This is a genomic window from Streptomyces sp. NPDC111507 (assembly GCF_055638955.1).
In genome coordinates this window covers 55157-168321 of the sequence record NZ_JBVKBU010000007.1, presented here as the reverse complement: position 1 = coordinate 168321, position 113165 = coordinate 55157, and the positions used below count along the sequence as shown (strand labels likewise).

General features: G+C 71.2%; 105 protein-coding genes (1 of these 105 cut by a window edge). 50 read left to right on the top strand and 55 right to left on the bottom strand.

Annotated features, from left to right (window positions below; genetic code table 11):
- From ACZ7M2_RS27875 to ACZ7M2_RS27860, 4 genes are all read right to left on the bottom strand, one after another.
- Positions 1–302: the 5' portion of a thiamine pyrophosphate-dependent enzyme gene (locus tag ACZ7M2_RS27875; protein ID WP_471597600.1), read on the bottom strand. 1432 nt of this gene lie to the left of the window's left edge; only the first 302 of its 1734 coding nucleotides appear in the window; it begins with the start codon at positions 300–302; its stop codon lies off the left edge, out of view.
- A 13-nt stretch (positions 303–315) separates the two neighbouring features.
- Positions 316–1176 (bottom strand): amidohydrolase family protein, encoded by an 861-nt coding sequence (locus ACZ7M2_RS27870; RefSeq protein ID WP_097226881.1) that lies wholly within the window; start codon positions 1174–1176, stop codon positions 316–318.
- 187 nt (positions 1177–1363) lie between these two features.
- Complete coding sequence (lhgO, locus tag ACZ7M2_RS27865) at positions 1364–2572, bottom strand: L-2-hydroxyglutarate oxidase (protein WP_471597599.1); 1209 nt, start codon at positions 2570–2572, stop codon at positions 1364–1366.
- A 30-nt stretch (positions 2573–2602) separates the two neighbouring features.
- Positions 2603–4051, bottom strand: coding sequence for an aldehyde dehydrogenase family protein (locus ACZ7M2_RS27860; protein WP_471597598.1), 1449 nt, complete (start codon positions 4049–4051; stop codon positions 2603–2605).
- Positions 4052–4286: 235 nt separating this feature from the next.
- On the opposite strand from ACZ7M2_RS27860, the gene ACZ7M2_RS27855 reads away from it, so the two are divergent.
- Positions 4287–4574 carry a putative quinol monooxygenase gene (locus tag ACZ7M2_RS27855; RefSeq protein WP_471597597.1) on the top strand — a complete coding sequence of 96 codons (288 nt, stop codon included), beginning with the start codon at positions 4287–4289 and terminating at the stop codon, positions 4572–4574.
- A gap of 48 nt (positions 4575–4622) precedes the next feature.
- On the opposite strand, the gene ACZ7M2_RS27850 is transcribed toward ACZ7M2_RS27855, so the two are convergent.
- From ACZ7M2_RS27850 to ACZ7M2_RS27795, 12 genes are all read right to left on the bottom strand, one after another.
- Positions 4623–5663, bottom strand: coding sequence for a uroporphyrinogen decarboxylase/cobalamine-independent methonine synthase family protein (locus ACZ7M2_RS27850; RefSeq protein ID WP_471597596.1), 1041 nt, complete (start codon positions 5661–5663; stop codon positions 4623–4625).
- Positions 5664–5666: 3 nt separating this feature from the next.
- The gene (locus tag ACZ7M2_RS27845; RefSeq protein ID WP_471597595.1) at positions 5667–6164 is read right to left on the bottom strand and encodes a GlcG/HbpS family heme-binding protein; all 498 of its coding nucleotides are present in this window, start codon (positions 6162–6164) and stop codon (positions 5667–5669) included.
- Positions 6161–6964, bottom strand: coding sequence for an alpha/beta fold hydrolase (locus ACZ7M2_RS27840; RefSeq protein ID WP_471597594.1), 804 nt, complete (start codon positions 6962–6964; stop codon positions 6161–6163). The genes ACZ7M2_RS27845 and ACZ7M2_RS27840 overlap by 4 nt, the downstream gene beginning before the upstream one ends.
- Before the next feature lie 26 nt (positions 6965–6990).
- Positions 6991–7362 carry a VOC family protein gene (locus tag ACZ7M2_RS27835; protein WP_471597593.1) on the bottom strand — a complete coding sequence of 124 codons (372 nt, stop codon included), beginning with the start codon at positions 7360–7362 and terminating at the stop codon, positions 6991–6993.
- Entirely contained in the window at positions 7359–8129 is a 771-nt protein-coding gene (locus tag ACZ7M2_RS27830; RefSeq protein ID WP_471597592.1) for a fumarylacetoacetate hydrolase family protein, read from the bottom strand. Before ACZ7M2_RS27830 ends, ACZ7M2_RS27835 begins: the two co-directional genes overlap by 4 nt.
- A gap of 5 nt (positions 8130–8134) precedes the next feature.
- Entirely contained in the window at positions 8135–9583 is a 1449-nt protein-coding gene (locus ACZ7M2_RS27825; protein ID WP_471597591.1) for an NAD-dependent succinate-semialdehyde dehydrogenase, read from the bottom strand.
- Positions 9584–9673: 90 nt separating this feature from the next.
- Positions 9674–10594: a VOC family protein gene (locus tag ACZ7M2_RS27820; RefSeq protein ID WP_471597590.1), complete on the bottom strand. Its 921-nt coding sequence runs from the start codon at positions 10592–10594 to the stop codon at positions 9674–9676.
- 96 nt (positions 10595–10690) lie between these two features.
- Positions 10691–11602 (bottom strand): LysR family transcriptional regulator, encoded by a 912-nt coding sequence (locus ACZ7M2_RS27815; protein WP_471597589.1) that lies wholly within the window; start codon positions 11600–11602, stop codon positions 10691–10693.
- A gap of 182 nt (positions 11603–11784) precedes the next feature.
- Positions 11785–12732, bottom strand: coding sequence for a sugar ABC transporter substrate-binding protein (locus ACZ7M2_RS27810; protein WP_471597588.1), 948 nt, complete (start codon positions 12730–12732; stop codon positions 11785–11787).
- A 44-nt stretch (positions 12733–12776) separates the two neighbouring features.
- Positions 12777–13790 (bottom strand): ABC transporter permease, encoded by a 1014-nt coding sequence (locus tag ACZ7M2_RS27805; RefSeq protein WP_471597587.1) that lies wholly within the window; start codon positions 13788–13790, stop codon positions 12777–12779.
- A complete protein-coding gene (locus tag ACZ7M2_RS27800; protein WP_471597586.1) occupies positions 13787–15283 on the bottom strand; it encodes a sugar ABC transporter ATP-binding protein in 1497 nt (498 codons plus the stop codon). The genes ACZ7M2_RS27805 and ACZ7M2_RS27800 overlap by 4 nt, the downstream gene beginning before the upstream one ends.
- A complete protein-coding gene (locus ACZ7M2_RS27795; protein WP_352047247.1) occupies positions 15280–15843 on the bottom strand; it encodes a carboxymuconolactone decarboxylase family protein in 564 nt (187 codons plus the stop codon). Before ACZ7M2_RS27795 ends, ACZ7M2_RS27800 begins: the two co-directional genes overlap by 4 nt.
- A 234-nt stretch (positions 15844–16077) precedes the next feature.
- On the opposite strand from ACZ7M2_RS27795, the gene ACZ7M2_RS27790 reads away from it, so the two are divergent.
- A complete protein-coding gene (locus tag ACZ7M2_RS27790; protein ID WP_388527119.1) occupies positions 16078–16482 on the top strand; it encodes a cupin domain-containing protein in 405 nt (134 codons plus the stop codon).
- Positions 16483–16571: 89 nt separating this feature from the next.
- Here ACZ7M2_RS27790 and ACZ7M2_RS27785 read toward each other — a convergent pair whose 3' ends face one another.
- The 6 genes from ACZ7M2_RS27785 to ACZ7M2_RS27760 all read right to left on the bottom strand — a co-directional run bounded on the left by ACZ7M2_RS27785 (position 16572) and on the right by ACZ7M2_RS27760 (position 22394).
- Complete coding sequence (locus ACZ7M2_RS27785; protein ID WP_471597585.1) at positions 16572–17903, bottom strand: MFS transporter; 1332 nt, start codon at positions 17901–17903, stop codon at positions 16572–16574.
- 274 nt (positions 17904–18177) lie between these two features.
- Positions 18178–19143, bottom strand: coding sequence for a catechol 2,3-dioxygenase (locus ACZ7M2_RS27780; RefSeq protein ID WP_471597584.1), 966 nt, complete (start codon positions 19141–19143; stop codon positions 18178–18180).
- Between the two features lie 10 nt (positions 19144–19153).
- Positions 19154–20242: a 4-oxalomesaconate tautomerase gene (locus tag ACZ7M2_RS27775; protein ID WP_471597583.1), complete on the bottom strand. Its 1089-nt coding sequence runs from the start codon at positions 20240–20242 to the stop codon at positions 19154–19156.
- Positions 20239–20949 carry a 4-carboxy-4-hydroxy-2-oxoadipate aldolase/oxaloacetate decarboxylase gene (locus ACZ7M2_RS27770; RefSeq protein WP_471597582.1) on the bottom strand — a complete coding sequence of 237 codons (711 nt, stop codon included), beginning with the start codon at positions 20947–20949 and terminating at the stop codon, positions 20239–20241. The genes ACZ7M2_RS27775 and ACZ7M2_RS27770 overlap by 4 nt, the downstream gene beginning before the upstream one ends.
- Positions 20946–21695, bottom strand: a complete 750-nt coding sequence (locus ACZ7M2_RS27765; protein ID WP_352047154.1) for a PIG-L deacetylase family protein — start codon at positions 21693–21695, stop codon at positions 20946–20948. The genes ACZ7M2_RS27770 and ACZ7M2_RS27765 overlap by 4 nt, the downstream gene beginning before the upstream one ends.
- 48 nt (positions 21696–21743) lie before the next feature.
- Complete coding sequence (locus tag ACZ7M2_RS27760) at positions 21744–22394, bottom strand: GntR family transcriptional regulator (RefSeq protein ID WP_351301650.1); 651 nt, start codon at positions 22392–22394, stop codon at positions 21744–21746.
- 1041 nt (positions 22395–23435) lie between these two features.
- On the opposite strand from ACZ7M2_RS27760, the gene ACZ7M2_RS27755 reads away from it, so the two are divergent.
- Positions 23436–23690 (top strand): hypothetical protein, encoded by a 255-nt coding sequence (locus tag ACZ7M2_RS27755; RefSeq protein ID WP_471597581.1) that lies wholly within the window; start codon positions 23436–23438, stop codon positions 23688–23690.
- Between the two features lie 653 nt (positions 23691–24343).
- Entirely contained in the window at positions 24344–24547 is a 204-nt protein-coding gene (locus ACZ7M2_RS27750) for a hypothetical protein (RefSeq protein WP_471597580.1), read from the top strand.
- Between the two features lie 43 nt (positions 24548–24590).
- On the opposite strand, the gene ACZ7M2_RS27745 is transcribed toward ACZ7M2_RS27750, so the two are convergent.
- The gene (locus ACZ7M2_RS27745) at positions 24591–25451 is read right to left on the bottom strand and encodes a LysR family transcriptional regulator (protein ID WP_471597820.1); all 861 of its coding nucleotides are present in this window, start codon (positions 25449–25451) and stop codon (positions 24591–24593) included.
- Positions 25452–25639: 188 nt separating this feature from the next.
- Between ACZ7M2_RS27745 and ACZ7M2_RS27740 the strand changes: the two genes are divergently transcribed.
- Positions 25640–26545 carry an EamA family transporter gene (locus tag ACZ7M2_RS27740; protein WP_471597579.1) on the top strand — a complete coding sequence of 302 codons (906 nt, stop codon included), beginning with the start codon at positions 25640–25642 and terminating at the stop codon, positions 26543–26545.
- Between the two features lie 210 nt (positions 26546–26755).
- Positions 26756–27223: a hypothetical protein gene (locus ACZ7M2_RS27735; RefSeq protein WP_099939334.1), complete on the top strand. Its 468-nt coding sequence runs from the start codon at positions 26756–26758 to the stop codon at positions 27221–27223.
- Between the two features lie 30 nt (positions 27224–27253).
- Here ACZ7M2_RS27735 and ACZ7M2_RS27730 read toward each other — a convergent pair whose 3' ends face one another.
- Both ACZ7M2_RS27730 and ACZ7M2_RS27725 read right to left on the bottom strand, forming a co-directional pair.
- Positions 27254–27601, bottom strand: coding sequence for a hypothetical protein (locus tag ACZ7M2_RS27730; RefSeq protein ID WP_471597578.1), 348 nt, complete (start codon positions 27599–27601; stop codon positions 27254–27256).
- Positions 27602–27815: 214 nt separating this feature from the next.
- Positions 27816–29270: an MFS transporter gene (locus ACZ7M2_RS27725; protein WP_471597577.1), complete on the bottom strand. Its 1455-nt coding sequence runs from the start codon at positions 29268–29270 to the stop codon at positions 27816–27818.
- Between the two features lie 266 nt (positions 29271–29536).
- Here ACZ7M2_RS27725 and ACZ7M2_RS27720 point away from each other — a divergent pair, with 266 nt between their 5' ends.
- The 3 genes from ACZ7M2_RS27720 to ACZ7M2_RS27710 all read left to right on the top strand — a co-directional run bounded on the left by ACZ7M2_RS27720 (position 29537) and on the right by ACZ7M2_RS27710 (position 31069).
- On the top strand, positions 29537–30115 hold the full coding sequence (locus ACZ7M2_RS27720) for a TetR/AcrR family transcriptional regulator (protein ID WP_067374721.1): 579 nt from the start codon (positions 29537–29539) through the stop codon (positions 30113–30115).
- A gap of 109 nt (positions 30116–30224) precedes the next feature.
- Positions 30225–30605 carry a DoxX family protein gene (locus ACZ7M2_RS27715; protein WP_352047162.1) on the top strand — a complete coding sequence of 127 codons (381 nt, stop codon included), beginning with the start codon at positions 30225–30227 and terminating at the stop codon, positions 30603–30605.
- Complete coding sequence (locus tag ACZ7M2_RS27710) at positions 30602–31069, top strand: peroxiredoxin (protein WP_067374717.1); 468 nt, start codon at positions 30602–30604, stop codon at positions 31067–31069. Before ACZ7M2_RS27715 ends, ACZ7M2_RS27710 begins: the two co-directional genes overlap by 4 nt.
- 54 nt (positions 31070–31123) lie before the next feature.
- Here ACZ7M2_RS27710 and ACZ7M2_RS27705 read toward each other — a convergent pair whose 3' ends face one another.
- The 3 genes from ACZ7M2_RS27705 to ACZ7M2_RS27695 all read right to left on the bottom strand — a co-directional run bounded on the left by ACZ7M2_RS27705 (position 31124) and on the right by ACZ7M2_RS27695 (position 32356).
- A complete protein-coding gene (locus ACZ7M2_RS27705; protein WP_471597576.1) occupies positions 31124–31495 on the bottom strand; it encodes a cupin domain-containing protein in 372 nt (123 codons plus the stop codon).
- Positions 31496–31559: 64 nt separating this feature from the next.
- Positions 31560–31943 carry an SH3 domain-containing protein gene (locus ACZ7M2_RS27700; RefSeq protein ID WP_471597575.1) on the bottom strand — a complete coding sequence of 128 codons (384 nt, stop codon included), beginning with the start codon at positions 31941–31943 and terminating at the stop codon, positions 31560–31562.
- Between the two features lie 59 nt (positions 31944–32002).
- Entirely contained in the window at positions 32003–32356 is a 354-nt protein-coding gene (locus ACZ7M2_RS27695) for an SH3 domain-containing protein (RefSeq protein ID WP_471597574.1), read from the bottom strand.
- A 280-nt stretch (positions 32357–32636) separates the two neighbouring features.
- On the opposite strand from ACZ7M2_RS27695, the gene ACZ7M2_RS27690 reads away from it, so the two are divergent.
- On the top strand, positions 32637–38213 hold the full coding sequence (locus ACZ7M2_RS27690) for a hypothetical protein (protein ID WP_471597573.1): 5577 nt from the start codon (positions 32637–32639) through the stop codon (positions 38211–38213).
- Positions 38214–38225: 12 nt separating this feature from the next.
- Here the strand turns inward: ACZ7M2_RS27690 and ACZ7M2_RS27685 are convergent, their stop codons facing one another.
- Complete coding sequence (locus tag ACZ7M2_RS27685) at positions 38226–41060, bottom strand: AAA family ATPase (protein ID WP_471597572.1); 2835 nt, start codon at positions 41058–41060, stop codon at positions 38226–38228.
- A gap of 189 nt (positions 41061–41249) precedes the next feature.
- Here ACZ7M2_RS27685 and ACZ7M2_RS27680 point away from each other — a divergent pair, with 189 nt between their 5' ends.
- The 3 genes from ACZ7M2_RS27680 (at position 41250) to ACZ7M2_RS27670 (ending at position 44858) form a co-directional block, all read left to right on the top strand.
- Entirely contained in the window at positions 41250–41912 is a 663-nt protein-coding gene (locus ACZ7M2_RS27680) for a helix-turn-helix transcriptional regulator (RefSeq protein WP_352047168.1), read from the top strand.
- 133 nt (positions 41913–42045) lie between these two features.
- A complete protein-coding gene (locus tag ACZ7M2_RS27675) occupies positions 42046–42765 on the top strand; it encodes a Pvc16 family protein (protein WP_471597571.1) in 720 nt (239 codons plus the stop codon).
- Complete coding sequence (locus tag ACZ7M2_RS27670) at positions 42762–44858, top strand: ATP-binding protein (RefSeq protein WP_471597570.1); 2097 nt, start codon at positions 42762–42764, stop codon at positions 44856–44858. Before ACZ7M2_RS27675 ends, ACZ7M2_RS27670 begins: the two co-directional genes overlap by 4 nt.
- A 76-nt stretch (positions 44859–44934) precedes the next feature.
- Here ACZ7M2_RS27670 and ACZ7M2_RS27665 read toward each other — a convergent pair whose 3' ends face one another.
- Positions 44935–46374, bottom strand: a complete 1440-nt coding sequence (locus ACZ7M2_RS27665; protein ID WP_471597569.1) for a hydrolase — start codon at positions 46372–46374, stop codon at positions 44935–44937.
- Between the two features lie 92 nt (positions 46375–46466).
- Positions 46467–47891: an RICIN domain-containing protein gene (locus ACZ7M2_RS27660; RefSeq protein ID WP_471597568.1), complete on the bottom strand. Its 1425-nt coding sequence runs from the start codon at positions 47889–47891 to the stop codon at positions 46467–46469.
- 352 nt (positions 47892–48243) lie between these two features.
- Between ACZ7M2_RS27660 and ACZ7M2_RS27655 the strand changes: the two genes are divergently transcribed.
- From ACZ7M2_RS27655 to ACZ7M2_RS27595, 13 genes are all read left to right on the top strand, one after another.
- A complete protein-coding gene (locus ACZ7M2_RS27655; protein WP_471597567.1) occupies positions 48244–49677 on the top strand; it encodes an eCIS core domain-containing protein in 1434 nt (477 codons plus the stop codon).
- 205 nt (positions 49678–49882) lie between these two features.
- Positions 49883–51463: a phage tail sheath subtilisin-like domain-containing protein gene (locus ACZ7M2_RS27650; RefSeq protein ID WP_352047173.1), complete on the top strand. Its 1581-nt coding sequence runs from the start codon at positions 49883–49885 to the stop codon at positions 51461–51463.
- Positions 51464–51528: 65 nt separating this feature from the next.
- Entirely contained in the window at positions 51529–51972 is a 444-nt protein-coding gene (locus ACZ7M2_RS27645; protein ID WP_054230236.1) for a phage tail protein, read from the top strand.
- Positions 51972–52442: a hypothetical protein gene (locus ACZ7M2_RS27640; RefSeq protein ID WP_471597566.1), complete on the top strand. Its 471-nt coding sequence runs from the start codon at positions 51972–51974 to the stop codon at positions 52440–52442. The genes ACZ7M2_RS27645 and ACZ7M2_RS27640 overlap by 1 nt, the downstream gene beginning before the upstream one ends.
- Entirely contained in the window at positions 52439–52597 is a 159-nt protein-coding gene (locus ACZ7M2_RS27635) for a DUF6760 family protein (RefSeq protein ID WP_095856654.1), read from the top strand. Before ACZ7M2_RS27640 ends, ACZ7M2_RS27635 begins: the two co-directional genes overlap by 4 nt.
- A 3048-nt stretch (positions 52598–55645) precedes the next feature.
- Complete coding sequence (locus ACZ7M2_RS27630; protein ID WP_471597565.1) at positions 55646–56053, top strand: extensin; 408 nt, start codon at positions 55646–55648, stop codon at positions 56051–56053.
- A gap of 48 nt (positions 56054–56101) precedes the next feature.
- Positions 56102–56527, top strand: coding sequence for a phage tail protein (locus ACZ7M2_RS27625; RefSeq protein ID WP_054235291.1), 426 nt, complete (start codon positions 56102–56104; stop codon positions 56525–56527).
- Between the two features lie 15 nt (positions 56528–56542).
- A complete protein-coding gene (locus ACZ7M2_RS27620; protein WP_352047175.1) occupies positions 56543–57271 on the top strand; it encodes a CIS tube protein in 729 nt (242 codons plus the stop codon).
- Positions 57271–59187, top strand: a complete 1917-nt coding sequence (locus tag ACZ7M2_RS27615) for a VgrG-related protein (RefSeq protein WP_471597564.1) — start codon at positions 57271–57273, stop codon at positions 59185–59187. The genes ACZ7M2_RS27620 and ACZ7M2_RS27615 overlap by 1 nt, the downstream gene beginning before the upstream one ends.
- A gap of 40 nt (positions 59188–59227) precedes the next feature.
- A complete protein-coding gene (locus tag ACZ7M2_RS27610) occupies positions 59228–59668 on the top strand; it encodes a GPW/gp25 family protein (RefSeq protein WP_352047177.1) in 441 nt (146 codons plus the stop codon).
- Positions 59668–61626 carry a putative baseplate assembly protein gene (locus tag ACZ7M2_RS27605; protein WP_471597563.1) on the top strand — a complete coding sequence of 653 codons (1959 nt, stop codon included), beginning with the start codon at positions 59668–59670 and terminating at the stop codon, positions 61624–61626. Before ACZ7M2_RS27610 ends, ACZ7M2_RS27605 begins: the two co-directional genes overlap by 1 nt.
- Positions 61623–62180, top strand: coding sequence for a phage tail protein (locus ACZ7M2_RS27600; RefSeq protein ID WP_060901264.1), 558 nt, complete (start codon positions 61623–61625; stop codon positions 62178–62180). Before ACZ7M2_RS27605 ends, ACZ7M2_RS27600 begins: the two co-directional genes overlap by 4 nt.
- The gene (locus ACZ7M2_RS27595; RefSeq protein WP_471597562.1) at positions 62177–63718 is read left to right on the top strand and encodes an NADase-type glycan-binding domain-containing protein; all 1542 of its coding nucleotides are present in this window, start codon (positions 62177–62179) and stop codon (positions 63716–63718) included. The genes ACZ7M2_RS27600 and ACZ7M2_RS27595 overlap by 4 nt, the downstream gene beginning before the upstream one ends.
- Positions 63719–64219: 501 nt before the next feature.
- Here ACZ7M2_RS27595 and ACZ7M2_RS27590 read toward each other — a convergent pair.
- The 8 genes from ACZ7M2_RS27590 to ACZ7M2_RS27555 form a co-directional block, all read right to left on the bottom strand.
- Complete coding sequence (locus tag ACZ7M2_RS27590; protein ID WP_352047180.1) at positions 64220–65437, bottom strand: SPFH domain-containing protein; 1218 nt, start codon at positions 65435–65437, stop codon at positions 64220–64222.
- Between the two features lie 11 nt (positions 65438–65448).
- Positions 65449–65700 carry a hypothetical protein gene (locus ACZ7M2_RS27585; RefSeq protein ID WP_266424424.1) on the bottom strand — a complete coding sequence of 84 codons (252 nt, stop codon included), beginning with the start codon at positions 65698–65700 and terminating at the stop codon, positions 65449–65451.
- A 108-nt stretch (positions 65701–65808) separates the two neighbouring features.
- On the bottom strand, positions 65809–66690 hold the full coding sequence (locus ACZ7M2_RS27580) for a hypothetical protein (protein ID WP_352047181.1): 882 nt from the start codon (positions 66688–66690) through the stop codon (positions 65809–65811).
- Positions 66691–66822: 132 nt separating this feature from the next.
- Complete coding sequence (locus ACZ7M2_RS27575; RefSeq protein ID WP_471597819.1) at positions 66823–67737, bottom strand: ROK family protein; 915 nt, start codon at positions 67735–67737, stop codon at positions 66823–66825.
- Positions 67738–67769: 32 nt separating this feature from the next.
- Positions 67770–69434: a nickel ABC transporter ATP-binding protein NikE gene (nikE, locus tag ACZ7M2_RS27570; RefSeq protein WP_471597561.1), complete on the bottom strand. Its 1665-nt coding sequence runs from the start codon at positions 69432–69434 to the stop codon at positions 67770–67772.
- A complete protein-coding gene (locus ACZ7M2_RS27565) occupies positions 69431–70312 on the bottom strand; it encodes an ABC transporter permease (protein WP_471597560.1) in 882 nt (293 codons plus the stop codon). Before ACZ7M2_RS27565 ends, nikE begins: the two co-directional genes overlap by 4 nt.
- Positions 70309–71268, bottom strand: coding sequence for an ABC transporter permease (locus ACZ7M2_RS27560; protein ID WP_471597559.1), 960 nt, complete (start codon positions 71266–71268; stop codon positions 70309–70311). Before ACZ7M2_RS27560 ends, ACZ7M2_RS27565 begins: the two co-directional genes overlap by 4 nt.
- 4 nt (positions 71269–71272) lie before the next feature.
- Positions 71273–73066 carry a peptide ABC transporter substrate-binding protein gene (locus ACZ7M2_RS27555; RefSeq protein WP_471597558.1) on the bottom strand — a complete coding sequence of 598 codons (1794 nt, stop codon included), beginning with the start codon at positions 73064–73066 and terminating at the stop codon, positions 71273–71275.
- 203 nt (positions 73067–73269) lie between these two features.
- Between ACZ7M2_RS27555 and ACZ7M2_RS27550 the strand changes: the two genes are divergently transcribed.
- Together ACZ7M2_RS27550 and ACZ7M2_RS27545 are read left to right on the top strand one after the other, a co-directional pair.
- Positions 73270–74508 carry an ROK family protein gene (locus ACZ7M2_RS27550; protein WP_471597557.1) on the top strand — a complete coding sequence of 413 codons (1239 nt, stop codon included), beginning with the start codon at positions 73270–73272 and terminating at the stop codon, positions 74506–74508.
- Positions 74505–76034 carry a M81 family metallopeptidase gene (locus ACZ7M2_RS27545; protein WP_471597556.1) on the top strand — a complete coding sequence of 510 codons (1530 nt, stop codon included), beginning with the start codon at positions 74505–74507 and terminating at the stop codon, positions 76032–76034. The genes ACZ7M2_RS27550 and ACZ7M2_RS27545 overlap by 4 nt, the downstream gene beginning before the upstream one ends.
- A 1097-nt stretch (positions 76035–77131) precedes the next feature.
- On the opposite strand, the gene ACZ7M2_RS27540 is transcribed toward ACZ7M2_RS27545, so the two are convergent.
- Positions 77132–77365 carry a chaplin gene (locus ACZ7M2_RS27540; protein ID WP_471597555.1) on the bottom strand — a complete coding sequence of 78 codons (234 nt, stop codon included), beginning with the start codon at positions 77363–77365 and terminating at the stop codon, positions 77132–77134.
- A 196-nt stretch (positions 77366–77561) separates the two neighbouring features.
- On the opposite strand from ACZ7M2_RS27540, the gene ACZ7M2_RS27535 reads away from it, so the two are divergent.
- The gene (locus ACZ7M2_RS27535) at positions 77562–77768 is read left to right on the top strand and encodes a hypothetical protein (protein WP_095856636.1); all 207 of its coding nucleotides are present in this window, start codon (positions 77562–77564) and stop codon (positions 77766–77768) included.
- 111 nt (positions 77769–77879) lie between these two features.
- Here the strand turns inward: ACZ7M2_RS27535 and ACZ7M2_RS27530 are convergent, their stop codons facing one another.
- Both ACZ7M2_RS27530 and ACZ7M2_RS27525 read right to left on the bottom strand, forming a co-directional pair.
- A complete protein-coding gene (locus tag ACZ7M2_RS27530) occupies positions 77880–78530 on the bottom strand; it encodes a DUF4360 domain-containing protein (protein WP_099924705.1) in 651 nt (216 codons plus the stop codon).
- 253 nt (positions 78531–78783) lie between these two features.
- Positions 78784–79356: a YbhB/YbcL family Raf kinase inhibitor-like protein gene (locus tag ACZ7M2_RS27525; protein WP_471597554.1), complete on the bottom strand. Its 573-nt coding sequence runs from the start codon at positions 79354–79356 to the stop codon at positions 78784–78786.
- 139 nt (positions 79357–79495) lie between these two features.
- Here ACZ7M2_RS27525 and ACZ7M2_RS27520 point away from each other — a divergent pair, with 139 nt between their 5' ends.
- From ACZ7M2_RS27520 to ACZ7M2_RS27460, 13 genes are all read left to right on the top strand, one after another.
- Complete coding sequence (locus tag ACZ7M2_RS27520; protein ID WP_352047189.1) at positions 79496–80038, top strand: hypothetical protein; 543 nt, start codon at positions 79496–79498, stop codon at positions 80036–80038.
- Positions 80039–80164: 126 nt separating this feature from the next.
- Positions 80165–81331, top strand: a complete 1167-nt coding sequence (locus ACZ7M2_RS27515; protein ID WP_471597553.1) for an acyl-CoA dehydrogenase family protein — start codon at positions 80165–80167, stop codon at positions 81329–81331.
- Positions 81331–82098 carry an SDR family NAD(P)-dependent oxidoreductase gene (locus ACZ7M2_RS27510; protein WP_471597552.1) on the top strand — a complete coding sequence of 256 codons (768 nt, stop codon included), beginning with the start codon at positions 81331–81333 and terminating at the stop codon, positions 82096–82098. The genes ACZ7M2_RS27515 and ACZ7M2_RS27510 overlap by 1 nt, the downstream gene beginning before the upstream one ends.
- Before the next feature lie 90 nt (positions 82099–82188).
- Positions 82189–82947 carry a FadR/GntR family transcriptional regulator gene (locus ACZ7M2_RS27505; protein WP_054235268.1) on the top strand — a complete coding sequence of 253 codons (759 nt, stop codon included), beginning with the start codon at positions 82189–82191 and terminating at the stop codon, positions 82945–82947.
- 107 nt (positions 82948–83054) lie between these two features.
- The gene (locus ACZ7M2_RS27500) at positions 83055–83855 is read left to right on the top strand and encodes an enoyl-CoA hydratase/isomerase family protein (RefSeq protein ID WP_471597551.1); all 801 of its coding nucleotides are present in this window, start codon (positions 83055–83057) and stop codon (positions 83853–83855) included.
- 2 nt (positions 83856–83857) lie between these two features.
- On the top strand, positions 83858–84850 hold the full coding sequence (locus ACZ7M2_RS27495; protein ID WP_471597550.1) for an acyl-CoA dehydrogenase family protein: 993 nt from the start codon (positions 83858–83860) through the stop codon (positions 84848–84850).
- On the top strand, positions 84847–86016 hold the full coding sequence (locus tag ACZ7M2_RS27490; RefSeq protein WP_471597549.1) for an acyl-CoA dehydrogenase family protein: 1170 nt from the start codon (positions 84847–84849) through the stop codon (positions 86014–86016). The genes ACZ7M2_RS27495 and ACZ7M2_RS27490 overlap by 4 nt, the downstream gene beginning before the upstream one ends.
- A 21-nt stretch (positions 86017–86037) precedes the next feature.
- Positions 86038–87648, top strand: coding sequence for a FadD3 family acyl-CoA ligase (locus tag ACZ7M2_RS27485; RefSeq protein ID WP_471597548.1), 1611 nt, complete (start codon positions 86038–86040; stop codon positions 87646–87648).
- A complete protein-coding gene (locus tag ACZ7M2_RS27480; protein ID WP_471597547.1) occupies positions 87638–88840 on the top strand; it encodes a CaiB/BaiF CoA transferase family protein in 1203 nt (400 codons plus the stop codon). The genes ACZ7M2_RS27485 and ACZ7M2_RS27480 overlap by 11 nt, the downstream gene beginning before the upstream one ends.
- Entirely contained in the window at positions 88837–89673 is an 837-nt protein-coding gene (locus ACZ7M2_RS27475) for an enoyl-CoA hydratase/isomerase family protein (protein WP_471597546.1), read from the top strand. Before ACZ7M2_RS27480 ends, ACZ7M2_RS27475 begins: the two co-directional genes overlap by 4 nt.
- Positions 89658–90815, top strand: a complete 1158-nt coding sequence (locus tag ACZ7M2_RS27470) for a thiolase family protein (protein WP_471597545.1) — start codon at positions 89658–89660, stop codon at positions 90813–90815. Before ACZ7M2_RS27475 ends, ACZ7M2_RS27470 begins: the two co-directional genes overlap by 16 nt.
- A 20-nt stretch (positions 90816–90835) precedes the next feature.
- The gene (locus ACZ7M2_RS27465) at positions 90836–91984 is read left to right on the top strand and encodes an acyl-CoA dehydrogenase family protein (protein ID WP_471597544.1); all 1149 of its coding nucleotides are present in this window, start codon (positions 90836–90838) and stop codon (positions 91982–91984) included.
- 5 nt (positions 91985–91989) lie between these two features.
- Entirely contained in the window at positions 91990–92760 is a 771-nt protein-coding gene (locus ACZ7M2_RS27460; protein ID WP_471597543.1) for an SDR family NAD(P)-dependent oxidoreductase, read from the top strand.
- A gap of 12 nt (positions 92761–92772) precedes the next feature.
- Here ACZ7M2_RS27460 and ACZ7M2_RS27455 read toward each other — a convergent pair whose 3' ends face one another.
- Positions 92773–94041 carry an amidohydrolase family protein gene (locus ACZ7M2_RS27455; RefSeq protein ID WP_471597542.1) on the bottom strand — a complete coding sequence of 423 codons (1269 nt, stop codon included), beginning with the start codon at positions 94039–94041 and terminating at the stop codon, positions 92773–92775.
- Position 94042: 1 nt separating this feature from the next.
- Entirely contained in the window at positions 94043–95023 is a 981-nt protein-coding gene (locus ACZ7M2_RS27450) for a CoA transferase (protein WP_471597541.1), read from the bottom strand.
- Between the two features lie 101 nt (positions 95024–95124).
- On the opposite strand from ACZ7M2_RS27450, the gene ACZ7M2_RS27445 reads away from it, so the two are divergent.
- Positions 95125–96162, top strand: a complete 1038-nt coding sequence (locus ACZ7M2_RS27445) for an enoyl-CoA hydratase/isomerase family protein (protein WP_471597540.1) — start codon at positions 95125–95127, stop codon at positions 96160–96162.
- Between the two features lie 71 nt (positions 96163–96233).
- Here the strand turns inward: ACZ7M2_RS27445 and ACZ7M2_RS27440 are convergent, their stop codons facing one another.
- The 7 genes from ACZ7M2_RS27440 to ACZ7M2_RS27410 form a co-directional block, all read right to left on the bottom strand.
- On the bottom strand, positions 96234–96962 hold the full coding sequence (locus ACZ7M2_RS27440) for an enoyl-CoA hydratase-related protein (protein WP_471597539.1): 729 nt from the start codon (positions 96960–96962) through the stop codon (positions 96234–96236).
- Positions 96959–98254, bottom strand: a complete 1296-nt coding sequence (locus tag ACZ7M2_RS27435; RefSeq protein WP_471597538.1) for an amidohydrolase family protein — start codon at positions 98252–98254, stop codon at positions 96959–96961. The genes ACZ7M2_RS27440 and ACZ7M2_RS27435 overlap by 4 nt, the downstream gene beginning before the upstream one ends.
- Positions 98255–98315: 61 nt before the next feature.
- Positions 98316–98633 carry a hypothetical protein gene (locus ACZ7M2_RS27430; protein WP_471597537.1) on the bottom strand — a complete coding sequence of 106 codons (318 nt, stop codon included), beginning with the start codon at positions 98631–98633 and terminating at the stop codon, positions 98316–98318.
- Positions 98599–98982, bottom strand: coding sequence for a hypothetical protein (locus ACZ7M2_RS27425; RefSeq protein ID WP_471597536.1), 384 nt, complete (start codon positions 98980–98982; stop codon positions 98599–98601). Before ACZ7M2_RS27425 ends, ACZ7M2_RS27430 begins: the two co-directional genes overlap by 35 nt.
- Positions 98979–99686, bottom strand: coding sequence for an ABC transporter ATP-binding protein (locus tag ACZ7M2_RS27420; protein WP_471597535.1), 708 nt, complete (start codon positions 99684–99686; stop codon positions 98979–98981). Before ACZ7M2_RS27420 ends, ACZ7M2_RS27425 begins: the two co-directional genes overlap by 4 nt.
- The gene (locus ACZ7M2_RS27415) at positions 99683–100393 is read right to left on the bottom strand and encodes an ABC transporter ATP-binding protein (protein WP_471597534.1); all 711 of its coding nucleotides are present in this window, start codon (positions 100391–100393) and stop codon (positions 99683–99685) included. The genes ACZ7M2_RS27420 and ACZ7M2_RS27415 overlap by 4 nt, the downstream gene beginning before the upstream one ends.
- A complete protein-coding gene (locus tag ACZ7M2_RS27410; protein ID WP_471597533.1) occupies positions 100374–102491 on the bottom strand; it encodes a branched-chain amino acid ABC transporter permease in 2118 nt (705 codons plus the stop codon). Before ACZ7M2_RS27410 ends, ACZ7M2_RS27415 begins: the two co-directional genes overlap by 20 nt.
- 305 nt (positions 102492–102796) lie before the next feature.
- On the opposite strand from ACZ7M2_RS27410, the gene ACZ7M2_RS27405 reads away from it, so the two are divergent.
- From ACZ7M2_RS27405 to ACZ7M2_RS27385, 5 genes are all read left to right on the top strand, one after another.
- Entirely contained in the window at positions 102797–103267 is a 471-nt protein-coding gene (locus ACZ7M2_RS27405; protein WP_471597532.1) for a pyridoxamine 5'-phosphate oxidase family protein, read from the top strand.
- A 114-nt stretch (positions 103268–103381) separates the two neighbouring features.
- Complete coding sequence (locus ACZ7M2_RS27400; RefSeq protein WP_471597531.1) at positions 103382–103813, top strand: nuclear transport factor 2 family protein; 432 nt, start codon at positions 103382–103384, stop codon at positions 103811–103813.
- Positions 103810–104910, top strand: a complete 1101-nt coding sequence (locus ACZ7M2_RS27395) for an acyl-CoA dehydrogenase family protein (protein WP_471597530.1) — start codon at positions 103810–103812, stop codon at positions 104908–104910. Before ACZ7M2_RS27400 ends, ACZ7M2_RS27395 begins: the two co-directional genes overlap by 4 nt.
- A 6-nt stretch (positions 104911–104916) precedes the next feature.
- Positions 104917–105699, top strand: a complete 783-nt coding sequence (locus tag ACZ7M2_RS27390; RefSeq protein WP_471597529.1) for an acyl-CoA dehydrogenase family protein — start codon at positions 104917–104919, stop codon at positions 105697–105699.
- A gap of 323 nt (positions 105700–106022) precedes the next feature.
- Complete coding sequence (locus ACZ7M2_RS27385; protein WP_471597528.1) at positions 106023–106835, top strand: acyl-CoA thioesterase; 813 nt, start codon at positions 106023–106025, stop codon at positions 106833–106835.
- 106 nt (positions 106836–106941) lie between these two features.
- On the opposite strand, the gene ACZ7M2_RS27380 is transcribed toward ACZ7M2_RS27385, so the two are convergent.
- Together ACZ7M2_RS27380 and ACZ7M2_RS27375 are read right to left on the bottom strand one after the other, a co-directional pair.
- Positions 106942–108093 carry a thiolase family protein gene (locus ACZ7M2_RS27380; RefSeq protein ID WP_471597527.1) on the bottom strand — a complete coding sequence of 384 codons (1152 nt, stop codon included), beginning with the start codon at positions 108091–108093 and terminating at the stop codon, positions 106942–106944.
- On the bottom strand, positions 108086–109513 hold the full coding sequence (locus tag ACZ7M2_RS27375; RefSeq protein WP_471597526.1) for a class I adenylate-forming enzyme family protein: 1428 nt from the start codon (positions 109511–109513) through the stop codon (positions 108086–108088). Before ACZ7M2_RS27375 ends, ACZ7M2_RS27380 begins: the two co-directional genes overlap by 8 nt.
- 54 nt (positions 109514–109567) lie before the next feature.
- Here ACZ7M2_RS27375 and ACZ7M2_RS27370 point away from each other — a divergent pair, with 54 nt between their 5' ends.
- Positions 109568–110329, top strand: coding sequence for an SDR family NAD(P)-dependent oxidoreductase (locus tag ACZ7M2_RS27370; protein ID WP_471597525.1), 762 nt, complete (start codon positions 109568–109570; stop codon positions 110327–110329).
- Positions 110330–110343: 14 nt separating this feature from the next.
- Entirely contained in the window at positions 110344–111090 is a 747-nt protein-coding gene (locus tag ACZ7M2_RS27365; protein ID WP_471597524.1) for an SDR family NAD(P)-dependent oxidoreductase, read from the top strand.
- Between the two features lie 67 nt (positions 111091–111157).
- Here the strand turns inward: ACZ7M2_RS27365 and ACZ7M2_RS27360 are convergent, their stop codons facing one another.
- Entirely contained in the window at positions 111158–112210 is a 1053-nt protein-coding gene (locus ACZ7M2_RS27360) for a CaiB/BaiF CoA transferase family protein (RefSeq protein ID WP_471597523.1), read from the bottom strand.
- On the bottom strand, positions 112207–113163 hold the full coding sequence (locus tag ACZ7M2_RS27355; RefSeq protein ID WP_471597522.1) for an LLM class F420-dependent oxidoreductase: 957 nt from the start codon (positions 113161–113163) through the stop codon (positions 112207–112209). The genes ACZ7M2_RS27360 and ACZ7M2_RS27355 overlap by 4 nt, the downstream gene beginning before the upstream one ends.
- Positions 113164–113165 lie beyond the last annotated feature (2 nt).

The window sequence follows — 113165 nt, the reverse complement described above, 5'->3', positions numbered from 1 at the left end:
TGGACGGCCATGGAGCCCTGCAGCAGGCCGGGCGCCGCGTGCAGCAGTACGCCCTGCGGCCGGCGTTCGATCAGTCCGTAGCCGGTGGCCATGCCGACGGCGACGGTCTCGTGGGTCAGGTCGAGGTAGCGCGGGCACGGAAGTCCGTCACGGTGGCGGCGGGCGAGGGACTCCCACACCGGGGCCCATTCGGACCCCGAGGAGCAGAAGAGGTAGTCGGCGCCGACGGCGTTGAAGGCGGCCACGAAGGCATCGCCGCCGTCACCTCCGGCGGCGTCCGGTGAGTTTCGGGTGTCCGTCATCTCGTGTGCTTCCTCAGCCCTCGATCGGCCAGTTCAGGACCTCGGAGATACCCCGGCCCATGATCCACTCAAGCTCCTCGGGGGTGAAGTCCCAGTGCTTGGTGAACTGTTCGATGGTGTCGGTGTAGGTGATGCCGTGGCCGAGCAGCCGGGTGATGTCGGTGCCGTAGAAGCAGCGCTGCGGGCCCATCCTGTCCACCATCTCGCGCACGTACTTCTCGATGTTCTTGTTCGGGAAGGGCTGCGTCGAGTAGCCCGGCAGCGCGGAGACCTTGACGTAGATGTTGGGGTGCTCGGCGAGGTCCGCGGTCTCCTGGACCCAGTAGCCGATGGCGTCGTCCACGCAGCGGGCCATGATGCCCATGTGGTCGATGATGATCTTCAGCCCGGGGTGCTTGGCGGCGATCTGGCCGAGTTCACGCTTCCAGATCGGGGCGTGGACCATGGTGGGGATGGAGAGTTCCTCGGCGATCGGCCAGTACCAGTCGTTGGTCCCGTCGATCATCCAGTTGCGGTCCTGGGGGCGGTGGAAGGTGAGCCGGGTGCCCTTGATGTACGGGTTCTGCGCGAACTCCTTCAGCAGGGCGGTGCCCTCGACCGGGTCGTCCTGCGGGACGCGGGCCATGATGCCGAAGCGGTCGGGGTGCGCCTCGCAGGCCTCGAGCGCGTAGTCGATGCGGTTTCCCTCCCACGACGGAGGCAGGATCAGCGCCCGGTTGACGCCGGCCTCGTCCATCAGCTCGAGGGCCTCCTCGTAGGAGAAGGGGTCCTCGCGGTGGCCGTTGAGACGGATGCGCTCACGCGCGCCCGGGACCCAGGGACGGTCCGGGGTCTCTTCCTTCCAGATGTGGATCTGCGTGTCGACAACGAACATGTCCTCAGCTCTTTCTCTCGAAGGGGAAGTGCTTCCCCCGAAGGGCCTCGATGGGCCTCGATGGGGCCTCGAAGGGAAGGGGGTGGCGGGGTGGTGTGGAAGGAACGCTAGGCGGGTGGTGGGGCCTTGCCGAGTCCCCGGGGCGCAAGCACTACTTGCGCGAAAGTCCCCCGTACGCAGGGCATTCTCAGATTGCGGAAGCGTCGCCGAGCACGGCGTCCACGATGTGCTCTGCGATCGCCATGGAGGCCGTGGCGGCCGGGGAGGGAGCGTTGCGGACGGCGGTGATCCGGCCCACCTGGTGGATGCGGAAGTCGTCCACGAGCGTGCCGTCCGGGTCCAGGGCCTGGGCGCGTACGCCGGCCCCGCCGCGGACGACGTCCGAGACGCCGACGCCGGGGACGTACAGCTGGGCGTCCTTCATGAACGCCGCCCTGGACAGTGAGCCGCGGTACTCCCTGATGCCGGTCCTCCAGTGCCGGGCGGCCATCCGCCAGGAGCCGGGGTAGGCCGCGAGTCCCGCGAGGTCCTTCGGTGAGACCCTGCCGAGCGTGTAGCCCTCCCTGGCCAGGGCCAGGACGGCGTTCGGACCGACCTCGACGGAGCCGTCGACGCGGGGAGTGAAGTGCACGCCCAGGAAGGGGTAACGCGGGTCCGGGACCGGGTAGATCAGCCCGCGCACCAGGTCCGTCCGCTCCGGCTTGAGCAGCATGTACTCGCCACGGAACGGGACGATCCTCGGCTCCTTCTTGTCCTGGGCGAGGCGGGCGACGGAGTCCGAGTGGAGGCCCGCGCAGAGGATCAGCCGGTCGACGCGGACACGCTCCTGCCCGGAGGCCACCTCGATGCCGCCCGGCACGCCGGTGATCGAGGTGACCGGGAATCCGAGCCGTACCTCGCCGCCCGAGGCCTCGATGTCCTTGGCGAACTCCCTGGCGATCGCCGGGTAGTCGGTGATCGCGGTGCGCGGGGAGTGCAGGGCCGCGATGCCCCCGGCGTGGGGCTCCAGCTCCCTGATCTCCTCCTTGGAGACCTTCCTCAGCTCCGGCACATGGTTGTTCCTGGCTCGTTCGTAGAGGTTCTCCATCCGGCCCAGCTCGTCCTCGCGCACCGCCATGACGAGCTTGCCGATCTCCGCGTACGGCAGGCCCCGGTCCTGGCAGTACTCGCGCAGGACGGACACGCCCCGCACGCACAGGTCCGCCTTGAGGCTGCCCGGCGCGTAGTAGATGCCGGCGTGTACGACGCCCGAGTTGTGCCCGGTCTGGTGGACGGCGACCGCCCGCTCCTTCTCCAGCACCACGACCCGGGTGCCGGGGCTGCGCACGGCGATCTCACGCCCCGTGGCCAGGCCCACGATGCCGGCGCCTACGATGCCGATCGTCTCGTCAGCCATCGGCTTCCCTCCTGATTCCCGCCGAGGCCGTCAGGCACCGAAGTGGACGGCGACCGTCTTGACCCGGGTGTAGAAGCGCAGGGCCTCCTCGCCCTGCTCCTTGAACGGCGACCCGGAGTCGCGGAAGCCGCCGAAGGGGTGGTGGACATCCCAGCCCGAGGTGGTGGTGTTCACCGCGATCTGGCCGCACTCGGCCTCGTCGGCGAAACGGTACGCGGCGCCCAGGTTCCGGGTGAACACGGCGGCGGCGAGGCCGAAGACGGAGTCGTTGACGGCTTCGACCGCCTCCTCGAAGGAGTCCACCGGGAGCAGGGCGACGACGGGCCCGAACACCTCCTCGCGCCAGATGTCCAGCTGCGGGGTCATGTCTCCCAGCACGGTGGGATTGACGTAGCACCCGTGGCTCAGTGCTTCGTCCCGCGGCTGGTCGCCGCCGACGAGGACCGTCGCGCCCTGCTTGACCGCGCGTTCGATGTCGGACAGGACGCCGTCGCGCTGACGGGCGCTCACCAGCGGGCCCATCGTGGTGCCCTCGGCGAGGCCCGGACCGACGCGCAGCGCGGTCGCCTCGGCGAGCAGCAGCGCGGTGAACTCCTCGTACACGGGTCGCTCGACGATCACCCGGCTGGTGGCGGTGCAGCGCTGCCCGGCCTGGGCGAAGCCCGCGGCGGCGACTGCTTCGGCGGCGGCGGTGAGGTCGGCGTCAGCGAGCACGACGGTCGCGTTCTTGCCGCCGAGTTCCCCCTGGAAGCGGACGTTGCTGCTGGCGAGCCGGCCGCGCAGGGCCTCGCCGACCTCGTTGCTGCCGGTGAAGGTGAGCGCGGCCAGGCGCGGGTCGGAGATCAGCGCGCCGGAGATCTCCGCGCCGCGCCCCGTGACCACGTTGAGGACACCGGCGGGCAGACCCGCGTCGTGGAGGGCGCGGGCGAAGTGCAGAGCCGCCTGCGGGGTGTCGGTGGCCGGTTTGAGGAGGGCCGCGTTGCCCGCCGCGAGGCAGGGCGCCAGTTTGCGGGCCGGGGTGATCAGCGGGTCGTTCCACGGGGTGATCGCGAGGACGACGCCGAGCGGCTCGCGCTGGTGATGGGTACGGGTGTCCGGGCGGACGTCGTGCACGAGGGTGCCGTACCCCTGCCGGGCGAGACCCGCGTAGTACTCCAGGAAGTCCGCGGCCTTGATCGTCTCGCCGGTCGCCTCGGCCCGCGTCTTGCCCATCTCGGTCGCCAGGTCCGCGGCGATCTCCGCGAGGCGCTCGCGCAGCAGCCGGCCGGCGTCGGTCATGATCCGGGCGCGCTCGAAGGGGCTGGTGCGCTTCCAGACGGCGAAGCCCCGCTCGGCGTGGTCGTAGGCGCGGGTGACGTCGGCGGCGCTCAGCGCGGGGACGCGGGCGACGGGGGTCCGCACATCGGAGGGGTCGTGGACGTCGATCCACTCACCGGTCGTCACCCACTCTCCGCCGGAGAGGGTTTCCAGGGTTCGCATGGAGATCACTTCCTTCGTCCGCCGCGGTGCGGGGTCCGCGGTCTGCACAGGGAGCGGCCGCAGGGGGCCGGATGCGAGAACACACCATGTCGGGGCGGTGCCACCAGACCCGCGCAGGCAGTCATTGCTTGCGCCGCGCGCGGGTCGGCGGGCGACTGATCCGTGCTGGAATCTGCAGGCCGGACGGCGTGTACGACGTCGCCGGGAGCCGGAATCCCGCTAAGGAGAAACAGACATGGCCTACGCAGTAGTCGCCCACTACCGCTGCGAGCCCGCCGACGAGGGCACCGTGCGCGCCGCGTTGTTGAAGGTGCGCGAGGACACCCGTGCCGAGCCGGCGAACCTGGCGTACGAGGTGCACGCCGAGGTGGACCGGCCGGGCGGTTTCGTGCTGTACGAGCAGTACGCGGACCGCGCCGGCTTCGACGCGCACAAGGTCGCCGACCACTTCACCGAGCTGATCGTGGAGACGGTGTGGCCGCTGCTGACCGAGCGCACGGTGACCTTCGCCGAGGTTCTCTGAAGGCCTGCCGGGAAGCGCGGGCGCGCTTCCCGGCACCCGGGCCGCAGGTCAGAACTCGTTGCCCCAGCAGTAGCGGGCGACGGTCTCCACCAGGACCAGCTTGCGGCGCTGGTTCTCGGCGCTCAGCAGCGGACGGGTCGCCGTGTCGGCGAAGCCGCGGGACGGCGATACGGCCATGTCCTCCAGGTCCTTGACCTCGGCGGCGGCGTCGATGCGGGCCATCACCGTGTCGATGTCCTCGAGTGCGGACACGGTCGCGTCCACCACACCCAGGCACGCGTCGCGGTCCTCCGGCAGGGCCTTGAGCAGGTCGAGTTCGGCGTCGGTGCCCTTGTCGTACGGCAGGATCCAGCGGTCGGCCGGGATCCCGCCGTACAGGCGCTCGGTCCTGGCCCGGTCCACCGCGGCGGGTGCCTCCCAGCCGGGGCAGACGCCGATCCTGACGCCCTCCGGGCGCTCTTCCCGTCGTAGCGCCAGGGCGTCGACGGCCAGCACGTCCTCGAAGGACAGCGCGCCGGGGGCGGCCGGGTCGGTGGCGACGTGGCCCATCAGGAGCGGGTTGTTGAGCTGGACGAGCCGGACGCCCCGGGAGACCAGCAGTGCGATCTCCGCCTGGATGATCTCCGCGAGGGCCTCTCCGAGTTCACGGGCCGAGGAGGGCCCGCCCGATGCGGCGAGTTCGGGTGCGAAGGTGGTGGCGGCCAGATAGGCCGGGGAGGGCAGCGAGGCCTTGGGGGCGATCTCTGTCAGCCCGGTGAGCCGCCCGGCCCAGTCGGCGAGCAGCGGACCGTTCGCCTTGGGCAGCGTTTCCGCCACCCAGCGCGGCAGTCCGTCGGAGGTTTCCGTGTCCGTGCGACGAAAGCCGGAGACGGCGTCGAAGACCGCACTGCGGAAGTCCTCCCGGGGGAAGTCCCCGTCGGTGACGACCGTGGTACGCAGCTTGCGCTGGAAGACCACCGCCTCCTCGACCGCCTCGAGTTCCGCCTTCGACACGATCTCGGGGTCGCCCTCGGCCCGCGCGGTCAGGAGGGTGCCGGGGCGGACCAGGCTGCCGTGGTGGTCGATGCGGTAGTTGAACGTGTCCGCCATGGCTCAGGCCCCCTTCTCGGTCTGCTCGGTCTTCCCGGCGTCCGGAGCCGGCCGGCCCGCGACACCCCAGGCGGCGAACTCCAGCTCGTAGCCGAGGGATTCGAGGACGTCGTCGGCGACCTGCTGGTCCTCGTCCGCGGTGCCGCCGGCGATACCGAGGCCGCCGATGATCTCGCCGTCCTTCTTGAGGGTGACGCTGCCCTCGGTCGCCATGATCGGCAGGGCCGCGCCGGGCAGCTGGGAGAGCTGCGAGAAGAACACCGGCTGGCTCTCCTGCCACTTCTTCAGCATCTTGCCGGGCCGCTGCATCACGGCCGCGGTGTACGCCTTGGCGCGGGCGATGTCCGGGGTGAGCGGGCGCGCACCGTCCGAGCGGCGGACGCTGACGACGAAGCCTCCCGCGTCCACCACGGCGACGCTCACCGCCTTCCCGAGCGACTGGGCGCGCTTCAGGGCGGCGTCGACGATCTCTTCGGCGGCATCGAGGGTGAGGCTGCTCATACGGCTTCCTTCTGTGCGGTGAGGGTGCGGCGCAGCTGGGCGACGGCCACGTTGTACTGCTCGGGCGCCTCCCAGTACATGGAGTGCGGGGCGTCCGGGACGATCTCCAGATGTGAGCCGGGCAGCAGTTCGTGGGCGCGGGTCACGGTCTTCACGCTGAGTACCGCGTCCTTCTCCGCGGCCAGGAACGCGACCTTGACGCCCGCATTCTGGATCTCCTCCAGCGAGGGGCCGTTGGTGTCGAGGTTGCGCAGGTCGGCCATCGTGGCGACGTTGAAGGTGCCCATCTGCTGGAAGAGGAAGGTGAGGTCGGGTCGCTCCTGCTGGAACCGCCGGGTGAGCAGGCGGTCGATGACGGGGAGCTTGACGGCCTCGGCGCGGTCGGCGGCGGCGAGTTCCTTCAGCTCGGGGTGGCTGATGCCGCCCAGGGAGTGGCCGAGGACCACGGAGGCGACCCGTTCGGGACGGAGCAGTCCGGCGCGCAGGGCGGCGACGGAGCCGATGGACTGGCCGACGAGCATGACGTCGGTCAGGTCCTCCTGGTCGAGTACGGCGACGACGTCGCCGGGGAAGTCCTGTCCGTCGAACTCGGGCTTCGAGGAGTGCGGACGGGCCGGGGCGTCGGACTTGCCGAAGCCGCGCAGGTCCATGGTGACGACCGTGAACTCCTCGCGCAATGCGGCCACTTGCTGCCACCAGGCGGCATGGTGGCCGCCGCTGCCGTGCACGAACAGGATCGCCGGACCGCTGCCGTGGCGCTCGTAGTAGAGGGAGGTGCCGTCGGAGTCGGCGATGGGCATGTCAGTGAACTCCTAGCCTCACGAGGTCAGTTGAGACGCTTGCCGTGGAAGACCAGCTCGATCATGGTGTGGTCGGGGTCGTGGATGTAGCAGAACTTCGACTGGTTCTCGGGCCGCTCGATCGGGCGGGTGTGCCGGATACCGAGCGCCTTCAGATGGGTGAGGAACTCGTCCCAGTCGTCGACCTCGACGGCGAAGTGATAGGGCGCCATGCGCTCCATCTCCTCGACCGGGGTGAAGTGCAGATCGAAGGTGCCGCGGGTCATCAGCACCACGCGGGTGTTCGATTTGGGCGTGATCCGCTTCATCCCGAAGACTTTCGTGTACCAGTCGGCGGTACGGTCGGGATCGGTGGTGGGGAAGTTGACGTGGTGGATGTAGCGGGGTGCGGTGCTCATGACGGATTCCCTTCGCTGAGTACGGGGTTGGACAGGACACCGATGCCGCTGATCTCGATGTCCACGGTGTCCCCGGGCTCCAGTTGGCAGGTGGACTCGGCGCCCATCCACAGCACGTCTCCCGGCCGCAGGGTGCTGTGCCGGGTGATCTCAACGATGTGGTCGAAGGGGTCGAAGACCATGTCGCCGGTCGCGAACGACGCCCGGACCTCCTCGTTGACGCGGAGCGTGGTCGTCTGTGCCAGGGCGTCGACGTCGGTGTCGATCCATGGGCCCATGGGCTTGAACGTGTCGCTGTTCTTGCTGCGCCAGAACGTGCGGTCCTGGTGCTGCCAGGTGCGGGCGCTGACGTCGTTGCCGATGGTCCAGCCGAAAACGGCTTCCTGGGCCTCCTGGTACGTGGCGTGCCGCAGCGTTCGGCCGATGACCGCGACGAGTTCGGGCTCTGCCTCGAACCGGCCCTCGACGCCGGCCGGCTTGACGATGGGCGAACCGTGCCCGGTGAGCGCGTTGTTGGCGCGGTAGCCGACCTCGGGACGGGTGGGGACCTCGGCGCGGGCGTGCTCGATGTGCCGCGGGTAGTTCATGCCGACCGCGTAGAACACGGGCGGGACGACGACGGGCAGCCAGTGCGCGGTGGCGAGCGGCACGGTGCCGATGACGGCCGGGTCGCCTTCCAGGGGGGAAGCGCACAGCAGCTCGATGTCCTCCTCCCCCACCCGGCCCCACACCGCCCGTCCGCCGACCGAGACGCGGGTGTATCGCATGACGTTCAGCCCGCCAGCAGATGGGAGACGCGCTTGGTGATCAGGTAGGCGTCCAGGGCCTCGGGCCCGCCCTCCCTGCCGTACCCGCTCTCCTTGACGCCGCCGGAGGGGGCCTCGCTGACGGAGCCGCCGCAGTGGTTGACGGAGAGGATGCCGGCCTCCAGTTCACGCACCAGGTGCTCGGCGGTGGCGGCGGACTCGGTGAAGCCGTAGGCGGCGAGGCCGTACGGCAGCGCGTTCGCGGTCGTGAGCGCCTCGTCGAGGTCGCCGAAGGGGGCGATCGGCGCGAGGGGTCCGAACGGTTCCTCGTGCAGGAGGTCCGCATCCGCCGGTACGTCGGTCAGGACGGTCGGCGCGAAGAAGTACCCGGCGCGGTCGAGGCGTTCGCCGCCGGTGCGGACGGTCGCTCCCCGGCTGACGGCATCGGCGGTCAGGCGCTGAGCGGCCAGGAGCCGGCGCTCGTTGGCGAGTGGCCCCATGGTGGTGCCCTCGGCCAGGCCGTCGCCGACGACGACCGCTTCGGCGGCCTTCACGAACTCCGCGGTGAAGTCCTCGACGAGGCTCTCGTGGACCAGGAACCGGCTCGGCGAGGTGCACACCTGTCCGGCGTTGGCGAACTTCGCCTGGGCGGCGCGGCGCGCGGCCCTGGCCGGGTCGGCGTCCGCGCACACGATCACCGGGGCGTGGCCGCCCAGCTCCATCAGGGAGGGCTTCATGACCTCGCCGGCCGCGGTGGCGAGCAGCTTGCCCACGGGGACCGAGCCGGTGAAGGCGATCAGACGGGTGACCGGGGAGGCGATGAGGTGCGCGGAGACCTCGGCGGGTTCGCCGAAGACGAGGTTGAGCGCACCGGCCGGCAGGCCCGCGTCCACGAAGCAGCCGACGAGGGCGGCGGCGGTGGCGGGTGTCTCCTCCGAGGCCTTGATGATGAGGGAGCAGCCCGCGGAGAGCGCGGAGGAGATCTTCCGCATCGGGCCGCCCGCCGGGAAGTTCCAGGGGACGAACGCGGCCACGGGACCGATGGGTTCACGTCGTACGGACAGCAGGGTGCCGGGGGCCGAGGGAATGATGCGACCGTAGGCGCGGCGGGCGTCGTCGGCGTGCCAGCGCAGGGTGTCCGCGACGCGGCGGGCCTCCCCGGTGGCTTCGGCGAGGGGCTTGCCCTGCTCCAGGGTCATGATCCGGCCGACGTCGGCGCTGCGCTCGGTGAGCAGGTCGGCGGCGGCGTGCAGGAGGGCGGTGCGTCGTGCGACGGGTGTGTCGCGCCAGGCCCTGAAGCCCTCGGCGGCGCCGGCCAGGGCGCGGTCCAGGTCGTCGGTGGTGGCGAGCGGTACTTCTCCGATCACCTCCTCGGTGGCGGGGTTCACGATCGGGGCAGTCCGTCCGGTGCCGCCCTGGCACCACTCGCCCGCTATGTACATGCGGACGGCGGGGTAGCCGTGGTCGGAGGTCATGAGTGGGTGCCCTCTCAGGCTGGCGAGCGAAGCGAATGGGGGGTGCCTCCGCCCAAGGCGCGGGTTTCCCCGGCCGAAGGCGGCGCAGGGTCAGGAGGCGGGGGCGTCCTGCTGGTCGTGGTTGGTGCGCAGCGCCCAGATGTGGTGGGGCGGGGTGCTCTCGTGGACCCGGGTCTCGTACCGGTCGTCGACGCGGTCCATGTCGGCGGCGTACTCGACCCGTCCGCCGCAGGGTGCGTGCACGAACCGGAAGACATTCGAACCGACGGTGTGGCGGCCGAGTCTGCGGGCCTCGCGCCAGCCGTGGTCGATCATGTAGTTGCCGCCCTCGATGACGTCGTCGAAGCCGGGCACCTCGTAGGCGATGTGGTTGACGCCGGCCCTGTCGGGGCGGTGGCACAGCAGCATGGTGTGCTGGTCCTGGTCGCCCGGGGCCTGCATGAAGACGCCCATGGGTTTCACCACGTCGGTGGGCCGGAAGCCGAGCCGTTCCACGTAGAACGCGACGGCCTCCTCGCGGCCGTCCTTGAGGATGTTGAGGGCCACATGGCACATCCGCAAAGGGTGGACGCGGGTGATCGGCTCCAGGGCGGTGTTCCAGCGGCCGACGCTGCCCAGGGCGTTGGCGGGCCGGGGGGTGAGGGGCGCGGGCTTGGGCCGGGCCAGGGTCAGACCGACTCCGAAACCGGTCTCGTCCACGGTGTGGAACACTCCGGCGGCGTCCTCCCGGACCGTCCGGTCCCGGCCGACGGCCGCGACGAGCCGCTTCAGCTCCTTCGCCGTGTCGACGCCCCACACCACCTCGCGCAGGGTGGGACCCGCTTCCACCGGCGGCGGCAGCATCGGCCCGGGGGCGGTGTCGAGGTGGAGGGTCTGCCCGGTGAGCGTCTCGAACACCGCGTACTCGTCGGTCCGTTCCACCAGGAACAGTCCGAAGTCGCCGAAGAAACGGGCGCATTCATCGAGGTCGTCGATGCCGTAGGTGACCGATTCGATTCTCTGGATTCCCATGGTCTCCTCGTTTCACGGGTCGCCTGATGAGCGTAGATTTCGGGTGGCGGCGTCTCAACGCTCGGGGCCGACGGACTGTGCAATCGTTTCTTGCGGTTACGGCCGGATCGCCGGAATGGGATTCTGCGAGAACCAGTCCGTCAGGAATGCGAGAAAGACGCTGATCTTGCGCGGGGTGTCCTGCCCGGGTCCGTAGATCGCGTACAGCGGCCGGTCGGGCACCGCGAGTTCGGGCAGCAGGACCTGCAGAGCGCCGGAGACCAGGTCGTCGTAGGCGGGTCGCTGCGGGAGCAGGGCGAGACCGCGCCCGTGCACGGCCGCTTTCTGCAGGGCGATGTAGGAGTTGGACGAGAACGCGATGTTGCGGATCTTGTGCAGGGTGGACGCGTGTCCGTGGCCGATGCGCCAGACCGGGTCGTTGACGTGCACGAGGCAGTCGTGGTGCGCGAGGCCGTTCGGTTCGGTCAGTGGCCCGTTACGGTTCAGGTATTCCTTGGCGGCGCACAGCACGAACGGGAGCGAGGCGATCTTCTTGAGGCGGACGCTGGAGTCCCGGAGGTCGCGGGTGTGAAATGCCACGTCGAATCCGCCGTCCAGGAAATCGTAGGTCCGGTCGGACATGCCGCCGAGTTCGAACCGCACCTGGATTTTCGGGTGTGCGGCGGAAAAGGCGGCGATGGCGTCCCCGAGGTCGAGGCTGCCTATCCATTTGGGACAGATGATGCTGAGCGTCCCTTCGGCGCGGTCGTGGAGCTGGGCGATGCCGGCGTCCTCGGCCTCGATCTCCTCCAGGATGCGCGCGGCGAACTCCGCGTAGCGCTGCCCGGGTTCGGTGAGGCTCACCGAACGGGCCGTGCGGTTGACCAGGCGGACCCCCACCTGCCGTTCCAGCTCGGCGACGTGCCGTGACACCAGCGAGCCCGAGGAGCCCAGCTTCTTCGCGGCTCCGCTGAAACTGCCGGATTGCGCGACGGTGACGAAGCTGTGCATGAGGAGCAAGCGATCCATGTTTCCTCCGGAGGCCCACGACTGCCAGGGGTGGGCCCCGGCGGCGGTGCCGGTCGTACGGGTGTGTGGGCGTACCGCGCTGGAATGTCCTCATGGCGGCTGTGTCGGACATTCCGGCGACGCGGTGGACGGGCGGCTCAGGACGCCTTCGCGGCAGACACCGCTACGCGGTGCGGGTTCGGTTACTTGGGGCAGTACTGGGGTGCCTTGCTCAGGTTGTCCTTGGTGACCAAGAGAAGAGGAATGTTGGCAATCTTGTCAACCTTCTTCTTGTCCAGGAGTCCGATCGCGTTCTTGGCCGCGGTCTGGCCGATCGTCATCGCCGAGTTGGCCACGGTGGCGGAGAAGCGGCCGTCCTTGACGGCGGCCAGGCCCTCGTCGGTGCCGTTGGTGGTCACGATCTTGACGTCCTTGGCGCCGGCCGCGTCGAACGCCTTGCGTGCCGCGAGGCCCATCTCCTCGTTGGCGACGAAGGCGTAGGCGAGGTCCGGGTGGGCCTGGATCATGTTCTCGGCGACGTCCTGCGCCTTGGCCGCGTTGAACATCCCCGGCTGGTTCGCGACCACCTTGGCGTTGCCGGGCAGCGCCTTGGTGAAACCGCCCACCAGCAGATCGGAGGCGGCACCGGGCGCACCCGCGATGACACCGACCTGTACGTCCTTGCCGCCCGCGTCCTTGGCGACCCAGCCGGCGTCCAGGGCCCCGACCTTGCCCAGGTCGACGACCGCCGCGCCGAGGATGTCGTTCACGTCGCTGGTGGCGACGGACGTCAGGTAGATCGGAATGTTGGAGGCCTTGGCCTTGGCTATGTCGCCCTTGAGCGCGTCGACGTTGACGGTCTGCACGATGAGCGCGCTGACATTCCGGGAGATCATGTCCTCGATATTGGACAGCTCGGTGCCGGAATTCTGGTGGGAGTTGGCCGTGTAGACCTTCGCACCTTCCGACTTCGCCGTCTGTTCCAGGGCTTTCTGCAGACAGGTGTGGAATTCGGTGTCGGCGCCGTTGACGAATCCGAGGGACACGGAGCCGGACCCACTGCCGGTGTCCTTACCGCAGCCGCTCAGCACCAGGGTGGTGCCGGCGACGGCGGCGAGCATCGCTCGGCGGGAGCGGGCGGAGAGTCTCATGGTCGTACGCCTTTCATGACGGGCGGTGGAGAGAAGACGGGGGGTCAGTGCCGCGCGGAGCGGGCCTTGTGGAGCTCGTTGGCGATGGCCGCGACGAGGAGCACGCCGCCCACGGAGACCTGCTGGAAGTAGCTGGAGACCTGCACGAGGTTGAGGGCGTTGGCCACCACGCCGAGCAGCAGGACCCCGAGCGCTGTTCCCACGACGGTTCCGTGACCGCCGGCGAGTGAGGTGCCGCCGATCACCACAGCGGCGACGGCGGTGAGTTGCAGGGTGAGGCCGCCGGTGCCGGGGCTGCTGGCACCCAGCCGGGACAGCAGCATCACGCCCGCGAGACCCGAAAGGGCGCCGGTGACGGCGTACAACGTGAGCTTGCGCGCGGTGACGTTGATGCCGCTGAGCCGGGCGACGTGCTCGTTGCCGCCGATGGCGAAGGCGTCCCGCCCGAACACGGTGAACCGCATGACCAGGGCGGTCGCCAGCAGCACGAGGACCGCGACGATCAGCAGGTACGGCACCCCGAGGACCTTGTCGTTGCCCAGGGAGAACATCCTGGTGCCGATGGAGACGCTGAGGCCGCCCTGGACCAGGAGCGCGACGCCGTCGAGCAGGGTGGCCGTCGCCAGGGTCGCGACGAAGGGGGCCACGTTGGTGAACGTCACCACCATCCCGTTTACCAGCCCGATAACCGTGGCCAGCAGCACCGCGGCGATCACGGTGAACGCGGTGGAGTGGCCGTGGGAGAGCAACTGCGCACCGACGGCGGTGGTGACGGACACGTTGCTGCCCATGGAGAAGTCCATGCCGCCCGCGGTCATCAGCAGGGTGAGGCCGGCGGCGATCACCGCGGTGACGCTCACCTGACGGAGCACGTTGATCAGGTTCGTGGTGGTGGCGAACGAGTCGGTCCGCAGCGCGGTGGCGACCACCACGACGATCAGGACCGCGATCAGGCCGGTGTGCGGCGCACGGCGCAGGGCGCCGAAGGTGAACCGGGGCCGGGGCTCCTCGGGCGGGTCGCTGACGCCCGGCGCGTCGGCGAGTGTCTTGACGCTCACTGCGGTTGACCTCCGAGAGCGGTGGCGACGAGTTCGTCGTGGGTGATGGCGGTGATGTCGTGTTCGGCGACCGCGCGGCCGGCGCTGACGACCACGACGCGGTCGGCCAGCCGCATGACCTCCTCGGCGGAGGAGGAGGCGAGCAGTACGGCCGCGCCCCGCGAGGCGAGGTCGTCGACGAGGGTGTGGATGTCGGCCATGGCCGCGATGTCCACGCCGTTGGTGGGGTCCTCCAGGAAGCAGGCGACCGGCTCGGTCTGCAGCCATTTGGCCAGCAGCACCTTCTGCTGATTGCCTCCGGACAGCGCGCTCACCGGCGGGTTCCCGGCGAGGGAGACCACTCCGTAGCTCTTGCGCAGCGGGGCCGCGCGGCGGGTGAGCGCGCCGCGCCGGTGGACGCGGCGGCGTGCGAAGCGGTCGTCGGCCAGCATCAGGTTCTCGTCCAGGGAGAGTTCGGGGACCAGGCCCAGCGCCCTGCGGTCTCCGGTGACGCACCGCAGGCCGCTGGCGAGCGAGGCGCGGACCCTGCCGAGGGGCACGGGGGCGCCGTCGACGAGCACGGTGCCGAGGTCGGGGCGGCGGCGGCCGGACAGCACGTCGAAGAGGCGTGACTGCGCGTCCCCGGCCGGTCCCAGCACCGCGACGATCTCGCCCTTGCGTACCTCGACGGTGAAGTCCCGGATGGTCCGGCCGTCGCTCAGACCGTGCACCGCGAGGCCGATGTCGTCCTTGGGGGCGGCGCGTTCGACGCGCCGGGAGACCACGTCCCGGCCGACCATGCTGCGCACGAGCCCCGCCGGATCGAGGTCGTCGGCCGGCGCGCTGCGTACGACGTCGCCGTCCCGCAGGACCGTGAGGCGGTCGGCGACGGCCATGACCTCGTCGATGTAGTGCGAGATGTAGACGACGGCGACGCCGTCGTCGCGCAGGGTGCGCACCAGGTCCCTGATCTGGTGCGCCGCCTCCGCGCTCAGGCAGGCGGTCGGCTCGTCGAGGATCAGGATCCGGCCGCCGCGGCGGACCTCCCGCGCCACCTCGACCATGGTCTGTTCGGCGACGGTGAGCGAACGCGCGGTGCGCTCCACGTCGATGTCGATGCCGAGGCCGGACAGCGCCTTCCTCGCCTCGGAGTCGACGGCTTTCCAGTGGACCCTGCCGCGCCGGGTGGGCAGGTCGCCCAGCATGACGTTCTCGGCCACGGTCAGACCCATCGCCAGTTCGCGGCGCTGGGGAACCGACGCGATGCCGAGCCGTCGGGCCCTGCGCACGGTCAGTCCGGAGTACGTGGCCCCGTTGACCTGGATGGTGCCGCCGTCGGGCTGGTGCGCACCGGAGAGGATCTGCACCAGCGTCGACTTGCCCGCTCCGTTCATGCCCATCAGAGCGTGCACTTCGCCGGGGTACAGATCGAGGTCCACACCCTTGAGCGCGGCCGCCCCGCCGAAGCTCTTGGTGACGCCCCGTACGCGCACCACGGCCGGGAGGGCCGTCACGGCCGTGGTCCGTCCCCGTCGGGGACGACACGCTCGTAGCCGCGGATGTCGGGAAAGGGGGGCTCACGATCGGCCTGGAGGTCCACCTGGAAGGTGTTCAGGCACATGCCCAGCATGGTGAAGTTGCCGAGCGCGCCGATGGTGTCGACCAGGCCCTTGGGACCGAAGTGTTCGAGTGCGCGGGCGAAGGTCTCGTCGGACACGAAGTGGTTCTCGAGGACCTCGCGGCAGAACCGGTAGAAGGCCTGGTCCGCCTCGTCGTCGAAGACCGCCTCGCGCTTCTCGGCAACGGCCTTGACGGCGGCCTCCGGGATGCCGGCCTCGATGGCCTGGTGCACATGCGCGTTCCAGGAGTACTGCGCGTCCCAGTTCCGGGCGGCCATCAGCAGGGTGAGCTCCCGCAGATGCCTGGGGAGGTCGCAGTCGAAGCGGGCGAAGGCACCGAGGGATTCGGCGCGTTCGCACATCTCCGGGCTGTGCAGCCAGACACGGAAGGGGCCACGGACGGCGCCGCGCCGGCCGGCGATGCGGGCGGCCAGTTCCTGCTGGCGGGGATTCATTTCCTCATCGGTGAGAACGGGGAGCCTCATGGGGCCGATACCTGCCTTCTCTTTCCGGCGTGTTTCCGGCGCGTACGGGGGAAGCCGTGCGATGCCAGCCGAAGGTACAGCCGAGTTCGGAAAGCTCACCCCTCCCGGAATGCAAGGTAAAACTGCACGCCGGAGGGCACCCATTCAGGGGGACGCGACCTAACGTCGATCGACGCAACAGCGTTGATGGGAGAGGAACTCCGGATGACCACGATCATCAAAGTCGCGTCCGTGCCGCCGCTCGACCGTGGGGGTGCCGTCATGACGACGCCGCTGATCACCACGCCCTCGGCAGCCGGGGAGAACCGCATCACCAGCGGCATGAGCGTCTATCCGGTCGGCTCCGGGGCGCCGTTGCACTCGCACAACTGCGACGAGCACGTGACGATCCTCGAGGGCGAGGCGGAGGTGGTGGTCGACGGTGAGGTGACGAAGCTGGAGCGGTTCGACACCACGTACGTGCCGTCGCCCGTCCCCCATCTGTTCCGCAACATCGGCGACCGCCCGCTGCGCATCCTGTGGGTGTACACGTCGGGCACGGTCACGCGTACGTTCACCGAGACCGGGGTGACGGTCGAACACCTCTCGGCACAGGACCAGATGGGCTGAAGAGGGCCATGGGTGCCACTGGTCGTATCTGATCCGGACATGCCTGAGGCCGGGCCCGCCAGGTCCCGGCCTCGGGCATGCCGTCGCGGTCAGCCGGTGGTGGTCAGCTGCTGGGCGGCGTCGGGCTGCGGGGTCCGCCGGGGGCCGCGCAGGCCGGTGAGGGCGACGAAGACCGTGGCGAGCACGGCGGCGATGGCGAACGCCGTGAAGCCCCAGCTCTCGGACTTGGCCGCGACGAGTTGGCCGCCGAGCCACGGTCCGAACACGGCGCCGAAGCGGCCGATGCCGGAGACCCAGCCCACGGCGGTGGCGCGGTTGTCGTCGCTGGAGCGGCCGGCGACCGTCGCGTAGATCATGGCCTGGGCACTGAAGAGGAACAGGCCGGTCAGGAAGACCACGACGTAGGTGAGCGGCAGCGCCATGTGGATGCCGAGCAGATAGACGCCGAGGGCGGTGGCCGCGAACCAGACGGTGGCGACGCGCGCGCCGCCGAAGTGGTCGGAGAAGCGGCCGGCGATCAGCATGCCCGCGATGCCGCCGAGGTTGATGACGATGACGAAGGACAGCGAGGAGCCGAGTTCGTAGCCCGCGCCACGCATCATGGTGGGCAGCCAGTTGCTGACGCCGTAGACGAGCAGCAGGCCGCAGAACGAGGCCAGCCAGAACAGCAGCGTGGTGCGCCACAGGCCGCCGCGGAACAGGGCGACGACGGCGCTCCAGCGGTCCCCGGCCGCGGGGCGCTCGGCTGCGACGCCGGGGAGTTCGACGTCGTAGCGCTCGGCGAGCTCGCGGGCTTCCCGTGTGCGTCCCTTGGCGATCAGGAAGTTCAGGGACTCGGGAAGGTACTTGGCGATCAGCGGGACGCCGATGAGCAGCGGGACCACGCAGATCCCGTAGGCGACGCGCCACTGGCCGGCGCCGGTGGTCCACAGGCCGACGAAGCCCGCCAGGATGCCGCCGGCCTGGTGGGCGGTCATCAGCGTGCCGACTATCAGCGCGCGGCGGCCTCGCGGGGCGTACTCGGCGACCATCGTGATCGTGGTGGGGAGCAGACCGCCGAGTCCGAGACCCGCGATGAACCGGCCGAGTCCGAAGACACCGAGGCTGGGGGCGACGGCGCAGAGGGCGGACGCGAGCGAGAAGACCGCCGTGCAGGTGATGATCACCTTCTTGCGGCCGATCCAGTCGGTGACCGTACCCGCGGACAGCGCGCCGATCAGCATGCCGAAGGTGGCGTAACTGCCCAGGTCGCCGGCCTGGGACGGCTGGAGCCCCAGGGCGTGCTCGGCGAGCATGTTGGGCAGCACGGAGCCGTAGACGAACATGTCGAGGCCGTCGAAGAGCACGACCAGCCAGCACAGGCCGACGACCAGCGTGGCCAGTCCAATCCCGCGGGCGCGCAGGTCTGGGGAGGGAGACATCATTGTTTCCTCTCGTCCGGGAGCAGTGTCCCTGGAGGGGATGAGTGAGGCGGGTCGGTGCGGCTCGAGCGGCCTGACCCGATGGTGCGCACGACGCTAGGGTTCCGGTTCCCAAAGTGTCAACGCTTTTGTCAACAATCTCAGGAACAATCCAGCCAGCGGTTCCGCGAGGCTACAGCAGGAGAGAAACAGCAGGTGAAACGGCCATGGGCGGCACACAGCCGTGTGCCGCCCTGCCTGTTTCGCTGACTTGTTCTCAGTGGTCCGCGGCTTCTCAGCGGTCCGCGGCCGGGTCCAGCGGCGGTGTGCCATGGGTGTGGAAGGACTCGATGGTCTTCAGACCCCACGCCTGCCCCTTGGCACGCTCGGCCTGGGTCCACGTGATCAGGGGCCAGTCGGGGGCCAGTACGAGACGGGTGAGCGGGTTGCACAGCTCGATGCGGTTGCCGCCCGGCTCGTAGACGTAGAGGAAGAACGTCTGCTGGATGGCGTGCTTGTGCGGGCCCGTCTCGATGAACACACCGGTGTCGAGGGCGAGGTCGGCGGCGCGCAGGATCTCCTCGCGGGTGTCGGTCGCGAACGCGATGTGGTGCAGCCGCCCGCGCGAGCCCGTCCAGTCCTCGGTGTAGACGACGTCGTACGACTTGTTCGTGAACGTCAGCCACTTCGCGGCGATCCGGCCGCCGTCGAGCTGGATCTGCTCGGTCGGCCGGGCGCCCAGGAGGTGCTGGTGGAAGTCGGCGTTGGCGGCGACGTCGGCGGCCAGGTAGTTCACATGGTCCAGGCGGCGTACGCCCACCCCGTGACCGGGCTTGGCCTGGGGCTGGTTCTTCAGCCCCGGCTTCAGCTCGTCCGGGGCCTGGTACCACTCGGACTCCCAGTACAGGGCCAGTTCGTGGCCGTCGGGGTCGGCGGTGACGTACAGCGGGCCGAGGCCCGGCTCGTCCTCGGTCCAGTGGCCCCGGTGACCGGCGGCCTCCAGTTCCTTGACCCTCCGCTGCAGGGCCTCCTCGCTGGAGGCGCGCAGGGCCGTGCGGCGCAGACCTGAGGTCTGGTGCGCGGTGAGGACGAGGCTGTGGTGCTCGTAGTCGTCCCAGGACCGCAGATAGACCGAGTCACCGCTGCGGCCGTTGACCGTCAGACCGAGGTAGTCGGTGAAGAACCGCAGACTTCCGTCCAGGTCCGGGGTGAGCAGTTCGACGTGCCCGAGGTGGGCGATGTCGCCGAGGGGCGGGGCCATGCGGGCCTCCTTAAGGGTGAAGTGCGGCTCCGGCCGGCCGGGGGAAGACCGTACCGTCGAAGATCTTGCGTGCGGTGCGGACGACGGCGGTACGGCGGGCCACGGGGGCGGCCCCCGGAGTGCCGTCGTCGATCTCGCTCTCGATGTCGAGGAATCCGGTGGGATGCTCGATGCGCAGCCGTCCGCCGTTCTCGGGCAGTCGGGCGACGTCCTGGCCGACGCCGCCGTGGACGCGCAGCCCGGCGGCGACACTGGCGGCTCCCAGGACGCCGATGGCGGTGTGGCAGCGGACCGGGATGAAGGTGCGGGTCATGACCGCGCCGCCGTTCGCGGGCGGTGCCAGCAGGCTGAGCTTGGGCACGGTCGTCTCGCTGACGTCGCCCAGGCCCATCAGCAGGCCCGCCTCCAGGCGGATCCGCTGGAGCCGGTCGTGCAGGGTCAGGTCCTCCTCCAGGTCCCGCGGCCTTTCGTAGCCGGTGACCTGTAGGGAGGAGGCGGCGATCAGCACGGTCGGCATGCCGTTGTCCACGCAGGTCACCGGCGTGTCCGCGACGATGTCCCGGGCATGCCCGGTGGGCAGCAGGGGGTTGCTGCCCCGCTCGAACTCGATCACCACGGGTGCGGCGATGCCCGGCACGCCCGAGATCTCGGCCGGCCCCGCGTAGGAGACACGCCGGTCCGGCGTGGGGAAGGTGGCGGTGGCGTGGTCACCGCTGTTGACCATCCGGATCCGTACCGAGGTGCGCCCCTCCCGGGCGGCGACCAGACCGCGTTCGACGGCGAACGGGCCGACCCCCGCAAGGAGGTTGCCGCAGTTCTGCCGGTCGGAGACCTCGGCCCGGTCCACTCCCACCTGGAGGAAGAGGTAGTCGACCTCCGCGTCGGGGCTCTGGGAGCGGGAGACCACCGCGACCTTGCTGGTGAGCGGGTGTGCTCCGCCGAGTCCGTCGATCTGCCGGGGGTCGGGGCTGCCCATGACCCGCAGCAGCAGGTCGTCGCGCGCCCCGGCGTCGGCCGGCAGGTCCTCGGCCAGGAAGTAGGCGCCCTTCGAGGTCCCGCCGCGCATCAGCATGCAGCGCAGTTCCTCGCCGGTGCTCATGACGGGGAACCGTTGTGTTCGTACTCGTCGTAGGCCTGGTACCGCACCCCGAGCCGTACGAGGGTCTCGCGCAGGCCGTAGCGGTCCAGGCCCAACTGGCCCTCGGCGAAGGCGGCCCGGGAGGCGTCCTCCTTGGCGGTGCGCGCCTCGGCTGCCTTGACGGCCGCACCGGCCCGCTCACGGGGTACGCAGACCACGCCGTCGTCGTCGGCGACGATGACGTCACCGGGGCGGACGACCTGGCCGCCGAGCACGACGGGTACGTTCACCGAGCCGCCCGTGGCCTTGACCGTGCCCTGGGCGCAGACGGCCCTCGCCCAGACGGGGAAGCCCATGGCACGCAGGTCGGCGGTGTCGCGCACCCCGGCGTCGATGATCAGGCCGCGCACCCCGCGGTACTGGAGCGCGGTGGCGAAGAGGTCGCCGAACATGCCGTCGGTGGAGGGCGAGGTGGTGGTCACGACGAGGATGTCGCCCTCGCGGCACTGCTCGACCGCCGCGTGGATCATGAGGTTGTCGCCGGGCCAGCACAGGGCGGTGACCGCGGTGCCCGCGATGCGCACGTCCTGCTGGACGGGCCGGAACCCGGGACCGAGACTGCCGGTTCGGCCCATGCCCTCGTGGACGGTGGCCACCCCGTAGCCGCCGAGTGCCTCGACGTCCTCGGCTTGGGCGCGCGGCGGGTTGGTGACGATCAGGCCGCTCATGCCAGCTCCTCCGTGACCTGCGGGTAGGGACGCATGTAGGCCTCGCCGTAGGTGGCGTGGGGCAGGCCGAGGTTGGGGCCCGCGTTGCGCTTGAGCTGTACGCCGCGCCGCTTGCCCAGGTCGGTGTAGTAGTCCCACAGGTGCTGCTGGGCGGCGAGGCACTCCATGGCCTTGCGCTTGGTCTCCCAGACCGGGGTGATGTCGAGGAGGACCTCGGGCCGGAAGCCGCACATCTCCGGCTGGTGCGGCTCGAAGAAGAACACCGGCGGGGCTCCGATGATCTCGCCCTCGGAGGGATAGCCGATGGCCTGGGCGAGGACGCGGGCGTCCAGGGCCATGCGGGCGGCCGCCGGGTGGTCACCGTTGTAGGGATCGTCCAGGGGGTGGGTCAGGACCACGTCGGGCTGGGTGTCGCGGTAGATGCGTACGAGCTGGTCGGTCAGCTCCTGAGTGACGAGCAGGGGGTAGTCGCCGGCGTCGAGGAAGCGCACCCGGGCGCCCAGGGTCGAGGCCGCCGCCTCGGCCTCGGCACGGCGGATCTCCTTGATCTCCTCCAGCGACTTGCCCTCGCGCCAGGCCTTGGCGGACTCACCGCGCTCCCCGTAGGTGAGGCACGCGATGGTCACCTTCTCTCCACGGGACGCGGCCAGGGCGATGGCTCCCCCGGCCCGCCAGACGAAGTCCCCGGCATGCGCGGTGATGACAAGTGTCGATCGTGGGGTGGTGGGCGCCTTGCCGTGCGTCATTGCTCACATCTCCTTGGTGGACAGGCCGGATGCCCCACCTCCGCGATGTCATTGGCGCAGCGCGTCGATGACTCCCGCGAGGTGGGTACGGACGGCCGCTTCGGCCGCCTGCGGGTCCCGGGCCCTGATCGACTCGATCATGGCCAGGTGCTCACTCAGTGACTGCTGGGGGCGCCCCGGTCTCAGCGCGAGCTGGAAACGGTGACGCACCAGCTGCCCGTTGAGCCGCTCCAGCAGCCCCACGGCGACCTGCTGGCCGGAGAACTCCCTGATCCGGTCGTGCAGTTCGTGGTTGAGCCGGGAGTAGACCAGGGGCTCGCCGCCCGCGACCGCCTTGGACATCGCCGTGCCCAGGTCGGTCAGCTGGTCCAGCTGGTCCTCGCTCGCCTCGACGGCCGCCTTGGCCGCACAGAGGCCCTCCAGGACCATCCGGCACTCGGTGATGGCCACCGCTTCCTCGACCGTCACCACCCGCACCCGCGAGCCACGGTTGCGGATCCGCTCGACCAGTCCCTCCGACTCCAGCTCGATCAGCGCCGCCCGGACGCTGGCCCGCGTGACACCGAACTGCTCGGCGAGTTCGTTCTCCACCAGCCGCTGGGCCGGTGCCATGTCGCCATGCAGGATCGCCTGCCGCAGATGCACCAGTGCGTGCTGCTTGGCCTGCTCGCCGGTGCCTGGACGGGCTTCCTTCGGCATCGCGCCCTCCCTGAGTGAGTGCCTGTCGAACCTAAATCCAGTCCAACAAGATTGTCAACAATTTTGTTCTCTATGTTGCCGACATGCCCTGTCGGCGGCCTGGCCATCTGCCACCACAGGGCCCCGACCAGCCCCAAGCGTCCCACGGTCATTCGGCGGTGACCGTCGCCCGGCCAGGCGGGTGTCGATCTCCGCACAGGGCGACGCCGCTGCCCCATCTCCCGGGCCGGGCAAGGGCGCGACGCCCACCCCACGGACGTCGAGCGCGTCGGCGGCCCGAGGACAGGACCGTCGAGGATCCGCCGCGGAGAATGCCAACTCGACGTCGTCTCCGCTTCCTTGGGTGGGTCGGGCCGGGCGCGTGCCGGGCGCCGCACAGGCCGAAGGCAGCGGCCGGGACCGCCCTGACCGGCCCCGATCTGGGCGGGCGTCAGTCGCCCAACCCCAAAAAGAAGTAAAGGGAGTTGCCCGCGATGCCATGACCCACATCCCGCACTCCCGGGGCCCACCCGCTGCGCTTGACTTCATTGTCCTGATATGCGTAGGTTGGATACGGGTTGAACAGAAAACAGACGTTTTGCCTGGCGAGAAGACAAACAATCTCAGCATCCCGACCGACTACATTCCGACCGACGACAACCCGGTCGTCGGTTAACTGACGGACGGGCGCCCCGCCGCGGGGTTCGCTGCACTCAGCAGCCCAGGTGGGCCCGATGCCGCGCGATCAGCGCGTGAGTCGGCGGACGGCAACTCCCGTCACATTCAACGCCGATGTACCGGACCCTCATCGCGAACGTCTCAGCGCCTCCTGGGTGCCCGACGTCACCGCGGCCGTGCAGGGCCAGGACCTGTCTACGCTCCCGGGAAGGGAAAGCACCATGCGGATCATCACTTCAAGGACGTTCCGGCTGGTCGCCAGCCTGTTCGCCGCTCTGGCCCTGGCGTTCGGCACAGCCGGCATCGCCAGCGCGGCCAGTTCCCACTCGGATCACTCCTCCGACTACTCCTACAGCTCGAACGACGGAGGCCACGGCGGCGGCGGTGACCACGGTGGTGGCGGAGACCACGGCGGCGGTGGCGGAGACCACGGTGGCGGCGGCTACGGCGGCGGCGGAGACCACGGCGGCGGCGGTGGCGGACACGGCGGCGGTGGCGGCGGCCACGGCGGCGGCGGTGGCGGACACGGCGGCGGTGGCGGCGGCCACGGCGGCGGTGGCGGCGGCCACGGCGGCGGCGGTGGCGGCGGCCACGGCGGCGGCGGTGGTGGCGGACGCTGACCCCAGTGGTCGCAACTGACATCTGAAGATTGACGGCCCGTCATCTCGCCAAAGACGACTGGTCTTCTCCGAACGGTCCCGCGTCGCGCCAGCGACACGGGACCGTTCGGCGTGCGGCCGTACGACCTGCACTGGCGGTCGCCCACGGTCCCGGTACCGCCGCGACAGAACCGATCGGGGGCGTGATGACGGCCGGTGCACGACACGTGACGCTGAGCGAACGCGTACGCCAGGCCGCACGCGACCTCGGGTACGTACCGCACGGCATCGCGCGAGCGCTGCACGAGGGCTCCTCGCGGATCGTCGTCCTCGACATCGACCGGGGCCTTGAGGGCAACTACTCGCGCAGTTACATCCGGGGCCTCGACGACGAACTCGCCGCGCACGACCATGTGCTGCTCGTCCGGCACGGCCATGGCGCGCCGCACTCGCCGCAGCAGGTCCTCGACATGATCGCACCCCGGGCCGTGCTCCGGTTCGCCGCGAACGCCGCCCCGCAGATCCGACATCTCGCCGACCGCGGTCACACGCACCTCGCGATGGCGTTGCCCGACCACGACTCCCCGCTGCTGGAAGTGCGGCCGCGCCTGGCCCGGGAGACCGTGAGCACGCTGGGGCTCGCCCCGCTGACCTCCTTCGTCGTGCCCGTCCGAGGACGGCAGGACTGTCGCCGTGAGGACCTTCCTCGCCGCGCACGGGACCGTGACGGCGGTCGCGGCCTTCGACGACGACATCCCCCTGCGCACCCTGACCGCCCTGCACGACCTGGCCGATGTCGAAGTGCACGGCCGCCTCGCCGCCCGCGCCGCGCCCGGCCTCGATCTCGCCGGGCTCAGCCCCGAGCCCGGGTGGGTCATCGCGCGCGGCTCGGCGTGACACCGGCGGGCAGCACGGCCCACACGTTGCGCCCCGACGTCGACTACGCGGCTCGGCGATAGAGCTCCGTCAGGAGTTCGATGGCGGCGGGGGCGGCGGGGTGCGGGTCGTCCCGCCACCAGGCGAGCCGCACCGCGATGGGCTCGGCGTCGCGCACCGGCCGGTAGACGACACCGGGGCGCGGGTACTGGTGCGCGGTGGACTCGGCCGTCATGCCCACACAGCGCCCCGTGGAGATCGCGGTGAGCCACTCGTCGACATCGTGGGTCTCCCTGGTCACCGGCGGGCGGGAGTCGGTCGGGAACAGCTCCGTCGTGGTGGTGCCGGTCCTGCGGTCGATCAGCAGGACGCGCCCGCCGAGGTCGGCGAGTCGCACCGAGCGGCGTCCGGCCAGCGGATCGTCGGCGGCCAGGGCGCACAGCCGCCGTTCCAGCCCCACGATCGCGGAGTCGAACCGCCGGTCGTCCAGTGCTCTGCGCACCACGGCCGCGTCGCAGGCTCCCTCGGCGAGGCCGGCGGTGGCGGAGTTGACACGTACGAGCCTCAGCTCCGTCTCGGGGTGCGCCCGCGCCCAGTCGCGCTGAAAGGCCAGGGTGTGACGGCCGAGCGCGGACCAGGCGTACCCGATCCGCAGCGAGGCGCGACCCGACGTAGCCTCCTGGACCAGGTCGGCCACCTCGCCGAGTACCCGCCGGGCATGCGCCAGCACCCGCAGTCCCGTCGCCGTCGGGGCGACCTCACGGGAGGTGCGCCGCAGCAGCCGCACCCCGAGGACGCGCTCGAGCGAGGCCAGTGTGCGGGACACGGCGGCCTGGGAGATCCCGAGCGCGATGGCGGCGTCGGTGAAGGTGCCCTCGTCGACGATCGCGACGAGACAGCGCAACTGCCGCAGCTCCACATTCATGACGGAGGCGTGCTTGACGACGGCATCCGTGGCGGATGCGTCCGTGACGGATACGTCCTTGCCCAAAGCCTCCTCGACGGAGGCGCCCTTGCCGGAAGCGTCCTCGGCTGAAGGATCCATGACTCAAGCGTATAGATGGATCGGCTGATGCATTTTGCGCAAGAGCCGAGGCCTCCCAGCATCGAGCCATGCACGCACCCTCCGCACGCCCGGCAGCACCCGCGCGTCGCACTCTCCCGGCCCCCACGACCCCGAAGCCGGACGGCACACGCCTGGCCGGCGTGGTCACGATGGTCGGCAGTGGCCTGTCCAACCAGACCGGTGCCGCGATCGGCTCCCTGGCCTTCCCCGCCCTCGGCCCCGTCGGTGTGGTCGCGGTGCGTCAGTACGTCGCCGCGGTCGTCCTGCTGGCAGTGGGCCGCCCCCGGCTGCGGACGTTCACCTGGGGGCAGTGGTGGCCGGTCGTGCTGCTGGCGCTGGTATTCGGGACCATGAACCTGTCCCTCTATACGGCGATCGACCGCGTCGGCCTGGGGCTGGCGGTGACGCTCGAATTCCTGGGCCCGCTCAGCATCGCGCTGGCCGCCTCCCGCCGCCGCCTGGACGCGTGCTGTGCGGTGATCGCCGCGGCGGGTGTCGTCACGCTGATGCGTCCGCGCCCCTCCGCCGACTTCCTCGGAATGGGCCTCGGACTGCTGGCCGCCGGCTGCTGGGCGTCGTACATCCTGCTCAACCGCACCGTCGACCGCCGCATCCCCGGGGCGGCGGGGTCCGCTGCCGCCGCCGCGCTCTCCGCCGTACTGTTCCTGCCGGTCGGCGTCGCCGTCGCGGTCCGGCATCCTCCGACACCGACGGCGGTCGGCTGCGCCGTGGCCGCCGGCGTGCTGTCCTCCGCGGTGCCCTGCCTCGCGGACCTGTTCACCCTGCGCCGCGTCCCGGCCCCGGCCTTCGGTCTGTTCATGAGCGTCAATCCCGTCCTGGCCGGTCTGGTCGGGTGGATCGTCCTCGGTCAGAGCCTGGGCTGGACGGAGTGGACGGGCATCGGCGCCGTCGTCGCGGCCAACGTGCTCGGCATCCTGACTGCACGAAGTTGACGGACACTTCACGGACCTGACGGAAATCCGAGCAACGGACGTCCCCAGAAGAACGTTTCGGCGAAAACGCCAGACCGCGCCACCCCTTCCGCCACATAGAAATATCTACCAGCATGAACACGCCGGGTCGGCGTCCAGGTGCGGGTTTCCGCATCCGAGTGCGCCACTCCATGCCTGGTCAGACGGCCTGCGAATGTCCTGGAGTTGGTCATGCCGGATGTGATGTGGATGCAAGGTGTCGAGTGGCTCGCGGCAGCCGCCTCGGACCCCCGGGTCTGCAAGCGCGAGTGGGATCAGGGGTCGGGGACCGTGCTCATGGAGGCCGGGCGGTTCTGGGACGTGCTCAGCGTTCCCGAGCAACTCGGGCTGCTCGCCCTGGACATCCTGTGGAACGACCCGCTGCGCGCCCCCGGTCCCACCCTGGTGGACACCGCGTCCCGGAGAGTGGGCTTCTTCCTGCCGCCGGACCCGGCCAGCCGCTGGGTCGGCTCCGGGCTCCGCCACGCGGGCAAGGGCTCGTGGGTCGCCGTACCACCGCCGTACCGCGCCGCGCGGTTCCTGGAATGGCTCATTCCGCCCGACGGGACCGGAGCCCTGCATGCCGCGGTCCCCCTGGAACTGGCGTTGCAGCGGGCCAACGGGACGCTCGCCGTCCTGGCTCCCCCGCCCGGAGGGTGACCGGCACTCCGCGGCAGCGCGCGCAGGAGTTCACCAGCCCAGCAGGTCACGGGGTACGGGGACGGCGGGTACGGAGCCGGCGGACACGGTCCCGGATGCGGCGGGTACCGGTCCGGCGGTCTTCTCCTCCCGCTTCTCCGCCCTGGAGTCGACCGGCCACGCCGCGCCCTCGAAGGGGCTGGAGGCGGCGAAGGAGGCCCACAGCACCGCGACCACCTCGCGGTGCTCCGGAACCACCCGGCCCTTGGCCCGCCACTCCGCGACCAGTTGGGCGTAGATCGGCGGGTGGCCCAGACGCCCGTCCGTCAGCTCGGCGTAGGGCCGGCCCGCGAGGCCCTGCTTCGGACGGCGCCGTTGGGCCGTGTGAGTGCTGTCCATGTCGGAGCAACGGCGGTGCGCGCGCCGGTGGTACGCATCCGTGGTACCGCTCACCGAGTCGGGTGAACGCGCCGCCCGTTCGGAGCCATGCCCCTGTCCGACAAGCATCTTCACCCATCACCTTCATCCGTCAACTTCACGCATCGCCCTCACGCATCGCCCTCACGCATCGACGCGGTCGCACCGAGCATGGTGACGCCGAGCGTGGACCGGGTCAGCTCCGCGCGCCGGGAGCGACGGCCGCCTCTGGTTCCGTACGCGTGGAGTCGGCGTCCGCGCGGGCCGAGGCGGAGGGCCGGCCGGCACGCTGGACCGGCACGAGGAGGGCGGCCAGCGCCGCGGCCAGGCAGAGCAGGGCAAGCAGGGTGAAGCCGTGGGTGTATCCCGAGCCGTAGGGAAGGCCCGAGGGCTGGAGCCGGCCGGTCACCAGAACGCTGGTCACGGCCGCGCCGATGGACCCGCCGATGGTGCGGATGTTGGCGTTCATCCCGGTCGCGGCGCCGGTCTGCTCGGGCGGCACGCTGCCGACGATCAGGTTGGCCATCGAGGCGAAGGCGAGTCCGATGCCGAGGCCGAAGATGCCCGCGGCGAAGGCCACTTGCCACTGCTGGTCGTGCCACAGGGCGAGGAAGCCGCAGGCGACCGCGCCGAGCGCGGCACCGGTCGTGAGCAGCTTCTTGGCGCCGAGGACGGGCTCCAGCCGACCGCTGAGCACGCCCGAGCAGAACATGGCGAGCAGCATCGGCAGCATGAGCAGTCCGGCCGCGGTGACACTGGCGCCGAATCCGTATCCGGCGGAGCTCGGGGTCTGCACGAAGCCGGGGAGGAAGGACCAGATCGCGTACATGCCCGCGCCGAACAGGAGCGCGGCGGTGTTGGTGGTCCACACCGCGGGCAGCCGCATGACGCGCAGGTCGATCAGCGGGGTGCGGGAGCGCGCCTCGGCCAGCAGCCACAGCGCGAAGAGCAGGACGGCGGCGACGAACAGCCCGATCACGCGGGCCGATCCCCAGCCCCACTGGGTCGCCTGGCTGAGCGGGAGCAGCAGCGCGACCAGCCAGCCCGACAGCAGGACGGCACCGAGCCAGCTGACGCGTCCCTCGGCCCGGCTCGGGGATTCGGGGACGTAGCGCAGGGCGATCAGTGTGGTGACCGCGACGACGCCGACGGGCAGCCAGAACAGCCAGCGGTAGTCGAGCGCGGACACGATGGGACCTGCCGCCACCAGTCCGACGCCGCCGCCCGCGGCGATCACGGCGGACAGGTTGCTGATGCTGGGGCCGACCTCGGCCGCGGTGAATTCGTCCCGGATGATGCCGAAGGAGAGCGGGAAGAGCGCACCGCCTATGCCCTGGACGACCCGGGCGACGATCAGCACGCTGATGTTCGGCGCGAGCGCGGCGAGCAGACAGCCGAGCGTCACGGTCACGAGGACGGCGACGAGGGTGCGCTTCTTGCCGATCAGGTCGCCGACCCGGCCGAGGATCGGGGTGAAGACCGAGGCGGACAGCAGGTAGGCCGTCATCACCCAGGTCACGGTGGACTGCGAGGTGTTCAGGGCGTGCTGGACGGTCGGCAGGGCCGGTGCGATCAGCGACTGGAGCATGGAGAACACGCCCGCACCGGTCGCGAGGACCGCGAAGGTGAGGCGGGTGGACTTCGTGGGCATGAAAAGCCTCTCCGAACGGAGCGGAACGGAACGGATCAGAGAACGGAAGGCGGAACAGAGCAGGTGGAACGGCCGCTCAAGGAGCGGAGGCGGGCTGCGTACGGCCCGTTCGAGGTCACAGGGGGTACGAGCGCGTCGACGGTGCGTGCGGACACACGCCACCACGGGGAACGCACCCCCCCCCCCGACTGCTAAAGTGGAGGTACGCCTCCACTGTAACGGAGGCAAACCTCCGCTTCAACTTCTTCTCGGCCGGGAGGCACCAAGTGACGGCTCAGCCGTTCCCCATCAGCGGGATCGTGGCGTCCCGGCGCCCGCACCGCAAAGACGCCGCACGCAACTACGACGCTCTGCTGGCCGCCGCACGCGAGGCCTTCGCGGAGCACGGCGCGGAGGCGTCCCTGGAGGACATCGCCCGGCGCGCGGGCGTGGGCATCGGCACCCTCTACCGGAACTTCCCCACCCGCCGCCACCTCTTCGAGAGCGTGTACGCGGACGAGGTGGACGCCCTGTGCCAGGTGGCCCTGGAAGTCGCCGAGCGGGAGCCCTGGGAGGCGCTGACCTCGTGGCTGCGGCGGTTCGTGGACTACACCGTGACCAAGCGGGCCATCCGCGAGGCGCTCGACAACGAGTCGGAGATCTTCCTGACCTGCCGGGACTCGATGTACCAGGCGGGCGGCCCGCTGTTCGAGCGGGCGCAGAAGGCCGGCGAGGCGCGCGCGGACATGGACTTCGACGACCTGCTGCGCATGGTCGCCGGGATCACCTCGACGAACTTCCTCGACGACACCCAGCGCGACCGGGTCCTCACGGTGGCCCTTGACGGCGTCCGCGCCGCGCGCTGACATCGGCCCGGGGCAGGCAGGAGGGGCCCCTCCCCCTTCGTGAACCCCGTCGCCCGCACCACACTTACCCTCCAGTAATATCTCGCGGCAGCCCCCTGGAGGAGGAACCGTGCCACGGTCGGAACGCTCTGCCCTGTTGCTCGCCGGCCTGCTGGCCACCGCGGGTGTCGGTCACTTCGCGTCGCCACGGCAGTTCGACGCGACCATTCCGCGGGCGCTGCCGGGGGCACCCCGGACCTGGACGTACGCGAGCGGTGTCGCCGAACTGGCGCTGGCCGCCGGGGTGGCGGTGCCCCGTACCCGTCGGGTGGCCGCGCTGGCCACCGCGGCCTTCTTCGTCGGGGTGTTCCCCGCCAACGTCCAGATGGCCGTGGACTGGCGCCGGCGTCCCGCTCCGCAGAAGGCCGCGGCGATCGCGCGACTCCCCTTGCAGGTGCCCCTTGTACTGTGGGCACGCAGCGTTGCCAATGGTGGGAAGGGTCAGTCATGACGCGTGGTGTGGATGTGGGCGACAAGGTCGAGGACTTCGCCCTGCCCGACGAGACCGGCACGGAGCGCAAGCTGACCGAGCTGCTCGGCGAGGGACCGGTCGTGCTGTTCTTCTACCCCGCCGCCCTCTCCCCCGGCTGCACCACCGAGGCGTGCCACTTCCGCGATCTGGCCGCCGAGTTCACCGCCGCCGGCGGGCGGCCGGTCGGCATCAGTGGTGACGCGGTCGACAAGCAGCAGGAGTTCGCCGGGCGTCACACGCTCGGGTACCCGCTGCTGTCCGATGTCGACGGCACGGTTCGCGAGCGGTTCGGAGTGAAGCGCGGCTTCTCCCTGGCACCCACGAAGCGGGTCACCTTCGTCATCGCGCAGGACCGCACCGTCCTGGAGGTGGTGCGCAGCGAACTGCGGATGAGCGCCCACGCGGACCGGGCCCTTGCCGCGCTGCGGGCCCATCAGGGCTGACCTTCGACTCCCGGCGGCGGCCGGGTCGTCCTGTCTCGGCCCGGCGCGCCCGTGTCACTCGCCCGTGTCCGGCGGGCCGACGACATGAAGGTCGTAGGCGCCCACCAGGCCGGCAGTGGCGTCCAGGCCGAGGGACGGGGGCAGTTCACCGGCGAAGGCCACCGGGGTGCCGTTGCGGGTGAACCACTCCGCGACCCCGGTGGGCACCGAGGTCACGAGCAGACGGGATTCCGGGCTGCGCACGACATGGCGGCGCGGGACTCCGCGCGGGCCGAAAGCGATGTCGCCCGGGCCCAGGTCGTAGCGCTGCTCTCCGACGAAGAAGGTGATCTCACCTTCGAGTACGGCCCAGATCTCGTCGTCATGGGCGTCCACGTGCATGCTGATCCTTCGCTCGGTGAGGCGGTCGGGCGGGGCCTCGTCCATGGTGCGATGCGGTGGCCCGAGGAAGCTTCAGTCATCTGACTGGTCCGCCCGCCTCAGCCGCGGGTCAGCACTGCGCCGAGGCCGGAAGATCGGCCCGCTCGTCACCGCGGAGGTACAGCGCGCTGACCCAGCCGTCGCCGATGCCGGGGCCGCCGGAGAGATGGATCCAGATGTGACTGGTGGAACCGTGGTCGACGACCGTTTCCCCGGACAGCCAGCAGAAGGCGGCGTAGCTGTACCCGGCGCGCAGCCTGCCGATCACGGGGTGGCCGTTGCCCGGGCCGGAACGGATCGGCGCGTCGACACTGGGCACGACGGTGTACGTCTCGAAGGCGGCCTGCCGCGTGAGACCGGTCGGCGCCGCCGCCGAGGCGGTTCCCGCGCCCAGCAGGCCGCACGCGAGCACGGCTCCGGCGAGGACGGCGACGGACTTGCGTCGGATGCTCATGGATGAACTCCCTGGCACGGAGAGACGATCGCGGTGAATTCCGGTGGGTTCCGCTGCCTTCAGCACTGGGCGGAGGCCGGCAGATTCGCGTACTGGTCGCCCTTGAAATAGACGGCGCTGCTGAATCCGTCGGCGAATCCGATCCAGATGTCGTTCGTGTAGCCGTGGTCCGTGATGGTCTGCCCGTGGGTCCAGCAGTACGCGGTGTAGGACTGACCGGCGGTCAGGGTGGCCAGGTAGGCGCTGTCCTTCTTCGGCAGCTGGCGGACCTTGACGTTCTCGTAGGGCACGACGGTGTACGACTGCTCGGCGGGCGACGCGGGCGCGGCAGGCGCGGCGGCGGCCAGGCCGGCCGGGACGAGGAAGGCGAGCGTCGCGGCGCACGTGGTGATGACGGCCGGAATACGGCGCATGAGGAATTCCCCCTGTGTGTGGTGTTTCGCTTTCGACCACCGCCACAGTGGGCGCCGAGGGAGCACGGCGGCAATGCCATTCAACGGTGTTCGAAGTGAGCGCACGGCCGCGGAAGATGGAGCGCTGGTGTACTGCCGTGGTCCCTTCGGTGGTCGGCGGACGTCCATATGCCCGAGTCCATGATCTTGCTCCCTGTGAGGCCCGCGCAGTGGTTACGCTCCCCAGCGGACGGATCCGATGGGGGCGGGACGGCGGCCCTCATGACGGGAATGGCTCACTGTGCGTAGGCAGCGGCAGGCATCGGGCGGGAACGGCAGGACCGGGGACCACCGCTGGGGAGCCGTCGGCCGGGACACGGCCCCGGCCGCCAGGAACGGCGCGGAGGTCACGGCGCCGCACCCGGCGCTGCCGACGACCGGCCCGGGGATGACTCCCCAGGCGCTGCTGGCCCTGCAGCGGGACGCGGGCAACGCGGCGACCGCGCGCGCACTGCGTGGACGGCTCCCGGCCGCCGAGGGCGTGGCGGCGGCCACACGTGCGCCGAGGCCCGCCCCTGCCGTACTGCCCACTCTTGAGGAACTGCCCGAGAGCAGTGCCGCCACCCGGCTGCCCGCGGTGCTTCCCGCGGTCGAAGAGGCGGCGGAGGAGTCCGAGGAAGGCTCGGAGAACGCCCGGCCGCGCGCCGCCACCACGACGCGCCCCCGTCGGACGGGCCCGCGTCGGACGGCCCCCCGGCAGACCGGCAGCGGGGCCGGCTCCTCCCATCCGCCGCTCGGACTGCCGCCGTACCTGCGGGAGTTACGGGCGGCGGGGCTCTCCACGGCGTACGGGCTCACCGGGCACGAGTTCGTGTCCACCGCCCTCGGGACGGTCGTCGGACGGTCCGACGGGGCGGTGGCCGAGATAGGCGAGGAGCTGGCCGGGCGGCCGGAGACGTTCTACGGCCAGGGCCGCTCCTTCGCCGTCGAGGGCCCGGAGGGCAAGGGCTGGTACGACGTCACCGTCACCATCTCCCGGGACGGCACCGACCTGCCCGAGACCTTCGTCTCCCCCGAGGCCGTGAAGGCTCAGGCCGCGGCCGTGCAACAGGCCAAGGCCATGGCCGCGTTGCTGGCCGAGTCGGAGGCCGCCATGGGCAAGGGGAAGGGCAAGGCGCGAGCCGACGATCGCGACGGCGACACCGGCACCGGCACCGGCACCGGCACCGAGGTCGCCCCCCGGCAGGCCGCCCAGGACGCGCGGATGGCCGAGGGCGCCAACGTCAAGGTGGACACCCAGCACAACACCTCGGGCGTGGTGAGCCACTCCTCGGGCGGTTCGTCCAGCAAGGGTGTCAACTTCATGGCGTTCGGGCTGGCGCCGGTCGTCCCGGGCGTCTGGCTCGGCGGGGCGGTCATGGCCAACGCGCAGCCGTTCCAGTCCTCCACCGACTCCCGTGTGCAGAAGACCATGTCCGAACCGCGGGTGCTGCGCAGCGACAAGGGGTCCGTCGAGATGCGGCGCCAGGTGCGCTACGGCGTACGGGTCAAGCCCCAGGACGAGGGGCGGGGCGGCCGGGCGCAGACGTTCAGCGGCGCCGGGTCCCTCATGATGCGGGTGCCCACCGAACACCTGGTGCCGGTCACCGCCGAGGCACCCGCGCGGCCGCGCCCCCTCAGCGCGGGGACCGCCCGGAGCGTACGGCTCGCGGACTCGCTGGCCCCGGTCGCCCTGGACGACGCCGCGGCCCCCCATCCGGGCGGCGGTGGCCTGTTCGACACGGTCCGCTCCGTGCTGCACCCCTCCCTGACCTCCCGCGGTGCGCCCGGGCGGGCCCGGCTCCACGACGCCACCTCCGCCACGACCGTCCTGGAGGACCTGCCCCGGCTGCTGGGCGGCTGGGTGATCGGGGAGGATCTCGTCTCCAAGGACGGCAGTGCCACGGGTACCTACCGGATGCGCGCCGACCTCACCGCCCTGTCGCCCGCCTGGACGACCGGCAAGACCCAACTGCGCACGCACCAGCAGGCACAGCACTCGGTGTCCCACACGGCCGCCAAGGGCCGAGGGGGGACCTTCGGCGCGGGCCCGGCAGCGGGGTTCGGCGTGCTGGGCAACGCCGCCGCGGTGCGCGCGACGGTCATGCCCACGGCCGGCGCGCGCAAAGCGCGGTTCACGGTGGCCGAACAGACGGTGTCGAGCCGTCAGGGCGCCGAGGTCAGAGGCGACAAGGTGCTCTACCTCGGCAAGGTGCGGTTCAGCGTCGAGGGCACCGGACCGCTCTCCCCCGCCATGAAGGTGCGCTCCGGCACTCGCACGGCCCAGCACTCGATGGATGTGTGGGTCAGTCTGCGCGCCGACGAGGCCCGTTCGCTGGGCCTCGAACTGCCCGAAGGCGTCACGGCGGGCCCCATGATCAGGGAGCCGGGAACGGACGCGGACGGGAAGAAGCTCGACCGGCGGCCGGAGGATGACTCACGGGACGGCGCCGGGTCGTCGGCCGGTCCGGCCAACGAGCGCCATCTGCCGTTCGGGGCCATGGGGTCGAGCGTGGCGATCAGCCAGCTGGACATCGCTCCCCTGCTCTCCGGCATCGAGCGGCTCTTCGCCACCGATCAGCGACTCGCGGGCTATCTTCCCGCGTTCGGAGCGGGGGCGGGGACCCAGGTGAGCCGCGAGGAGGGCGAGGTGCAGCGGCGCAACTACCGCGAGCTGATCACCGTACTCTCGGAGACCAACCTGCGGGTCAACAAGGACCAGTTGCTCTCCTCCGGGATCCGGGTCCGGATGCGGCGCAAGAGCCGGTGGCACGCGCACGACGTGCAGATCAAGGTCGTCGGCGCCCTGCGCGAGACGGGCTACCAGGGGGAGACGAAGGACTGGTTGGTGCGCAGCCACAGCGGCGTCACCAGCAACTCGCAGAGCGGGCGGTCCAGTTCACGGTCGATCGGCGGACTGGCGCTCGGCCAGTTCCGGCTGATCCCTGGTGCGCTGTCCGCCACGGTGCGCGGCGAGCGGACCCGGCAGAGCACCCGGCGCAACCAGGCGGGTCCGGCGACACGCTCCGACGTGCTCACCAACGGCGGTGAGAACACCAGCGCGTTCGGTGGCGCCCTGCGCCTGGACGTGGACGTCACCATGACGACACGGGAGCGGACCGCCACACGTGCCCTCACCCCGGGCATGCCGGGGCGGGACGCACCCGACGCCGTGCACATCGCCTCGACCGCGGACACCGAGGCGCTCGACCTGGCCGAGCAGGACGTACGGCTGCTCACCCCGACCGCGTTCACCCTGGACACCGCCGGGAAGGACCGGCTGACGGCCAGGACCCGCAGGCGCACCGCCGGACTGGCGCCGCCGCAGCGGCAGTTCAACGCGTCGGGCATCGGCGATCTGTCGACCATGGCGCCGCGCTCGATCGCGGGCCGGGCGGTCCGGGACTGGACGCTGGTGGAGACCGTCGGAGGCGGCGGACCGGTCCGGGATCTGGCCTTCGAGCTCCTGTCGCGGGCCGCGAGCCGCAACCGGGAACTGCGGGAGGACCTCGCGCTGCAGACGGAGGGCCTCGCGCCGCGGCTGGCGATCGAGGAACGCTTCAGCCCGCAGGCCATCACCTCGGCGCTGCGCCAGGCGGTGTCCTCCGGGTGGGTGGTGAAGAACCTGCAGTACCCCCGTAGGCTCCACGCGCTGAACGGCGCGATCGGTACCCGGTTCGCCCTCACCAACCCGGAGGTGGTGGCCGAGGGCACCGGGGCGGGTACCGAGACATTCCTGCTCGGCGGCCATCAGATGACCGGGCAGGAGGGCAGCGGTACCTCCACGACCGTGCAGGGCGGCGCCCTCGGATCGGAGAACGGCGCCGGCTGGCGGCTGGGCGAGGGCGTGTCGGCCGGGCGGAGCCTGGGCCGGAGCGCGGCGACGGCGACGACGTTGAGCGGCACCGTCGAACGCAACGCCCACACTCCGCGCACCCGGCCCCTCTACCTGGTCCACTGCGATCTGGTGGTCCGCATGGTCAGCGAGGTCAAGGTCACGGGAGGCGGCCCGTACATCGCGAAGGGCGAACGGACGCTGCCCGCCGCGGCCGCCGTCTGGCTCACCCAGGAACAGTTGGCGGCGGCGGGCCTGCGCGTTCCCGGGGCCGCCGGGCAGACGTCCTCGCAGGAGGAGTCCGCACGCCTGGGCACGGAATCCAAGGGCCCGGAATCCAAGGGCAAAGAGTCCAAGGGCAAAGAGTCCAAGGGCAAGGGGAAGGCCACCCAGGAGCAGACCGAGACGTCCCGGAGCGGGGAGTCGTCGAGCACGACCGCCCCGGCGGCGCCCGCCCTCGCCCAGGAGCTGCCGCTCGGCTTCGGCATGATCGAGGAACTGCCCGACTTCGTTCCCCTGCTCGAGCGGCTGCGCGCCGACGTCGGGCGGCGTGACCGGTCGCTCGCCGACGAACTGCTGCCGAAGCAGCAACTGGCCGATCCGCACGACAACATGCAGCGGCTGCTGCGCGTCCTGGACCGGGACGGTTCGGCCGGACTGCTCTCCGGGGCCATGGACGGCGGGGTGCCCGTCGAACTCTTCCGCGGCCGCAACACACCGTACTGGGCCGTGTTCCGCGTACGCCGCACCCGGCAGGGCACGTCTGAGGGCGAGGCGAAGGACGGCCGCGACATGGAGTACATCACCTCGGCCGCCACGCAGCGGGCGGACACCCGCGAGAAGAGCGACACGCGGACCGTCGAGGGGGTCGTGGCCGGTGCGGGCAAGCCGGAGGGCGGCGGTGGTCCGCTCAAGAGCGTCGGCGGCTCCGGCGGGCTCGGCGTCGGCATCAGCGATGTCACGAAGTCGGCCACCGTGGGGCGGGGTCAGCTCGGCATGAAGACCGTCGCCGAGGCCTCCGCCCGTTCCGTCAGAATGCGGGTGCCGATCGAGGCGACCCTCGAACTGCACTCGTCCCGTGGGCGGGTGGGCCTCGCCACCCTCGGCGGACAGTCCCTGGTCCACCGCATTCTGGTCAAGGACCTCGAGGCACTGTCCCGGCTGCGGCCGGTGCCGCGCGCGGAGGCGGGACAGGCGTTCCTGCGGCAGGACGACGCCGAAGCGAGCCGGCTGGGGCCCTGGCACGGCCGCGGGGTGAGCCTGCCGATGGAGGCGCAGGTCAACGGGTTCCGCGGCGCCCCCGAGATCCGCCGGGTGATCGACGACGCGGTACGGGCCGCGCACGGCGGGGAGCGCTACCGCAGGACGGGCGACGCGGCGGCGTACGCGCAGCGCGAGGCGGTGTCCACCGAGTGGCTGATCTCCGCCCTGCCACTGCTCACCGCGGCGGGGGTCGACCTGCCCGTCGTGCACGCCTCCGGGGCGCAGGGCCAGGATCTGCGGACCTCGCTGCACGCCCGGCTGCGCTCCGGCCGGGTGCTGGGCGTCGGCGACAAGATGACCTTCGAGACGGTGGCGCAGAGCGCCCTGGACGCGCCCCGGCCCACGGGTACGGACCACCAGCAGGCGGTGGAGCACAACAAGTCGGTACGCGGCCTGGGCGGCGCCGGTGTGCTCAACGCGGACGAGTTCCGGATGAACCAGCTCCTCGGCAACGTCGACCAGGTCGGCGGCGCCACCGACACCTCGGCCCACGGGTCCGGCTCGATGCCTCTGCACAAGCCCAAGTCCGAGGCGACGCTGGTGCAGTTCACCCTGGACGTGCGGGTGGTGGCCCGGGTGAGCAACCGGGGCCGCTCCGGCGCCCCCTCCGTCGCCGTACGGGACTTCACCGTCCCCACTCCGGTGGTCGTGCGGATCCCGGCGCCCGTGGCCCGCCGTATGCTCCAGGACCCGTCCAACCACACCAAGCTCCACGACCCGGACGGCCGCCTCACGTCCTGATGCGGGGGCGTGTCAGCCGCCCGGCTCCTCCAGCGGCTCCGCCGGATCCGCCGGCCGCTCGCCGATCACGGCGGTGAGCTCCGTCCTGCGGCGGATGCCCAGCTTGCGGTAGGCACTGGTCAGATGGGTCTCGACGGTGCGTCGGGCCAGGTGCAGGAGTTCGGCTATCTCGGCGTTCGTGCGCCCGTCGGCTGCGAGGGCGGCGATCCGGCGTTCACTGCCGGTCAGCGCCTCCCATCCGGTGAGCGCGGTCGCCGAGCCGCGGGAGCGGCCTTCAGGGAGAACCTCCTCGGCCAGCGCCCGCATCCGTACCGCGCCCAGCCGTTCGGCGTGCTCGGCCGCCTCGCGCAGCGCGTCGCGGGCCCGGCTCCGGTCCCCCGCCGCGACGAGCTGACGTCCCTGTGCGATCAGGGCGGGGATCAGCTCGGTCCGCGCGGAGGCGTCCCGCAGGATGCGCACGGCACGTTCGGCGAGTTCCAGACCGCGACGGCCTCCGGTCGCGGTGGCGAGCCCGCGCAGCGCCCGGCCCACCAGCCGGGGGGTGTCCCACACCTGGGCGAGCCGCAGTTCTTCGCGGGCCAGCGCGAGGGCCTCCTGCGGACGGCCCAGCGCGCTGCGGCACTCGGCCGCCGCGGTCCGCCAGGGGGTGACCACGGGGCTCACCACGTCCCGTGCCGTCTGCCGGCGGCCGCATTCCAGGAAGTCGTCCAGCGCGCCGGCGTGATCCCCCTGCGCGGACCGCAACACGCCCCGCGCGTAGAGGAATCGGTTGAGTTCCCAGGAGTCGTGCGCGTCGCCCAGGGCGAAGCTGTCCGCGAGACGGGCCGCCTCTTCGGTGCGGCCCGTCTCGACCAGGGCGATCACGGCGTGTCCGTGCGCGTTGGCCGGGTAGGGCCGGCGACCGGTGGCTTCGGTGACCTGCCAGGCCGCCGGTTCGGCGAGCAGATCGGCGTACTGTCCACGCGTCGCGGCGATGTCCGCCCGTACGTTGAGCAGCGCCAGGTGCATGGGGTGCAACAGGGACGGGCTCTGCCGGTCCAGTCCCCGGCGTACCAGCCCCTCGGCCTCCGCCAGTTCGTCGGCCCATTGCGCGACGGCGGCGGCCGTACCCAGCAGGAAGGGTTCGGCGAGCGCGTCGACCGGTTCGTCCAACAGGGCGTGCATCCGTTTCATGGCCGTGGCGGCGGGGATCAGTCCGGCCGTCGCGTCGTAGCGGACCAGAAGGGCCTGACCCGCCGTTCCGACCAGGTCCGGGGACCGCTCGGCGGCACCGTGCAGCCAGCGGTACGCCTCCTGACGGATGCCCTGGTCATGGTCCGACAGCAGCGCCGAGGCGGTCTGCAGCAGCCGTGTCAGGTCCGGATGGCCGGTCAGTTGCTCGTCCAGGTCGCGCAGGATGTCCATCGCGGCGCGTGCCTTGCCGCGCCGGGCCAGTACGGTGCCCAGGGCCACGGCCGCCCGTACCCGGTCGTGCGGCATGCCCGGCAGCCGGGTCGCCTCGGTCAGCCGGGGTATCCCGGCCGAGGAGCGGGCGGCGGCGAACTCCAGGGAGCCCAGCTCGGTGAGGACCATGGTCCGGCGGGCGGGTGTCAGCGGTTCGTCCAGCGCACGACGCAGATACGACACGGCGTCGTCGGGTCTGTCGTCCCGTACCGCCACGGACGCGGCGTCCTGCAGCGCCACGGTGGCCCAGGCCGCGCCCACGGCCTGGGTCCGCAGCAGTTGTCCGGCCACCGCTTCGGCGCGGTCGCCACGGCCCAGCATCACTTCGGCCGCCGTACGGTGGGCCGCCTGCCGCCGGACGGTGGGCCAGCCGCTGAGCACCGCGTCCCGCAGCAGCGGGTGGGCGAAGCGCGGCCGTCCGTCGGGATCGGGCCGCAGCAGGCCGAGGCGGGTCATGGCGGTCAGCCAGCCGGGTACCCGGGCGGGGTCCGCACCGGCCGTCTCGGCGAGCAGTCCGGTGAACTCCTCCGCGTGGCCCTCCTCCCACACGTCCGCATCGAGCGCCGCGAGAGCGCGGGCCACCCTCGCCGTCGCCTCTCCGGCGCTGTCCAGCCACCAGGAGACGGCGGCCGGATAGGCACCCGGGTAGAGGGCGGCACAGGTGTCGGGCACGCTCCTCGGGGGCGCGCCGTCCGGTTCCTGTGCGCGGAGGTCCTCGAGCAGGGCGCGCAGCAGCAGGGGGCTGCCCGCGCCGGCCCGGACGCAGTCGTCCACCCAGGCGGGCGTGGCGGCGCCGACCTCCGAACGGACCAGCTGCGCCGCCGCGTTCGCGCTCAGCGGGGCGAGCGTGTGGGTGCGCACCAGGGTGGGCGAGAGCGCGTGCGCCAGACCGGCGGACGGCGGGTCGATGTCGTACTGGCTGCGCTCGGTCGCCACCAGGAGGACGGGCAGTGCGTCGATCCGCCGGGCGACGTCGACGAGCCAGCGGCGGGAGGGTTCGTCGGCGCAGTGGACGTCGTCCACGGCCAGCAGCAGTGGGGCGTCGGCGGCGTGGGAGCGCAGCCGCCGCCACAGGTGTTCGGCGTATGACCAGTGCTGCGGATTGTCGTCGAATATGTCCGGAAACAGCTTGGTTCCGGTGTCGAATTCGCCGCCCGATGACAGAAGTTGGAGGACCGCCGAGAACTCCCCGGCCTCGCCGTCGGGCGAGCAGCGGATCCGCAGCACCCGCATGCCGCGGGCCGCCGCCCGCTCGGTGACGGCCTCCAGGAGGGCGGTGCGCCCCGTGCCGGTGGCCCCTTTGAGCAGCACCAGACGGCCGGACCCGGCGCAGGCACGGTCCGCCTCGGCGGCCACCAGCTCGAGTGCCTCCCGTCGTTCACGCAGCGCCTCGGTCTCGCCCATCGATGTCTCCTGTCGGGGACGTTTCATGATCCATCTCGTGGTACGTCTCGTGGTCCTCCACGATTGCGCGAGGCACGCCAAGCACAGAAGTCTGGGACCAGCCCTTCGGCCACTGGCGACACAGGGGCTACCAGCACGTGGATTTGGGAGAAGCGGTTGCGCAGTTCATTACGGACCACTGACGCAGGCGTGTCACAGCGGCCCGCCGACACCGGCGCGGTGGATTCCGGAAACCGCATACCGGTGGTGGTCCAGGCACCCGACCCGATATCCCGGGCCGGGGTGCGCAGCCAGTTGGCGCAGCACCCGGTGATCGACCTCCTCGACAGCGCGGAGGCCGGGCCCGGCACCGTGGCCGTCCTGGTCAACGAGGGACCTGACGAGGCCACGCTGTCCCGGCTGCGCCGACTCGTACGCAGCGACGGGGCGCGTGCCGTGCTGGTGGTGAACGCGATCCGCGAGGCCGAGCTGCTCGACGTCATCGAGTGCGGTGTCGGGGCCATCGTCTGGCGCCACGAGGCCAGTGCGCACCGGTTGGTGCAGGCCGTGCTCGCGGCCGCGCGGGGCGACGGGGATCTGCCGGCGGATCTGCTGGGACGCCTCATCACTCAGGTGGGATCGCTCCAGCGCACCGCTTCCGGCCAGACCGGAGTTCCGCTCTCCGGCCTGGTGCCGCGCGAGATCGATGTGCTGAGGCTCGTCGCCGAGGGACTGGACACCGGGGAGATAGCGAGCAAGCTCTCCTACTCCGAACGTACCGTCAAGAACGTGATGCACGGGCTCACCACCCGGCTCCATCTGCGCAATCGCGCCCACGCCGTGGCCTATGCGCTCAGGGAAGGCTACATCTGAGGCGGACGTTCGTTCGCACGGGGCCTGTCGAGCGGGTCACCGGGCGGATCACAGCAGACGGGTACACAGCGGGTACTCAGCCGGCCCACGGCTGGTACGCGGCAGGACATGACGGCACGGCGGGAGCACGACGGTGATTCACGAGGTGGACGAGGTCCTCAAGGGGCTGCTCAGGAGCGGTGCGCTGGCCGGTTCCGGTGTCGAGGTCGCCTTCGACGCGCCGAGCCGCGAGTGGGCCGCCCGCCGCAACGCGCCCGCCATCAACGCCTACTTGTACGACATCCGCGAGGACGTGCGGCGCCGTGAGCGCGGCGCCATGGCCGTGCGGGACGAACGCGGGATCGTGCTCCGCCGCCGCCAGCCGCCGCGCTGGTTCAGGCTGTCGTATCTCGTGACGGCCTGGACCAAGCAGCCGCAGGACGAACACCGCCTGCTGTCCGCGGTGTTGGCGACGCTGCTCCCCCACGAGATCCTGCCCCCGCACGCACTGCCCGACGCGCTGGCCGCACTGGGCCTTTCCGTGCCGCTCTCGGTGGCGAATCTGCACACCGAGTCCCGGTCCCTCGCGGAGATCTGGTCCGCGCTCGGCGGTGAGCTGAAGCCGTCACTGGATCTGGTGGTGACCGCGCCGTTCCCGTCGTTCCCGGAGTACGACGCCGGGCCGCCGGTCACGGAGGGCGCCGGTGTGCGCGTACGCGGGATGGACGGAACCCTGGAGGACTCGCCCGAACGGCGGCACCGGGCACGGCACTTGGCGTCCACGACCGCGGCCGACACGGCAGCGGGTACGGAGCTCCCGGCCGGGGACCGCCCGGCCGCGGAGGATCGAAACGGAGAGAAGCGAGCGAAGTGACCCCGCACGTCCCGGCGTCGGCCGCCACCGACACCTCGTCGTCCACCGACGACACTTCACCCGCCACCGCCTTCGAGGGATCGGCCGACGCGCTCCTGGTCCGGGTGTCCCGGCTCCGCGAGCAGGTGGCGCTGTTGGTCGAACACCGCAGCGCGACCGATCCGACCGCGACCGATCCGCTGCGCGGCCTGTATCTGTCCGAGGACGCGGTACGGCATCTGCTGGAGCCGGCCGGTGAGAACCCCGCCCCCGAGAGCTGGGTCTCCGAGCGGGGCGACCGGCTGGATCTGCTGGCCGGGCGGCTCGGGCTGACCGAGCTGGACGTCCGGATCCTGCTCATCGCGCTGGCCCCGGACCTCGACCGCACCTTCGAGCCGCTCTACGGCTACCTCAACGACGACGTCAGCCGCCGACGGGCCACCACCGGGCTCGCGCTCGACCTGTGCGGACTTCCGGCACACCGTGCCGAGGCACGGGCCCGGTTCCATCCCTCGGCTCCGCTGGTCGCGCTGGGCCTGATCGTCGTCGAGGAACCCGAACGCCCGTTTCTGAGCCGGTCGTTGCGCGTACCCGACCGGCTGATCGCGCACCTGCTGGGCGACGAGACCCTGGACGCCGCACTGACCGGCCATGTCCACCGGCTCCGGGCGCCGGTGCGGGGCGAGCAGTACGACGAGGTCTTCCTGCGCAGGCTCACCGGCCGGCTGGCGGCCGCCCCGCTCACCGTCTATCTGCGCGAGCACCGGGCGGGAGACGGTCTCGCCTGTGCCGCGGGCGCGCTGCGTGACGCTTCGGGGCAGGAGGCGCTCCACTTCGCTCCGGACAGGACCGCCGGGCAGGAGCCGATCGCCGAACTGCTGCGTGAGGCCCGGCTGCGTGACTGCGCGATCGTCGTGTCGCCGCTGCCGGAGGACCCCGCCCCGCTGATGCGGGCGCTGGCGGTGGACGACGTGTCCGTGCTGTTCACCGATCCGCGTCCGTACGACCCGCACTGGTGCGACCACCGCGATCCGCTCGTCCTGGACGCGCCCCGGCTGCGCTCCGGAGCCGTGGACGCGTGGGCGGTGGCGCTCGGCACCGGGGGCGACACCGAGACTTCCGCTCATGTCGCACCCGTACCGGAACCCGCCCCCGGCTTCGACCTCGCCCCGGTGGTCGCGCCGTACCGGCTCGGCGGCGACCGCATCCTGCGCGCCGCCCGTGCCGCGCAGCGCCTCGCCGTGTTCGAAGGTACCGCGCTGACCCCCGCTCATCTGCGGCTGGCCGCCCGGCAGCAGTCCGCCTCCGGGCTGGAGCGGCACGCCCGGCGGATCCGTCCGGACGTCGGCTGGGAGGATCTCGTCCTGCCCGACAAACCGCTGGTGCAACTGCACGAGCTGGCGTTGCGCGCCCGCCACCGTGACCAGGTGCTCGGCGACTGGCGGCTGAGCGCGGGCGGCGGGCGGGGCCGGGGCGTCCTCGGCCTCTTCGCGGGTGATTCCGGCACCGGCAAGACCCTGTCCGCGGAGGTCGTCGCCGCCGAACTCGGCCTCGACCTCTACGTCGTGCAGCTCTCCTCGATCGTCGACAAGTACGTCGGCGAGACGGAGAAGAACCTGGAACGCATCTTCACCGAGGCGGACCGCACCGACGCCGTGCTCCTCTTCGACGAGGCGGACTCCGTGTTCGGCAAGCGGTCCGAGGTCAAGGACTCCCACGACAGGTACGCCAACATGGAGAGCTCCTATCTGCTCCAGCGGCTGGAGTCCTTCGACGGCATCGCGCTGCTCACGACCAATCTGCGCGCCAACATCGACGAGGCGTTCACCCGCCGTCTCGACCTCGTGATCGACTTCCCTTTCCCGGACGCCGACCAGCGGCTGGCCCTGTGGCAGCACGCCCTGACCCATGTGCCGTGCGCCGAGGACTCCGATCCGCGGGCCGTCGCCCGGGACTTCGAGCTGGCCGGTGGTTCGATCCGCAGCGCCGTGGTCACGGCCGCCTACGGCGCCGCCGGCCGCGGTGCGCCGGTCGACACGGCCGACCTCCTGGAGGGTGCGCGCCGCGAGTACCGCAAGGCGGGCCGGCTGGTGCCGGGCGAGGGTACGTGGTAGCAGCTGCTCGCGCGCACGACCCTGCCCGGCCGACGACTGTCGGCCGGGCAGGGTCGCTTCACACGGTGAACTTGCTTCACACGGTGAACTTGACGGCCTCGAGCCAGAGCAGGTTGCTCAGGGTCCCGCCGAAGATGTAGTTGTCCCCGCCGGGTTCGTCGCACCCCAGGCCGTGCCAGCCCTCGTTGTGGACGTGCGCGGTCTGGCAGACGACGCTCTTGCTCTCGCCGACGTTCATGGCGAAGCCCAGCATGTACGGGTCGTCCTTCTTGGTGCTGCCGATGTAGAGATCGGCGCCGTCGACCACGCCCTTCCACGGCCCGTTGTAGTGCCCCTTGCCATCGGTCGACTGGGGGTAGTAGACGAAGGCGGTGGCGGCCGTGCCGTCGGTGTCGGACGTGGCGAGGTTGACGGACTTGATCGGGCGGTTCTCTCCCACCGTGCCGGCCACGGCGCCGTCGCACACCGGTTTGGTCCAGCCCTTGTCCGTCAGATAGACCCGGTAGCAGATGTGCCGTCCGGGGTCCTGCGCGGCCAGTTGCGTGACGGCGGTCGCCGCCGTGTCCTCCTGCGGTGCGGCCGACTCCTTCGGCTTGGTCTCGGACGAACCTCCGCCGCCCCCGCCGGAACCGCTCGCGGCCTGTGTCTCGGGCGCGGAGGGCACGACCGGGGCCTCGGCGCTGGGCGAGGAAGGCGCGGGTGGCGCGGCGGAGGTCGAGGGGCTGGGCGGCAGCGTGCTGATGCCGGCTTCCTGGAGCTTCTCCGTGGCGGACGTGTGCACTTGGGGCTTGTACGCGATCCACAGCATCACGAACGTGATCGCGAGCGCCATGAACACACCCAAGAACGTGGCGAGCCAACGCGGCAGGAACCCGCGCTGCACATACGTACCCTCCACCGGCTGCGGCCCCGTACCCGAACGCTGAATCGCCAGCGTGTACGGCCGCTGCTCCTTCGACCCGAACCAGATGATCTGCCGCGGCTTCAACGTCGCCTTCACGAACGCCGCCCGACCCGGCTCGATCTGCACATTGCTCGGATGAATGTCGTACGACAGATGATCGCCGTTGTCACTGCCACTGACCGACGCCGTCAGCCTCGTATTGCCCAGATTGTCGACCGCCAGCTTCGGCCGCCCCCGAAAACGCCCCTTCACCGTCGGCGGCACCAACTCCGCCCGCACCTCCGTGAACGGCGTGATCGTCAGATTCCCCTCAGGAACCGTCGTCGCCTCCGGATGCTCCGTAGGCGTGATCCGCACCGCAAACGGATTCGGACCCGCCACCGCGTCCGGAGAACGAGGTGGCGCAAACGTCAACTCCACCGTCCCCGTCGTCCCCGGATAAAGCCGCAGCGTCTGCGGCTCCACCACCGTCCACGGCGCCACATCACCCACCGGCTCGAACCGGTACTCATCCACCACATCACCGGTATTACGCAACCGCAACCGCACCTTGGCGCTGCCACCGGGATCCACAGTGCTGGAGGCAGGCTCCAGCGAAGTCCAAAGGCTCACTCGACGACGCTATGGCCGGGGCGTCGCTCCCGTCAGCAAGCGTCGGGGCACGACGGCTGCCCAAAGAGCTGCGGCACACTGCCCTTTGTGGGTCAGGACGGGTGGACGATGTCCCACTCCTGGTCGTCGGTTTTGCTGCAGTAGTAGATCGTGAGCGGGGTGTCGTCGCCGCCGGTGCTGAAGCCGGCGACATCCAGGCACAGGTGGTTGCTGGAGTAGTTGCGGATCCAGTAGTGGCCGTCGTCCTGCTTGTCGAGCCACCACAGCTGGTTGTCTGCGGTCGTGCCGTCACAGTAGAACTCGGACACCTTGGTCTGCGCGGGCTTGGCGCCATAGTCCGGCAGGTCCATGCACAACTGGTCCTTGACGTTGCGGATCTGGAAGAGGTCCGACTTCTCGGGACCGCTGCCCTTCACGCGCACTTCGAGGTTCCAAAGCTGGTTGTCATGGGTGGTGCCGTCGCAGGTGAACTCCCTGACCGGGCCGTTCACCGAACCCTTGTCGTAGCCCGGGATGTCGGCACACTTCTTGGTCGTGGGGTTCCTGAGCACGATGTTGCTCGCGGGCAGCGGCCCGGTCGCCGTCTTCTGCGTCGCCTTGGGACTGGCCACCGCTCCGCCACCGCCCCCTCCACCACCGTTCTCGGGCGTCTGCTGTGGCTGGGACGGAGCCGCCGGGACGTCCGCCGGCGCGGAACTCGGCGCCTGCGACAAGGACGGGGTGGGTGCCGGGAGCGTGCTGATGCCGGCTTCCTGGAGCTTCTCCGTGGCGGACGTGTGCACTTGGGGCTTGTACGCGATCCACAGCATCACGAACGTGATCGCGAGCGCCATGAACACACCCAAGAACGTGGCGAGCCAACGCGGCAGGAACCCGCGCTGCACATACGTACCCTCCACCGGCTGCGGCCCCGTACCCGAACGCTGAATCGCCAGCGTGTACGGCCGCTGCTCCTTCGACCCGAACCAGATGATCTGCCGCGGCTTCAACGTCGCCTTCACGAACGCCGCCCGACCCGGCTCGATCTGCACATTGCTCGGATGAATGTCGTACGACAGATGATCGCCGTTGTCACTGCCACTGACCGACGCCGTCAGCCTCGTATTGCCCAGATTGTCGACCGCCAGCTTCGGCCGCCCCCGAAAACGCCCCTTCACCGTCGGCGGCACCAACTCCGCCCGCACCTCCGTGAACGGCGTGATCGTCAGATTCCCCTCAGGAACCGTCGTCGCCTCCGGATGCTCCGTAGGCGTGATCCGCACCGCAAACGGATTCGGACCCGCCACCGCGTCCGGAGAACGAGGTGGCGCAAACGTCAACTCCACCGTCCCCGTCGTCCCCGGATAAAGCCGCAGCGTCTGCGGCTCCACCACCGTCCACGGCGCCACATCACCCACCGGCTCGAACCGGTACTCATCCACCACATCACCGGTATTACGCAACCGCAACCGCACCTTGGCGCTGCCACCGGGATCCACAGTGCTGGAGGCAGGCTCCAGCGAAGTCCAAAGGCTCACTCGACGACGCTATGAGGACGACCGGCTCCGGTCAGGAGACCAGAGGGCAGAATCGCTGCCCGGAAGTCCCCTGCCATGGCACCCGGGCGGAGCGCCAGAGGCCACGCGGACCACTCCGTGGCCCCTTCGGGCACGGGGTCTGCTCCCGAACAGGTCCCCCGTGACCTTGCGGGCCGGGCGGAGGACGCTCGCATCATTCTTCTGGTGAGTTGTGTGACCGTGCGCTCGGCGGACCACACGCGGACGGCCGAGGAGGCAGATGGTGCAGGAACGCCAGACAGACCAGCAGCAGGCCCGAAAAGGTGGGCCTGCCGATCGGGCGGCTGCACGGCGGACGGACGGGGCCGCGAGCGTGGGCCCGGGACCTGGACCCGCCCTGCTCCCCGGGGGCGGATTCTCCCCGTCGGCCGTGACCGCGCTCCAGCGCACCGCGGGCAACGCGGCGGTCGCCGGACTGCTGGCCCGGGAGGCTCACGAACATGGCCCGGCGTGCGGGCACTCCGCACCGGTGCAGCGTTCGGCGGTCCATGACGTCCTGCGCAGCACGGGAAGCCCACTCGAGACCGGGGTCCGCACAGAGATGGAGGCCCGTCTCGGCGCCGACTTCTCCGACGTACGCCTGCACACGGACACCGTGGCGCAGCGTTCCGCGGCCGAGATCGGCGCCCATGCGTACACCTCCGGCAGCCATGTGGTCATCGGCCCCGGCGGCGCCGACAAGCACACGCTCGCTCATGAACTGACGCATGTGGTCCAGCAGCGGCAGGGCCCCGTGGCGGGTACCGACAACGGCAACGGGCTGCACATGTCCGACCCCGGGGACAGCTTCGAGCAGGCGGCCGAGGCCAATGCGAAACGCGTCATGTCCGGGCCGGTCCCACTGGAGAACCCGCCGGTGTCCGCCGGTGCGGTCGAGGCGCCTGCGGTGCAGCGCGCCGCGCTGCCGATCCAGCGGGCCCGCATGGCCAGCGGGAAGATCGCGTTCACCAACGTGGCCAACAAATACCCGGCGTACTTCGCCAAGGCCCAGCGCGTTCTTCAGTTGCTGTCGGAGCACAAGCTCATCCAGGACTACCTCCGCGGCCGCCCGTGCGACATCGTCCTGGAGAAGCGGATCGCGGACACTCCGGCCGAGGTCAAGGACAACGGGGACGAGGGTGTAAAGGTCATTCTCGCCGCGTACTACTTCGAGAACTACGACATCGGTTACATCGTCGGAATGCTGTCCCACGAGTTCGGCATCCATCCTCTCGCGGAGGCAAAGCCTCAACTCCTCGACGAAGAGCAGCATTTGAAGGGGATGCCCTTCCCCGTGCCTGGTCTCGAGGAACAGCCCAAGTTCATGAACTCGGCCGAGGCGAAGCAGGCCGACCACGTGCTCGGCGTGATCCCCCAGGGCCCCCGCTACGGGGTCTACAAGGCGGTCACCACGGAAATGGCGGAACGTCTCCTCCAGGACGTGAAGGACCAGGTGGACGGCGCCAGGCAACAGGACGTGACCGACCTTCTGGACTGCTTCCTGATGGATGTCGCCTCCATCGCGGCGACGAATGACGACCGGCTCCTCGGAGCGCCCGCGAAGAGCGGATCGGAGGCGGTCCGCGATGACATCGCGAAGGTCTACAACCGCTACCGGGCGCTGCTGTCGGCCGACTTCCCCGAAGACTCGCCGATCAAGCCGCTCTTCCCTCCGGAGAAAACACCGGAGGCCGTCAAGCAGGACTTCCTGACGCTCCTCGCGAGAATCACGAAGGGCGCCGCGTGGGCGTGGAGCATCAGTAACTAGTACGGCGGAGTGCGACCAGTACGACAGAGGTGTGCGTGCCGGTCCTCGCGTTGCCGGCGCCCCTCCGCCCCCACAATCCCTCTCCTGGATTGCCCCTGGGGGCAACACAGCTGCCCCTGACCCGGCACCCCAGGACGTTTCGGGGGACGCGCTTCGCGCGTGAGGGTGAGTGACGTCCCATCTCGTACCCCGAGGAGAGCAGAGCATGCCGTCCTACCTGTCGCCGGGCGTCTACGTCGAGGAGGTGGCCAGCGGCTCGCGTCCGATCGAGGGCGTGGGCACCTCGGTGGCGGCCTTCGTCGGTCTTGCCCCGATCGGCCCCCTGCACGAGCCGACACTGGTGACCAACTGGACGCAGTACGTGGCGGCCTTCGGTGAGTTCACCGACGGGTACTACCTCGCGCACTCCGTCTACGGTTTCTTCAACAACGGCGGCAGTGCCGCCTATGTCGTCCGGGTCGGCGGAACGCCCGGCGGCGCATCGGGCGACTCCGCGGCCCCCGCCGCGGTGACCGGCTCCGGCGCGCAGGCCGCGCTGCCGCCGGGCGAGCCGAAGCAGCTCGGCACGTTCTCGGTGAGCGCCGTCGCGGGCGGCTCGCTGAGCGTCGAGGTCGCCGACCCCGAGGGCGAGGGCCCGGCCGAGCGGTTCAAGCTGATCGTCAAGGACGGCGACAAGGTCGCCGAGACCTTCGACGTGACCGCCAAGAAGGGCGGTCGCAACTACGTGGTCACCCAGGTGAAGGAGCGCTCGAAGCTCATCGCCGTGCAGGAGGCCGCGCCCGCCGCCCAGCTGGCCCGCCCCGACAACCAGACGGTGGCGCTCGCCGCCCCGTCCGCTTCCTCCCCCGCCGTCCCGGCCACCACGGACGGCGGCCACCCCGGCCCCGCCCAGTACCTCGGCGACTCCGCCGACCGCACCGGCTTCGGTGGCCTGGAGGCCGTGGACGAGGTCTCGATGGTCGCCGTCCCCGACCTGATGGCCGCCTACCAGCGCGGCGCCATCGACCTGGAGGCCGTCAAGGCCGTCCAGCTCGGTCTGATCGCGCACTGCGAGCTGATGGGCGACCGGGTCGCCGTCATCGACCCGCCGCCGGGCCTCAACGCCCGTCAGATCCGGGTGTGGCGCCAGGAGACGGCCGGCTACGACTCCAAGTACGCCGCCCTCTACTACCCCTGGGTCAAGGCCTTCGACCCGGCCACCGGCCAGTCCCGGCTGATCCCGCCGAGCGGCCACGTCGCCGGCATCTGGGCCCGCAACGACTCCGAGCGCGGTGTGCACAAGGCGCCCGCCAACGAGGTCGTACGAGGAGCGGTGGACCTGGAGCTCCAGATCACCCGCGGCGAGCAGGACCTGCTCAACCCCATCGGCGTCAACTGCATCCGCGCCTTCCCCGGCCGCGGCATCCGCGTCTGGGGCGCCCGCACCATGTCCTCCGACCCGGCCTGGCGCTACCTCAACATCCGCCGGTACTTCAACTACCTGGAGGAGTCGATCCTGATCGGCACCCAGTGGGTGGTGTTCGAGCCGAACGACCACGCCCTGTGGGCCCGGATCCGGCGCAATGTCTCCGCCTTCCTGGTCAATGAGTGGCGCAACGGCGCCCTCTTCGGCTCGCGGCCCGAGGAGGCGTACTACGTCAAGTGTGACGAGGAGACCAACCCGCCGGAGTCGGTCGACCTCGGCCGCGTCATCTGCGAGATCGGCATCGCGCCGGTCAAGCCCGCCGAGTTCGTGATCTTCCGGCTGGCCCAGTTCTCCAGCGGCAGCGGTGAGTTGGAGGAGTAGTACCGCCCTCTCGGCCACCAGCTCCGCCCCGTACGCCCAAGAAACCCTAGAAGGACAGAGAACAGATGAGTCTCCAGCCGGGTGACGCCCTTACTTCACACAATTTCGGCCTCCAGATCGACGGCGTGATGGTCGAGTACCTCGCGGAGGTCAGCGGCCTCAGCATCGAGCAGGACGTCATCGAGTACCAGCAGGTCTCCTCTCAGGGCATCCCTGTCACGAAGAAGCTGCCGGGTGTGAAGAAGGCCGGCACCTGCACGGTCGTCCGCGGTATGACGCAGTCGGCGGCCTTCAACCAGTGGATCACCGAGTCCGTCGCCGGTCAGATGAGCACCGCCCGTAAGAACGCCACCATCATGGTGATGGACTACATGAACAACCCGGTCAAGCGGTACAACATGCGCAACGCCTGGTGCAGCAAGATCGACACCAGCACCGTGAAGGCCGGCGAGGCGTCCGCGCTCACCGAGACCGTGACGATCACCTTCGAAGAACTGGTCATCGAGTAATGCGCCGTACGGCTCCCAGGGCGGCGGCCACGGTCGTCGCCGAACCGGAGCCGGAGCAGACCGCTGCTCCGGCTCCGGCCCCGGCCGCAGCCGCGCAACCGCTGCGCACCGAGTTCGAGTTCGAGCTGCCGCGCGGGTACGTGGACGACTCCGGCACCGTGCACCGGCACGGCGTGATGCGGCTCGCCACCGCTCGCGACGAGCTGGTCCCCCTGCGGGACATGCGGGTGCAGGAGAACCCGGCGTACCTGTCGGTCGTGCTGCTCGGCCGGGTCATCACCCGGCTGGGCACGCTTCCGCTGGTGCACGACGGGGTGGTGGAGAACATGTTCGCCTCGGACCTGGCCTTCCTGCAGGACTTCTACCGTCAGGTCAACGCGGAGGGCCACACCCGTGCCGCCGTGACCTGCCCGCACTGCGAGGAGCCGTTCGAGGTCGAACTCGGCGGGAGCCGCCTGGGGGAATCGTGACGTACGCGACCGACCGCATCCAGGAGGAGATCGCGTACATCGCCTATCACTTCCACTGGAGCCTGGAGACCATCCTGGATCTCGAACACCGCGACCGGCGCGGCTACACGGAACAGATCGCGGCACTCGTCAACCGCGGCGCCGGAGAAGGGTGACACGGCGTGGGGCTTTTTGATCGGCTGCGGGGCGGCGGGGGCGGCGGACCCGAGCGGGGATCCGGCAGCGGTTCCGGCGCCGTGTCCGCTTCCGGACCGGCGGGCGCATCGGCTCCGGCCGGCGGTACGGATGCCGGGGTGAGCGATACGTCCACGGCGGGCGGTGCGGGGCGGGGAGCCGGTGCGCGTGTGGTCCGGCCTGCCGCCTGGCCCGCGCTGCCGCCGATCCAGCGGGCCACGGACCGGCCGGGCTCCGTCGCCGACGCCGGGTTCGGCGGTCGGCTGACGACCTGGCAGAACCCCTCCTTCACCGGCACGCTGTCGCACGCCGTCCTCGACGGCGCGCCCGGCGGACTGGTCAAGGGCGTGCTCGCCGCCCCGGTGGGACCTGCCTCCGGGCTCGAACTACCCTCCCTCTCCCTGCCGGTGGCCTCGCCCGTGGACTCGGGCGAGGAGACCGGAGCGCTGCCCGTGCAGCGCATGAATTCCCCGGTGGCGGCCCTCGGGCCGGCCGGCCCACGGGTGACGCCCGCCGCTCCCCGGGCCACACGCCCGACTTCACTGACCAAGGCACCGGCCAGGCCCGCGGTACAGCGGCGGGCTCTGCCGGCGATGAAGCCGTCCGCGCCATTGCCGTCCGCACCATTGCCGTCCGCGCCTTTGCCGTCCGTACCGCAGCCGCCGTCGACGCCCGCCGTCACCGTCCCGGCTACCGGTGGCGACGGTGGCAGTGGCAGAACGTCGGTCGGTTCTGCCACTTCGGTAAGTGCTCCCCGGGCTTCGGCTCCCGCCGCCGTGCCCCCGGGTTCCGGGACACCGGCCGCCTCCGCCGGCCCCGTCGCGCCTCCCGTCTCCGTGTCGCGATCGCGCGACGGTTCTGCCGCCGGGTCCGATCTTCCGGTCCAGCGGAGTACGTCGGGCGGTTCCGGCGTTACGGGGCCGGGGGCGCCGTCCGTTGGGGGCGGGCCGTCGGCCGGGACGTCCGTACCGGTGTCCCCCCCTGCGGCAGCACCGACGGCCTCGGCGGCACCGACCTCTCCAGGGACTCCGGTGACCCCGGGCGGCAGCCCGACTGCGAGTGCCCCGCGTCGACGCTCGGGGCTGGGCGCGCCCTTGTCCGCCCCGCCTTCGAACGCGGCGCCGGTACGACGTCCGGTGCAGCGTGCGGCGGGAACCCCAACGGGACGACCGGCCGCACACAGCGGTGCGACGACTCCCCCGGCTCCCTCCGCGACGACGTCGCCCAGGACGTCGTCCCCAGAGCCAGGGATGCCACCTTCGGGATCCGAGGGCCTGCCTGTTCAGCGTGCGGTATCGACCCCGGCTCCGGCTCCGGCAGGTTCCGCCGCGTCAGGGGCGGCCATGGTGGGCAGCCCTGTCGTACAGCGGGCCGTCGTGGCAGAACCTCGAGCTCAGGAACCTACGAGTGCGGTGGAGGGCACGGCGCAGAGCCCGGCGGGCAGTGGGCCCGTCGCCCCCCGGCAGGACGGTGGCGCGGAGCAGGTCGCTCCCACCTCTCCGCCGTCGCCGCGTCCACCGGTGCGCCCGCTCGCTCCCTCACGCGCACTGACCTCGCGGCTGCCCTCCACGCCTCCTGCCGCCGCCGTGCAGCGCCGTACCACTCCCGTGGCCGTACCGCTGCGGCGCGCCACAACAGCCGACAACAGCCGGAGCGGGTCCCGTTCCGGCGTCTCCGGCGGTGGCTCCGCGAGTGCCCCGTCGGCGGGGCGCGCCGACGGGCCCGGGTCGGCAGGAGCAGCCGGCCCGGCAGGGGGCACGTCCATCGCCCCCGGTGGGGCCGTAGCCGGAACGGCCCCGACCCCGACCCCGGGCTCGGCACCGGCACCGGCACCGGCCGTACAGCGTTCCTCGGCAGCCGGGGCCCGTTCCGGACCTGGCGGCAGTCTGGTACCCCGTCCGATACGCCGATCGCCTGAGGCACGGGGAACGGCACCTTCGTCGACCAGGGCGCCTGGGCTGCCCGGTGGCACCGGTGGGACCGGTGGCATGGTGCAGCGGGCGGTGTCGCAACCGTCGGTCGGCGGGCCCGTCGCAGGTACCCACGGCGGTCCGGCGGCGCGAGGCCCCGAGGTTCCCGGCGCCGGTGCTCCCGTCCTCCGGCGCCTTGCCACCGTTCCCCTTGCTCAACCCGGCACCGTTGGGAGCGGCCCATCGGCGCGACGTGGTTCGGCCTCCGCAGGCCCTGCAAACCCGTCGGCGCCGAGCTCACCGACGGCAACTGTCCCTGCAATACAGCGCGTTGCCTCCTCGGCACCCTCGACGCCTTCGACGCCGCTGCCCGGTGCGAGTGCGTCACGGGCAACACCCACCAGTGCCGCGGGGCCGCTCGCACCTCGCGCATCTGTGCCGAATCCGGCTCCAGCTCCAGCTCCAGAGCGTTCCGGCATCGCCCGTACGAATGTGGCCGGGGCCGCCGTGCCTCCCATGCCCCCTGTGCAGCGCTCGGCAGTTCGGCAGCCCGAGACCTCGGCACCCGCATCCCCGCCCCAGATGTCCGTGAAGCAGCACCGCGCGCCTCGCCCCGATACCACGACCCCGCGCCGTCTCGGCCTCGGTGCCCCCGTCGTCCAGCGCGTCGCCACCGAGCCCGCTCCGCCGCGGCAGGCAGCCGACACACCCGCCGTTCAACGCTCGACGGCTCGCCACACCCCTGCGCGCCCGCTGCCCACCGAAGGCGTTTCCCCCGGTCCCACGCCCCCGGCGACGCACGGCGCAGCCCCCGCCCCCGTCGTACAGCGTTCCTCCACTCCGAACACACCCATGCCTCGCCCGTCGGACGGACTCCCCCTTCCGGCAGACCCGGCGCGACCGGCACCCCCGACGCCACCGACGCCACCGACGCCACCGATTCAGCGCATGACCTCGACGGCCCCAGCGCAGCCAACGCCCTCAGCGCCCCCGACGAGTTCCGCGAGCCCCACCCCCAAAGCGGCCGTCCCCCTCAACGCAACCCCCGCCGCCCCACCCGTAGCCCTGCCGGTACAGCGCTCCTCGGCCGTACCTCCCGTACTTCCCGCACCCCCCGTAGTGCCCGCACTCACCGGCACCGGCACCGCACCCGCCACCACCATCACCGCACCTGCCACCCCCGTCGTGCCCCCAGCACTCCTCTCGGTCCAGCGGGACGTCAACCCGACGTCCCCTCCCGCGTACTCACCCGCCTCGCCGCCGACGCCACCACCGCCGCCTCCTCCGAGCGGCCCCCCGCCCCCGTACTCCTCGATCGAGCCGCCTCATCGGCCACTGCCCTCGCACGCCGAGCGCGAAGAGGCCCCGCCCGCGTACACCCCCGTCGATTTCGATCCCCGGTCCCTGACCCAGGGTCAGATCGACGAGCTGACATACAAGATGGCCGGGTCGATCACCCGCTTGCTGCGGACCGAACTCCGCCTCGAACGGGAGCGGATCGGCAAGTTGCGCGATCCCCGTCGCTGACCTCCACCACCCCGTACGACACGACACCCCAAGAAAGGCCGATCCCCGATGGCCACCGATCGAGACCCGGGCTCCACCATCTTCTTCACCCTCACCATCGACGGCGAGAGCCTCGGTTACTTCAACGGGTGTGAGGGACTCTCGTCGCAGGTGGAGATCGAACAGCGCCAAGAGGGCGGCAACAACGGGTTCGTGTGGCAGCTTCCGTCCCGCGTGACCTTCTCCAACATCCGGCTGACCCGCCCGCTGACACCGGACACCGCGAAGGTCGCGGCCTGGGTGTCCTCCGTGACCACGGGGGTCAAGCGGCCGACGGCGCAGATCGCGGCGCTGCGCGCGGACGGCTCGGAGGTGGCCCGCTGGGGTCTGCTCGACGTGCTCCCGGTCAGTTGGCAGGGGCCCTCCCTGGACCCGGCCAGCCCGGCCGTGGCCACGGAGGTGCTGGAAATCACCCACCACGGGTTCACGGACTAAGGAACGGCGAAGAACATGGCAGGCAAGTCAGGAAAGGGCGGCGCGGGCAAGAGTCTGGTGAGGGCCACGCTGGCCATTCACGAGCCGCCCATCGGCCGCAGCACCACCCCGGGCGGGTTGATCAAGACGTTCAACTTCGACTTCAACCCCTCGACGCTCTCGCTGAGCCGGCGCGCCCGGTGGAAGACCACCCCGACCGCGGCCGTACGGAAAGGGTCCCTCCCGGAGTTCATGGGGCCCGAGCCCCGCGAGATGACCGTCGAGATCTTCCTCGACTCGTCCGACGACCCGACCGGCAATTCGGTGCTGAAGAAGGTCGAGTCGCTGTTCTCCTGCTGCGAGGTGACGACGAAGAGCATCGCCGCCAAGCAGCCGTCCACTCCGTGGGTGGTGTTCCAGTGGGGGTCGTTCTCGACCGCGCGGTTCACGGCGTACGTCAGCTCGGTGGACGCCAGTTACTCCCTGTTCGGCACAACGGGCGTGCCGATCCGCGCCACCTGTCAGGTGCATCTGCACGAGATCCCCAGCAACACCAAGGGGCAGAACCCGACGTCGGGCGCGCTCACCGCACAGCGTGTGCACCGGGTCGTCGCGGGCGACTCGCTGCAGTCGCTGGCGTGGCGGGAGTACGGGAACGCGGCGGCCTGGCGGGCGATCGCCGAGGCGAACGACATCGACGACCCGAACCGGCTGTCGAACGGCACCGAGCTCGTGCTGCCCGCCGCCGAAGAGGTGGGTTTCTGATGGTCCAGCCTTCGTACTCCAACGTCGTCCACGTGACCGTGGACGACAATCCGGTCCCGGAGAAGATCGCCTCCGACCTCGTCGGCTGCTGGGTCGACCTCGGGGCGGGGGTGCCGGCCGCGTTCCGGCTGACCTTCCGCGACCCGGACCGGCTGGTGCTCGGCGAACTCGGCATCCAGTGCGGCACCCCGGTGACACTCGCGCCGGTCGCCGACGGCCAGGGCGCGGCCTCCCCGCTGCTGACGGGCGAGGTGACCGGCATGGAGACCGACTACGACGGCACCGGCACCTTCACCGTCATCCGCGGCTACGACATGGGCCACCGTCTGATGCGCCAGCGCAGGGTCGCCGCGTACCGCAACCAGACGGCCGCGGACATCGCGAAGAAGCTGGCCACGATGAACGGCATTCCGATCGGCAAGGGGAAGGGCGGCATCAAGCCCACCACGACGGTCTACGAGTTCATCAGTCAGGCCAACGTGACCGACTGGGACTTCCTCGCCCGGCTGGCCGACGAGAACGACGTGGTCATGTCGCTGGACTCCGAGGGGAAGTTCCAGTTCGCCAAGGCCGACCCGGCCTCCACCGCGCCGCCGACCAGCACCCCCGGCGACAAGAGCCCCTTCGTCCTGCAGGGCGGCATCGACATACTGCGCTGCCGGGCCGCGGTCACCTCCGCCGACCAGGTCGCCAAGACCGAGGCGCGCGGCTGGAACATCACGACGAAGAAGAAGCTCACCGCCACGTCGCCCGCCACGTCCAACGACGGCTTCGCCATCGGCACCACCCCGCAGAAGACGGCGCAGAAGTTCAAGACCGCCAAACTGGTCGAGACCGACACACCCTACGACCGCCTGGCCGAGGTGAAGGTCGCCGCCAAGGCCCTCGCCGACGACGTGACCTCCTCCTTCGCCGAACTGGAGGTCATGGTGTTCGGCAACCCCAAGCTGCGTCCCGGTGTTCCGGTCACGCTGACCGACGTGGGCAAGCCGTTCGAGGGCAAGTACACGGTGACGTCCGTGCGGCACGTCTTCGGCTACGACGAGCACTACCAGACCTGGATCACCGTCAGCGGCCGGCAGTGGCGCTCCCTGTACGGGCTCACGTCCGGCGGGGGCACGGCCACCGCGCCGAAGCTGCCGAGCGTGGCCAACGCCCTGGTGACGAATGTGCAGGACCCGCTGAAGCAGGGCCGGGTCAAGCTCCAGTTCCCCTGGCTGGACGACGCGTACGAGAGCGACTGGACGCGAACCGTGCAGCTCGGCGGGAAGGGCGGCGGCGGGGTGTTCCCGTTCGACGTCAACGACGAGGTGCTGGTGGCCTTCGACCGTGGTGCCCTGGACCACCCGTTCGTCATCGGCGGCCTCTACAACGGCAAGGACAAACCGACCGTGGTCAGTGACGTACCACTGCACGACGGGCTGAAGAAGCAGGCGATCCGGCACACCCTCTCCGACCGGAAGGGCAACCGGGTGGACCTGCTCAGCCAGCAGACCGGTGCCCGCAAGCAGGGGGTGCGGATCGCCTCCGGCAACGACAAGCTGATCATCAATCTCGATCGCACGAAGACCGAGATCACCGTGGACAGCAAGGGCTCCGTCACCATCAAGGGCTCCCGGTCGGTTTCGGTCGAGGCCGGCACCGACCTCACCCTGAGCGCGCGCCGGAGTCTGACCATCAAGAGCGGCGGCCCGCTCAACATCGAGGGCCGCGGCCTGGTCAACCTCAAGTCGCTCGGCGGTGCGGTCACCGTCGACGCGATGGGGGCGCTCAGCCTCAAGGCGCTGGGGGCCGCGACGCTCACCGCCGGCGGCAGCGTGCAGGTCAACTCCATCGCGAATGTCAGCATTCGGGCCATCACGCTCGCCTTGCAGGGTGTGGTGCTGGTCAACAACAAGCCGTATCCGCTGCCGTGACGGCCGGAACGTTCTTCAGGAGTAGGCGGGTGGCCCTCTGATGGCCGAGCAGTTCGTTGGATCCGGCTGGGCGTTCCCCCTGCGCATCGGTCCCACCGGTGGCATCGCCTTGGTCAGCGGGGAGCGGGAGATCGAGGAGGCCATCCGGCTGGTGCTGGCCACCGCGCCGGGCGAGCGGCCGATGCGGCCGGAGTTCGGCTGTGCCATCCACGACCTGGTGTTCGCGCCGGTCAACGAGGCGACGGCGGGCCGGATCCAGCACGAGGTGTACACCACCCTCGACCGCTGGGAGCCACGGATCGAGGTCAACGACGTCGAGGTGACGGCGGGTCCCGACCAGGGCGTGCTCTTCATCGACGTGCGCTACTCGATCCGCGGCACCAACAACCCGCGCAGCCTGGTCTTTCCGTTCTACGTCATCCCATCCCACGAGGAGCCCGACGCCTCCGGCGCGGGCAACTCCCTTGAAAGCGACCGCTGATGGCACTGCCCTCCCCGAACCTCGACGACCGCCGCTTCCAGCAGTTCGTCGACGACGCCAAGCGCTACATCCAGCAGCGCGCCCCCGAATGGACCGACCACAACGTGTCGGACCCCGGCGTCACCCTCGTGGAAACGGTCGCCCACATGGCCGACCAGATCGTCTACCGGCTCAACCGCGTCCCCGAGAAGAACCACCTGGCGTTCCTCGACCTCGTCGGCATCACGTTGTTCCCGCCCTCGGCCGCCCGAACGGACCTCACGTTCTGGCTGTCCGCGCCGCACGAGGAGCCCATCGTGCTGCCCGTGGGAACCGAGGCCGCCACCGTGCGCACCGAGAACGAGGAGGCGGTCGTCTTCGCGACCGAGCGCGAACTGACCGTGGTTCCCTGCTCGTTGCGTCGTCTCGTCGTGCAGCAGAGCGGTGGTGCGGTCACCGACCGGACCGCCGATCTCGCCGAGGGCAAGGACGTGCTGTGTTTCGCGGAGGCACCGAGCCCCGGTGACTGCATGCTCCTCGGCCTCACCGCCGCCGTACCGCACTGCGCGCTGGGCCTGGAGCTCGACAGCCGGGTCGACGGTGTCGGTGTCGATCCGCGGCAGCCGCCGCTGGTCTGGGAGGCGTGGACCGAGGACGGCTGGGCGGCCTGCGAGGTGGACCGGGACGGCACCGGTGGTCTGAACCGGCCCGGTGAGGTGGTCCTGCACGTGCCGGGCGGCCACACCCTGTCGCGCACCGGAGGCCAGGAGGCGGGCTGGCTGCGCTGCCGGGTCACCGAACCGCTGTCCGACCAGCCCTTCTACACCACGTCTCCGACCATCCGGTCCGCCGACGCGTTCACCCTCGGCGGGACCACCTCGTCCATCCACGCGGAGACCGTCCAGGACGAGGCGCTCGGCGAGTCCACCGGTCTGCCCGGGCAGCGGCTGCGGCTCGCCCACTTCCCCGTCGTGGGCGACACCCCGCCGGTGTTGTTGCAGAGCGCCGAGCGCGACGGCTGGGTCGACTGGGACGTCGTCCCCCACTTCGCCGCGTCCGGTCCCACCGACCGGCACATCACCCTGGACGCGGCGACCGGCGAGATCGCCTTCGGGCCCGCCGTCCGCGAAGCCGACGGCACGATGCGCCAGTACGGGACGGTGGCGCCCAAGGGGGCCGTGATCCGCGCCCGCCGCTACCGCACCGGGGGCGGCCGGGCCGGGAACGTCGCCCGGGGCGCCGTCCAGGTGCTGCGCAGCTCGGTGCCGTACGTGGCCGACGTCGTCAACCGGGAGGCCGCCCGGGGCGGCGTCGAGGGCGAGACGGTCGAGGAGGCGAAGACCCGGGCGCCGATCACGCTGCGCGCCCAGGAGCGGGCCGTGACCCTGCGCGACTACGAGGAACTGGCCCGGCGCGCCGCCCCCGAGACGGCCCGTATCACCTGTCTGGAGGGCGAGGAGAGCGAGCACGGCGCCTACGCGGTCCGTGTCCTGGTCGTCCCGCAGGCCGTGCCCGACCCCGGCGGACGGCTGCGCTTCGAGCAACTCGTCCCCGGCGACTCCCTGTTGCAGCGCATCACCCGCCACCTCGACGAGCGCCGGCTGATCGGCACCCGGCTCGCGGTCGGGCCGCCCTTCTACCAGGGCGTCACCGTCGTCGCCACCGTGCACGCCTTCCGCGGGGTGGACACCGACCGGGTGCGCCGCCAGGCCCACGACGCGCTCTACCGCCATCTGGACCCGCTCACCGGCGGCGCGGACGGCACCGGCTGGCCGTTCGGCCGGCCCGTGCAGGCGGGCGAGGTCTTCGCGGTGCTGCAACGTGTGCCCGGCGTCGAACTCGTCGACGCGGTGCAGCTCCACCCCGCCGACCCGCTGACCGGCAAGCGCGGCGACCCGACCGACCGGATCGACCTGGAGGCCCCTTCGCTGGTGTTCTCCTTCGACCACCGGGTCCGCGTCATCGGAGACGGCTCGTGAGGGGCTCCATCGACGGCCTGGAGTCCTCGGCGCCGATCGGCGGCATGCTCCCCGCGGTCTTCGCCGACGACGACCTGGCGCTGCGCTTCGTCGCGGGTCTTGACGAGGTGGTCGCGCCGATCCTGCTGGCCCTCGACTGTCTGCACACCTACTTCGACCCGGCGCTCGCACCGGCCGACTTCGCCCGCTGGCTGGGCACCTGGGTCGGCGCCGAGGTCGACGGCACGGAACCGGACGCGCGGCTGCGCGCGGCCGTCGCCGCCGCCGCGTACCTGCATCGCGTACGAGGCACCCGCCGCGGCCTGTCCGAAGCGGTACGCCTCGCCTTCGGTGTCGAGCCGGAGATCACCGAGAGCGGCGCCGCCGCCTGGGACCCGCGACCGCTCGGCCCGGTCCCCGGCGACCGTCGCCCCCGGCTGCACGTCACGCTCCGGCTGCCCGAGCCGACCCCGGCGGACGAGTACCGGCTGGAGAACCTCGTGGCGGCCGCCCGTCCCGCCCACATGCCCTACACGGTCCAGGTGACCGCCGCCGAAAGGATCCCCGAGAAATGACCACCCAGACCCCAGGCACCGGCCCCGGGCGCGCCCCGGCCTGCGCCGAGTGCGGCACCCGGGCGGAGCCCGGCCAGTCCTTCTGCGACGCCTGCGGTGCGGTGCTCGACTGGGCCGGGGACCCGGCTCCGGCGGGGGTCGCGGCCCGGACCCGTCGTCCCGCGGCTGCCGCCGACGAGGCGGCGCCGACGGCCGGCGACCAGGGCTCCCGGGCGGCGGGATCCGCCGGGTCGGCCGAGGGCGAGCCGGGCTGGGACGCGTTCGCGCGACCGGGCGCCGGGACGGGAACGGCTCGTACGGCGCACGACGCGGCGTCCGGAGCCGGCGGGCGGCCGACGCCGGACGCCCTCGCGGACGCGGACGCGGACGCGGACACCGTGAGCGCCGACAGGACGGGCGCCGCGCGACCCGCCGACGGCCCGGACGAGGACGGTGGAGTGGGCGGTGGGCCGGCCGGACCGGACGCGCCGGCCCCTGGTGCGCCGGTGTTCGGTGACGCGGCGCGTCCGAGCCCGATGAGCGACGACACCGCGCGTCCCCACCCGGCCCCCGTCGCCGTCCACGGCTCCGTACCGGCCGCTCCCGCGCGGCCGGACGAGACCGCGGCCACCGAGCCCCTGCCCTCCGCCGCCCCCGACCGGGACTCCGCGGCCGAGCGGGCCAGGTCCCTGCTGGTGCCGGTGGCGGACCCGGAACCGCGGGTCGCGCCGTCGGTGACACCCGTACTGCCCGGCCGCCCCGCGGCGAGCCGCCCGCAGGTCCGCACCCCGGTCGCGGAGCCCGGTGCGGACGGGGGTGTGCCCTGTCCCTGGTGCGCCACTCCCAACCGGCCGGACCGGCACTTCTGCGGGCGTTGCGCCCTGTCGATGGCCGGGGAGCGGCAGGTGCCGGGCCGGCTGCCCTGGTGGCGCCGGGTGCTCAACTCCCGCAACGGAGAGGTGCCGTGGGCCGGGGACCGGCCCCGACTGCGGCGGGGCTTCGGACGCGTCATGAACTGGGTGGTCGGCGCGGTGGTGCTCGGCCTGCTGGTGTTCGCCGTGATGAACACCGGTACGGCCGTGCAGGCGGTGAAGGACCACTTCGCCAAGCGGGTCCCGGTCGGCCCGGACCACGTGAAGGCGTCCCGTTCCTTCGGCGGCCACGGCGCGGGGCTCGCCTTCGACAAGCTCAACAACACCTGGTGGGGACCCGGCGTCTCGGGGGCCGCGGACGGCGAGTGGCTCGAGGCCCGCTTCGAGCAGCCCACCCGGCTGCTGGACGTGATCATCACCTCGGGCACCTCGAACCACGCGGACCAGCTCACGAAGTCGGCGCTGCCGCACCGTATCGAGGCGCGGATCACCACGGCGAACGGCAAGACGAGCACCCGCTTCCTCACCCTCGACCAGGTCGCGGGCGGTCAGCAGCGCAAGTTCCGCGTGGGTGATGTCACGGCGGTCCGTTTCATCATCCGCTCGGCCTACGGCACGGCCAAGGACAAGCAGGTCTCCATAGCCGAGATCGAGTTGTTCGGTCCCTCGAGCGCCAACGACTCGTAGGGACACCGACGGTTCGTGGGGAAGGTGCCATTCCTTGGTCGGGTGGTTCCGGTTCTGGCCGAACTGGGAGGATGAGTCCCGCGGCACCACCGCGGCCTTACCGTAGAGGGAAGGCACCAGACCCGAGGAGAAGCACTACCTGTGCACGACGCACCCATCTACGCCCAACTGATCTCCGAACGAGGGGACATACCCCTGCAGGTCCGCAACGAGGCCCGCAGAATCCAGCGCGAACTCGAGTGGATCCTCAACAGGGATCCCTCGTCGGGCGGTCTCCACCCGAGACCGTCCGGTGCTCCGGGCCCCGGCCCTCGCGCGCTGCCCCCGTCCCTTCCTCCCGGGAACGGCTCCACCGGCTGGCTTTCCTGACGGGACGTCCCTACCGGTGTACCGCCCGGGTGGGAGCGTGCCGCCGTCCCCAGGGAACGGCGGCCGCTTCACTCCGTCACTCGTCCACCACCGCACCGGGCGCAAGCGCCGTCACGGTACGGCAGCCTCGGGTCAGGTCGTCGAGGACGGGCCGCCCTCCGGCTCGTTCCCGTCCCTGTCCTGCTGTTCCGGGGTCCGCCGGTAGCTCTGGAGCTCCAGCAGCCCTTCCGTCTTCTCCGAACGCCCCCCGGACTTCTGATCGCCCGCGTTCTGACCGTTCAGGTTCTGGCGGACCGAGTCCAGGATCGTCAGGCCCTGGGCGACCAGCCCGGCAGCGATCTCGCCCAGGCCGTCCGCGCCGTTCAGGACGTTGACGTTGGCGCCGGCGAGACCGCCCGCGGCCTCCTTCACGATCAGCGGGAGCTGGTCGATCAGCATCCGGTCGAGCGCCACGCGGTCGTGCGAGGCGGCGGCCTCGGCCTGGATCTTCATGCGTTCCGCATCGGCGATGGCGAGCACCTTGATCCGCTCCGCCTCGGCCTCGGCAGGCTTGACGATCTCGGCGACGAGCTGCTGCTGACGCAACTGGGCCGCCCGCTGGGCCAGTTCGGTCTGCGCGGCGAGCACCTCCTGCTGGGCGTGCGCCTGCGCCAGCGGTCCGGCCTGGGCGGCCTGCGCCTGGGCGCGGTCCACCTCGGCCGAGTACTCCGCCTTCACGATCGCGGTCTGGCGGGCGTACTCGGCCTGGTTGCGCGCGGCCACCTGCTCCGCCTCGACCGAGGCCTGGGTCGCCTGGGCCTGCGCGATCTGGGCCTGCCGCTGGATGGCGGCCTTGTGCGGTGCGGACATGGCCGCGATGTAGCCGGTGTCACCGTCGTCGATCGACTGGATCTGCAGCGAGTCCACGATCAGACCGATCTTCGCCATCTCGACCTTCGAGGTGTCCAGGACCTCCGCGGCGAGCTTCTGCCGCTCGGTGACGATCTCCTCGACGGTCATCGAGCCGATGATGGCCCGCAGATGACCGGCGAAGATCCGGCCGGTCAGCACCGACATCTGCTCCTGGTCGGAGAGGAAGCGCTGACCGGCGTTGATGATGCTCTCGGTGTCGTTGCCGACCTTGAAGGCGATGACGGCGCGGACATGCAGGGCGATGCCCTGCCTGGTGACACAGGTCTCGGTCACCTCGGCCTCGCACATCGACAGCGTGAGGAAGCGGGTCTTGCGGAAGACGGGCAGCACGAACTTTCCGTGCCCCGTGACCACCCGGAACGGCGCGCCCCCCAGTCCCCGCCTGCCTCCCGAGATCAGCATCGCCTCGTCGGGAGCGGGAACGCGGTAACCGAACATCCTGTTTCTCCTTAACCGGCGTCGACGGAATCGCCGTCCAACGCGTCCAGCGGATCGACCCAGCGGATGACGTCGACCTCACGGCATCCTCTGGATTCGACCACGAGCACGGTCGCCCCCATCGGCAGGGGCTCCTGCGACCAGGCAAGGAAGGTCTCGGATCCGCCTCTGACCCGCACGAGTATCTCGCCGGGACCGGCGGTTCCCCGTGTGCCGATGAGCAGCTCCCCGGTACAGCCGATCACGGCCTCGTCCTGCACCACTGTCGGCCGCCTCCCCATTTCTCTGGTTCTGCTTCCGACCTTAGACCTCCCCCACCTCGGACGCCTACGCTCCCGTCGCCGCCGGTGTCACTCCCCGCGTGCGGACGCTCAGCTCTTGGTGAACCGGTAGGTCTTGCTGTCGGTCAGGACACAGAAGCCGGGCGACACGACGATCACGCGCAGAGTGCCGGTGCGCCGGTCGTAGTCGATGCCCTCGGCCTCGAAGGTGCCCGAGCAGGAGCTGCGCAGCGGGAGCTGACGCAGGGCGGTGACATGGCCCGTCACGTCGCCGCTGCCACTGGGGGCGGCGGACAGGTCGATCTGCAGCAGCGGCTTGGTGATGCCGAAGAGGGTGCCCGCCGGGTCGTCGGAGGAGCACAGCAGCTGGGTCGCGGTGACGAAGTCGCAGCCCTGTACGTCACGGACGGCGTGGTCGAGGTTGATGGTGGAGGCCTGCGGGAGGTTGGCCGAGGGGGAGGTGCTCGGGTTCACGCCGGGGGTCGGGAACACCAGCAGCCGGGTCATCGTGCCCCACTCCCCCGACACCATCCACTGGCCGTCAGGGGAGATGGTGTCGAAGGAGTTGTTCAGCGCCTCGCCGGGGCTCAGCGCGTGGACGTACTCCGACCAGGCGCCGCCGGGCGCCTGCACCCGGTACATCTTGGAGCTGCCGGAGTCGCTCTGGTACGGCTCGACGTAGTAGCCGTTGTAGGAGGCGTCCGGGTCGCCGACGTGGTTCCAGCCTCGGCTGCTGACGCCGATCGGGATGGTGCCGATCCCGGTGTAGTGGTTGGGGCTGCCGGCCGGAACCTCGACCGAGGTCAGGCCCTGGCTCTCGGTCAGCGGGTCGGCGCGGTCGGAGCCCACCTCGGTCCAGGTGTCGGCGGCCGACGCGGGTGTGGTGACGGAGACGGACAGCACGGCGGCCGTGGCGAGGGTGACGAGTCCGGCCAGGACCGCGTGACAACGTTGCCGGGCGGGCATGCGCATGAGGTTCTCCTCGGTGGGGGGTGCGGTTTCGGCGCACAGTCTGGCCCTTCAACTGCGGTCATGTACAGACCAATGAAGGAGCGTTGGCCGTCAACTCACCCACCGACCCACGGCAGTTACCCACCCCGCCCCCTACACCCTTGTCACCGCCCCGAGTTCCGTCCTGGCCCGGGACGCCGCGCCGATCGCCACCGCGCGGCTCCCCAGCCGGGCCCGTACGACCCGGATCGCCTGTCCGCTGACCGGCGGCTCGGCGGCGAGCGCGGCGGCGATCGACGGTTCGAGGAGGTCCCAGGCCCGGCTGACCCCGCCGCCGATCACGAAGGTAGTGAGGTCCACCAGGCCCGCCGTGATCAGGATCGCGCGGGCGACGCCCGCCCCCGCGGCCCCGTAGACGGCGAGCGCCTCGGGGTCGCCGTCGACCGCCGCCTCTGCGATGCCCCGGGCGGTCAGGGAGCGCCCCGTCCGCTCGCCGTAACGGGCCGCCAGGGAGCGACCGGAGGCGAGCGTCTCCAGGTGGCCACGGCCGCCGCAGGTGCACGGCAGGTCGCCGAAACCGGGGAGATGGCCGATCTCGCCTGCTGCCCCGTGCGCCCCCTCGAACAGCGCACCGTCCAGCCACAGCGCGCCCCCGACCCCGGTGCCGAGCGTCATCCCGAGTGCGGCGGGCTCTCCCGCGACGGCCCCCTTCGCGACCTCGCCACGCAGGAAGGCGTTGACGTCGTTGTCGAGGAAGGCCGGTACGCCGAGCACGTCCTCGACCGTCGCCGTCACCGGGAACCCGGCCCAGGAGCGGAAGGAGTCGCTCGCCACGAGGATGCGGCCGGCCCGGCTGTCGACGACACCTGCCGCGCCGACGCCGACGCCCAGCAGTCGCGAGGCCGCGCGTGCGCGGAGCGGATCCAGAGCGTCGAGCGCGGCGCGGACCATCGCCCGTCCGCCCTCGGCCGCCGGTGTCGGCACCTCCACGGAGTCGACGACGGTGAGGTCGGCCGCGCAGAGCACGACCTGGGTGGTCGTCCCGCCGATGTCGACACCGGCGTACACCCCGGGCGTCGGGGGGCGGCTCCCGGACACGGTCACGCCGTGACCCCCGTGGCGGCCCGCCGTTCCGCGCGCCGACGGCGTTGCAGCACCGGGTCGGGCACGGGCACGGCGGCGATGAGCCGACGCGTGTAGTCCGTGCGCGGGTGCAGGAGCGTGGTCGCGGTACTGCCCTCCTCCTCGATGCGCCCGGCCCGCAGGACGACCACGTGCTGGGCGAATTGCTGTACGACGGCGAGGTCGTGGGACACGAACAGACAGGCGAACCCCAGCTCGCCTTGGAGCCTCGCGATCACCTCGAGGACCGACTGCTGCACACTCACGTCGAGCGCGCTCGTCGGTTCGTCCGCGACCAGCAGCCGCGGCTCGAGGACCAGGGCCCGGGCGAGGCTCACCCGCTGCCGCTGGCCACCGGACAACTCGCGCGGACCGCGATGGGCCAACTCCCTCGGAAGACGCACAAGTTCGAGTGCGTCCCCGACCCGGATCCGGCGCTCGGCCGCCGGCATGCCCCGGCGGTGCACGCGCAGCGGCTCGGCGACGCACTCCGCCACGCTCATCCGGGCGTCGAGCGAGGCCACCGGGTCCTGCAGGACCACGCCGACACCGGCCAGCAGGGCGCGCCGCGCCCGCCCCCGGGTCCTGCCGAGGTCGGCGCCGAACAGCGACACCGAGCCGGACGACGAGGGTACGAGGCCCAGCGCGACGCGCGCCGCGGTCGACTTGCCCGAGCCCGACTCCCCCACCAGACCCACGGTCTCACCGGCCCCGACCGTCAGCGAGACGCCGTCGAGTGCCCGGACGGCGCGGCGCCCACGGCCGAACCGCACGCTCACGTCCCGCAGTTCGACCACCGGGTCCGCGCCGGGCCGGTCCCCTTCGGTACGCCGGGAGTCGGCGCCCGGCTCGGCGACGGCCAGCCGCGGCACCGCCCCGAGCAGGCGCTTGGTGTACGCGTGCGTGGGCCGCAGGAGCACCTCCTCCACCGGCCCCGTCTCCACGATCTCCCCCTGGAGCATGACGGCGACGCGGTCCGCGAAGTCGGCGACCACTCCCATGTTGTGCGTGACCAGCAGCACCCCCGTGTCGAAGTCGGCGGCGAGCGACCGCAACAGATCAAGGATCTCGGCCTGCACGGTCACGTCGAGCGCGGTGGTCGGTTCGTCGGCGATGAGCAGGCTCGGCGCGTTGGCGATCGCCATGGCGATGACCACGCGCTGCCGCTGTCCCCCGGAGAGCTGGAACGGGAACGCGGACGCCCGTGTCCCCGGATCCGGGATGCCGACGCGACGCAGGAGTTCGACCGCCTCCCCGGCTGCCTCCTTGGCCGTGACGGGACGGTGGTTGCGGATGACTTCGGCGATCTGGGCGCCGATCCGGGTGAGCGGGTCGAGCGCGGTCGCGGGTTCCTGGAACACCATCGACGCGGTGCGACCCCGTAGACCCGCGAGGTCGGCCTCGGTGGCACCGATGATGTCGGTGCCGCCGACGACGGCGTGACCCGTGGCGCGGGCGGTGCCCGGCAGCAGCCCCATCGCGGCGAGCGCGACGGTCGACTTGCCGGAGCCCGACTCGCCGACGAGGGCGAGCGTCTCACCGGGCCGGACCCTCAGCGAGACCTCTCGTACCGCGGCCACTTCACCCGTCTCCGTGGCGAAGGTGACCCCCAGGTTCTCGATCCGCAGGATGTCGGCGGTCATCCGCGCCCCCTCACGTCGAAGGCGTCGCGCAGTCCGTCGCCGACGGCGTTGAAGGCGCAGACGACGAGGATGATGGCGAGGCCGGGCGGCACGATGAGCCACCAGCGTCCCGAGTACGCGGCTGTCAGACCGGCCGAGAGCATGCCGCCCCAGTCGGTCGACGGAGGTTGGACGCCCAGGCCGAGATAGGACACGTAGGCGACGAGGAGGATCGCGTCGGCGACCTGGAAGGTCGCGGCGACCACGACCGTCGAGACGGAGTTCGGCAGGATGTGCCGGCCGATCGCCCGGCCGTGCGTGCCGCCGATGGCGCGCAGTGTCAGCACGTAGTCCCGGCCCTTCAGGGTGAGCGTCTCGGCCCGGACGAGACGGGAGGGGACCAGCCAGGAGACCAGACCGAGGATGACGACGAGCCCCCAGGTGTCCGGGGTGGTGATGGCGGAGACGACGAGGAGGATGAAGAGTGCCGGGATGGCGATTCCGGCGTCCACGACCCGCATCATCACCGCGTCGATCCAGCCGCCCGCGTAGCCCGCGACCGCGCCCCAGAGCGTGCCGATGACGGTCGCGAGCAGGCCGGAGGCGAGGCCGACGAGCAGCGACACCTTGCCGCCGTACATGAGCCGCCCCAGCTCGTCGTGTCCGACGGCGTCGGTGCCGAGCAGGTGCGCGCCGCCCGGCGCCAGGTTCACCTGGGTCAGATGGGTGTGGGTCTGGTCGGTCGAGTGGAGCAGCGGGCCGGCGAAGCAGAAGAGCAGGAACAGGACGACGACCGCCAGACCCGTGACCGCGAGCCTGTTGCGCGTGAACCGGCGCAGGGCGAGGCGATGGCCCGGGGCCGCCCCCACGGTGGGTGTCACCGGCAATACGGCGCTCATGACCGGCCCGCCTTCACTCGGGGATCGACGATCCGCTGGACGATGTCGGCGAGCAGGGTGCCGACGACCGTCGCGACGGAGATGACGAGGACGCAGCCGAGCAGCACGGGGTAGTCGGAGGACTGCGCGGCGCTCCAGAACAGCAGCCCCATCCCGGGGTAGTTGAAGAGCTGCTCGACGACGAGGGCGCCGCCGAAGAGGACGGGCACGTAGTAGCCGAGCATCGCGACGACAGGGGTCAGCGAGTTGCGCAACACGTGCCGCCACAGGATCGCGCGGGGCCGGGAGCCGCCGGCCCGCGCGGTGCGTACGTAGTCCTCGGAGAGGTTCTCCAGGGTCGCGGCGCGCATGTACCGGCTGAAGACGGCGACCATGGACGCGGCTCCCGCGACGACTGGCAGGACCAGTGCGTTCGGCTGGGAGAGTACTTGCCCGAGCGTGTCGCCCTGCGGCGCCTGCGAGGGGAACCAGGGCAGCAACTGTGTGAAGACCAGGACCAGGACGAGCCCGAGGAAGTACACGGGGGTCGAGTACGCGACGAAGCTCAGCGTCGTGATGACGTAGTCCACCGGCTTGTTGCGCCGGACCGCCTGCCACATGCCGAGCGGGATCGCGAGCGCGAGCCCGGCCAGCGCGGACAGCACGGTGAGGACCAGGGTCTTCGGGAGGCGCTGTTCGATGAGCCGGGAGACCGCCTCGTTCAGGGTGTACGAGGTGCCGAGGTCGCCGTGCAGCAGAGTGCGCAGGTAGTAGAGGTACTGGACGGGGAGCGAGCGGTCGAGGCCCTGCTCGTGGTCGAACTGCGCGATCTGCTGGGCCGTCGCCTGCGGGCCGAGGATCCCGCGTGCGGGTCCGCCGGGCAGCGCGTGCAGCAGGCAGAAGACCACCACCGTCACGATGAGGATCACCGCGAGGGACTGCAGGACGCGCCGGGCCAGGTAGAGGAGGGTGTCCATGCGGTCAGCGGTTCCACTTCCACTGAGCCGGGTGGAAGTTGGCGAGTGAGTCCTGTGAGAAGCCGCCGAGGCCGTTCTTGAGGACGGAGATCTGGTAGTCGGGCTCCGGCAGCCAGATGACCGGGAGGTCCTTGGCGAGGGCCGCGCTGTAGTCCCGTACGGCCTGCGCGGAGTTCGACGTGGTGGAGGCGGTGATCAGCCGGTCGATCTCCGGGTTGGAGTAGCTGCCGAAGTTCGAGCCGCCCTTGCTCTGGAAGAGCGAGTCGCCGGTCGGGAAGGCGCTGAAGTACCAGCTGCCTGCCGTGCCGAAGAACGACAGCTGCCATGTGCAGATCGACTGGCCCGCGGTGCACGGCGGGGTCTGGGACAGCACCGAGTTCACGGGCGCTGTCTTGATCGTGAACTTGATCCCGGTCTTCTCCAGCGAGGACTGGACAGCGCTCATCATGTTGTCGGTGACGGTCGAGCCGGACTGCGACAGCACCTGCATCTGGAACCTGGTGCCCTTGGCGACCCCGTCACCGCACTGCGAGGCGCCTGGGCCCGCGTCCGTGCACACCATGACTCCGCCCTGTTCGGTCCAACCGTGGCCGGTCAGCAGGGACTTGGCGGCCGAGGTCGAGAAGGGGTACGGATTGCCCTTCTGCGTGGGCGAGAGGAAGTCGCTCGACTGCGCCTGCGGGATCGGGCCGTAGCCGGGGACCGCGGTGCCGTTGAAGATGACCTTCGCCAGGCTGCTCTGGTCGATCGACCGCTGGACCGCCTGCCGGGCGTACAGCTGCTTGAACACGGCGCCCATGGAGGGGTTGTTGAAGTTGTACGGCATGTAGGTGATCGCCCAGCCCGACCAGGGCTTGACCGTGTACCCCTGGGCGGTGAACCGGTCCTTCTGGTCGAGGTCGGTCGCCTCGATGTAGCCGTAGTCGACGCTCCCGGAGCGCAGTGCGTTCTTCTCGGCGTCCGCCGTCGTGAACGGGAGGAGGTTCACGGTGGCGATGTCCGGCTTCTCACCGCCGTCGTACTTCTTGTTGGCGGTGAGCACGACCTTGCCTGCGGTCGAGAAGGACTTGACCGCGTAGGGACCGCTGATGGTCTTCCACAGCGCGTCCTTCTCGTAGCCGGAGATGTTCTTCGCGGCTGTGTTGAGGTACGTCCACACCTGCTGGGCGCCGGCGGCCGTCCGGTCGGCGTCCGCCACCGCGGACGATGCGGCCGTCTTGTCCCATGCGTGCTGGGGGAGCGGGTTGATCGCGCTCAGCTCATTGGCGAGCATCCAGTCGGAGTTGTAGGCCTTGTCGAACGTGAGCGTGAAGCGGTGGTCGTCGACGGTCTTGAACGAGGTCCAGTTGTCCGGCGCCTTGCCGGGGTTGTAGCCCGCCCACTGTTCCTTGTTCGCCTTGATGAGGTTGAACCAGAACTCCACGTCGCGCGAGGTGATCGGCCTGCCGTCGCTCCACCTGCGGTCGCCGAGTGTGAGGGTGACGCTCTTGCCGTCGGAGGCGAAGTCGGCGGCGGTGGCGATGGATCCGTTCTTGTTCCAGGCGATCTTGCCGGTCGAGCCGTCGTACGCGACGAGTGGCTCCCAGAGGCTGTTGGCGAGGGAGATGTTGTTGGTGTTGAGGTGCGCCGCCGTGCCGATCGGCAGAATCCAGTTCGGGGTGAAGTTCGCGGGCAGCGCGTAGTTGATGGAGTCGGGGGACGTGGACGACGTGCCGCTCGTCCCGGAGCAGCCCGCGAGCAGCAGCGTGCCCGCCGAGACGACGGCACCGGCGACGAGTGTCGCGCGAGCAGGGGACATGACTCTCCTCGGGGTGAACAGGGGTGAGCAGGGGTGAAAAAAGGGGCAACGGGCGTGGCGGAGCCAGTCAACGACCCGACTGTTCGAAGAAACAGACGCCCTGCTGTAAAAAGCCTGTTTCTGCTGTTCTGAAAAAAGTGGAGAGGCGGCTTCAGGGACGTACGCTCGGCATCCCGATCCCGTCGTCGGAAGTTACTTCGTCCATGCCTGAAAAAAGTGCGGTACACCGCAGGGGTGCCACGGGCGTCTCGTCCCTGGCCGAGCGCGTCCTCGAACTGCTCGCTTCCGGGCAGGCGACCACGCGCACCGAACTCGCCGATCTGCTCGGGGCCGCGCCCTCGACGATCTCCCTGACGGTCGGTCAACTCGTCGCCCATGGGCTGGTGGCGGAGCAGGGCACGCGCTCCTCCACGGGAGGTCGTCCGCGCAAGGTCCTGCGGCTCGGCGGCAGCGACGGGTTCGCGGTCGCGGCCGAACTCGGGGGCAGACACGCCCACGTCGGTGTCGTGCTGCCGGGCGGCGGGCTCACGGACGTGTCGACGGTGCCGTTCCCGACGGCGGAGGGGCCCGAAACCGCGCTGCCCGGGCTCGCCGAGACACTGGAGGGCCTCGCCGAGCGGCATGGGCGGGAGCTGCTCAAGGGGGTCGGCCTCTCGCTGCCGGGGCCGGTCGATGTCGCCTCCGGAGTGGTGACACTGCCGTCGCGCATGCCCGGCTGGAACCGGTTCCCCGTCCGGGCCTGGCTCGAGGACCGCTTCGGCGTTCCGGCGGCGATCGAGAACGACGCCAACTGCATGGCCGTCGGCGAGCACACTGTCCAGCCGGCCGAGCGTCGCCAGTCGATCATGGTGAAGATGGGCTCTGCGATCGGCGCGGGCGTCATCGCCGACGGACGGCTCTACCGGGGCGGGACCGGCGCCGCCGGCGAGATCACCCACGTACGGGTCGAAGCGGGCCACGACATCCCCTGCTCCTGCGGCAACACCGGGTGCCTGGAGACCGTCGCGTCGGGCGCGGCACTGGTGCGGGTCCTGCGTGAGCGGGGGCTCGACGTCGACTCGATCGAGGACGTCGTCCGGTTCGCGTCCGACGCCGACCCGGAGGCGACCCGCGCCGTCCGTCAGGCCGGCCGCTACCTCGGCATGGTGCTCGCCGCCAACGTCAACTTCTTCAACCCGGACGCCGTGTACCTCGGGGGCATCCTCTCCACGCTCGAACCGTTCGTCGCCGCCGTCCGCAGTCAGCTGTACGAGGGGTGCCATCCGCTGGTGACCAAGCATCTGGTGATCGAGCGGGCGAGCCTCGGCGCGGACGCGGGGCTGGTCGGCGCGGGCCAGTTCGCGCTCCAACGGGCGCTGGTCCACGCACTCCAGGCCGTGACCGGAGCGGGAGCAGGAACGGGACCCCATACCGACCAGCGCATACGAATCGAGGAGCCATGACGCACCCCCGTACCGCCGTCGCCCGGCCCGTCATCGCCATCGCCGGACTCGGCATCGAGTCGTCGACGTTCTCACCGGCGCGCACCGAGGCACCCGCCTTCCACCCGCAGCGCGGCGAGGACGTCCTCACGCGCTATCCCTTCCTCGCGCCCGGGACGCCCCTGCGTGACGCGGCCTCCTGGCGCGGCGCGCTCGTCGGCAAGTCGCTGCCCGGGGGCACGGTGACCGCGGCCGCGTTCGCGGAGCTCTCCGCGGAGCTCCTGCGGCGGCTCGGGGAGCTGCCGCGCCTCGACGGGCTCTGGTACGACATCCACGGCGCCATGACGGTGGAGGGCGTCGACGACGCCGAGGCCGTCCTGCTCGCGCGGATCCGCGAGACCGTCGGAGCCGACGTCATCGTGTCCACCTCCATGGACCTGCACGGCAACGTCTCGCGTGAGCTCGCGCACATGAGCGACCTCATCACCTGCTACCGGATGGCTCCGCACGAGGACCACATGGAGACGAAGGAGCGGGCCGCCCGTCATCTCGTGGATCTGCTCGCCACCGGTGCGCCCCGGCCGGTCAAGGCCTGGATCCCGGTGCCCGTGCTGCTGGCCGGTGAGCAGACCTCGACGCGCATCGAGCCCGCCAGGAGCGTGTACGCGGCCATCGACGAGGTGGAGGCGACGGACGGTGTGACCGACGCCGCGATCTGGGTCGGGTACGCGTGGGCGGACGAGCCGCGCAACCGCGCCGCGGTCGTGGTCACCGGGCCGTCCGAGGCCGCCGTCGCGCGGGGCGCCGAGCGGCTGGCGCGCGGGTTCTGGGAGGCGCGGGGCGCGTTCGCGTTCGTCGCGCCGACCGGGTCACTGGACGAGTGCCTCGCCGAGGCGCTGGCCTCCTCCCCCGATGCCCGGCCGTTCTTCATCAGCGACACCGGCGACAATCCGACGGCGGGCGGCGCGGGCGATGTTACGTGGGGGCTCGAACGCGTCCTCTCCCGGCCGGAGTTCAAGGAACCGTCCGGGCCGAGGGTCATCTACGCCTCCGTGCCGGGGCCGACCGCCGTCGCGACCGCGGAGAAGGCGGGCGTCGGCGCGACGGTCAGGGTCACGGCCGGTGCCGAGGTGGACGACCGGCACGCCGGGCCGCTCACCATGACCGGGGTGGTCCACGCGGTCCGGCACGGTGACCGGGACGCCGGGACGGAGGTCGTCCTGCGGGTCGGAAGCGTGTACGTGATCATCACGCGGCTCCGTAAGCCGTACCACTACGAGCACGACTTCACCGGCCTGGCGCTCGACCCGCGCGGCGCCGACGTCGTCGTGGTCAAGATCGGCTATCTGGAACCGGAACTGTTCGCCATGTCCGCCGGCTGGAAGATGGCGCTGACCCCGGGCGGCGTCGACCAGGACCTCGCCCGCTTGGGCCACCACCGCATCCTCCGCCCCATGTTCCCCTTCGACCCACACATGCCCGACCCGGACCTCACGGCCCGCATCATCCCCCCGTCGAACGAGCCGCTGGACGCAACGGACGAGTAACCCACCGAACGCCCGACATCCAGCCCCCATCGGTACGACCGGCACCCCGTCGGATCGGGGGCGGGCTGCCGGGTCGGAGGTACAGATCCCCGGCTCGGATGCCAGATCGCCGGGCCTGGCAGCGCTACGCCGGAACCAGTGGCTGTCTGCGGCTGGCGGCCCACCTTGGGACCAACGACCACCTGCCGGAACGGGTGGCGGCCCGCCGAGATCGATGACGGCCCGCTGGGTCGGGGGTCCGCCCTCCGCGTCGGGTGGCCGCCCTCCGGGATCGATGGCCATCCGCCGGCACGAGCAGCGGCCCGCCGACATCAGTCGCGGTCCGCCAGGGCAGATCCCCTTCCGCCGGGGTCAGTGGCCGTCCGCCAGGACCGGCACCCCGGCACCGAACCCGGTGGCCGTCCGCCATGTCCGGCATCGGTTCGCCAGCACGGTAGCTGTCCGCCAAGACCGGCAATCGTGCGCCGAAGCCGGTGATCGTCCGCCAGAACCGATGGCCGACCAGCGACATCCGGCGGCGGTTCGCCAAAACCGACGCCGTTAGCAGCGGCCCGCCGACACCGGTCGCGGTCCGCCAGGGCAGATCCCCCTCCGCCGGGATCAGTGGCCGTCCGCCAGGACCGGCGACCCGGCACCGAAGCCGGTGGCCGTCCGCCAGATCCGGTGGCGTCCACCACGTCCGGCAGCGGTTCGCCAGCGCAGGCGACCATCCGCCAGAACCGGTAGCCGTCCGCCAGAACCGGGACCGTGCGCCGACGCCGGTGATCGTCCGCCAGTCCGATGGCCGACACGCGACATCCGGCAGCGGTTCGCCAAGACCGACGACTGTGCGTCTGAGCCGGGGGCCGTCCATCACTTCCGGCAGAGGTTCGCCAACGCAGGCGACCATCCGCCAAGACCGGTAGCCGTCCGCCAGAACCGGTAGCCGTCCGTCAGGACCGGGACCGTGCGTCAACGCCGGTGATCGTCCTCCCGCGCACAAGACCACCCGCCCAAACCGATCGCCGTCCGCCAGGAAACCGGAGCCGGGAAACCGGGGCCGTCCGCCGGGCAGGGGAAGACCTGCCCGGCGCGGCGCGGCTCGGCGGTCAGCCGGTTCAGTCGTTCGTGCAGGTGTCCCCCGCGGCCGGGTTCAGCAGACCCATCAGGTCGACGGAGTCGCCGCAGAGGTTGAGGCCGAGGTCGACGGGCATCTGGATGACGTTGCCGGACAGGAGACCAGGACTGTTCGCGGCGACACCGATCGGGTCGGGGTCGGCGGCGGCGGTCCCGGCGGTGGCCAGCAGGGCCACGCCTGCCAGCCCGGCGGCGGCCATCAGACGAATACGCATTACAGGCTCCGATCAGTCGCAGGGGTGCGAGTGGTTCCACCATCACCTCCGCGGCCGACGACCGACATCGTTGTACATCCGAACGGGGCGCGGGCACCCCGAACCTGCCCCGAACGGCCTCCCCACGGGGCGTGTCGCGCGGGGTGTGCGGAATGCCCGTAGCGTGAGAACAGGTCAGGTGGAAGAGGGAGAGATCATGCCAACAAGCCAGCCCGATTCGTCCTCACCGTCCGACGACAGGGCGACCCCCGACACGCTGCTGCACACCGGCTCCGAAGGCCCCGTGACCGCCGAGGACATGGTGCTCGCCGCGGGTCGCGACCTCAGTCCGAAGAACCTCGCCTGGGCCGAGCGCAGGCTGCGGGAGGACGGACCCACAGCCATCGAACGCCTGCTTCCCTAGCGCGCCCGGCTATCCGAGTACCCGACTACCCGGCCACCCGGTTCGCCAGGCTCCACTTGACCGGCTCCGATGCGGCGGAGCCGGTCAAGGTCACGCGGACGGAGCGGGAGGTCAGGAGGCGGGGCACTCCTTCCAGGCGAGGTGGTAGATGGTGCTGATGTCACCGTCCGTGGAGTCCATGGTCATGAAACTGCTGCTGCCGGGCGTGGACGTGCCCGCGTTGACGCGCAGCTCGGTGTTGATGTTGAAGTTCCGCTGGACACCGCAGGGCGCCCACACCAGTTGGGCCCAGTCGGTGACGTCCGTGGACTGCCAGTTGTCGTTGTAGGGGCCGCGGAAGGGGTGGGTGATGGCCGCCGTGCTCGACGAGCCCTGGAAGTAGTACGAGGCCTTCTCGGTGCTGCTCGCGCCCGACTGGAGTGCGGCGAAGCCGCGGTAGTCCGCGCTGGCGATGGCGTACGTGAAGCCCTGCGGAACATGGACGATCAGGTTGAGCTGACAGTTCTTGCGGAAGGCGGTGGGGTCGGAGTTGCCTCCGACCTGGGCGAGGTAGTCGCTGTAGGTGACCGTGAAGGCCGTGTTGTCCGGGGAGACCGCGACGGCGGCGGTTCCCTGCGGGCAGCCGGAGCCGTTCACGGTGGCGACCTTGATGACGATCTTGTCCGGGGGCGGGTCGACGATCCCGGAGGACGGGTCCGGACCCGGTAGTGCGGTGGCGAACAGGGCGGCTATCGCGCCACCCAGAAGCAGCCCACCAGCCATGGTGCTCCAATCCGTTGCGTTGGTGTCTACGGCGGCACGGAACGTGTGCCGTCGTGAATTGGGGGGTGCGGCGCCTCACGCGGACGTGCGGCGCCGTCGCAGACCACTGCGTTGGATCAAGCGCGGATCGTTGAAGCATGGACATGTCAAGTACATGCCTATGCGACCCCGCCCTGTGAAGGAGCTGTGAAGGCCGGGATCGACCGCATCGTATGTACGCCCGTCACGCTTGGGCAGGGCGATCTCCGGCCATTCAGCCCGTACGTCCGTAGCGCCCGACGAGGGTGCCGGAGCCCACCGTGTGACCGGCCAGCGCGCGCCGTACGGCGTCGACGGTGGCGTCCCCGGGAAGGCGCAGTCGCACGTCGGCGGCGAGGACCGAGAAGACGTAGTGGTGAGGTGTGCCGGCGGGCGGGCAGGGACCGCCGTAGCGGCGCTGTCCGAAACCGTTGCGGCCCTGCACGGCCCCCTTCGGGACGGCGCCCGCGCCCAGCGTCGTCTCGTGCGGGTCGACGCCCCACATGAGCCAGTGCACGAAGGTGCCGGACGCGGCGTCCGGATCCTCGGCCAGCACGACCAGCTCGGCCGCGCCACCCGGCACACCGGAGAGACGCAGCGGCGGGGACACGTTCGCACCGTCGCAGGTGAAACGGCGTGGGACGGTGCCGCCGTCCCCGAACGCCGAGCTCGTCACCGAGATCGCCCCCGAGGCGCCCGGTGTCGGTGCCGCGGACGCGGCGGGTACCCCCGAGGCGCCCCCGCACCCCGCGGTGAGGGCCACCACGGCTGCCGTCACGAAGGTTCCGAGCCAGTTCCCACGGCGCATGGCCGCCAGGTTAGCGCCGTGCGTGCGGCCCGGGTGGCAACCCGGCCGACCGGCTCCACTCCACCGGCACTGGGCGGCGCGCTCCGCGAATCCCGCGCCGCCTCACCGCTCCCTGCGCGCCCCTGAGACACTGAAGGACATGGAGCCCCGACACCTCAGAATCGGCCGCCGTCGCATCTGGATGCTCAGCGGGGCCTGCCTCCTCGTACTCGGCCCGATCGGCTACTTCCTCGGTGGCTGGATTCCTCTTACCGCGCTCACCGTCTCCCTCCTCGCGGCCACCACCGTGGCCCACTGGAAGGCCGCCGCCTGGCTCGGGCCCGCCATCGCGCGGGGACAGCGGGAGAGCCGCCGGGACGTGGCGACCTTCTGTGTGGTCATAGCGGTCAGCGGCTACGCCCAGCCTCCAGCGCGGCCCGCCCCCACCGCCGAGGAACTGACGGCGCTCCGTCTTGAGGCGTACCGGACCGCGGCGCACGACGACCTCGCCGAGGATCTGCGGGGCCTGGCGGCCGACGCGCTGGCCGCCGCCGACACCGCGCATACCGAGGACACCCCGGTGGCCTGGCGGGCGGCACGCGCGAGCGCGGAGCGCCTGGCGCACTCCGCGCAGGACGGCAACCCGTACGTACGTCAGCTCCTCATCCAGTGGGTCGAGGGCAACCCGGCCGCGGACCGCTAGAACAGGTCGCACACGCTCGACAACAGGTCACACGCGCTCACGGAGGACCGACGTATCCATACTGTACTTACGGTCTGACCTTTGTTATGTTTCGCAGATATCAAAGCTGCGGAGGGGTCCAACATCGTGGACTTTGAGCTGACCGAAGATCAGGAAACCATCCGCAAGGCAGTCGTCGGGCTCCTGCGCGACTTCGACGACCGGTACTGGATGGAGAGGGACCGGGACCACCGGTTTCCCGAGGAGTTCTACGCCGCCGTCGCGCACGGCGGATGGCTGGGGCTCACCATTCCGGAGGAGTACGGCGGTCACGGTCTCGGCATCACCGAGGCCACGCTGCTGCTCGAGGAAGTGGCGCGATCCGGCGGCGGGATGAACGCCGCGAGCTCGATCCATATGTCGATCTTCGGAATGCAGCCCGTGGTGGTGCACGGTTCCGAGGAACTCAAGCGACGCACGCTTCCCCGTGTCGCCACCGGCGATCTCCACGTCTGTTTCGGGGTGACCGAGCCCGAGGCCGGCCTGGACACGACGAGCATCACGACCTTCGCCCGGCGGGACGGCGACCACTACGTCGTCAACGGCCGCAAGGTGTGGATCTCCAAAGCCGTGGAGTCCGAGAAGATCCTGCTGCTGACCCGCACCACGAAGGTCGGCGAGGTCGCCAAGCGGACCGACGGAATGACACTGTTCCTCACCGACCTGGACCGCGACAGGATCGACGTCCGCCCCATCCCGAAGATGGGCCGCAACGCCGTGACCTCGAACGAGTTGTTCATCGACGACTTGCGCGTCCCGGTCGAGGACCGGGTGGGCGAGGAGGGCCAGGGGTTCCGCTACCTCCTCGACGGACTCAATCCGGAGCGCATGCTGATCGCCGCCGAGGCACTCGGGATCGGCAGGGTGGCGCTGGAGAAGGCCGTGAGCTACGGCAACGAGCGCGTGGTGTTCGGCAGGCCGATCGGCATGAACCAGGCCATCCAGTTCCCGCTCGCGGACTCGCTCGCCCGGCTCGACGCGGCCGAGCTGATCCTGCGCAAGGCGACCTGGCTCTACGACAACGGCCGGCCGTGCGGGCGTGAGGCGAACACCGCCAAGTACCTCTGCGCGGACGCCGGGTTCACCGCCGCCGACCGAGCCCTGCAGACCCACGGCGGTATGGGCTACTCCGAGGAATTCAACGTGGCCCGCTATTTCCGCGAGGCCCGTCTGATGAAGATCGCGCCGATCAGTCAGGAAATGATCCTGAACTATCTGGGATCGCACACTCTGGGAATGCCGAGGAGCTATTGATGGCCGACAACACCGGTCTGTTCGATCTCAGCGGGCGATCGGCCCTGGTCACCGGCGCCGCGGGGGGCATCGGTTCCGCGGTCGCCCAGGCGCTCGCGCACGCCGGTGCGGCGGTCCTCGTCACCGACGTCGACGGGGCGGCGGCCGCGGCGGTCGCCGAGAAGATCTCCGCGGCCGGTGAGCGGGCGGACAGCGCCGTACTGGACGTACGGGACCGCGCGTCCGCCGACGCTGCGGCGGCCCGGGCGGCGGCGCTGACCGGCGGGAAGCTGCACATCCTCGTCAACAACGCCGGGATCATCGCGCCGGACATGTTCGAGAACCTCCAGGAGGAGGCGTTCCGCCGGATCGTCGACATCCACCTGATGGGCGCCTTCCACTGCGCCCAGGCCGCGCTGCCGTACCTGCCCACCGACGGCACGGGCCGGATCATCAACGTCACCTCGTCGGCCGGCATCGTCGGCACCCTCGGCCAGGTGAACTACTCCGCGGCCAAGGCGGGCATCATCGGCCTGACGAAGTCCCTGGCGCGTGAACTGGCACGCAGGCAGATCAAGGTCAACGCACTGGCACCGCTGGCCGCGACACCGATGACGGAGACGATCCGCACCGACAAGAAGTTCGCGGACGCGATGCTCGCCCGGATCCCGCTGGGCCGCTGGGCCGAGCCCGAGGAGATCGCCGGCAGCTTCGTCTTCCTCGCCTCGGACGCCGCCTCCTTCGTCACCGGGCAGGTGCTGCCCGTCGACGGCGGCATGGTCATGTGACCCGTGGCCGCGGCTCGTGGTGGCCATGAGCATCCGTACTATGCTGAATGGTTCAACCAAAGCAGTGGCATCGGTCCCAGGAGTACGTACATGCCCGGTAGGTCTCACCCGCGCTTCGACGCCCTGACGGTTCCGAAGGCATCGGACGTCCTGGCGTCGGAGGTACGCGAGCGCATTCTCTCCGGCGAGTTCACCGAGGGCATGGCGCTGCCGCCGGAGCGTCAACTCGTCGAGCAGACGGGGCTGAGCCGCGCCACGGTACGGGAGGCGCTGCGGATCCTCGAGGTGGAGAAGCTGCTCCAGATCAGGCCGGGCCGCGGCGGCGGCGCCTTCGTGCACCGGCCGGGCCGTGAATCGCTCGCCAGTACCGTGCAGTTGGTCATCCGGGGGCAGCGGATCCGGCTGGAGGCGCTGCACGAGACGCGGGAGGCGATCGAGCCCACGTGTGCCGCGCTGGCGGCGGTGCGCCGCACCGACCGCGACCTCGCCGAACTGGACGCGGCCCAGCGGGATCTCGTCGAGGCCGGGGACGACATCCCGCGCTTCCTGCGGGCGAACATCGACTGGCACAGCGCGGTGGCCAGGGCCAGCGACAACGAACTCCTGATCGGGTTCATGAGCGCGCTCTCGCAGTCGATCTACGCCGCCACGAACCTCGAACAGTTCATGGACGCCGAGATCCGCTCGATCACCGCCCGCGCGCACGCGAAGATCACCGACGCGATCCGCGACCAGGACGGGCCCGCGGCGATGCGGCGCATGGCACGCCATGTGTGCGGATTCGCCGACGCGGCCGCACGCGTGGACCGGCGGGGCCAGGTGGAACTGTCCGGGCCCACGGAGGACTGACTCCCGCGAGCTCAAGGCGGGCCTCCCCGGATCATTGACGGCCATTCGGTCTGACCTTTAATATCATCTGAGGTTGGGGCGACTGAGGCACTGGAGATGGGGTCCCCATGGGCGAGGTCAGCTCCGTCATCACCGTCGAGGCGGACGGCGACATCCGTATCGTCACGCTCAACAGGCCCGAGCGGCTGAACGGCGTGTCCGAGGAACTCCACCGCCGACTGGCCGACGTCTGGCGGGAGCTCGCGGACGATCCCGGCGCACGGGCCGTCGTCCTCACCGGCGCGGGCCGGGCGTTCAGCGCGGGCGGCGACTTCGACCACCTGCGGCGCCACCACAGCGATCCGGAGCTGCGCGAGCGGTCGATCCGGCTCGACCGCAGCATCCAGACAGCGATGATCCGCTTCCCGCTGCCCGTCATCGCGGCGGTCAACGGCCCCGCGGTCGGGCTGGGTTGCAGCCTGGCGCTGGGCTGCGACCTGGTCCTGATGGCGCAGGACGCCTACCTCGCCGACCCCCATGTCTCGGTCGGCCTGGTGGCGGGCGACGGCGGGGTGACCCTCTGGCCCCTGCTCACCAGCCTGCTCCGCGCGAAGGAGTACCTCTTCACCGGCGACCGCATTCCGGCCGCCACGGCGGTCGAACTGGGCCTGGCGAACCGCACTGTTGCCCCCGAGGACCTGCAGAAGGAGGCCCTCGCACTGGCCCGGCGGCTGGCGGCCCAGCCGGCCGAGGCGCTGCGCGCCACCAAGATGGCCCTCGCCGTGGTGGTCGAGCAGGTGTCCCGCGGCGGCATGGAGGCGGCGCTGATGGCCGAGCGGGCGACCATGACCAGCCCGGACCACATCCGGATCGTCGAGGAGCTGGCGTCCCGCGCCCGGCGACGGCCGACCGAGGCCGAGGAGGACTGACGGTGGAGGCCGAGGAGTTCCTGCTCGTACGGGACATGTTCCGCACGTTCGCCGCACGGTTCCGGACCGGCTCGGCCGACGAGGTGAAGCCGACCGCGCGCACCGCCGCGCAGGAGGCGCTGGGTGAACTGGGTCTCGCCGAACTGCGCCGCTCCTCGCCCCCGGCCGCCACCGTCCAGGAGTGCGCCCTGCTCGCCGAGGAACACGGCCGGCAGCCGCTGACCACCTCGCTGGTCGGCACCGTGCTCCTCGCCCCGGAGCTGCTGCGACTCCTCGAGCGGGCCGAGCCCTCGGCCCACGGCGGGACACCGACGATCGCCCTCGCCCACGACCTGTGCTTCCCGGACTCCGCTCCGGACTCCTCCCCGTCCCGACTCCTCGCCTGGGACTGCGAGGGAGCGGACAGCGCGCTGTGCGCCACACCCGACGGAACGGTGACCGCCCTCGAACTCGGCGCGGCCGCACCGGGCATCGACCTTCTGCGCGGCATCCGCTCGGTGTCGTCCGAGTCGCCCGCACGGGTCCTCGGCCGACTCGACGCACAGGAGTACCGGCACTGGCAGGCCTACGCGCTCGTCATGGTCAGCAGTGAACTCGTCGGCGCGGCCGGGTCGTTCGTCCGGCTGAGCGTGGAGTACGCCCGGGAGCGCCGTCAGTACGGGCGGGAGGTCGGCTCGTTCCAGGCGGTCCAGCATCTGCTCGCCGACGCGACGGTCCTCGTCGAGGCCTGCACCAGTGCCACCCGGTACGCCGCGTGGTGCCTGGACAACGAGTCGCCCGCGAGGGCCCTGACGGCCGCGCGCGTCGCCAAGGCCGAGGTGAACGCGTCGGCCCTCGACGCGGTGTACGCGGGCATGCAGGTCTTCGGCGGTATCGCCCAGACCTGGGAGCACATCGCGCACCTGTACCTCCGCAAGGTCCGGCTGGGCGCCATGACGCTGGCGACGACGGCCGATCTCCTGACGACGCTGGCCCAGCCGGAGCTGACCCGATGACCGACACGCCCCTGGACTTCGGCGACCCCGCGGACCTCGACCGGCTCCGCCGTCGGTTCCGTGCCTGGCTGGCCGACCACCCGCTGCCCGAACGCCTCCCCGACGAGCCGGTCCCGGTCTTCCTCCACCGGTGGCACCGCCTGCTGTACTCGGGCGGCTGGGTGGGCCTCGACGTCCCCGTCCAGTACGGCGGCCAGGGCCTGAGCGCGCTGCACCAGGTCGCCATCAGCGATGAACTCGGCGCCTGTCACGCCCCCGGGGTCCCGCGGATCGGCTATCTCGCCCACGCGCTCCTGGAGTTCGGCTCCGAGGAGCAGCGCGGGCGCTGGCTGCCGCGCATGCTCGCCGGTGACGACGTGTGGTGTCAGGGCTTCAGCGAGCCGGGAGCCGGATCGGACCTCGCGGGGATGAGCACGGTCGCGACCCGGCACGAGGACCACTACACCGTACGGGGGCAGAAGCTCTGGACCAGTTACGCGCAGTACTCCGGTCTGTGCCTGCTGCTCGCGAGGACCGACCGGTCGGCGCCCGCGCACCGGTCGATCTCGGCGTTCGCCCTGCCGCTGGACCGGCCGGGAGTGACGGTACGGCCGCTGAGGGCGGCGAACGGTGACGACGAGTTCTGCGAGCTGTTCCTCGACGACGTACGCATCGCCCGCTCCGAGCGCATCGGCGCCGAGGGCGACGGCTGGCCGCTGGCCATGACGACGGTGTCGTACGAGCGCAACGCCCTGGACACCGGCCACCTCTCGAAGTACGGGCTGCTCGTCGAACGGCTGCGGCGCACCGCCCGGGAGCGCCGGGGAGTCCTTCCGGACGGGCTGCTGTCCGAGATCGGCCGGTGCTTCGTGGACTACGAGGTCTTGGTGGCGCACGCCCGGCGCCGCACCGCCGAGCGGCTGGGCGGACAGCTCGCAGGACCGGAGTCGTCCATCGACAAGCTGCTGATGACGAGGACCGAGCAGCGGCTCTACGAGACGGCGCTCAAGGTCTTCCCCGAGGAGCAACTCCGGGGAGGGGAAGAGGAGGACGACGGGCGAGGAGGGGCGAGCGAGCTCTTCGGGGACTACCTCTATTCCAGAGCGGCGTCCGTGTACGGCGGAACGTCGCAGATCCAGCGCAACATCATCGCGAAACGGGTCCTGGGTCTGCCGTCCGGCAACTAGGGCCCGGTTCGGCGGGATTTCATGTCCGATGGGAGTTCACCCGTGCGATACGACCTCGAATACCGGAGCATTCCCCATGTGATCAGAGTTGCCGCCAAGCAATTCGCGGACGCGCCGGCCCTCGTCGACGAGAGTCGCCGGTGGAGTTTCCGTGAGCTGGAGCAGCAGATGGTCCGGGCCGTGAAGGCCGCCGTCGCGCTGGGGGTCGAGCCGGGGGACCGTGTGGGTCTGTGCGCTCCGAACTCCGCCGAGTGGATCCTGGCCGCGCTCGGCATCCAGGGCGCCGGGGGCGTCGTGGTGCCGCTCAACACGAGGTTCAAGGCACAGGAGATCTCCTACATTCTGCGCAGGTCCGGAGCGAAGGCCGTCTTCGCCTCGTCCTTTCTCGGGAATGACTACATAGCCGGATTGAGGAACGCCGATCCGGATCTGCCCGCGTTGCGCAGGACGGTGTCGATTCTCGGCCCGCAGGGGGCGGCGGACCTCGGGTGGGAGGACTTCCTTCGCGCGGGAGAGGCCGACTCGTCGTCCACGGCCCATGACTTGATCGACCGGCTGACTCCGGACGACGTGTCCGACGTGATGTTCACCTCCGGCACCACCGGCCATCCCAAGGGTGTCGTGCTGACCCATGGACAGTCCCTGCGCGCCTATGGCTGGATGTCCGAGGAATACACGTTCACGCATTCCGACAGTTTTCTGATCATCCCGCCGTTCTTCCACTGCTTCGGTTACAAGGCGGGGTGGCTCGCTTCCCTGATCCACGGCGTGACGGTCATTCCCATGCGCACCTTCGACGCGGGGCGGGCGCTCGAGATCATCGCCCGGGAACGGGTCAGCATTCTCCTGGGGCCTCCGACCATTTTCCAGGACCTGGTCAACCATCCGGACCGTTCCGCGTTCGACCTTTCCTCACTGCGGGTGTCCATGACGGGCGGCACCACCATTCCGGAATCGCTGATCCGCGCCATGAAGTCGGAACTGTCCTTCGACATCGTGATGAGCGCGTACGGGCTGACGGAGTCGACCGCGTTGGTGACGACCACCCGGATCGGGGACTCGGAGGAGACGGTCGCGCGGACCACGGGTCGGAGCATCCCTGACGTCGAGGTGAGCATCGTCGACGACCGGGGCCTGGCCCTTCCCACCGGGCAGGACGGCGAGGTCCTGGTACGCGGCTACAACGTCACGCGCGGGTACTGGGACGACCCCGAGGCCACCGCCGCGGCCATCGACGCCGACGGCTGGCTGCACACCGGTGATGTCGGGCGCCTCGACGAGAGAGGAAACCTCTCCATCGTCGACCGCAAGAAGGACCTGTACATCGTCGGCGGTTTCAACGCCTATCCGGCCGAGATCGAGAAGCTGCTGCTCGGGAACGAGGCCATCGAGCAGGCCGCCGTCATCGGAGTGCCGGACGAGCGACTCGGTGAGGTCGGCTGCGCCTTCCTCGTCAGGAGACCGGGCCACCTGCTCACCGAGGCCGACGTCGTCGCGTGGGCACGCGAGAACATGGCCAACTTCAAGGTCCCCCGGCATGTCCGGTTCGTCGACGCGCTGCCCCGTAACGCCAGTCAGAAGGTGCTCAAGGACGGGCTGCGGCGCGATTGGAGCAAGCCGAGTGACAACTGATCGCGCGGACACATCAGAACACGGCTCGGCCGGTCCCCTCGCGGGCATCACCGTGGTGACCCTGGAGCAGGCGGTGTCGGCTCCCCTGTGCACCCGCACGCTGGGTGACTTCGGGGCGCGGGTGATCAAGGTGGAGAACCCCCGGGGCGGCGACTTCGCCCGGCACTACGACGACGTGGTGGGCGGCCTCGCGGCCCACTTCGTCTGGCTCAACCGGGGCAAGGAGTCGGTGGCCCTGGACCTGAAGTCCCCGGCCGGGATGGCGGTGCTGCGCCGGCTGCTCGACCGCGCCGACGTCCTGGTCTCCAACCTCACGCCCGGGGCGACCGCGAAACTCGGCATCGCCCCCGCCGACCTGGCCGTGAGCCATCCCGGGCTCATCGCGGTGGAGATCGACGGGTACGGGCCCGGCGGGCCGCTCTCCCACAAGCGCGCCTACGACCTGCTGGTCCAGGCCGAATCGGGCGCGTGCGCGACCACGGGCCGACCGGGCGCGCCGGCCAAGGCGGGGCCGCCGATGGCCGATGTGAGCACCGGTCTGTACGCCGCCCTGTCGATCATGGCGCTGCTCTGCGGAAAGGAGCGCGGCCGGGTGCAGGGGCCCGCCTCCGCCGCGGTCAGCCTGTTCGACACCATGACGGAGTTGATGGGCTATTCGCTGACCTACACCCGGCACACGGGCGTGGACCAGGAGCCCAAGGGCATGGGCTCGCCCGCGGTGGCGCCGTACGGGGCCTATCCCACGGCCGACGGTCACACCGTCGTCCTCGGCACCACCAACGACGGCGAGTGGCAGCGGCTCGCGCGTGAGCTGCTCGGCCGCCCGGATCTGGCGGACGACGAGCGCTTCGGGAGCAACTCCGGCCGGGTCGCGCACAGTGAGGTCCTCGACGTGGAGATCGGCGCCTGGTGCGCGCGTCATGACCTGGCCCACGTCCAGGATCGTGCGGATGCCGCGGGGATAGGGAACTCCCGCTACAACACGCCGAGCGACGTCGTCGCGCACCCGCATCTGACGGCCCGCGACCGCTGGCGGGAGATCGACACGCCGGGCGGTCCGGTTCCGGCGCTGCTGCCGCCCCCGGTCATCTCCGGTTACGAACAGCCGATGGGGCCGATCCCGGCCCTCGGCGAACACACCGAGGCCGTCCTCGCCGAACTGGGGATCGACGCCGAGGGGGAGTTGCTGTGAGCGAGGAGCCGGTGCTGCTCCGCGACGACTCGGGCGGCGTACGGACGCTGACGCTGAACCGTCCGCACCGCAAGAACGCGATCGACGAGGAGTTGTGGCGCGCCCTGCGGGACGCGCTCACGGACGCGGGGAACGACCGGTCCGTACGGGCACTCGTGCTGACCGGGGCCGGTGGCGCGTTCTGCTCGGGCGCTGACATCTCGGGGGGACTCAGTGCCGCGCACCCCATGTACCGGATGCGCACCCTGAGTGAAGTGACCCTGCTGCTCCACGAGTTGCCCGTCCCGACCGTCGCCAAAGTCAGTGGGGTGGCGGTCGGCGCGGGCTGGAATCTGGCGCTCGGGTGCGATCTGGTCGTCGCCACTCCCCAGGCGCGGTTCTCGCAGATCTTCGCGCGGCGCGGGCTGTCCCTCGACTGCGGGGGATCCTGGCTGTTGCCGAGGCTCGTGGGTCTGCAGCAGGCCAAACGGCTCGCGCTGCTCGCCGAGACGATCGACGCCGAGGAGGCGCGGTCGCTGAACCTGGTGACGTGGGTGGTGCGCGCGGAGGAGATCGACGACTTCGTGGCGCGCCTCGGCGCGCGTCTGGTGGCGGGCGCCCCGGTGGCCCTCGCCCAGAACAAGGCGCTGCTGAACGAGGGGGCCGACCGCACGCTGCGGGACGCGCTCGCGAACGAGGCGCGGGCCCAGGCGGTCAACTTCGCGACGGCGGACGTCCCGGAGGCGTACTCCGCGTTCAAGGAGAAGCGTGCGCCGGTCTTCACCGGCCGCTGGGCGGTAGCGAGTTCGAGGCCATCCCACCGACCGGAGGGGTCGACATGCGGGAAGCAGTGATCGTGGAGGCGGTCCGCACCGCCGCGGGCAAGCGGAACGGCGGGCTGTCGGGCATGCACGCCGCCGACCTCTCCGCGGTCGTCCTGGGCGCGCTCGTCGAGCGGACGGGGATCGGCCCGGAGGTCGTCGACGACGTGATCTGGGGCTGTGTCTCCCAGGTCGGGGACCAGTCGAGCAATATCGGGCGCTATGCGGTGCTGGCCGCGGGATGGCCCGAGAGCATCCCGGGCACCACGGTCAACCGGGCCTGCGGTTCGAGCCAGCAGGCGCTGGACTTCGCCGCGCAGGCGGTCATGTCCGGCCAGCAGGACGTCGTCGTGGCGGGCGGGGTCGAGGTGATGAGCCGGGTGCCGCTCGGCTCCGCGCGCTCCACCGGCATGCCGTACGGGCCCCAGGTCCTCACCCGTTACCAGGACTTCTCCTTCAACCAGGGCATCTCCGCCGAGAAGATCGCGCAGAAGTGGGGCTTCGCACGGGAGCGGCTCGACGCGTTCTCGGCGCTGTCGCACGAGCGCGCCGCGGCGGCGCAGGACGCCGGTGTCTTCGAGGCCCAGATCACCGCCGTGTCGACCGAGGCGGCGACGACCGTGACCCTCGACGAGGGCATCCGGCGTGGTACGAGCGTCGAGACCCTCGCCAAGCTCAGGCCCGCGTTCACCGAGGACGGTGTGATCCACGCGGGCAACGCCTCCCAGATCTCCGACGGGGCGGCGGCACTGCTCGTGACGACGCCGGAGAAGGCGCGCGAGCTGGGGCTCACGCCGCTCGTGCGCTACCGCGCGGGCGTGGTCACCGGCTCCGACCCCGTGCTCATGCTCACCGGCCCGATCCCCGCGACCGAGAAGGTGCTGCGGAAGGCGGGCGTGGGCCTGCCGGAGGTCGGCGTCTTCGAGGTGAACGAGGCCTTCGCACCCGTACCCCTGGCCTGGCTCGCCGAGACCGGCGCGGACCCCGCGCTGCTCAATCCGCTGGGCGGCGCGATCGCGCTCGGCCATCCGCTCGGCGCGTCGGGGGCGGTGCTGACGACCCGCATGGTCCACCACATGCGGGACCACGGGATCCGCTACGGCCTGCAGACCATGTGCGAGGGTGGCGGCACCGCCAACGCGACCCTCGTAGAGCTCGTATCCCCCGCATCCTGAGCACTCTCACGGAGGACGACGTGCGCCGAGAACTCTTCACCGCCGACCACGAAGCGTTCCGACAGCTCGTCCGGGAGTTCGTGGCCAAGGAGGTGGTCCCCCACTACACGGAGTGGGAGCACGCGGGCCGGCTGCCGCGCGAACTCTTCGAGAAGCTCGGCTCGCTCGGAGTGCTGGGCATGTCCGTACCCGAGGCGTACGGCGGAGCGGGCCTGCACGACTACCGCTACAACGTCGTGCTCCAGGAGGAGGCGGCCCGCGCCCTGGTCACGCTCGGCACGGTACGCACCCAACTCGACGTCGTCCTGCCGTACTTCCTCGCGTACGCCGACGAGGACCAGCGTGAGCGCTGGTTCCCCGGCCTCGTGGCGGGCCGGCTCCTGACCGCCGTCGCCATGACCGAACCGGGCACGGGCTCCGATCTCGCGGGCATCCGCACCACCGCCGTACGCGACGGGGACGCGTACGTCCTCAACGGGGCCAAGACCTTCATCACGGGCGGTCTCCTCGCCGACCTGGTGATCGTGGTGGCGCGTACGTCGTCCGATCCCGACGACCGGCGGGCGGGCCTGACGCTGCTGGTCGTGGAGGACGGCATGTCCGGGTTCGCGCGCGGCCGGGTGCTCGACAAGATGGGCATCAAGGTGCAGGACACGGTGGAGCTGTCCTTCGACGAGGTGCGGGTCCCGGTCGCCAACCGGCTCGGCGAGGAGGGCGCGGCCTTCGGCTATCTCGGCCACAACCTTCCCCAGGAGCGGATGACGGTGGCGGTCGGCTCGGTCGCGCAGGCGAGGGCGGCACTCGAGACGACCCTCGCCTACGTCAAGGAGCGGCAGGTGTTCGGGACTCCGGTCGCCTCCTTCCAGAACACGAAGTTCGAACTCGCCGCGGTGGCGGCCGAGATCGAGGCCGCGCAGATGATGCTCGACCGCGCGGTGCGCGAGCTCGTCGACGGCGAACTCTCCGGCGCGGACGCGGCCAAGGTCAAACTGTTCTGCACGGAGATGCAGGCACGCGCGGTCGACCGCTGTCTGCAACTCTTCGGGGGGTACGGGTACATCCTGGAGTACCCCATCGCCCGGCTGTACGCGGATGCGCGCATCACCCGCATCTACGCCGGCACGAGCGAGGTCATGAAGGTCATCATCGCCAAATCCCTGGGACTGTGAGCAGCATGGCGGACTTCTCCAGCAGGACCGGCGTCGCGTTCGTCGCGGGCGGCACCGGCGGCATCGGCGCGGCCGTCGTGCGCATGCTGGCCGAGCGCGGGAGCGACGTGGCGTTCACGTACCGCACCAGCCAGGCCGGGGCGGACGCCCTGGCCGCCGAGGTGAAGGCGTACGGGCGCCAAGTCCTCGCGCTGCGCCTCGACCTGGGCGACGAGCGGGCCACGGCGGAGGCGGTCGCCGAGGCGTCCGACGCCTTCGGGGGCCTGCACACGCTGGTGTACGCGGCGGGCCCGCATGTGCCGATGGTGCACCTCAGCAAGGTGACGCCAAGTCAGTACCGGGCCCAGCTCGACGCGGACGCGGTGGCGTTCTTCAACCTCGTCCATCCCGCGCTGCCCCGGCTTCGGGAGGCGCGGGGCTCCATCGTCGCCGTCACCACCGTGGCCACCCGCCGGTTCCCCGTGCGCGACGGGCTGTCGTCGGGTACGAAGGGAGCAGTCGAGGCGGTGGCGCGGGCGCTGGCCGCCGAGGAGGGCCGCTACGGCGTCCGCGTGAACTGCGTCGGCCCCGGCATGCTGACCGACGGCATCGCCGCCCGTCTGATCAGCTCCGGCGAACTCGACACCGCGGCCCTGGACATCACCCGGCGCAACATCCCGCTGCGCCGTTTCGGCGAGGCGAAGGACATCGCGGAGGCGGTGGCGTTCCTGGCCTCGGACCGCGCGGGCTTCATCACCGGGCAGGCGCTGGGTGTGGACGGCGGGTACAGCGTGTAGTGCCCCGGGTGTTCACTCCGGCGGCGTGATCCGCCGTCCGCCGACGAACGTCGCGCGTACGACGTCGGCGGACATGAGGTCGAGGGCTTCTTTCAGCGGTACGTGGAGGAGGCACAGGTCGGCGACCGCGCCGACCGTCAACCGCCGTACCCGGGAGGGGTGCCGGGGCTCTCCGGCGAACAGGTCCAGCGCCGCGCGCCGGTCCACCGCCTCCCCGCCGGAGCGCTCGACGGCCGCCCGCATCACCGCCCAGGGGTCGGCACTTCCGTACGGCGCGTCGGTCCCGGCGGCGAGCGCGATCCCCGCCTCGGCCAGGGACCGGCACCGGTACAGGTGGGCCTGGTCGTCCGGGTCCACATCGGTCGCGTACTCCCGTCCCCGCTCCACGGGAAAGTGCGGCTGCGTCACGACCGTCACGCCGAGCCGCGCGAGCCAGGGCAGCGTCTCGGCCGGGATCACCGACCCGTGCTCGATCCGGTCGCCCGCGACCGGCCCGGCCTCCTCCAAAGCGAGCAGGGTCACGAGCAACTGCACCCGGGTCACGCAGTGCACGGCCACCGGGCGGGGCCGCACCGCCGCCACGGATGCCGCCAGCTCACCCGGCGTCGGCAGGGTCGCGTCGTCGAGCAGGAACTTCACCGGCGCGTCGCCGATCCCCATCACGACGAGCCGCTGCGGCAGTACCGACAGCAACTCCGGCAGGTCCTGGCCCGGATGCGGATCCGCGTTGGTGAACCCGGTGATCCCGTACGCCGCGGCGCGGGCCCCCACGCCGCGCAGATCCAGCCGTACGGGCGGGGTGAACCCGCGCAGCCGCTCGTCCTCCCGCCAGAACCGCCCGTCACCCCCGTCACCCCTGCCGTCCAGCCCGGCGGTCCGCAACGCCGCGCTGTTCCACATCCACAGCGCCCCGCTGCGGTGCTGGACCCGCACCGGCCGATCGGGCGCGAAGTCGTCCAGCACCCACCGGTCGAGCTCCCCCGCGACGCTCTCGTGGTAGCCGACGGCCCGCACCCACTCCCCCGGCGGCCCGCTCAGCAGGGCCCCTACCAGTCCGTCCCTGTCGCCCGCCTCCGCCGGACCGACCCGCACCGACGCGGCCTCGGCCGCCAGTGCCGCCAGGTGTACGTGGTGGTCGTGCAGGCCGACCAGCAACGCGCCGCCCCGGCCGTCGACATCGCCGCGCTCCGCCCGCCGCCGGCCGATCCCGACGACCCGTCCTCCCCCGAGGCGCACGTCCACCCTGCCGTACCCCTCGACCTCCACGTCCGTGATCAGCACGTCAACGGCTGTCGGTGAGGGCGGCGGCACAGGCTGCCATGGAGAGGCTGAGCAGCTCACCTCCGCCGTCGGCCAGCGAGCGGGCGACGGCATGGGCGGCGAAGACGCCGGTGACGGGGTCGGCGAGCGCGTCACCCAGGAAGACGGGGTCGCCGGCGCGGTCGAGGCCGGTGAGGCCGCCCGCGACCGCCGCGTCGTCGCCGAAGGCGATACGGTCCTCATCGCGGCCGTAGCCGGTGATGCTCAGCCAGACACGGCCGGGGCGGGCCGCGAGGAACTCCTCGGCGTGGATGCCCAGTCGGCGCAGTGCCCTCGGGCGTGACGCCTCGATGACGACGTCCGCCTCGGCGACGACCTCGGCGGGCGCGCCGGAGGCGAAGTCGAGCACCAGGCTCTCGTGTCCGTCGTGCAGCCAGCGGTAGAAGGCGGGCGATCCCCTGCGCGCGCCGTCCGGTCTGGTGATGCTCTCCACCTTCACCACCCGGGCCCCGGCCTCCCCCAACAGCCGTGCGCACAGGGGGCCCGCCCACAGGGCCGAGAAATCGATGATCCGCAGCCCTGCCAGGTCCCGTGGTTTCGCCGCCCCGCCTCGCCCGGCGCGTACCTGAGCGCGGGTGCCGCGGGCCGAACCGTGGGCGGCGGCCGCGATCCCGAGCAGTTGCGCGTGTGCCGCGACGTCGGCCGCCGCGGCGCGGCGCGCGGTCTCGTGCGGTTCCTCCGTCGCGGTTCCGCCGAGCAGCGCGACGAGAGCGGGGACGGCGGCCAGGTCGTCGGGTCGGGCCAGGTTCACGGCGGCCCAGCCGTCGGCGGTCTCGAGGAGGTGGCAGGAGCCGCCGGCCGAGACCCTGCCGGGGTGGGGGAGGCCGGTGAGGCGGGCGCGGAGGAAGAGGGCGGTCGGCAGGTCCACGGGCACGCCGGTGAGGCCGGTGAAGTCCTCGGCCACGTCGTGGAGGGGGCCGAGGAACGGCTCGACGGGTTCCATCCACCTTCGGAGAGTATCGTTCTCCAATTCATGAACCCCCTTCTCGGCCGTGGCGATCTCCCATTACACTCCAGTCGCCGCCGGTTGGGGAGGGGAACGACATGACCTTGGACTCGCCCTTCCACCTGGTCGACCTCGACCGGGAGGCGCCGGTGCGGGCCGAGGCGAAGGACCGGGTCCGCGTCGGTGTGGCGGCGGAACCGGTCGACGCGGGCCCGGAGTTCGACATCCTGCTCACCGGTGTCGCCGATCCCCCGCGACCGTGGGTGGGGTGCACGGATCTGGACGCCGTCACCCAGCGCCTCGCGGCGGTCGTCGCGGCGCAGCCGGCCGCCTCCGTCGCGCTGACCCAGGTGCTGCGCATGGGCGGGCGCGTCACCGCGCCCGAGCGGCTGGTGCTCGAGTCCCTCGCCTACTCGGTGCTCCAGAGCGGGGCGGGCTTCCGTGCCTGGCTGGCCTCGGCGCGCCCGCGCACTCCACGTCCGGCCGCCGAGCCCGTACGGCTGTGCCGTGACGGCGACCGGCTCGCCATCACCTTCGACCGGCCGTGGGTGCGTAACGCGTTCGACGCCGCGACCCGGGACGCCCTGTGCGAGGCGCTGCACGTCGCCGTGGCGGATCCGTCGATCGCGCACGTCGACCTGTACGGGAACGGTGCCGCGTTCTGCAGCGGAGGTGACCTGGCGGAGTTCGGGACCTCCCGCGATCCGGCCCAGGCCCACCTGATGAGGGTGCTGCGCAGTCCGGCCGCGCTGCTCCAGGAGTGCGCTCCCCGGGTGACCGCGCATCTGCACGGCGCCTGTGTGGGCGCCGGGATCGAACTGGCGGCGTTCGCGGGACGGGTGCTGGCCGCGCCGGACACGGTGATCCGGTTGCCGGAGGTCGGGATGGGGCTGATCCCGGGCGCGGGCGGCACGGCGAGTCTCCCGGTCCGGATCGGCCGGGAGCGCACCGCGTATCTCGCCCTGTCGGACACCACGTTGAGCGCGGCGCAGGCGCTCGGCTGGGGCCTGATCGACGAGATCGAAGAGGTCACCGTGGCGGGCGTCCGCTCGCCACCCGCCACGGCCACCGGCGCCCCGTCCGCCACGGCGTCGGACGCCCCCTCCTCGTCCGACGCGACGGCGGCCGGCCGCTGAACCCACCGTGCGGCGCGGCGGTCAGCAGGTCACGTGGACACCGTACGACGGCCGTCGGAGGACGCCGCGCGTCAACTGCCGTTCCACACCGGCGTCCTGCGCTCCGCGAAGGCGCGGGCGCCCTCCGCCGCGTCCTTGCTGCGGAACACCGACATGACCTCGTCCGGTTCGGCCCAACGGCGTGCCCTCATCAGCTTCTTGGTCATGGCGACGCCCAGCGGACCGTTGGCGGCGATCCGCCCGGCCAGGGCGAGCGCCACCTCCCGTACCCGGTCGGCGGGGACCGCACGGTTCACCAGGCCGGCCCGCTCGGCCCGCGCGGCCGTGACCGGATCGCCGGTCAGGCCCATCTCCAGGGCGACCGCCAGCGGCACCCGGTCGGCGAGCGTCGTACCGCCCCCGGCCGCGAACAGACCCCGCTGGACCTCGGCGATCCCGAGCTTGGCGTCCTCGGCCGCGACGACCAGGTCGCAGGCCAGCACCATCTCGAAGCCGCCGCCGAGCGCGGAGCCGTTCAGCGCCGCGATCACGGGGGTGCCGATGCCGTCCCGGAAGAACCACACCAGGCCGTCGAACTTGCCGCCGCCCTTCGCGAACGCCTTGAGGTCCATGCCGGCGCAGAACACGGTTCCGGCGCCCGTCAGGACGATCGCCCGGACCCCCGGATCGGCGTCCGCCTCCCGCAGTACGTCCGACAGGTCGTCGATCAGCTCCGGACTCAGGGCGTTGCGGGCCTCGGGCCGGTTCAGGGTGGCGACGAGGACGTTGTCGACCCGTTCGGTCAGGACCAGGTCGCTCATCGGGCGGCACCCGTCGCCGCGCGCGCCCGGGAGCGGTACGCCTCCAGCTTCTCGGCGGGTTCGATCAGACGGTGGCTGCGCGACTGGATGGACACGTCGTGGCCCTCGGCCCGCTTGCGCAGCGCTCCCACCGTGGCCTGCTCGCGCGGGACATGGGTGAAGGGATCGAAGGAGTACCAGCGCATGGCGTTCTCGTGGGTCATCTTGTTGATGTCCGAGTCGGACACGTCGAAGCGGCTCATCACGCCCATGAGTTCCTCGGGCGCCTCCGGCCACATCGAGTCGCTGTGCGGGTAGTCGCACTCCCAGGCGATGTTGTCGATGCCGATCTCGTGACGGAGTTTCACCCCCATCGGGTCACTGATGAAGCAGGTGAGGAAGTGCTCCCGGAAGACCTCCGAGGGCAGCTTCCCGCCGAAGTCCTGGAGGGTCCAGGCCGCGTGCATCTCGAAGGTGCGGTCCACCCGCTCCAGGAAATAGGGGATCCAGCCCGTGCCGCCTTCCGACAGGGCGATCTTCAGATCGGGGAAGTCCTTGACCGGCTGGGACCACAGCAGATCGGCGGCGGCCGAGACGATGTTCATCGGCTGCAGGGTGATCATGACGTCGGGCGGCGAGTCGACCGCCGGGATCGCCAGCTTGCCCGAGGAGCCGATGTGCACCGACAGGACGGTGCCGGTGTCGGACAGCGCCCGCCAGAGCGGGTTCCAGTACGGGTCGTGGAAGCTCGGGTACCCGAGCACCGCGGGGTTCTCGGTGAACGTCAGCGAGTGGCAGCCCTTGGCGGCCACCCGGCGGACCTCCGCCGCGCACAGTTCGGCGTCCCAGATGACCGGGATCGCCATCGGGATGAACCGCCCGGGATGCGCCCCGCACCATTCGTCGATGTGCCAGTCGTTGTAGGCCCGTACCAGCGCGAGCGAGAAGTCCGCGTCCTCCGTGGCGAACAGCCTGGCCGCGAACCCCGGGAACGACGGGAAGTTCATCTGGGCGAGGATGCCGCCCGCGTTCATGTCGGCGACGCGCTCGTTCACGTCGTAGCAACCGGGACGGATCTCGTCCAGGGCCTGCGGTTCGAGGCCGTACTCCTCCTTGGGCCTGCCGGCCACCGCGTTCAGCGCGGCGGTGCGGATCACCGTCTCCCGGAAGGTCCAGGTGTCGGTGCCGTCGTCCTGGTGGACCAGCTGGGGCGCGTCGTCCTTGTACCGCTCGGGGAGGTGGTTCACGAACATGTCGGGGGGTTCGATGATGTGGTCGTCGACGCTGATGAGGATGAGATCGTCTCGATCCATGACGGGTTCCCTTCCGGAAGGGGGAGGCAGGCGGCTCGGGTGGGGGCTTGAGTGCGTACGGCTAGTCGGAGGCGGGGAGCGGCTTGGCCGCCTTGATGGTCATCGGGACGCCGTCGCAGCTCAGTTCGCCGGTGCCGGAGGAGGTGCAGAGCACTTCGAGGGCCCCGTCGGCGTCCACGTACCGCTTGCCGATGAGGGTGACGGCATCGGCCGCCCCGCCGGGCGCCGGCTTCGCGGCGGTCGCGGGCACCATCGGACTGCCTCCGCAGGAGAGCTGGACCGAGCCGCCGGCGGGGGCGCGGACGACGACCACCCGCGTGCTGCAGACCGCGCTGGCGAGCTGGTCACCGGGGCGCGGCGTCGTTACCGGTGGGGTCATGGTGGATGTCCCTTTCGAGCAGGCGATCGGTGAGCAGGTTGATGTCGTAGGACTGGCGGGCCATCCAGAACCGCAGGAAGCCGGTGAGCGAGTACCGCAGGAAGAGCGCGGAGCCCACCACGGTCGCGCAGACGCCGCCCAGCCCGAGTGCGAGTCCGTCGCCCTGGACGAGCGGGTCGACGGTGTTGTGGGACACCAGGTAGCCCGACACGCCGAGCACCAGGCCGCCCGCCATCAGCAGGACGCCGAGGCGCAGCCAGAGGGTGGCCCGGGCGGCGGCCGGGTCGGGGATCTTCAGTACCGCCAGTTCTCGGACGAAGCGGTCCGCGCGCGGCTCGGTGCTGGTCATGCGGAACTCCCCAGGTAGAGGGCGGACAGTTCGGCGCGCAGCCCGCCGTCGGGGTGGCCCTGCCGTTGGACCCGGCCACGTACGAGAACGGCCGCGTGGTCGGCGATGTCGAGGACGGCGGCCGCGAACTGCTCGACCACCAGGACGGCCACCCCCTGCCGGGCGATCTCGGCGACCTGTTCGTAGAGCCGGCCGACGATCAACGGGGCCAGTCCCATGGAGAGTTCGTCGAGCAGCAGGACGGCGGGGTCGGTGGCGAGGCCGCGGGCGAGGGCGAGCATCTGCTGCTCGCCGCCGGAGAGGGTGCCGGCCGCCTGAGAGGCGCGGCGGTGGAGGATCGGGAAGCGCTGGAAGGCGATCTCCTCGATCTCCGCGCGGCTGCGGCCGGTGAAGGTCATCATCAGGAGGTTGTCGCGGACGGACAGGTTGGGGAACACGCCGCGGCCCTCGGGGATCAGACAGACCCCGGCGCGGGCCAGGTCGCGGGGGTCGGCTCCGGTCATGTCCCGGCCGCCCAGCCGGAGACGGCCGGATGCGAGGGGGTGGACTCCGGAGGCGACGCGCAGGGTGGTGGTCTTGCCCGCCCCGTTCGGGCCCAGCAGGGCCACCACCTGCCCGGCGGCGACCTGGAGGTCGACGCCGTGCAGGACCGTGATCCGGTCGTAGGCGGCACGAACGCCGCTCAGTTCGAGAATGGCGCTCACGCGTCCCCCAGGTAGGCCGCCAGGACGGTCTCGTCGTTCCGGATCACCTCGGGCGGGCCGGACGCGATGACCTTGCCGAGATCGAGTACGTACACCTCGTCGCACACGCCCATGACGAGGCTCATGTCATGTTCGACGAGGACCACGGCCGTGCCCTCGTCGGTCAGCGAGCGCAGCAGCGCGGCGAACCGTTCGGTCTCCTCGCTGTCCTGTCCTGCGGCGGGTTCGTCGAGGAGGAGCACTTTGGGCCGGATGACCATCGCGCGGCCGACCTCGACCAGGCGGGCGACTCCGGTGGGCAGCGCGTCGGGCGGGCTGTCGGCGAGATGGGTCAGGCCGAGCCTGGTGAGGGTCTCGGTGACGGCGTGATGTGCCCGGCGCCGGTCGGGACCGAGTTCGGCCGCGACGAGGAGGTTGTCGCGGACGGTGAGGCGGCCGAAGAGCTCCAGCCGCTGGAAGGTGCGGGCGAGTCCGCGCCGGGCGCGGCCCGCGGGGCTGGTCCGGGTGACGTCCCGGCCGTCGAGGAAGACCTGTCCGGAGGAGGGCCTGCGCAGTCCGGAGGCGACGTCGAACAGGGTGCTCTTGCCTGCTCCGTTGGGGCCGATGAGTCCGGTCACGCGGCCCGGTTCGGCGCTCAGGGCGACGCCGTCCAGAGCCCGGTTTCCGCCGAAGGCGACGGTCACTCCGCTAATCCGCAGCGAGGCCACGGGCGAGCACCTCCCTGTCCTCGGGGCGCCAGGCGCGCCGCAGTCCCCACCACTCGACGGGGACCTCCGGTTCGGTCGGTGCGGCGGTCTGCCGGGCGCTCGCCCAGATCCGCAGCGCCACCCCCGCGGCCACCGAACAGCCCAGGAACGTCCAGCCGTTGATCAGGTCGCCGAGCCGCAGGAACCACAGCAGGGCGAGTACGCAGAGCAGGCCGGGCAGGGCGATCCGGTCCCGGCCGAGCGGCTCCCACTCGCGGCGGAAGCGGACCACGATGCCGTCGGGGTTGTGGCCGAGTCCGATGCCGGCGAGGCCGGGCAGCAGGGCGACGAGGTTCTGCGCCCAGGGCGCCACGGCGACCAGCGCGTTCGTCGGGCCGATGTAGGCGGTCCCGGCGAACAGTCCGTTGCCCACCGCGCCGAGGCCGCCGACCACCGCGACGAGGAAGATCGGCAGTCCCGCCACCAGGTTGAACTGGTCGGCGGTGATCGACCGTTGCTGCATTCCGTACAGCGCGCCGCCGAGCCCGGCGATGCCCGAGGAGAGCGCGAACACCAGGACCTTGGCCCGCAGCAGGCTGCCGCCGAGGGTCGCGTAGGCGGCCTCGCTGTCGCGCAGCGCGATCAGTCGCCGTCCGAAGGGGCCCCGGCGCACCGCCGCCACGACCAGTGAGGCGAGCGCGAGGCAGACGGCCGCGAACACCAGCTGCTTCGCCGCGGTGTCCAGTTCGAGGCCGAAGAGCCGGGGTCCGGCCACGTCCACCGAGCCCTGGTCGAACAGGGCGATCCGCATCCCGAACAGATGGAAGGACGGCAGGGTGAAGATCCACCGGTCCAGGACGACCGCGAAGGCGGCGGTCCCGAGCGCCAGGTACACCCCGGACAGCCGCAGTGCGGGCAGCGCGACGAGGGCGCCGGCCACCGCGGAGACCAGGATCGCGGCTCCGAGGGCCCAGAACTCCCCGTGCGCGCCCAGGTGGGCCCATACGACGGCCCCGATCCCGGCCATGCTCAGCTGGCAGAGCGATATCTGCCCGGCGTACCCGGCCAGCGGTACGTACGACAGGGCCACCACGCCGAGCGAGAAGATGGCGCCGTAGGTGATGAGGTCGGCCTCGCCGAGGACCGAGGCCAGTACCGCGCCGAACGCGACGACGCAGATGGCGAACACGGCCGTGCCGCGGGCCGTCGGAACCGGCACCGGGCGCAGCTTGCGGTCCCGGCCGCGCAGTCGCCGGTGCGGGAACGCCAGCAGGGCCACGAACAGCAGCAGCGCGGGGGCGGCCAGCCTGAGGCCGGGCAGGTAGGCGTTCTGCGGGAGATAGCCGGTCAGATAGCTCTCCATGCAGCCGACCACGATCGCGCCGACGAAGGTCAGGGGCACACTGCGGAGCCGGCCGAAGATGGCCGCGGTGTAGGCGCTGACGATCAGCAGCGAGAGCTGGGCTGCGTCCAGGGTGACGGTCGGCGCGATCAGGATGCCGCCGATCGCGGCGAGTTGGGTGCCGAGGATCCAGGCGGTCTTGTTGGCCCGTACGGGATGGGCTCCCGTCAGCCCGACCAGGGCGCGGTCGTCGACGGTCGCCCGCATCTCGGCGCCCGGGCGGGTGCGGTAGAGCAGGATCCGCAGGCCGACCGCGACCAGCACCGCGACGGTCATGGTGAGGGCCTGGTGCCAGGTGACCACGGCCGAGCCGAGGTGGAAGGGCTTGCGGTCGGCGAAGAACGTGGGCAGCGTGCGCGGCACGTTGGGATCCCAGATCCAGCGGGCGACGGCGATGAGGCCGCTCAGCAACGCCACCGTCATGACCAGCCGTTCGGCCTCGCCCAGCGCCTGGACGGGCCGGAGGACGACCTTCTCGACGAACAGGCCGAAGGCCGGGGCGAGGACGAGCAGGACCACGGCCAGCGCCACCGGCACCGGCCAGCCCCAGCCTCCGGTGAGCTGCCAGTAGGTGAAGGCCGACAGCATGCCCGCCGCGCCGTGTGCGAAGTTGAAGACGCCGGTCGTCGTGTAGGTGAGCACCAGTCCGCTGCCGATGACCGCGTAGATCGCGGCGGTGCTCAGGCCGACGATCCCGAAGGTGAGGAACTGCTCCATGACGGGCCGTCACTCACACACTCGCCGAGACCGGCGAGGACGAATGGTCTCGGCGGCCGGTCGGCCGGGAGACGGTGACGGCGGTGCCATCTGCTGCAAGGCGTACTTGGCGACCGCCCTCAGGGCGGCGAAGGGTGTGGGCTGGTTCAAGGGGTCTCCTCCTCGGTGCTGTCCCCGAGCGGCCGACGGGAACAGGTGATCGCCCCGGCCACCTTGAGCGCGAGGTGGTTCTCCTCCTCTCTATGGGTGGAAACTAGCTTCTCACTAAGAGAGAATCAACCATTCACACAAAGGCAGGAGAGACGATGAGCGGACAGCGCAGGGGAACCGCGATCGCCATGACCGACCCCGAGCGGGACACCTTCCTGCGAACCCAGCCTCTGTGCCGGGTCGCGACCGTAGGACGGGACGGAGATCCCCACGTCAGCGCCCTGTGGTTCGTGTGGGACGGGTCCACGCTGTGGCTCAACTCGCTGGTACGCAGCCAGCGCTGGACCGATCTGGACCGGGATCCCCGGCTCGGCGTGATCGTCGACGACGGGGGCACGGACTTCATGGCCCTGCGCGGTGTCGAACTACGAGGCAGCGTCGAGGTCGTCGGCGAGGCACCCCGCAAGGGAGACCCCCTGGACGAGCTCGTGCGCCCCGAACAGCTCTTCGCGGACAAGTACATGGGCGGCGGCGCGTTCCGGTACGACGGGAAGCACGGCTGGCTCCGGCTCACCGCGGAGAAGGTCGTGAGCTGGGACTTCGCGAAGCTCCGCCGCGACCGTTGACGCCGTGGCCGTTGCTGCCGTGGCCGTTGACGCCATGACCCACACATGGAAACCTGCCACTCGTGAATGAGAATGACATTCTCATCGCCTTCTCACCGAAGGGGTGAAAGGTCCTTGTCCACTGACGACCTGATGGAGATTCAGCAGCTGCTGGGCCGCTACGCGGTCCACATGACCCGGGGCGACATCGACGGGGTGCTCGCGGTCTTCACCCCCGACGGCACCTACAGCGCTTTCGGAGACACCTATGGCCTCGACGAGTTCCCGGCCCTGGTCGCCGCCGCGCCCAAGGGGCTGTTCCTGGTGGGTACGGCCGTGATCGAGCTGCCCGAACCCGGCGAGACGGACGGGAACACCGCGACCGGCACCCAGCCGCTGTGCTTCATCGACCACGCCACCCACGCCATGCGGATCGGCTACTACAACGACACCTATCTGCGGACCGCCGACGGCTGGCGACTGCGGACGCGGGCGATGACGTTCATCCGCCGCAGCGGAGCGCACGACTCGGGCCGCCCGCACGCCTTCGAACGCCCGGGCGCGTGAACGTCACGGAGTTCCGGTCGGGTCTGCGCCACTGGCTCGACCGGAACGACCTCTCCCCCGGGCCCGATCACTCCCTCGACGGCCAGGTCGCGCAGCTGGCCCGGGTGCGGCGCGCGCTCTACGAGGCGGACTGGATGCGGTACGGCTGGCCCGCCGAGGTGGGAGGTCTCGGCGGGCCGGCCGTACTGCGGGCCGTGCTCGGTGAGGAGGTCGCCTCCCGGGGCCTGGCCGAGCCCGGCATCTACTCGATGATCGAGGTGCTCGCCCCGACGATGATCTCGTACGCCCGCCCGGAGCTGGCGGCAGCGATGGTCCCCCTGCTGCTCGGCGGCCGGGAGCAGTGGTGCCAGGGCTTCTCCGAACCCGGCTCGGGCAGCGACCTCGCCTCTCTCACCACCCGGGCCGTCCCACGGGGCGGGGACTGGGTGGTGACGGGCCAGAAGGTGTGGACGAGCCTCGCGCAGTACGCGGCGCGCTGTGTCCTGCTCACCCGCACCGCGCCGGGCCACGACGGGATCACCGCGTTCTTCGTCGACATGGACACCCCCGGCATCACCGTGCGGCCACTGCGCACGATGCACGGCGTGGACGAGTTCGCCGAGGTGTTCTTCGACGACGTGGTCGTCCCCGCCGACCGGATGCTCGGCCGCCCCGGCGACGGCTGGCGACTCGCGATGGACCTGCTCCCGCACGAGCGCTCCACCTGCTTCTGGCACCGCGTCGCCCACCTCTACACCCGGCTCGACCGGCTGCTCACGGAGCTGGCCGAACCGGATGACGCCGGGGAGGACCTGGCCCTGGGCGCCGCCTATCTGGCGCTGCACACCGTGCGCTGCCGCTCCCACGCCACCCAGCGGCGACTCGCGGCCGGCGCCCGGCTCGGCCCGGAGACCTCCGTCGACAAGGTGCTGCTGGCCACCGCCGAGCAGCAACTCTTCGACACCGCCCGGGACCTGCTCCCCGGCGTGCTGGAACTGACGGACACGCCGTGGCGGGAGGAGTACCTGTACTCGCGGGCGGCGACCATCTACGGCGGCACCGCCGAGATCCAGCGCAACATCATCGCCCGTCGGCTGCTGGACCTGGGAAGGGACTGACCCACGATGGATGCCGCCGAGCGGGACCTGTTCGCGCAGACGCTCCGCAAGACGATGACGGCGGCGTCGGGCCGCACCCTCGACACGGCCCTGGCCGATCTCGGCTGGTCCGACCTGCTGACGGAAGTGCCGGACGTGGCGGTCCCGCTCACCTTCGGGCTGCTCGGCGAGACCGGCGCGCACGCGCCACTGCTCAACGACGTCCTGCTGCACGCGGCGGGACGTGCGGTCGGGGGCACGCTGCCCCTGCCGTACACGGGCGGCGCGTGGGTCGCGTGGGAGCGCAGTGACGAGACGGGGGGCGCACTGGACAGCGAGCTGCCACTGCGGACCGTGGCGGCCGGGGATCCCGTCCCGCTCGCCGCGGGACGCCGGGCGCTCGGCTGGTGGCTGCTGGGCACCGGCCGGGCGATGCTCGCGCTCGCCCGCTCACACGTGCTCGACCGGACCCAGTTCGGCCGTCCCCTGGCCTCCTTCCAGGCCGTACGGCACCGGCTCGCCGAGACCCTTGTCGCGCTCGACGGCGCCGAGGCGACCCTCGTGGCCGCCGAGGACGACCTCGGCTGCCTGCTGGCCAAGGCGGCGGCCGGACAGGCGGCGCTGACGGCCGCCCGGCACTGTCAGCAGGTCCTCGGCGGGATCGGCTTCACCGCCGAGCACGACCTGCACCGGCACGTCCGGCGCGCCCTCGTGCTGGACGGACTGCTGGGCAGCGCACGGGAGTTGACGCGGGAGGCCGGGGCGCTGATACGCGAGGGCCGCTCGGCTCCGCGACTCGTTCAGTTGTGACGCGGACCCGTGAGCGGCCCGGTCCGCCTCGGCGGTCGCAGGCGCCGGGCGCCCACGGGCGGGGCCGCGTAGGGGATGCCACGCCAGGCGAGGACGCCCACGTCGGTCTCGACGCCACGCGAAAGAGCTCGTTGACGTCGCGCCGCGCTCCTCGACGTCGACAAGGACAACAGGCTCCCTCCCGGCCTGAGCGCCCCCTCCCCCCTCCCCCCTCCGCCCGAAAGAACCTCACATCCGACGCAACCCCACAGCTCCAAGAAACCACGCCGCACCACCGCCCACCGCATCCCCTCGCATCCCACCGAATCGCACCGGGAGTGCCTGTGACCGACCTCTGGAACGACCTGCTCACCTGCCTGGAGCTGCGCCCCGACCCTTCGGCTCCCGAGCCCGTCACGTGCTTCGAGGGATCCAACCAACACCTCGGCTATCACCGGCTGTTCGGCGGGCAGCTGCTGGCCCAGTTCGTCCGGGCCGCCGCTCTCACCTGCCCGGACAAGGCCGTCAAGTCCCTGCACGCCCAGTTCCCGCGCGAGGGCCTGACCGACGAACCCGTCCGCTACGAAGTGACGCGCCATCGCGAGGGCGGCACCTTCGCGACCCTGACGATCGTCGCCCGGCAGACGCCGGGTGTCATCGCCACCGCCTCGGCGTCCCTGCACGCCGAGGAGGACGGACTCGACCAGCAGAGCGACTTCAAGGTCCCCTCCGTGCCCGGCGCGGAACACGACGTGGACCTCGGCCTCATCCCCTGGACGACCCGGTCGGTCACCGACCTGGAGTCCCCGAAGGCGGAGCCGCCCGAGTACGACCTGTGGATGCGCACGCCGGAGGTCCCCCCCGAACTCGCCCCGGCGCTCACCGCCTACGCCACCGACCTGACGCTCATCGGCACCGCCGTGCGCCGCCTCGACGGGATCTCCCAGCGGGACTCGCGCACGGCGTTCACCTCCGCCGTCACCTCGCACAGTCTCTGGTTCCACCGGCCGCTGCGCACCGAGGACTGGCTGCTGCTGCACCAGCACAGCCCGATCCTGGCCCACGGCCGCTGCTTCGGCCGGGGGGACGTCCTGACCGAGGACGGCGCCCTGGTCGCCTCGTACGCCCAGGAGGCGCTGCTCCGCTTCCGGAGCTGATCCACCGGCGGCGGGGGGTCGTCCGGAGTGCCGATAAGCGGGGCACCCCGGCCCGGCGCGGGCACGCGCCATGCGCCGGGCCTGCGCGCCGGAGCGCGCCGTCGGTTCAGGGAGCCGGGACCTCGATGACCGTCGCCGACCCCATACCGCCGCCCGCGCACAGGGCGGCCACCCCGATGCCACCGCCGCGCCTGCGCAGTTCGTGGACGAGCGTGACCAGCATGCGGGCCCCGGTGGCGGCGACCGGGTGGCCGAGGGAGCAGCCGCTGCCGCTGAAGTTCACCGTGTCCGGGTCGAGTGCGAGCAGCCGGACGGCGGCGACGGGCACCGAGGCGAACGCCTCGTTGATCTCGAACAGGTCGACGTCGGCGACCGACAGGCCCGCGCGGGCCAGGGCCTTGGGGATCGCCTTCACCGGGGCAAGGCCCATCTCGGCGGGGTCGACGCCGACGGACGCCCAGGACCGTACGGTGGCGAGGACCGTCAGCCCCTCGCGGGCCGCCGTCGCCTCGCTCGCGACGACCAGGGCGGCCGCGGCGTCGTTCGCACCGCCCGCGTTGCCCGCCGTGATGCTGAAGCCGTCGATCTCCGGGTGCAGGGGCTTCAGCTGGGCCAGTTTCTCGGCGCTGGTGTCCCGGCGCGGGTGCTCGTCGACGGAGAACAGCCCGTGGGGGGTCTCGATCGGGACGATCTCCTCCTTGAAGCGGCCCTCGTCGATGGCCGCCACGGCGTTGCGGTGCGAGCGCAGCGCCCAGGCGTCCAGTTCGGCGCGGGTGAGGCCCGCCGCGACGGCGGTGTTCCAGCCCACCGTGATCGACATGTCCTTGTTGGGGGCGTCGGGGCGGTCGGGGTGGGTGGACGACATCCAGGGTTCCCACTCGCCGTTGACCCGGAAGAGCGCCTTCGGGGAGGTGGAGGCCGAGTTGACGCCGCCGGCGATGACGAGTTCGTCCATGCCCGCCATCACGCTCGCGGCGGCGCTCTGGACGGCGGCCATGCCCGCGGCGCAGTGCCGGTTGGTGGCCAGCCCCGCGACCGAGGTGAGCCCCGCGGTGACCGCGGCGTGCCGGGCCAGGACGCCACCGCCGTAGAGGCCCTCGCCGAGGATCACGTCGTCGATGAGGGCCGGGTCGAGGCCTTCGGCCGCCGCGGTGACGATGTGGTGGGCCAGGTCGAACGCGGTCGTGTCGCGCAGGGTGCCCTTGACGGCGGTGCCGATGGGGGTGCGCAGGGCGGACGCGATGACTGCTTCAGGCATGGGTGGTCTCCAACTCGGCCAGGAGGGTGCGGCGCAGGAGTTTTCCGGTCTCGGTCTTGGGGAGTTCGGCTCGGAACACGATGGCGTCCGGCGTCTTGGACGAGCGGAGCCGGTCCTTGACCCACTGCCGGATCTCGGCCGGGTCGCCCGCGCCGACGACGATGGCGACGATCCGCTGCCCCCACTCGGGGTCGGGCAGCCCGACGACGGCCGCCTCGGCGATGCCGGGGTGGGCGAGGAGTACGTCCTCGATCTCGGCCGGGGCGATGTTCTCGCCGCCCCGGATGATGGTGTCGTCTGCACGCCCCTCGATGAAGAGGTAGCCCTCGGTGTCGAGCCGTCCCCGGTCCCGGGTGGCGAACCAGCCCTCGGCGTCCAGGGCGCTGCGGCCGCCGTACTCGCCGGAGATCTGCTCGCCGCGTACGAAGACCAGTCCGGTCTCCCCCGCCGAGGCCGGTTCGTCGTCGTCCGTGCGGATCTGGATCTCGATTCCGGGCAGCGCCCGGCCCACCGAGCCGAGGCGGTCGCGTACCGCGGGGTCGTCCGACACGGACGCCCGCCAGTGGTCGTCGGGGCCGAGGACGGCGATGGAGGAGGCGGTCTCGGTCAGGCCGTAGGCGTTGACGAAGCCGGTCTGCGGGAAGATGCGCAACGCCCGTTCCACGATGGGCCCCGGGGTGCGCGCACCCCCGTAGGCGAGGCTGCGCAGCAGGGGCGCCCCGGCGTCGTCGCTAGGCGCCTCGGCGACGATCCGGGCGAGCATGGTGGGGACCACGAGGGCGTGGGTGATCCGCTCCCCGCGTACGGTCTCCAGCCACTGCCGTGGTTCGAACGTCTGCAGGTACACGATCCGGCGGCCGGAGTAGAGGTTCGTCAGCAGGTTCATGAGTCCCGCGACGTGGTACGGCGGTACCGCCACCAGCGACGCGTCGTCCTCCTCGGCCGACGCGAACTCCTGGGTGTTCAGCACGTAGGCGAGCAGATGGCGGTGCCGGAGCACGGCCGCCTTGGGCTCGGCGGTGGTGCCGCTGGTGTAGAGCAGCACGGCGACGGAGTCCTGGTCCTGCGGCGGGTCCAGGAACTCCACGTCCGGCTGGTCGTCGACGAGGGCGTCGAGGTCGCCCGGGCGCAGGACCACGGCGCCGGGATGACGGGCCAGCAGGGCGTTCAACTGCTGCTCGCCCAGCCGGTAGTTGACCGGGACGAAGGGAACGCCCGCCAGGGCGGCTCCGAACAGGGCGACGGGATAGGCGAGTTGGTTGGCGCCGAGGTGGACGACGGCCTGACGGCCCCGGAAGCGGTGGGCGGCGGCATGGGCGCGGCGCAGCAGCTCGGCGGCGGTCAGCGAACGGCCGCCCGCCGTTATCACCGCCCGATCGCCGGCCGAAGCCGCCATCTCAAGGATCATGGTGATATTCATGAGAATGCTATTCTCATATATACAGAGCCCTGCTTGCAAGAGAGGATAACCTTGATGCAGATCAGTGGGAGTTCCGCGGTCGTGGTCGGTGGGGCGGGGGGCCTGGGCGAGGCCACCGTCCGTCGCCTCCACGCGTCGGGAGCGAAGGTGGTCGTGGCCGACCTCGCCGACGAGAAGGGCAAGGCGCTCGAGGCGGAGTTGGGCGTCCGCTACGTACGCACGGACGCCACCGACGAGAACGACGTCAAGGCGGCGATGGCCGAGGCCGAGGCGGCGGGACCGCTCAGGATCTCGGTGGACGCGCACGGCGGCCCGGCCAGTGGCGGCCGGCTGGTCGGCAAGGACGGCGAACCCCTGGACCTCGCGGGCTTCCGGAAGACCATCGACTTCTACCTCACGGCCGTCTTCAACGTCATGCGCCTGGCGGCCGCGGCCATCGCACGCCAGGAGGCGGTCGACGGCGACCGGGGCGTCATCGTCAACACCGCGTCGATCGCGGCGTACGAGGGGCAGATCGGGCAGATCCCGTACGCCGCCGCCAAGGGCGGGGTGGTCGGCATGACCCTCGTCGCCGCGCGCGACCTCTCGCCGCTGGGCATCCGGGTCGTCACGATCGCCCCGGGCACCTTCCTCACCCCGGCCTACGGCGCGGCGGGCGACCAGCTGGAGGCCTACTGGGGACCCAAGGTCCCGCATCCCAAGCGCATGGGCCGCTCCCCCGAGTACGCGGCTCTCGTGGAGCACATCTGCGAGAACGACTACCTCAACGGCGAGGTCATCCGCCTCGACGGCGCCCTCCGGTTCCCGCCGAAGTGAACGGCCGACCGAACGTGAGCGGCGAGCTGAAGGGGAAGGTGGCGTTCGTCGCCGGGGCGAGCCGGGGCATCGGCCGGAACATCGCGCGGGGACTCGCGGAAGCCGGGGCCGCGGTCGCGGTCGCCGCGCGCTCCGAGGAGGAGGGCCGGATACCCGGCACGATCCACGCCGTCGCCGAGCGGATCACGTCGGCGGGTGGCCGCGCCCTGGCGGTCGCGTGCGACGTGACCTCCGAGGCGTCGGTCGAGGCCGCCGTCGCCGCGACCGTCGCGGAGTTCGGCGGGATCGACATCCTGATCGCCAACGCCGGGGTCATGTGGCTCGGCCCGGTCGAGTCCACCCCGCTCAAGCGCTGGCAGCTGTGCCTGGACGTCAACCTCACCGGGGTCTTCCTCGTCACCAGGGCCGTCATCCCGCACATCAGAGCGCGCGGCGGAGGCTCGCTGGTGGCGGTGACCACCAACGGGGTCGACATGATCGACAGGGGCGCCAACGCGTACTGGGTCTCCAAGGCGGGCGTCGAGCGCCTCTATCTCGGGCTCGCCGCCACCCTCAGGACCGACAACATCGCGGTCAACTGCCTGGCCCCGTCGCGTGTCGTCGTCACCGAGGGCTGGCAGGCCGGGGGCGGCGGACGCGAGATCCCACCGGAGATGATCGAACCCCCGGAGGCGATGGCCCACGCCGCGGTACGCCTGGCCGGCCAGGACGCGAGCGGTATCACCGGCACGGTGCAGAAGTCGGAGTCGATGCCGGGGTGAACGCGCGGGGTCCCGGGAGTCGAACTCCCGGGACCCCTTCGCGTGTCCGCCGCGAACGGCCCACGCTCTACGAGCCGTGCTCGCCCAGGCGGGGCGGCGGTCCGTAGGCGGGCTCGTACCCGGCCACCCGCACGGGACCGCGTACGAGCCGGAAGTCCCCGGCCGTCACGATCGCCTCCGGTGTCGCCGCCAGCGCCTGCGGCAACGTCCGCACGGCCGCCGCGGGCACGCCCAGGGGACGCAGGCGTGTCTCCCAGCCGGTCGCGGTGTCGCTCGCCAGGGCCTTCGTGACCACGTCGAGCACCTCCTCGCGACGCGCCGCGCGTTCGGCCATCGTCGGGAAGCCCTCGATGCCCGCCTCGGCGGTGAAGGACTTCCAGAAGCTGTCGTGGGTGATGAACAGGGCCAAGTGGCCGTCCGCTGTGGGGAAGAGCTGCGCCGGTACGTAGTACGAGTGTGCGCCCAGCGGCAGACGGCGCGGCTCGACTCCCTCGTTGAGGTAGGCGGACGCCCGGTAGTTGAGCTGGGAGAGCATCACGTCCCGCAGTGACACCTCGACCTGCCCGCCGCGGCCCGACACGATCTGCGCGAGCAGGCCGAGTGCCGCGGTGAGGCCGGAGGAGTTGTCGGCCGAGGAGTAGCCGGGCAGGGTCGGCGGGCCTGCCGGGTCGCCGGTGAGCGCGGCGACGCCGGTGGCCGCCTGGACGACGTAGTCGAAGGCCGGGTCGTCGCCCGCGTCCAGGCCGAAGCCCGTGAGCGCGACACAGACGATCCGTTCGTTCCGCTGCTTCAGAGCCTCGTAGGTGAGCCCGAGCCGGTGGATCGCCGACGGTTTGAGGTTGACCAGCAACGCGTGGGCGTCCGCGACCAGTTCGCCGAGTCGTTCCTGACCGCTCGGCGTCGTCAGGTCGAAGCGGACACTGCGCTTGCCCCGGTTGAGGCTGGCGAAGTACGCGTCGCTCACCTGCCGGGAGATGTCCCCGCCCGGCGGCTCGATCTTGATGACCTCGGCACCGAGGTCGGCGAGCATCATCGTGGCGTAGGGGCCCGCCAGCATGTGGCCGACCTCCAGGACGCGGATGCCGGCCAGCGGCCCGGGGGTCGCGGGGCCGGGGGTCATCGGAAGTCCGCGGCGATCCCGGCGAGCACCTCGCGGGTCCGGCGCTTGGAGGCGATCAGTTCCTCGCGGCCCTCACCGATCGGCAGCAGCCGTACCGACAGATCGGTGACCCCGGCGTCGGCGAAGCGCCGGAAGCGGGCCGCGATGGCCGTCTCGTCACCGGCCGCGCACAGGTCGCCGATGTCGCGGGCGTCTCCGTAGTCCAGCAGCCGCTGGTAGTTGGGCGAGATCTCGGCCTCCCCGAGGATCCGGTTGGCGCGCTCGCGCGCCGCGTCGACCTCGGCGGGCCGGCACAGACACACCGGGATGCCCGCGACGATCCGCGGCGCCGGACGCCCCGCGCCGTCCGCCGCCTTGGTGATACGGGGTACGACGTGGTCGGCGACCGCGCGTTCGTCGGCCATCCACAGGACGGTCCCGTCCGCCCGCTCGCCCGCGAGTGCCAGCATGACCGGGCCGAGCGCCGCGAGCAGCACCGGGAGCGGGGCCACGGAGGCGAGGTCGAGCGGGTTGTGCACGGTGAACGTGCCGTTCTCGACGTCGACCGGGCCCGGTCCGCGCAGCGCCGCGTCCAGGACGTCCAGATAGTCACGGGTGAAGGCGGCGGGCCGCTCGTAGGGCAGTCCGAGCATGTCCCGGATGATCCAGTGGTGGGAGGGTCCGAGGCCCAGGGCGAGCCGCCCGCCCGCGGCACCCTGCGCGGACAGCGCCTGGCGCGCCAGCGCGATCGGGTGCTGTGTCTGGAGCGGTACGACCGCGGTCCCGATCTCGATCCGCTCGGTCCGCGCACCCATCAGGGCCACGGCCGTCAACGCGTCGAAGTCCGTGGGGATCTGGGGCACCCAGGCGGTGTCGAGGCCCGCCCGCTCCGCCCAGGTCACGTCGTCGATCATCCGCGCGACCTTGCGCGCGGAGTCCCCACGCTCCGGCCCGATCATCACACCGACGCGCACAG

Coding starts and splice junctions, on each gene's coding strand:
- ACZ7M2_RS27695 (WP_471597574.1), bottom strand. CDS start 32,356: ATGCGCCGTATTCCGGCCGTCATCACCACGTGCGCCGCGACGCTCGCC.
- ACZ7M2_RS27785 (WP_471597585.1), bottom strand. CDS start 17,903: ATGTCTCCCTCCCCAGACCTGCGCGCCCGCGGGATTGGACTGGCCACG.
- ACZ7M2_RS27795 (WP_352047247.1), bottom strand. CDS start 15,843: ATGAATCCCCGCCAGCAGGAACTGGCCGCCCGCATCGCCGGCCGGCGC.
- nikE (WP_471597561.1), bottom strand. CDS start 69,434: ATGACCGCCGACATCCTGCGGATCGAGAACCTGGGGGTCACCTTCGCC.
- ACZ7M2_RS27645 (WP_054230236.1), top strand. CDS start 51,529: ATGAGTCTCCAGCCGGGTGACGCCCTTACTTCACACAATTTCGGCCTC.
- ACZ7M2_RS27580 (WP_352047181.1), bottom strand. CDS start 66,690: ATGCGCATGCCCGCCCGGCAACGTTGTCACGCGGTCCTGGCCGGACTC.
- ACZ7M2_RS27820 (WP_471597590.1), bottom strand. CDS start 10,594: ATGGGAATCCAGAGAATCGAATCGGTCACCTACGGCATCGACGACCTC.
- ACZ7M2_RS27775 (WP_471597583.1), bottom strand. CDS start 20,242: ATGAGCACCGGCGAGGAACTGCGCTGCATGCTGATGCGCGGCGGGACC.
- ACZ7M2_RS27685 (WP_471597572.1), bottom strand. CDS start 41,060: ATGGGCGAGACCGAGGCGCTGCGTGAACGACGGGAGGCACTCGAGCTG.
- ACZ7M2_RS27810 (WP_471597588.1), bottom strand. CDS start 12,732: ATGAGACTCTCCGCCCGCTCCCGCCGAGCGATGCTCGCCGCCGTCGCC.
- ACZ7M2_RS27560 (WP_471597559.1), bottom strand. CDS start 71,268: ATGGACACCCTCCTCTACCTGGCCCGGCGCGTCCTGCAGTCCCTCGCG.
- ACZ7M2_RS27705 (WP_471597576.1), bottom strand. CDS start 31,495: ATGGACGAGGCCCCGCCCGACCGCCTCACCGAGCGAAGGATCAGCATG.
- ACZ7M2_RS27790 (WP_388527119.1), top strand. CDS start 16,078: ATGACCACGATCATCAAAGTCGCGTCCGTGCCGCCGCTCGACCGTGGG.
- ACZ7M2_RS27375 (WP_471597526.1), bottom strand. CDS start 109,513: ATGAATATCACCATGATCCTTGAGATGGCGGCTTCGGCCGGCGATCGG.
- ACZ7M2_RS27640 (WP_471597566.1), top strand. CDS start 51,972: ATGCGCCGTACGGCTCCCAGGGCGGCGGCCACGGTCGTCGCCGAACCG.
- ACZ7M2_RS27555 (WP_471597558.1), bottom strand. CDS start 73,066: ATGTCCCCTGCTCGCGCGACACTCGTCGCCGGTGCCGTCGTCTCGGCG.
- ACZ7M2_RS27530 (WP_099924705.1), bottom strand. CDS start 78,530: ATGGCTGGTGGGCTGCTTCTGGGTGGCGCGATAGCCGCCCTGTTCGCC.
- ACZ7M2_RS27760 (WP_351301650.1), bottom strand. CDS start 22,394: ATGCCGAAGGAAGCCCGTCCAGGCACCGGCGAGCAGGCCAAGCAGCAC.
- ACZ7M2_RS27460 (WP_471597543.1), top strand. CDS start 91,990: ATGGCGGACTTCTCCAGCAGGACCGGCGTCGCGTTCGTCGCGGGCGGC.
- ACZ7M2_RS27405 (WP_471597532.1), top strand. CDS start 102,797: ATGAGCGGACAGCGCAGGGGAACCGCGATCGCCATGACCGACCCCGAG.
- ACZ7M2_RS27835 (WP_471597593.1), bottom strand. CDS start 7,362: ATGAGCACCGCACCCCGCTACATCCACCACGTCAACTTCCCCACCACC.
- lhgO (WP_471597599.1), bottom strand. CDS start 2,572: ATGGCTGACGAGACGATCGGCATCGTAGGCGCCGGCATCGTGGGCCTG.
- ACZ7M2_RS27370 (WP_471597525.1), top strand. CDS start 109,568: ATGCAGATCAGTGGGAGTTCCGCGGTCGTGGTCGGTGGGGCGGGGGGC.
- ACZ7M2_RS27625 (WP_054235291.1), top strand. CDS start 56,102: ATGGCCACCGATCGAGACCCGGGCTCCACCATCTTCTTCACCCTCACC.
- ACZ7M2_RS27485 (WP_471597548.1), top strand. CDS start 86,038: ATGTCCGATGGGAGTTCACCCGTGCGATACGACCTCGAATACCGGAGC.
- ACZ7M2_RS27850 (WP_471597596.1), bottom strand. CDS start 5,663: ATGGCGGACACGTTCAACTACCGCATCGACCACCACGGCAGCCTGGTC.
- ACZ7M2_RS27360 (WP_471597523.1), bottom strand. CDS start 112,210: ATGACCCCCGGCCCCGCGACCCCCGGGCCGCTGGCCGGCATCCGCGTC.
- ACZ7M2_RS27610 (WP_352047177.1), top strand. CDS start 59,228: ATGGCCGAGCAGTTCGTTGGATCCGGCTGGGCGTTCCCCCTGCGCATC.
- ACZ7M2_RS27830 (WP_471597592.1), bottom strand. CDS start 8,129: ATGCGATACACCCGCGTCTCGGTCGGCGGACGGGCGGTGTGGGGCCGG.
- ACZ7M2_RS27540 (WP_471597555.1), bottom strand. CDS start 77,365: ATGCGTATTCGTCTGATGGCCGCCGCCGGGCTGGCAGGCGTGGCCCTG.
- ACZ7M2_RS27380 (WP_471597527.1), bottom strand. CDS start 108,093: ATGCCTGAAGCAGTCATCGCGTCCGCCCTGCGCACCCCCATCGGCACC.
- ACZ7M2_RS27470 (WP_471597545.1), top strand. CDS start 89,658: ATGCGGGAAGCAGTGATCGTGGAGGCGGTCCGCACCGCCGCGGGCAAG.
- ACZ7M2_RS27390 (WP_471597529.1), top strand. CDS start 104,917: ATGGATGCCGCCGAGCGGGACCTGTTCGCGCAGACGCTCCGCAAGACG.
- ACZ7M2_RS27440 (WP_471597539.1), bottom strand. CDS start 96,962: ATGAGCGACCTGGTCCTGACCGAACGGGTCGACAACGTCCTCGTCGCC.
- ACZ7M2_RS27870 (WP_097226881.1), bottom strand. CDS start 1,176: ATGTTCGTTGTCGACACGCAGATCCACATCTGGAAGGAAGAGACCCCG.
- ACZ7M2_RS27815 (WP_471597589.1), bottom strand. CDS start 11,602: ATGGATCGCTTGCTCCTCATGCACAGCTTCGTCACCGTCGCGCAATCC.
- ACZ7M2_RS27445 (WP_471597540.1), top strand. CDS start 95,125: ATGACCTTGGACTCGCCCTTCCACCTGGTCGACCTCGACCGGGAGGCG.
- ACZ7M2_RS27725 (WP_471597577.1), bottom strand. CDS start 29,270: ATGCCCACGAAGTCCACCCGCCTCACCTTCGCGGTCCTCGCGACCGGT.
- ACZ7M2_RS27605 (WP_471597563.1), top strand. CDS start 59,668: ATGGCACTGCCCTCCCCGAACCTCGACGACCGCCGCTTCCAGCAGTTC.
- ACZ7M2_RS27770 (WP_471597582.1), bottom strand. CDS start 20,949: ATGAGCGGCCTGATCGTCACCAACCCGCCGCGCGCCCAAGCCGAGGAC.
- ACZ7M2_RS27430 (WP_471597537.1), bottom strand. CDS start 98,633: ATGACCCCACCGGTAACGACGCCGCGCCCCGGTGACCAGCTCGCCAGC.
- ACZ7M2_RS27550 (WP_471597557.1), top strand. CDS start 73,270: ATGCCTGAAAAAAGTGCGGTACACCGCAGGGGTGCCACGGGCGTCTCG.
- ACZ7M2_RS27565 (WP_471597560.1), bottom strand. CDS start 70,312: ATGAGCGCCGTATTGCCGGTGACACCCACCGTGGGGGCGGCCCCGGGC.
- ACZ7M2_RS27765 (WP_352047154.1), bottom strand. CDS start 21,695: ATGACGCACGGCAAGGCGCCCACCACCCCACGATCGACACTTGTCATC.
- ACZ7M2_RS27730 (WP_471597578.1), bottom strand. CDS start 27,601: ATGGACAGCACTCACACGGCCCAACGGCGCCGTCCGAAGCAGGGCCTC.
- ACZ7M2_RS27520 (WP_352047189.1), top strand. CDS start 79,496: ATGGAGCCCCGACACCTCAGAATCGGCCGCCGTCGCATCTGGATGCTC.
- ACZ7M2_RS27860 (WP_471597598.1), bottom strand. CDS start 4,051: ATGCGAACCCTGGAAACCCTCTCCGGCGGAGAGTGGGTGACGACCGGT.
- ACZ7M2_RS27845 (WP_471597595.1), bottom strand. CDS start 6,164: ATGAGCAGCCTCACCCTCGATGCCGCCGAAGAGATCGTCGACGCCGCC.
- ACZ7M2_RS27595 (WP_471597562.1), top strand. CDS start 62,177: ATGACCACCCAGACCCCAGGCACCGGCCCCGGGCGCGCCCCGGCCTGC.
- ACZ7M2_RS27410 (WP_471597533.1), bottom strand. CDS start 102,491: ATGGAGCAGTTCCTCACCTTCGGGATCGTCGGCCTGAGCACCGCCGCG.
- ACZ7M2_RS27615 (WP_471597564.1), top strand. CDS start 57,271: ATGGTCCAGCCTTCGTACTCCAACGTCGTCCACGTGACCGTGGACGAC.
- ACZ7M2_RS27780 (WP_471597584.1), bottom strand. CDS start 19,143: ATGGCCCCGCCCCTCGGCGACATCGCCCACCTCGGGCACGTCGAACTG.
- ACZ7M2_RS27450 (WP_471597541.1), bottom strand. CDS start 95,023: ATGGAACCCGTCGAGCCGTTCCTCGGCCCCCTCCACGACGTGGCCGAG.
- ACZ7M2_RS27745 (WP_471597820.1), bottom strand. CDS start 25,451: ATGAATGTGGAGCTGCGGCAGTTGCGCTGTCTCGTCGCGATCGTCGAC.
- ACZ7M2_RS27620 (WP_352047175.1), top strand. CDS start 56,543: ATGGCAGGCAAGTCAGGAAAGGGCGGCGCGGGCAAGAGTCTGGTGAGG.
- ACZ7M2_RS27500 (WP_471597551.1), top strand. CDS start 83,055: ATGGGCGAGGTCAGCTCCGTCATCACCGTCGAGGCGGACGGCGACATC.
- ACZ7M2_RS27840 (WP_471597594.1), bottom strand. CDS start 6,964: ATGCCCATCGCCGACTCCGACGGCACCTCCCTCTACTACGAGCGCCAC.
- ACZ7M2_RS27525 (WP_471597554.1), bottom strand. CDS start 79,356: ATGCGCCGTGGGAACTGGCTCGGAACCTTCGTGACGGCAGCCGTGGTG.
- ACZ7M2_RS27855 (WP_471597597.1), top strand. CDS start 4,287: ATGGCCTACGCAGTAGTCGCCCACTACCGCTGCGAGCCCGCCGACGAG.
- ACZ7M2_RS27535 (WP_095856636.1), top strand. CDS start 77,562: ATGCCAACAAGCCAGCCCGATTCGTCCTCACCGTCCGACGACAGGGCG.
- ACZ7M2_RS27710 (WP_067374717.1), top strand. CDS start 30,602: ATGACGCGTGGTGTGGATGTGGGCGACAAGGTCGAGGACTTCGCCCTG.
- ACZ7M2_RS27700 (WP_471597575.1), bottom strand. CDS start 31,943: ATGAGCATCCGACGCAAGTCCGTCGCCGTCCTCGCCGGAGCCGTGCTC.
- ACZ7M2_RS27545 (WP_471597556.1), top strand. CDS start 74,505: ATGACGCACCCCCGTACCGCCGTCGCCCGGCCCGTCATCGCCATCGCC.
- ACZ7M2_RS27735 (WP_099939334.1), top strand. CDS start 26,756: ATGCCGGATGTGATGTGGATGCAAGGTGTCGAGTGGCTCGCGGCAGCC.
- ACZ7M2_RS27490 (WP_471597549.1), top strand. CDS start 84,847: ATGACCGACACGCCCCTGGACTTCGGCGACCCCGCGGACCTCGACCGG.
- ACZ7M2_RS27590 (WP_352047180.1), bottom strand. CDS start 65,437: ATGTTCGGTTACCGCGTTCCCGCTCCCGACGAGGCGATGCTGATCTCG.
- ACZ7M2_RS27825 (WP_471597591.1), bottom strand. CDS start 9,583: ATGACCTCCGACCACGGCTACCCCGCCGTCCGCATGTACATAGCGGGC.
- ACZ7M2_RS27650 (WP_352047173.1), top strand. CDS start 49,883: ATGCCGTCCTACCTGTCGCCGGGCGTCTACGTCGAGGAGGTGGCCAGC.
- ACZ7M2_RS27435 (WP_471597538.1), bottom strand. CDS start 98,254: ATGGATCGAGACGATCTCATCCTCATCAGCGTCGACGACCACATCATC.
- ACZ7M2_RS27740 (WP_471597579.1), top strand. CDS start 25,640: ATGCACGCACCCTCCGCACGCCCGGCAGCACCCGCGCGTCGCACTCTC.
- ACZ7M2_RS27425 (WP_471597536.1), bottom strand. CDS start 98,982: ATGACCAGCACCGAGCCGCGCGCGGACCGCTTCGTCCGAGAACTGGCG.
- ACZ7M2_RS27510 (WP_471597552.1), top strand. CDS start 81,331: ATGGCCGACAACACCGGTCTGTTCGATCTCAGCGGGCGATCGGCCCTG.
- ACZ7M2_RS27505 (WP_054235268.1), top strand. CDS start 82,189: ATGCCCGGTAGGTCTCACCCGCGCTTCGACGCCCTGACGGTTCCGAAG.